114 protein-coding genes, 1 tRNA gene and 1 pseudogene (2 of these 116 cut by a window edge) are annotated in these 115,343 nt (G+C 40.5%); 79 read left to right on the top strand and 37 right to left on the bottom strand.

The window, feature by feature from the left end:
- The 3 genes from B9T33_RS08355 to B9T33_RS08345 all read right to left on the bottom strand — a co-directional run.
- Nucleotides 1-481, bottom strand: the 5' portion of a protein-coding gene (locus B9T33_RS08355; protein ID WP_086178470.1) for an ester cyclase. The gene continues 20 nt to the left of window position 1, outside the view; the window shows 481 of its 501 coding nt (coding positions 1-481); the start codon lies at nt 479-481; its stop codon lies beyond the left edge, outside the window.
- Between the two features lie 132 nt (nt 482-613).
- Nucleotides 614-1,117 (bottom strand): DUF4442 domain-containing protein, encoded by a 504-nt coding sequence (locus tag B9T33_RS08350; protein ID WP_086178469.1) that lies wholly within the window; start codon nt 1,115-1,117, stop codon nt 614-616.
- A gap of 27 nt (nt 1,118-1,144) precedes the next feature.
- Nucleotides 1,145-1,633: a YajQ family cyclic di-GMP-binding protein gene (locus B9T33_RS08345; protein WP_086178468.1), complete on the bottom strand. Its 489-nt coding sequence runs from the start codon at nt 1,631-1,633 to the stop codon at nt 1,145-1,147.
- A gap of 92 nt (nt 1,634-1,725) precedes the next feature.
- On the opposite strand from B9T33_RS08345, the gene B9T33_RS08340 reads away from it, so the two are divergent.
- Entirely contained in the window at nt 1,726-2,040 is a 315-nt protein-coding gene (locus B9T33_RS08340; RefSeq protein WP_086178467.1) for a rhodanese-like domain-containing protein, read from the top strand.
- 66 nt (nt 2,041-2,106) lie between these two features.
- On the opposite strand, the gene mnmC is transcribed toward B9T33_RS08340, so the two are convergent.
- Genes mnmC through B9T33_RS08320 form a run of 4 tightly spaced genes read right to left on the bottom strand, consistent with a single transcriptional unit; the run spans nt 2,107 to nt 5,513 of the window.
- A complete protein-coding gene (gene mnmC / locus B9T33_RS08335; RefSeq protein ID WP_086178466.1) occupies nt 2,107-4,011 on the bottom strand; it encodes an FAD-dependent 5-carboxymethylaminomethyl-2-thiouridine(34) oxidoreductase MnmC in 1,905 nt (634 codons plus the stop codon).
- Between the two features lie 43 nt (nt 4,012-4,054).
- Nucleotides 4,055-4,564, bottom strand: a complete 510-nt coding sequence (locus tag B9T33_RS08330; RefSeq protein ID WP_086178465.1) for a hypothetical protein — start codon at nt 4,562-4,564, stop codon at nt 4,055-4,057.
- 5 nt (nt 4,565-4,569) lie between these two features.
- Entirely contained in the window at nt 4,570-4,872 is a 303-nt protein-coding gene (locus B9T33_RS08325) for a YciI family protein (protein WP_086178464.1), read from the bottom strand.
- Between the two features lie 29 nt (nt 4,873-4,901).
- Nucleotides 4,902-5,513 carry an inner membrane-spanning protein YciB gene (locus B9T33_RS08320; protein WP_086178463.1) on the bottom strand — a complete coding sequence of 204 codons (612 nt, stop codon included), beginning with the start codon at nt 5,511-5,513 and terminating at the stop codon, nt 4,902-4,904.
- 44 nt (nt 5,514-5,557) lie between these two features.
- Here B9T33_RS08320 and B9T33_RS08315 point away from each other — a divergent pair, with 44 nt between their 5' ends.
- Complete coding sequence (locus tag B9T33_RS08315) at nt 5,558-6,424, top strand: PHP domain-containing protein (RefSeq protein WP_086178462.1); 867 nt, start codon at nt 5,558-5,560, stop codon at nt 6,422-6,424.
- On the opposite strand, the gene B9T33_RS08310 is transcribed toward B9T33_RS08315, so the two are convergent.
- The 3 genes from B9T33_RS08310 to radC form a co-directional block, all read right to left on the bottom strand.
- On the bottom strand, nt 6,402-7,442 hold the full coding sequence (locus B9T33_RS08310) for a hypothetical protein (protein ID WP_086178461.1): 1,041 nt from the start codon (nt 7,440-7,442) through the stop codon (nt 6,402-6,404). The genes B9T33_RS08315 and B9T33_RS08310 overlap by 23 nt on opposite strands.
- Before the next feature lie 92 nt (nt 7,443-7,534).
- Complete coding sequence (locus B9T33_RS08305; protein ID WP_086178460.1) at nt 7,535-8,446, bottom strand: bestrophin family protein; 912 nt, start codon at nt 8,444-8,446, stop codon at nt 7,535-7,537.
- 64 nt (nt 8,447-8,510) lie between these two features.
- Entirely contained in the window at nt 8,511-9,224 is a 714-nt protein-coding gene (gene radC / locus B9T33_RS08300) for a RadC family protein (RefSeq protein WP_086178459.1), read from the bottom strand.
- A 112-nt stretch (nt 9,225-9,336) separates the two neighbouring features.
- Here radC and coaBC point away from each other — a divergent pair, with 112 nt between their 5' ends.
- Both coaBC and B9T33_RS08290 read left to right on the top strand, forming a co-directional pair.
- Nucleotides 9,337-10,611: a bifunctional phosphopantothenoylcysteine decarboxylase/phosphopantothenate--cysteine ligase CoaBC gene (gene coaBC, locus B9T33_RS08295; protein WP_086178458.1), complete on the top strand. Its 1,275-nt coding sequence runs from the start codon at nt 9,337-9,339 to the stop codon at nt 10,609-10,611.
- Nucleotides 10,612-10,993: 382 nt separating this feature from the next.
- Nucleotides 10,994-11,512, top strand: a complete 519-nt coding sequence (locus tag B9T33_RS08290; RefSeq protein ID WP_086178457.1) for a hypothetical protein — start codon at nt 10,994-10,996, stop codon at nt 11,510-11,512.
- 67 nt (nt 11,513-11,579) lie between these two features.
- Here B9T33_RS08290 and dusA read toward each other — a convergent pair whose 3' ends face one another.
- Nucleotides 11,580-12,611 (bottom strand): tRNA dihydrouridine(20/20a) synthase DusA, encoded by a 1,032-nt coding sequence (gene dusA / locus B9T33_RS08285; protein WP_086178456.1) that lies wholly within the window; start codon nt 12,609-12,611, stop codon nt 11,580-11,582.
- A 133-nt stretch (nt 12,612-12,744) separates the two neighbouring features.
- On the opposite strand from dusA, the gene B9T33_RS08280 reads away from it, so the two are divergent.
- Nucleotides 12,745-13,893: a tyrosine-type recombinase/integrase gene (locus B9T33_RS08280; protein WP_086178455.1), complete on the top strand. Its 1,149-nt coding sequence runs from the start codon at nt 12,745-12,747 to the stop codon at nt 13,891-13,893.
- Here B9T33_RS08280 and B9T33_RS08275 read toward each other — a convergent pair.
- A complete protein-coding gene (locus B9T33_RS08275; RefSeq protein WP_086178454.1) occupies nt 13,877-14,149 on the bottom strand; it encodes a pyocin activator PrtN family protein in 273 nt (90 codons plus the stop codon). The two genes, B9T33_RS08280 and B9T33_RS08275, sit on opposite strands and share 17 nt — an antisense overlap.
- Nucleotides 14,150-14,319: 170 nt before the next feature.
- Here B9T33_RS08275 and B9T33_RS08270 point away from each other — a divergent pair, with 170 nt between their 5' ends.
- Complete coding sequence (locus B9T33_RS08270) at nt 14,320-15,195, top strand: hypothetical protein (RefSeq protein WP_228145802.1); 876 nt, start codon at nt 14,320-14,322, stop codon at nt 15,193-15,195.
- Nucleotides 15,196-15,215: 20 nt separating this feature from the next.
- On the opposite strand, the gene B9T33_RS08265 is transcribed toward B9T33_RS08270, so the two are convergent.
- The gene (locus B9T33_RS08265; RefSeq protein WP_228145801.1) at nt 15,216-16,076 is read right to left on the bottom strand and encodes a hypothetical protein; all 861 of its coding nucleotides are present in this window, start codon (nt 16,074-16,076) and stop codon (nt 15,216-15,218) included.
- Between the two features lie 475 nt (nt 16,077-16,551).
- On the opposite strand from B9T33_RS08265, the gene B9T33_RS08260 reads away from it, so the two are divergent.
- Nucleotides 16,552-17,514 carry a YagK/YfjJ domain-containing protein gene (locus B9T33_RS08260; protein WP_086178451.1) on the top strand — a complete coding sequence of 321 codons (963 nt, stop codon included), beginning with the start codon at nt 16,552-16,554 and terminating at the stop codon, nt 17,512-17,514.
- 259 nt (nt 17,515-17,773) lie between these two features.
- On the opposite strand, the gene B9T33_RS08255 is transcribed toward B9T33_RS08260, so the two are convergent.
- Nucleotides 17,774-18,994, bottom strand: a complete 1,221-nt coding sequence (locus B9T33_RS08255) for a hypothetical protein (protein ID WP_131276868.1) — start codon at nt 18,992-18,994, stop codon at nt 17,774-17,776.
- A 435-nt stretch (nt 18,995-19,429) separates the two neighbouring features.
- On the opposite strand from B9T33_RS08255, the gene B9T33_RS16460 reads away from it, so the two are divergent.
- The gene (locus B9T33_RS16460) at nt 19,430-20,080 is read left to right on the top strand and encodes a hypothetical protein (RefSeq protein WP_165499137.1); all 651 of its coding nucleotides are present in this window, start codon (nt 19,430-19,432) and stop codon (nt 20,078-20,080) included.
- Nucleotides 20,081-20,091: 11 nt separating this feature from the next.
- On the opposite strand, the pseudogene B9T33_RS08245 reads toward B9T33_RS16460, so the two are convergent.
- From B9T33_RS08245 to B9T33_RS08235, 3 genes and pseudogenes are all read right to left on the bottom strand, one after another.
- Nucleotides 20,092-20,295: pseudogene (locus B9T33_RS08245) on the bottom strand (transposase); the annotation flags it as partial.
- A gap of 600 nt (nt 20,296-20,895) precedes the next feature.
- Nucleotides 20,896-21,486 (bottom strand): hypothetical protein, encoded by a 591-nt coding sequence (locus tag B9T33_RS08240; RefSeq protein WP_086178448.1) that lies wholly within the window; start codon nt 21,484-21,486, stop codon nt 20,896-20,898.
- Nucleotides 21,487-21,534: 48 nt separating this feature from the next.
- Entirely contained in the window at nt 21,535-21,951 is a 417-nt protein-coding gene (locus B9T33_RS08235; RefSeq protein WP_086178447.1) for a hypothetical protein, read from the bottom strand.
- A gap of 700 nt (nt 21,952-22,651) precedes the next feature.
- Between B9T33_RS08235 and B9T33_RS08225 the strand changes: the two genes are divergently transcribed.
- The 4 genes from B9T33_RS08225 (at nt 22,652) to B9T33_RS08210 (ending at nt 26,289) form a co-directional block, all read left to right on the top strand.
- On the top strand, nt 22,652-22,876 hold the full coding sequence (locus tag B9T33_RS08225; protein ID WP_086178485.1) for a hypothetical protein: 225 nt from the start codon (nt 22,652-22,654) through the stop codon (nt 22,874-22,876).
- Nucleotides 22,877-22,942: 66 nt separating this feature from the next.
- Nucleotides 22,943-23,989, top strand: a complete 1,047-nt coding sequence (locus tag B9T33_RS08220; protein WP_086178446.1) for a DUF932 domain-containing protein — start codon at nt 22,943-22,945, stop codon at nt 23,987-23,989.
- A 143-nt stretch (nt 23,990-24,132) separates the two neighbouring features.
- A complete protein-coding gene (locus tag B9T33_RS08215; RefSeq protein WP_086178445.1) occupies nt 24,133-25,176 on the top strand; it encodes a YqaJ viral recombinase family protein in 1,044 nt (347 codons plus the stop codon).
- Nucleotides 25,177-25,359: 183 nt separating this feature from the next.
- Nucleotides 25,360-26,289 (top strand): hydrolase or metal-binding protein, encoded by a 930-nt coding sequence (locus tag B9T33_RS08210; protein ID WP_086178444.1) that lies wholly within the window; start codon nt 25,360-25,362, stop codon nt 26,287-26,289.
- Nucleotides 26,290-26,406: 117 nt separating this feature from the next.
- Here the strand turns inward: B9T33_RS08210 and cadR are convergent, their stop codons facing one another.
- A complete protein-coding gene (gene cadR / locus B9T33_RS08205) occupies nt 26,407-26,799 on the bottom strand; it encodes a Cd(II)/Pb(II)-responsive transcriptional regulator (RefSeq protein WP_005312186.1) in 393 nt (130 codons plus the stop codon).
- A gap of 86 nt (nt 26,800-26,885) precedes the next feature.
- On the opposite strand from cadR, the gene B9T33_RS08200 reads away from it, so the two are divergent.
- From B9T33_RS08200 to B9T33_RS08135, 14 genes are all read left to right on the top strand, one after another.
- Nucleotides 26,886-28,181 (top strand): cation transporter, encoded by a 1,296-nt coding sequence (locus tag B9T33_RS08200; protein ID WP_086178443.1) that lies wholly within the window; start codon nt 26,886-26,888, stop codon nt 28,179-28,181.
- Between the two features lie 10 nt (nt 28,182-28,191).
- The gene (locus B9T33_RS08195; protein ID WP_086178442.1) at nt 28,192-28,446 is read left to right on the top strand and encodes a FeoA family protein; all 255 of its coding nucleotides are present in this window, start codon (nt 28,192-28,194) and stop codon (nt 28,444-28,446) included.
- Nucleotides 28,436-30,265, top strand: a complete 1,830-nt coding sequence (feoB, locus tag B9T33_RS08190) for a ferrous iron transporter B (protein ID WP_086178441.1) — start codon at nt 28,436-28,438, stop codon at nt 30,263-30,265. The genes B9T33_RS08195 and feoB overlap by 11 nt, the downstream gene beginning before the upstream one ends.
- Nucleotides 30,266-30,432: 167 nt before the next feature.
- Nucleotides 30,433-30,867 carry an arsenate reductase (glutaredoxin) gene (gene arsC, locus B9T33_RS08185; RefSeq protein ID WP_086178440.1) on the top strand — a complete coding sequence of 145 codons (435 nt, stop codon included), beginning with the start codon at nt 30,433-30,435 and terminating at the stop codon, nt 30,865-30,867.
- A 57-nt stretch (nt 30,868-30,924) separates the two neighbouring features.
- A complete protein-coding gene (locus tag B9T33_RS08180; protein ID WP_004981615.1) occupies nt 30,925-31,245 on the top strand; it encodes a metalloregulator ArsR/SmtB family transcription factor in 321 nt (106 codons plus the stop codon).
- A 7-nt stretch (nt 31,246-31,252) separates the two neighbouring features.
- Complete coding sequence (locus B9T33_RS08175; protein WP_004981612.1) at nt 31,253-31,726, top strand: arsenate reductase ArsC; 474 nt, start codon at nt 31,253-31,255, stop codon at nt 31,724-31,726.
- Nucleotides 31,727-31,733: 7 nt separating this feature from the next.
- On the top strand, nt 31,734-32,777 hold the full coding sequence (gene arsB, locus B9T33_RS08170; protein WP_086178439.1) for an ACR3 family arsenite efflux transporter: 1,044 nt from the start codon (nt 31,734-31,736) through the stop codon (nt 32,775-32,777).
- A gap of 5 nt (nt 32,778-32,782) precedes the next feature.
- A complete protein-coding gene (gene arsH / locus B9T33_RS08165; protein ID WP_000174605.1) occupies nt 32,783-33,487 on the top strand; it encodes an arsenical resistance protein ArsH in 705 nt (234 codons plus the stop codon).
- A 17-nt stretch (nt 33,488-33,504) separates the two neighbouring features.
- On the top strand, nt 33,505-34,458 hold the full coding sequence (gene trxB / locus B9T33_RS08160) for a thioredoxin-disulfide reductase (protein ID WP_086178438.1): 954 nt from the start codon (nt 33,505-33,507) through the stop codon (nt 34,456-34,458).
- Nucleotides 34,459-34,559: 101 nt separating this feature from the next.
- On the top strand, nt 34,560-35,633 hold the full coding sequence (locus B9T33_RS08155; protein ID WP_086178437.1) for an ArsO family NAD(P)H-dependent flavin-containing monooxygenase: 1,074 nt from the start codon (nt 34,560-34,562) through the stop codon (nt 35,631-35,633).
- A 29-nt stretch (nt 35,634-35,662) separates the two neighbouring features.
- Entirely contained in the window at nt 35,663-36,007 is a 345-nt protein-coding gene (locus B9T33_RS16580) for a hypothetical protein (protein WP_004723194.1), read from the top strand.
- 584 nt (nt 36,008-36,591) lie between these two features.
- Nucleotides 36,592-37,989 carry a methylenetetrahydrofolate reductase C-terminal domain-containing protein gene (locus tag B9T33_RS08145; RefSeq protein ID WP_086178436.1) on the top strand — a complete coding sequence of 466 codons (1,398 nt, stop codon included), beginning with the start codon at nt 36,592-36,594 and terminating at the stop codon, nt 37,987-37,989.
- A gap of 157 nt (nt 37,990-38,146) precedes the next feature.
- The gene (locus B9T33_RS08140) at nt 38,147-38,560 is read left to right on the top strand and encodes a hypothetical protein (RefSeq protein ID WP_171263608.1); all 414 of its coding nucleotides are present in this window, start codon (nt 38,147-38,149) and stop codon (nt 38,558-38,560) included.
- A gap of 252 nt (nt 38,561-38,812) precedes the next feature.
- On the top strand, nt 38,813-39,457 hold the full coding sequence (locus tag B9T33_RS08135) for a HEPN domain-containing protein (RefSeq protein WP_086178434.1): 645 nt from the start codon (nt 38,813-38,815) through the stop codon (nt 39,455-39,457).
- A 58-nt stretch (nt 39,458-39,515) separates the two neighbouring features.
- On the opposite strand, the gene B9T33_RS08130 is transcribed toward B9T33_RS08135, so the two are convergent.
- Both B9T33_RS08130 and B9T33_RS08125 read right to left on the bottom strand, forming a co-directional pair.
- Nucleotides 39,516-40,709 (bottom strand): MFS transporter, encoded by a 1,194-nt coding sequence (locus tag B9T33_RS08130; RefSeq protein ID WP_086178433.1) that lies wholly within the window; start codon nt 40,707-40,709, stop codon nt 39,516-39,518.
- 1 nt (nt 40,710) lies between these two features.
- Complete coding sequence (locus tag B9T33_RS08125; protein WP_086178432.1) at nt 40,711-41,160, bottom strand: RidA family protein; 450 nt, start codon at nt 41,158-41,160, stop codon at nt 40,711-40,713.
- A 68-nt stretch (nt 41,161-41,228) separates the two neighbouring features.
- Between B9T33_RS08125 and soxR the strand changes: the two genes are divergently transcribed.
- A complete protein-coding gene (soxR, locus tag B9T33_RS08120) occupies nt 41,229-41,753 on the top strand; it encodes a redox-sensitive transcriptional activator SoxR (RefSeq protein WP_086178431.1) in 525 nt (174 codons plus the stop codon).
- A 24-nt stretch (nt 41,754-41,777) separates the two neighbouring features.
- On the opposite strand, the gene B9T33_RS08115 is transcribed toward soxR, so the two are convergent.
- Nucleotides 41,778-42,704, bottom strand: a complete 927-nt coding sequence (locus B9T33_RS08115) for a DMT family transporter (RefSeq protein WP_086178430.1) — start codon at nt 42,702-42,704, stop codon at nt 41,778-41,780.
- A 912-nt stretch (nt 42,705-43,616) separates the two neighbouring features.
- On the opposite strand from B9T33_RS08115, the gene B9T33_RS08110 reads away from it, so the two are divergent.
- The 5 genes from B9T33_RS08110 to B9T33_RS08090 all read left to right on the top strand — a co-directional run bounded on the left by B9T33_RS08110 (nt 43,617) and on the right by B9T33_RS08090 (nt 48,869).
- Nucleotides 43,617-44,744: a Re/Si-specific NAD(P)(+) transhydrogenase subunit alpha gene (locus B9T33_RS08110; RefSeq protein ID WP_086178429.1), complete on the top strand. Its 1,128-nt coding sequence runs from the start codon at nt 43,617-43,619 to the stop codon at nt 44,742-44,744.
- Between the two features lie 11 nt (nt 44,745-44,755).
- Nucleotides 44,756-45,076, top strand: coding sequence for a proton-translocating transhydrogenase family protein (locus B9T33_RS08105; protein ID WP_086178428.1), 321 nt, complete (start codon nt 44,756-44,758; stop codon nt 45,074-45,076).
- A 3-nt stretch (nt 45,077-45,079) separates the two neighbouring features.
- The gene (locus B9T33_RS08100; RefSeq protein ID WP_086178427.1) at nt 45,080-46,534 is read left to right on the top strand and encodes an NAD(P)(+) transhydrogenase (Re/Si-specific) subunit beta; all 1,455 of its coding nucleotides are present in this window, start codon (nt 45,080-45,082) and stop codon (nt 46,532-46,534) included.
- A 371-nt stretch (nt 46,535-46,905) separates the two neighbouring features.
- A complete protein-coding gene (locus B9T33_RS08095) occupies nt 46,906-48,237 on the top strand; it encodes an ammonium transporter (protein ID WP_086178426.1) in 1,332 nt (443 codons plus the stop codon).
- Between the two features lie 14 nt (nt 48,238-48,251).
- Nucleotides 48,252-48,869 carry a hypothetical protein gene (locus B9T33_RS08090; RefSeq protein WP_086178425.1) on the top strand — a complete coding sequence of 206 codons (618 nt, stop codon included), beginning with the start codon at nt 48,252-48,254 and terminating at the stop codon, nt 48,867-48,869.
- 90 nt (nt 48,870-48,959) lie between these two features.
- Here B9T33_RS08090 and rsfS read toward each other — a convergent pair whose 3' ends face one another.
- From rsfS to B9T33_RS08065, 5 genes are all read right to left on the bottom strand, one after another.
- Entirely contained in the window at nt 48,960-49,352 is a 393-nt protein-coding gene (rsfS, locus tag B9T33_RS08085) for a ribosome silencing factor (RefSeq protein ID WP_086178424.1), read from the bottom strand.
- An 88-nt stretch (nt 49,353-49,440) separates the two neighbouring features.
- The gene (locus B9T33_RS08080) at nt 49,441-50,223 is read right to left on the bottom strand and encodes a hydroxypyruvate isomerase family protein (RefSeq protein ID WP_086178423.1); all 783 of its coding nucleotides are present in this window, start codon (nt 50,221-50,223) and stop codon (nt 49,441-49,443) included.
- A 42-nt stretch (nt 50,224-50,265) separates the two neighbouring features.
- Nucleotides 50,266-51,135 carry an NAD(P)-dependent oxidoreductase gene (locus B9T33_RS08075; protein WP_086178422.1) on the bottom strand — a complete coding sequence of 290 codons (870 nt, stop codon included), beginning with the start codon at nt 51,133-51,135 and terminating at the stop codon, nt 50,266-50,268.
- A gap of 33 nt (nt 51,136-51,168) precedes the next feature.
- Nucleotides 51,169-51,957 (bottom strand): crotonase/enoyl-CoA hydratase family protein, encoded by a 789-nt coding sequence (locus B9T33_RS08070; protein WP_086178421.1) that lies wholly within the window; start codon nt 51,955-51,957, stop codon nt 51,169-51,171.
- Nucleotides 51,958-52,067: 110 nt separating this feature from the next.
- Complete coding sequence (locus B9T33_RS08065) at nt 52,068-54,875, bottom strand: ATP-binding protein (protein ID WP_086178420.1); 2,808 nt, start codon at nt 54,873-54,875, stop codon at nt 52,068-52,070.
- 153 nt (nt 54,876-55,028) lie between these two features.
- Between B9T33_RS08065 and cysM the strand changes: the two genes are divergently transcribed.
- The 23 genes from cysM (at nt 55,029) to B9T33_RS07950 (ending at nt 77,460) form a co-directional block, all read left to right on the top strand.
- The gene (gene cysM / locus B9T33_RS08060; RefSeq protein ID WP_086178419.1) at nt 55,029-55,949 is read left to right on the top strand and encodes a cysteine synthase CysM; all 921 of its coding nucleotides are present in this window, start codon (nt 55,029-55,031) and stop codon (nt 55,947-55,949) included.
- A 33-nt stretch (nt 55,950-55,982) separates the two neighbouring features.
- Nucleotides 55,983-56,801, top strand: coding sequence for a 3'-5' exonuclease (locus B9T33_RS08055; protein WP_086178418.1), 819 nt, complete (start codon nt 55,983-55,985; stop codon nt 56,799-56,801).
- 6 nt (nt 56,802-56,807) lie between these two features.
- The gene (gene rlmD / locus B9T33_RS08050) at nt 56,808-58,196 is read left to right on the top strand and encodes a 23S rRNA (uracil(1939)-C(5))-methyltransferase RlmD (protein WP_086178417.1); all 1,389 of its coding nucleotides are present in this window, start codon (nt 56,808-56,810) and stop codon (nt 58,194-58,196) included.
- A 32-nt stretch (nt 58,197-58,228) separates the two neighbouring features.
- Entirely contained in the window at nt 58,229-60,535 is a 2,307-nt protein-coding gene (locus tag B9T33_RS08045; protein ID WP_086178416.1) for a RelA/SpoT family protein, read from the top strand.
- 204 nt (nt 60,536-60,739) lie between these two features.
- Nucleotides 60,740-61,363 (top strand): beta-ketoacyl synthase chain length factor, encoded by a 624-nt coding sequence (locus B9T33_RS08040; RefSeq protein WP_086178415.1) that lies wholly within the window; start codon nt 60,740-60,742, stop codon nt 61,361-61,363.
- Nucleotides 61,348-62,169: a lysophospholipid acyltransferase family protein gene (locus B9T33_RS08035; RefSeq protein WP_171263606.1), complete on the top strand. Its 822-nt coding sequence runs from the start codon at nt 61,348-61,350 to the stop codon at nt 62,167-62,169. The genes B9T33_RS08040 and B9T33_RS08035 overlap by 16 nt, the downstream gene beginning before the upstream one ends.
- The gene (locus tag B9T33_RS08030) at nt 62,153-62,413 is read left to right on the top strand and encodes a phosphopantetheine-binding protein (protein ID WP_086178413.1); all 261 of its coding nucleotides are present in this window, start codon (nt 62,153-62,155) and stop codon (nt 62,411-62,413) included. The genes B9T33_RS08035 and B9T33_RS08030 overlap by 17 nt, the downstream gene beginning before the upstream one ends.
- Nucleotides 62,414-62,422: 9 nt before the next feature.
- Complete coding sequence (locus B9T33_RS08025; RefSeq protein ID WP_086178412.1) at nt 62,423-62,671, top strand: acyl carrier protein; 249 nt, start codon at nt 62,423-62,425, stop codon at nt 62,669-62,671.
- On the top strand, nt 62,668-63,222 hold the full coding sequence (locus B9T33_RS08020; protein ID WP_086178411.1) for a septation protein IspZ: 555 nt from the start codon (nt 62,668-62,670) through the stop codon (nt 63,220-63,222). Before B9T33_RS08025 ends, B9T33_RS08020 begins: the two co-directional genes overlap by 4 nt.
- A gap of 54 nt (nt 63,223-63,276) precedes the next feature.
- Nucleotides 63,277-64,947 (top strand): AMP-binding protein, encoded by a 1,671-nt coding sequence (locus tag B9T33_RS08015; RefSeq protein WP_086178410.1) that lies wholly within the window; start codon nt 63,277-63,279, stop codon nt 64,945-64,947.
- A gap of 22 nt (nt 64,948-64,969) precedes the next feature.
- Nucleotides 64,970-65,704 (top strand): glycosyltransferase family 2 protein, encoded by a 735-nt coding sequence (locus B9T33_RS08010; RefSeq protein WP_086178409.1) that lies wholly within the window; start codon nt 64,970-64,972, stop codon nt 65,702-65,704.
- A 68-nt stretch (nt 65,705-65,772) separates the two neighbouring features.
- The gene (locus B9T33_RS08005; RefSeq protein WP_086178484.1) at nt 65,773-66,651 is read left to right on the top strand and encodes an acyltransferase; all 879 of its coding nucleotides are present in this window, start codon (nt 65,773-65,775) and stop codon (nt 66,649-66,651) included.
- A 5-nt stretch (nt 66,652-66,656) separates the two neighbouring features.
- Nucleotides 66,657-68,180 carry an HAL/PAL/TAL family ammonia-lyase gene (locus tag B9T33_RS08000; RefSeq protein WP_086178408.1) on the top strand — a complete coding sequence of 508 codons (1,524 nt, stop codon included), beginning with the start codon at nt 66,657-66,659 and terminating at the stop codon, nt 68,178-68,180.
- Between the two features lie 15 nt (nt 68,181-68,195).
- Nucleotides 68,196-68,615, top strand: a complete 420-nt coding sequence (locus B9T33_RS07995; RefSeq protein WP_086178407.1) for an acyl-CoA thioesterase — start codon at nt 68,196-68,198, stop codon at nt 68,613-68,615.
- Between the two features lie 70 nt (nt 68,616-68,685).
- Nucleotides 68,686-69,264, top strand: a complete 579-nt coding sequence (locus tag B9T33_RS07990; protein ID WP_228157209.1) for an outer membrane lipoprotein carrier protein LolA — start codon at nt 68,686-68,688, stop codon at nt 69,262-69,264.
- Nucleotides 69,239-71,563: an MMPL family transporter gene (locus B9T33_RS07985; RefSeq protein ID WP_086178405.1), complete on the top strand. Its 2,325-nt coding sequence runs from the start codon at nt 69,239-69,241 to the stop codon at nt 71,561-71,563. Before B9T33_RS07990 ends, B9T33_RS07985 begins: the two co-directional genes overlap by 26 nt.
- A gap of 19 nt (nt 71,564-71,582) precedes the next feature.
- Nucleotides 71,583-72,881, top strand: coding sequence for an NAD(P)/FAD-dependent oxidoreductase (locus tag B9T33_RS07980; RefSeq protein ID WP_086178404.1), 1,299 nt, complete (start codon nt 71,583-71,585; stop codon nt 72,879-72,881).
- Nucleotides 72,871-73,440, top strand: coding sequence for a DUF3261 domain-containing protein (locus B9T33_RS07975; protein ID WP_086178403.1), 570 nt, complete (start codon nt 72,871-72,873; stop codon nt 73,438-73,440). Before B9T33_RS07980 ends, B9T33_RS07975 begins: the two co-directional genes overlap by 11 nt.
- 7 nt (nt 73,441-73,447) lie before the next feature.
- Nucleotides 73,448-74,629, top strand: coding sequence for a beta-ketoacyl-[acyl-carrier-protein] synthase family protein (locus B9T33_RS07970; RefSeq protein WP_086178402.1), 1,182 nt, complete (start codon nt 73,448-73,450; stop codon nt 74,627-74,629).
- Entirely contained in the window at nt 74,626-75,057 is a 432-nt protein-coding gene (locus B9T33_RS07965; RefSeq protein ID WP_086178401.1) for a 3-hydroxylacyl-ACP dehydratase, read from the top strand. Before B9T33_RS07970 ends, B9T33_RS07965 begins: the two co-directional genes overlap by 4 nt.
- Before the next feature lie 2 nt (nt 75,058-75,059).
- Entirely contained in the window at nt 75,060-75,785 is a 726-nt protein-coding gene (locus B9T33_RS07960) for a 3-ketoacyl-ACP reductase FabG2 (protein WP_086178483.1), read from the top strand.
- Nucleotides 75,785-77,005 carry a beta-ketoacyl-ACP synthase gene (locus tag B9T33_RS07955; protein ID WP_086178400.1) on the top strand — a complete coding sequence of 407 codons (1,221 nt, stop codon included), beginning with the start codon at nt 75,785-75,787 and terminating at the stop codon, nt 77,003-77,005. The genes B9T33_RS07960 and B9T33_RS07955 overlap by 1 nt, the downstream gene beginning before the upstream one ends.
- Nucleotides 77,006-77,025: 20 nt before the next feature.
- Nucleotides 77,026-77,460: an excinuclease gene (locus B9T33_RS07950; RefSeq protein WP_086178399.1), complete on the top strand. Its 435-nt coding sequence runs from the start codon at nt 77,026-77,028 to the stop codon at nt 77,458-77,460.
- Nucleotides 77,461-77,637: 177 nt separating this feature from the next.
- Here the strand turns inward: B9T33_RS07950 and secF are convergent, their stop codons facing one another.
- The 8 genes from secF to queA form a co-directional block, all read right to left on the bottom strand.
- Entirely contained in the window at nt 77,638-78,600 is a 963-nt protein-coding gene (gene secF, locus B9T33_RS07945; RefSeq protein ID WP_086178398.1) for a protein translocase subunit SecF, read from the bottom strand.
- A gap of 11 nt (nt 78,601-78,611) precedes the next feature.
- Nucleotides 78,612-80,510, bottom strand: coding sequence for a protein translocase subunit SecD (gene secD, locus B9T33_RS07940; protein WP_086178397.1), 1,899 nt, complete (start codon nt 80,508-80,510; stop codon nt 78,612-78,614).
- 54 nt (nt 80,511-80,564) lie between these two features.
- Complete coding sequence (yajC, locus tag B9T33_RS07935) at nt 80,565-80,891, bottom strand: preprotein translocase subunit YajC (protein WP_086178396.1); 327 nt, start codon at nt 80,889-80,891, stop codon at nt 80,565-80,567.
- Between the two features lie 106 nt (nt 80,892-80,997).
- The gene (gene tgt, locus B9T33_RS07930) at nt 80,998-82,128 is read right to left on the bottom strand and encodes a tRNA guanosine(34) transglycosylase Tgt (RefSeq protein WP_086178395.1); all 1,131 of its coding nucleotides are present in this window, start codon (nt 82,126-82,128) and stop codon (nt 80,998-81,000) included.
- A 128-nt stretch (nt 82,129-82,256) separates the two neighbouring features.
- Nucleotides 82,257-83,105: a DUF4303 domain-containing protein gene (locus tag B9T33_RS07925; RefSeq protein WP_086178394.1), complete on the bottom strand. Its 849-nt coding sequence runs from the start codon at nt 83,103-83,105 to the stop codon at nt 82,257-82,259.
- 79 nt (nt 83,106-83,184) lie between these two features.
- Nucleotides 83,185-83,751 carry a LemA family protein gene (locus B9T33_RS07920; protein ID WP_086178393.1) on the bottom strand — a complete coding sequence of 189 codons (567 nt, stop codon included), beginning with the start codon at nt 83,749-83,751 and terminating at the stop codon, nt 83,185-83,187.
- 40 nt (nt 83,752-83,791) lie between these two features.
- Nucleotides 83,792-84,820 (bottom strand): hypothetical protein, encoded by a 1,029-nt coding sequence (locus tag B9T33_RS07915; RefSeq protein ID WP_086178392.1) that lies wholly within the window; start codon nt 84,818-84,820, stop codon nt 83,792-83,794.
- Between the two features lie 21 nt (nt 84,821-84,841).
- Nucleotides 84,842-85,882: a tRNA preQ1(34) S-adenosylmethionine ribosyltransferase-isomerase QueA gene (queA, locus tag B9T33_RS07910; RefSeq protein WP_086178391.1), complete on the bottom strand. Its 1,041-nt coding sequence runs from the start codon at nt 85,880-85,882 to the stop codon at nt 84,842-84,844.
- 178 nt (nt 85,883-86,060) lie between these two features.
- On the opposite strand from queA, the gene B9T33_RS07905 reads away from it, so the two are divergent.
- From B9T33_RS07905 to B9T33_RS07830, 15 genes are all read left to right on the top strand, one after another.
- Nucleotides 86,061-86,147 (top strand) — tRNA-Leu (locus B9T33_RS07905).
- A 188-nt stretch (nt 86,148-86,335) separates the two neighbouring features.
- Nucleotides 86,336-87,706 carry a tyrosine-type recombinase/integrase gene (locus B9T33_RS07900; RefSeq protein ID WP_086178390.1) on the top strand — a complete coding sequence of 457 codons (1,371 nt, stop codon included), beginning with the start codon at nt 86,336-86,338 and terminating at the stop codon, nt 87,704-87,706.
- A gap of 593 nt (nt 87,707-88,299) precedes the next feature.
- Nucleotides 88,300-89,133 carry a hypothetical protein gene (locus B9T33_RS07895; protein WP_086178389.1) on the top strand — a complete coding sequence of 278 codons (834 nt, stop codon included), beginning with the start codon at nt 88,300-88,302 and terminating at the stop codon, nt 89,131-89,133.
- Between the two features lie 182 nt (nt 89,134-89,315).
- A complete protein-coding gene (locus B9T33_RS07890) occupies nt 89,316-89,552 on the top strand; it encodes a transcriptional regulator (RefSeq protein ID WP_086178388.1) in 237 nt (78 codons plus the stop codon).
- Nucleotides 89,553-89,566: 14 nt separating this feature from the next.
- Nucleotides 89,567-89,884, top strand: coding sequence for a helix-turn-helix transcriptional regulator (locus B9T33_RS07885; RefSeq protein WP_086178387.1), 318 nt, complete (start codon nt 89,567-89,569; stop codon nt 89,882-89,884).
- Nucleotides 89,881-90,525, top strand: coding sequence for a hypothetical protein (locus B9T33_RS07880; protein ID WP_086178386.1), 645 nt, complete (start codon nt 89,881-89,883; stop codon nt 90,523-90,525). The genes B9T33_RS07885 and B9T33_RS07880 overlap by 4 nt, the downstream gene beginning before the upstream one ends.
- A complete protein-coding gene (locus B9T33_RS07875; protein WP_143224004.1) occupies nt 90,525-90,839 on the top strand; it encodes a hypothetical protein in 315 nt (104 codons plus the stop codon). The genes B9T33_RS07880 and B9T33_RS07875 overlap by 1 nt, the downstream gene beginning before the upstream one ends.
- Entirely contained in the window at nt 90,832-91,098 is a 267-nt protein-coding gene (locus tag B9T33_RS07870; RefSeq protein ID WP_086178385.1) for a hypothetical protein, read from the top strand. The genes B9T33_RS07875 and B9T33_RS07870 overlap by 8 nt, the downstream gene beginning before the upstream one ends.
- Nucleotides 91,099-91,434, top strand: coding sequence for a CHC2 zinc finger domain-containing protein (locus B9T33_RS07865; RefSeq protein WP_067669845.1), 336 nt, complete (start codon nt 91,099-91,101; stop codon nt 91,432-91,434).
- On the top strand, nt 91,431-93,968 hold the full coding sequence (locus B9T33_RS07860; protein WP_086178384.1) for a DUF927 domain-containing protein: 2,538 nt from the start codon (nt 91,431-91,433) through the stop codon (nt 93,966-93,968). Before B9T33_RS07865 ends, B9T33_RS07860 begins: the two co-directional genes overlap by 4 nt.
- Before the next feature lie 62 nt (nt 93,969-94,030).
- Nucleotides 94,031-94,687, top strand: coding sequence for a hypothetical protein (locus tag B9T33_RS07855; protein ID WP_086178383.1), 657 nt, complete (start codon nt 94,031-94,033; stop codon nt 94,685-94,687).
- 785 nt (nt 94,688-95,472) lie between these two features.
- Nucleotides 95,473-96,135, top strand: a complete 663-nt coding sequence (locus tag B9T33_RS07850; RefSeq protein ID WP_228145800.1) for a hypothetical protein — start codon at nt 95,473-95,475, stop codon at nt 96,133-96,135.
- A 142-nt stretch (nt 96,136-96,277) separates the two neighbouring features.
- Nucleotides 96,278-96,865 (top strand): recombinase family protein, encoded by a 588-nt coding sequence (locus B9T33_RS07845; protein ID WP_086178480.1) that lies wholly within the window; start codon nt 96,278-96,280, stop codon nt 96,863-96,865.
- 635 nt (nt 96,866-97,500) lie between these two features.
- Nucleotides 97,501-98,466, top strand: a complete 966-nt coding sequence (locus tag B9T33_RS07835; RefSeq protein WP_086178381.1) for a hypothetical protein — start codon at nt 97,501-97,503, stop codon at nt 98,464-98,466.
- On the top strand, nt 98,463-99,284 hold the full coding sequence (locus B9T33_RS07830) for a hypothetical protein (RefSeq protein ID WP_086178380.1): 822 nt from the start codon (nt 98,463-98,465) through the stop codon (nt 99,282-99,284). Before B9T33_RS07835 ends, B9T33_RS07830 begins: the two co-directional genes overlap by 4 nt.
- Nucleotides 99,285-99,473: 189 nt before the next feature.
- Here B9T33_RS07830 and B9T33_RS07825 read toward each other — a convergent pair whose 3' ends face one another.
- Complete coding sequence (locus B9T33_RS07825) at nt 99,474-101,708, bottom strand: NADP-dependent isocitrate dehydrogenase (RefSeq protein WP_086178379.1); 2,235 nt, start codon at nt 101,706-101,708, stop codon at nt 99,474-99,476.
- A 1,062-nt stretch (nt 101,709-102,770) separates the two neighbouring features.
- Between B9T33_RS07825 and B9T33_RS07820 the strand changes: the two genes are divergently transcribed.
- From B9T33_RS07820 to B9T33_RS07790, 7 genes are all read left to right on the top strand, one after another.
- A complete protein-coding gene (locus B9T33_RS07820) occupies nt 102,771-104,042 on the top strand; it encodes a sensor histidine kinase (protein ID WP_086178378.1) in 1,272 nt (423 codons plus the stop codon).
- A gap of 96 nt (nt 104,043-104,138) precedes the next feature.
- Nucleotides 104,139-106,898 (top strand): bifunctional [glutamate--ammonia ligase]-adenylyl-L-tyrosine phosphorylase/[glutamate--ammonia-ligase] adenylyltransferase, encoded by a 2,760-nt coding sequence (gene glnE, locus B9T33_RS07815; protein ID WP_086178377.1) that lies wholly within the window; start codon nt 104,139-104,141, stop codon nt 106,896-106,898.
- Between the two features lie 18 nt (nt 106,899-106,916).
- A complete protein-coding gene (locus B9T33_RS07810) occupies nt 106,917-107,843 on the top strand; it encodes a branched-chain amino acid transaminase (RefSeq protein ID WP_086178376.1) in 927 nt (308 codons plus the stop codon).
- A gap of 82 nt (nt 107,844-107,925) precedes the next feature.
- Nucleotides 107,926-108,819, top strand: coding sequence for an ELM1/GtrOC1 family putative glycosyltransferase (locus B9T33_RS07805; protein ID WP_086178375.1), 894 nt, complete (start codon nt 107,926-107,928; stop codon nt 108,817-108,819).
- 91 nt (nt 108,820-108,910) lie between these two features.
- Entirely contained in the window at nt 108,911-110,380 is a 1,470-nt protein-coding gene (locus B9T33_RS07800; RefSeq protein WP_086178374.1) for a phosphoethanolamine transferase, read from the top strand.
- A gap of 164 nt (nt 110,381-110,544) precedes the next feature.
- A complete protein-coding gene (locus B9T33_RS07795; protein WP_416202590.1) occupies nt 110,545-111,324 on the top strand; it encodes a polysaccharide deacetylase family protein in 780 nt (259 codons plus the stop codon).
- Between the two features lie 3 nt (nt 111,325-111,327).
- Complete coding sequence (locus B9T33_RS07790) at nt 111,328-112,320, top strand: glycosyltransferase (protein ID WP_086178372.1); 993 nt, start codon at nt 111,328-111,330, stop codon at nt 112,318-112,320.
- Here the strand turns inward: B9T33_RS07790 and B9T33_RS07785 are convergent.
- Nucleotides 112,317-112,988: a hypothetical protein gene (locus B9T33_RS07785; RefSeq protein ID WP_086178371.1), complete on the bottom strand. Its 672-nt coding sequence runs from the start codon at nt 112,986-112,988 to the stop codon at nt 112,317-112,319. The two genes, B9T33_RS07790 and B9T33_RS07785, sit on opposite strands and share 4 nt — an antisense overlap.
- 102 nt (nt 112,989-113,090) lie before the next feature.
- Between B9T33_RS07785 and B9T33_RS07780 the strand changes: the two genes are divergently transcribed.
- Entirely contained in the window at nt 113,091-113,756 is a 666-nt protein-coding gene (locus tag B9T33_RS07780; protein ID WP_086178370.1) for an SGNH/GDSL hydrolase family protein, read from the top strand.
- A 27-nt stretch (nt 113,757-113,783) separates the two neighbouring features.
- On the opposite strand, the gene B9T33_RS07775 is transcribed toward B9T33_RS07780, so the two are convergent.
- The gene (locus B9T33_RS07775; protein WP_086178369.1) at nt 113,784-114,827 is read right to left on the bottom strand and encodes a polysaccharide pyruvyl transferase family protein; all 1,044 of its coding nucleotides are present in this window, start codon (nt 114,825-114,827) and stop codon (nt 113,784-113,786) included.
- Between the two features lie 107 nt (nt 114,828-114,934).
- Between B9T33_RS07775 and B9T33_RS07770 the strand changes: the two genes are divergently transcribed.
- Nucleotides 114,935-115,343 carry the start of a hypothetical protein gene (locus tag B9T33_RS07770; RefSeq protein ID WP_143224003.1) on the top strand. 560 nt of this gene lie beyond the right edge of the window, so 409 of the gene's 969 nt are visible here — the first part of the coding sequence; it begins with the start codon at nt 114,935-114,937; its stop codon lies beyond the right edge, outside the window.

Here is a 115,343-nt window from a genome sequence, read left to right as displayed (position 1 = left end):
TGGCACTGCTTTCAGGAATGCTTTGTTGGACATCCCAATGTTCAACAATCTTGCCATTTTCAACCCTAAAAATATCAACAATCGCTTCTCCACGGTCTTGCTTATTTTGCGTAGAGTGAACATGTAAATAGACCAAATCACCTTCGGCAGCGGCACGTTTGATCTCATTTTTTGCCTCAGGGTTATCTTTAAAATATTGGGTAAAATAATTGACAAAAGGTGCTTTGCCATCAGGAACATGAGGATTGTGCTGAATATATTGTGAACCAATATATCGGTCAGCATAACTTTGGACTTGGTGCTTTAAAAAGACCCCCTCATAGAAATCTACAACGATCTGTTTGTTTAGTGCAGCTTGATGCTGCTTCGATATTTGGAGATTTTCAACCGGCGATTGGTCTTGTCTGATGGGAGCATTGCTTTGGCATGCACTTAGAATAGTGGTTAAGACTAAACAAGAGAGTAGGACTGTTTTTTTCATCATGTACTCAAAATATAATTTTAGTATGGGTATTTTGAGCTGAAGATGAGCAGACCAATAGTGACAATTAGTCCGCATTTTACAGGTTTATGGTAAAACTTATACTTACCTAACAGTAAGTTATATTTACATTTATTTATTTTTTAGTGTGGCTTTTGCGACCCAAGCCCAAAGCATTTCACATTGAATCGGTTCTTCACCTGATTCATCTGTCACACTGACCTGAACTAAGGTTTCACCTTTATCGCTAGTACGCATTAGTTGTTGTTGCTCGGCACTGAGTGTGGCAATGGCGGTCATTGCACCTTTGGTTGGTCGTTTGAAGTCAATCTTTAGATTTTTGATCAGCACGATTGCACTATCAGGCACATTCATTGCGGTGACAAAGCCTGTTGCGGTTTCGGCAAGCAGTGCCATAGCACAGGCATGAAGTTGTCCAATATGATTTTGCATCGCTTTATGGTTCGCAATGCTGACTTTGACACGTTCAGGGCTGACGTGTTGATAACGAATTTTAGCGGTACCGACCATAGGCACGACGCGACCAAATGCTTGACTTAGCAAACGACTCTGCAGACCTTTTGGTAATTTAGATGATGCGTTTACGATTTTATGTAGGCGGTTTGGTCGTGTCATGTCGTCCTCTATGGCAAATGTAATGCCTTAGTCTTTAAAGTTATTAAATTGAAGCGGCACACCAAATTGTTGTTCTTTTAAGAATGCCATGACTTGTTGCAAAGTATCGCGTTTCTTATCAGTGACACGAATTTTGTCGCCTTGAATAGAAGATTGCGCTTTAATGCCACTTTCTTTAATGGCTTTGTTAATTTTTTTCGCGGTATCTGAGTCAAGACCATCTTTCAATTTAATCACTTGAATGACATTTTTACCTGAAGCAGTCATTTTTTGTGGGTCAAGAGCTTGAATATCGACTTTGCGTTTAAAGAAGTGATTTTCAAGCATGCTGTAAACTTGCTCACATTGGAAATCGCTTTCTGTTGAAATTTTGATTTCCTTATTTTTTTCATTTAGTTCAATAGAAACGTCTTGACCGCGGAAGTCAAAACGTGTCGCAATTTCTTTTTGCGTGTTTTGAACTGCATGATTTACTTCAAAAACTTCTAATTCAGAAACAATATCAAAAGAAGGCATGGATTAGACCTTTACAAATGGAAAGAATATCTGAGATGCTAGGGATGTTTTCTTCATTTGCCAAGTGTTGTTTACATCAAAAGGAGTGCGCAATGATCCGTAAACAGGAAATTACAACATTTGAGTTCCCAGAAGACTCGATTATCTGGGATGTTCGTGATGCAAGTGCTTATGCTGAGGCACATGTGAAAGGTGCGGTTAACCAACCGATCTCAGCTTTGTCATCAGATGCATTGACTCAAGTGTCAACGGATCAACCCATTTACATTTTATGTGGTGGCGGCAGTAAAGCTCCACGTGCAGCAGAGTTACTCGAGGGTTTTGATAGCTCACGTGAATATGTAATCTTAATGGGCGGCACGCGTGCAGCTCGTGATGCAGGTCTTCCTTTAGAACAAGGGAAATAAAGACTGAATCAAAAGAAGCGCCGAAAGGCGCTTTTTTATGGCTTAAGGTTTGATCAAAGCAAAGCGTTAAGATTTAGAATCAGTCTTCGCTTGATAATACGGTTTCTTCGGTTTCTGCTTGGCTTTGACACGACGGATAAAACGAGCAGCATGGATTTTATCCAATAACGAAGATGGAATTGGGCAAGCTTCTTTGAGTACCATCGCCGCAATGATTTCACTACACAGTGGGGCATAGAGAAAACCTTTAGAACCGAGTCCAGTACAACTATAGATCTGTTGATCTTCATGTACCGCGCCAATCACTGGAAAAAAGTCTTTGGTTTGTGCACGAACGGCAGCGCGACCTTGCCATTCGCTGATCGGTGGCAGTGTTTCAGCAAAGCTCGGGAACACACTGTGGATAAGTTCATAGTTATGCACATGGTCTTCTGAATGCACTTCAGTATCATCCCGACCGGGATAAAACGACGCGCCCATAATCATCTGCTCAGCATCAAGCTGCATGCAGTAACCGCCATAACTATAAGCGGTATCAAGTGGCATTTTTTGAACAGTATTTTTAAGCCAGCTGACTTGACCGCGGATTGCACGTAAATCTGGATAATCTTGTTGTAGCTGCATACTTTCACGCGCTGCACAGATCACCACATGATCTGCTGTTACACATGTATTTTGATCTGTATACAACTGAACGCAATCACTCGATGCTTCAATGTTGTGAATATCCGCTTGAATCAATTCAATACGAGGGTGCGCTAAGATTTGATCACGTAATTGATGTGGGCTAACTGCACCTGCTTGTTTGAGTAATAGGCTGGGATATTCAGAATCAAGCTGCTGATTGGTGGAATCCACAGCTGATAAAACTTGAGCAGGATAGCCCTGTGCAAGTTCAATTGATTCATCCAGATTTTTTAGAATACTTTGATAAATCTGTAGGGGACGATAAGCAGCAAAATTTTGATAATGATTGAGTGCATATAACCAGCTGAGCGTCATGAGATGCTCGGCGCTTTGTCCGATTGGACTGAGTTTTGGGTTTAAGAGAGCAAGTGGATTGCCTGAGCCACCACTGAGTGGCGCTGATTTCTCGTATATGCGTACTTGATGCCCACGTTGAGCAAATGCCCAAGCATTACTTAATCCAGCGATTCCAGCGCCTATGATGGCGATTTGGCGTTGTTTAGGGCGTGTCCGAGTTACAGGATTTTTTTTTTCGTCCAGTTCAGTAGACTCAGGCGCTAACCAAAAGGCTTTGAGCATTTCACGCTTATGGGCAAAGCCACGCGGACGCGTGATGGTGATGCCATGTTCACGTAAACCTCGTTTCAATACGCCCGCGACACTAAAGGAAGAAAAGGTCGTGCCGATATCGGACAAACGCACAATATTTTTGAGGACATTTTCCTCCCACATATCCGGATTGCATGAGGGAGCAAAACCATCGAGGAACCATGCATTGACCGTAGTGGTTTTGGCCATGCCTGGAAATACATCATGGGCATCACCTAGCCAAAGGTCGATTGAAAAGCGTTCTTCAGGAAAATTCAGACGATGACAGCCTGCAATAGGCTCAGGATATTGTGTAATCAGTTGTTGTGCTAAAGGCTGTAGTTCGGGCCAGACATTTAAAGCCCGAATTAAATCAGGCTTAGACAGTGGAAACTTTTCCACAGAAATGGCATGAAGATGGCTGTGATTATCTGGACGAACCTGTTGCCAGAGTTGCCACAGTGCCAGTATGTTGAGTCCTGTACCAAAACCCGTTTCTCCGACACTGAAATACTCAAAGTCTTGTAAAGCTGCAAGGCGAGTATCCAGATCATTGCCTTGTAAAAACACATGACGTGTTTCAAGCAAACCATTATCTTTGGAAAAATAAACATCACCAAACTGTTTAGACACTGGAATATCAATGCCATCAATCATTTGCCAATCAAGATCGGCAGTCTGAATTGCACTCGACAACGTTACAACAACCTTTAACTGAATTTAAATAAAGAACGTGGAATTACCACTGACGACGACGTTTGGTATAAACGTAACTTGCCAATAAAAAACCGAGAATTACACCGACACCAAGTGTCGTGCCACCATATAAAAACATCTGCGCACTACGTTCACTTTGTAGAACTTGGACTTGTACACCTAAACTATCATTTTTTAATTGTAGTTCTTGGTTTTGTGCAAGGGCTTCTAAATTGGCTTTTTCAAGTTGCTGTAGACGAACAGACTGGTCTTTGACCATGGCTTTGACTTTGGCATCTTGTAATGCTTTGTTTTTTGCCAACTGTTCAATCGTTAACGGTTTTGCCTCTTGCGGCTGACCATTTGGATTAATGGTTGCAGAGACTGCTAAGGTGCCCGGTTTGTTTGCGGGAATAGTATGAGGAGGCGGTGGGGGTGTTGCAGTCGTTGCTTGAGCAGCAGGGGCTACAGCTGGTGCAGGGACTGTTTCAACAGCCCATGCGGTGGAACAAAGTAGAGATAAGCCCAGTAAACTGGAAACAACGACGCGCATGAACCTTATCCTTTAGGAAATGCTTTGTTAAATGGTTTTACGTCAATATTGCCGTAAACACCTTCTTTTAAAAATGGTTCGTCAGCCAACCAAGTATCCAATGCTTCACGACTATCAAAATCAACAATAATCGTGCTGCCATAGAAACCTGCTTGAGGATTTGCTGGATCTTTTGGCATCGCTCCTGCAACAATCAGACGACCTTCATCATCTAATTTTTGTAGACGTTCAAGATGTTGAGGACGAACCGCAAGGCGCTTTTCAACTGTACCTTCATTATCTGTACAGCTAACGACGAATAATGGCATGACTTTTCCTGATTTTTTGACCGAATGGATTATTCAGAGGTCTTAAAGTATTTACGCAATACAATAAACTGAATAATGATAAAGGAAAACATCACGATCATGTCACCAAATGCTGTGAATTCGCCCCAATATTTTCCATTGGCAAATAAATATGCAAAGAAGGTGTGTAAACATGACATCACCACGAACATAGCAGCCCAAGCATAATTCAATTTTTTCCAACCGACGGGTGTTAAATCCAGCACAGGGCCAAATAAACGTTCAATCAGCGGTTTTTTATCTTTACTAAAGAGTGGAGAAAACAAGAACGCACCCGCAAAGACTAAATTCAATAACACAGCTTTAAGGCGGATATAGAAATCATCACTGAGCATCAGTGTGATACCACCAAAAATAACCGTCATAAACAACACGATCCATTGTTGTTTTTCTAAACGGAATTTTTGGATCACGAATAATGCGCCATAGACCACTAACATTGAAATCATCAGACCGCTGGTTGCAACCAGAATGTTATTGTTGTCCACACCTCCTGTAGAACCCACCAATTGTAGTAATGGATGTTGGGTATCTTTCGGATCTACTGTCTTATATAAATAAAAGAAAATAATGAGTGGCACAAAGTCTAAAAGTGCTTTCATGTTAGAGTATCTAAATCTGATCAAATAAATGACATAGTATAGAGATGCAAGGCGTAGATTTACATACACACAGTAATATTTCTGATGGGACTTTGTCACCAGCGGAATTGGTACGTGCGGCCAATCAATTGGGGATTCATACCCTTGCGCTTACAGATCACGATACTATGGACGGCTTAAATCTAGCTGAACAAGCGGCAACAGATTTCAACATGGAAATTATTTCAGGTGTAGAAATTTCTAGCCAATGGTCACGCCCTGCGACCAAAAAAAGTTATGGGGTGCATATTGTGGCCTTAAATATGCAAAATCCTGCACCGCTACAAGCTTTATTGCGTCTACAAAAACAAATCCGCGCAGGACGTGCACGTCAAATTTGTGATCTATTGATCCCTTTGATCGGTCAGGATATTTATGCCGATGTCATTGCCAAAGTGGACAATGTGCCAGATCGCGTGACACGCACCCATATTGCCAAAACTCTTGTTGAAAAAGGATTCGTTTCACGTCCACAACAAGCCTTTGATAAATATATTAAAGAAGGTAAAAAGGCATATGTGAAATTTGAAGGACCAAGTCTTGCCGATACGATTGATGTGATTCATCAAAGCGGTGGTTTTGCCGTACTGGCACATCCAACTCGCTACGACCTCTCTGCGACCAATATTCGCTATCTCATCGAAATCTTTGCCGAAGCAGGTGGAGATGCAGTCGAGCTTCCACCTGCGATTGAACCTTTATCAACACGTCAAATGGTGGATCGGATGATTGTGGCTTTTCATTTGAAAGTTTCTGTCGGCAGTGATTTTCATGGCGACAATATGCCTTGGATTAAACTCGGCAATATTCCACGGGTCAAAGAAGGTCAAGTTGGGATTTGGGAGAGCTTTATTTCACGCTCTCAACAATAAAGGGCGGATCATTTTGTTGATGTACAGTACGGTATAAATAGCAAATGACACACAGCGCAACAATGCCAGCTAACCAATGCAATTGAAATGCTACTAACAGCACTATGCCATACAGTAAATAGGGCCATAAACGCCGATAACGCAGTAGTTGTGTGGCACTAATCAACTGCTGGCGTAATTTTAGATTCTGTTTAAATTGTCGATAGGCCACAAAATCAATCAGTGGCGATAACACCTGTTCCAATAGATCAAAGCGTTTGGCACTTGATAAAACATCATAACGATTACCGTGGAGTGTCGTGATATCGAGATGAAAGCCAGATTCATCATCTTTACGGAAAGCTTGAATGCTTTCAATTTGATTGAGGTCTTGCATCAAACGCGTCGGAATACGATGTAAGCGTATGTACTGTGCATAAGGTGCATCAACATAACGTTGAATATATTCAAAATTATCATCATTCGCTGCGCTCGCGATTTGTACGATATGTCGAGATTTTGCCAAATAATGAATCATTACCGCTTGCCCAATGAGTTCGTCTGTCGCACGCACATGTAAGCGTGAAAAATGCCGCGTATTGAAGACTTGATGTAAGGCGCAGCTAAACCACTGTGCTTGCTGGGCATCATGCAGTTTGAGTTGCAATTGTTGTTGTGGGCGTTGCCACCAATGTTCACGAATTCTTCGATGTCCTACAATTACGGCATCACTGCTGCGTAAAGATAAATACCTTAAATCATGCGCAAGTTTAGGATCTATCAATTGGCGTTGGATAAAAAACGGAAATTTCAGCCTTTGTTCGGGATCAATAAACAAAACGATGGCACAGATCAAGCTAATGCCAAGTAATAAAGGAATATGTGGCAGATTTTGATGCGGTATAAAAACTTGAAAATTACTGAGTGCGTAGAGCAGCCCAAAAATCAGTGAGGCTGCTGCCAAGAGAACCAATACTGCCTGCACAGGGCGAATAATCGGCTGCGGAGTATAATCAAAAATTCTTTTTTTTATGTTCATAGCATCACTCATTTTTATTATTGGATGAGTTGGTGTGAACCATTTATAGGCACAGCTGAGCCGCACCTATAATGTCGATTTGTTGGTATTTTTTATAATAAATTGTGATCTTTGGCTTGAATAGGGGGCGGGGTTGGTTTACCTAGAGTTCCGAGTAGCTCAATTTCAATGGTTCGTACCATCGAATCTAACGGTAAGTCATTGCTTTGTGTACCAAAAGGCTCTTCAATTTCAGAACTTAAGGCATCCAAACCTAAGAAAGTATAGGCTAAAATTCCGACCAATAGCGGTGTGGCTAAACCTAAAGTAGAGCCTAAGCTAAAAGGTAAGACGAAACAGAAAAAATACACCGTACGATTTAGTAGCACTGAGTAGGCAAAAGGTAAAGGCGTGGTGGCAATACGGTCACAACCCGTTTGGACTGTACTGAGTTCCATGACGTGTTGATTCATTTGTGTGTAAATGATGTCAGAAATTTCACCTTCTTTAAGCGCCTGCATCAGTTCCCATTGAATCAGGCTCAAAGTGTACTGTGGCGCATTGGCTTGTTGGTACAACTGCGTAATGGCATTGGTACTCATGCCACTGGTTTCGACCAATTCCATGGGGTTGGCGGTTTGATGGCGTAAGCGGTCACGTAGCACATTGGCAAAGACAATCACATGCTGAATGACGCGTTCACGTCGACCTTGACTGAGTAAGCGACAATCACGGTCAAAATGGCGAGAATTGGCGATTAAAATGCCCCATAAGCGACGCGCTTCCCACCAACGGTCATAGCAAGCTGAATTTTTAAAACCAAGGAAAATAGAGAGCACGACACCAATCAAGGTAAAGCCAACTAAGGGAAATTCAGTGAAATGAAAAATATCGACATAAGATAGCCCACCAACAATGGCGGACAGTAGCATCACGATGCCTAAAGGCGGTAAAACCTTAGGTAAAATCGTACCACGCCAAGAAAATAGCAGCTTAAAAATACTGGGTTGGTCACGAACAATCATGTACGAATTGAGGAATTCTATAATTTAAAAATTATGATGATCTTCATGGTTGCTCAAGCACTTGTCAATCATTGTTTATGACTGATTTAGCTTTTTGTATTAATCCATGTTCGGCAAATGAAAAGCTCCCTTCAGCGGCAATAATGCAATGGTCAATTAATTGAATTTCAAGCAAATGGCAGGCCTGAAAAATCTGCTGTGTCATTTCAATATCAGCACGAGACGGTTCAGCACGTCCAAATGGATGATTGTGTGCAATCACAATACTGCTGGCATGTTGTGAAATGGCAAAACGAAGGAGCTGATTAATGGAAATTTCACAAGTATTTAAGCTGCCATAGAACAATTTTTTAAAGTTTATTTTTCTTAAATGTGCATCCAAACACAGCACACCAAAGACTTCACGTTGCTCGGATAAAAACTCAAAGCGCAGATAATTTTTTAATTGTTCTGAATGGGCTAAAGGCAAATTTTCATTTTGAAAATGTTGACTGACGTAGCGCTTGCCTAATTCTTTTACTGCCATGAGTTGAGCAAATTTAGTGTTCCCAATGCCGTGGAACTGGCATAAATCCTCAAGTGAGGCATCCATAACCCGATGTAAAGGGCCAAAATGCTGAATGAGTAAGCGTGCGAGTTCGACGGCAGAATGTTGCTTTGAACCAGAACGAAGGAATATCGCCAACAGTTCGGCATCGGATAAACTTTGCGCGCCTTGTTGAATCAGGCGCTCACGTGGACGTTCCTGTTCAGGCCAATTTTTAATTGAATTATTCATTGTTTTTAGACTTTTTTATTATGAGTCGATCGGCTTTTTCAAAGCTGAATCTTGGGTCAGTGAATATTTAATGCTATTGTGAGCGCCACTGCAACAGATAGGTAGGCTGTTCGTGAGCTTTGATCTAAGTGTAATGCCCACTAAAAATATTCTTTTAGGTGTCACTGGTGGTATCGCCGCCTATAAAAGTGCCATTCTTGTTCGTCGTTTAAAAGACGCAGGCTTCGATGTGCGTGTCGTGATGACTGAAGGTGCACAAGCCTTTATTACGCCACTGACTTTCCAAGCGCTTTCAGGAAATCCTGTACATACTGAATTGCTCAATCCTGAAGCAGAAGCAGGAATGGGGCATATTGAATTGGCTCGTTGGGCCGATTTAGTTTTGGTTGCACCGGCTAGTTGCAACACTTTGGCAAAATTTGCTGCAGGTTTGGCAGATGATTTGCTCTCAACTTTATATTTAGCGACTAAAGCACCTGTTTGGGTTGCACCAGCCATGAATCAACAAATGTGGGCAGCAAAAGCTACACAGCGCAATCTCAACACTTTGGTGGAAGATGGTGTGCATGTGATCATGCCAAATGCAGGTTCGCAAGCCTGTGGTGATGTCGGTCTGGGGCGGATGCCTGAACCTGAAGACCTTGCTGAGCAAGTGACGGCCTATTTCCATCAAGCCCAACGTGCTATTGCAGAAAAATTTGGCATGCTAGCGGGTAAGCATGTGACCATTACAGCAGGTCCGACACGAGAGTCGATTGATCCTGTGCGTTATATTTCGAACCACAGTACAGGAAAAATGGGCTTTGCTTTGGCCGCAGCATGTTATGCCGCAGGTGCTAAAGTGACATTGATTGCTGGTCCTGTCAGCCTAGATACGCCAAATGGTGTGCATCGCATTAATGTGCAATCAGCAGTTAAAATGTTAGATACCAGTCTCAACATGCTCGATCAAGGTTGTGATATTTTCATCGCCACCGCAGCTGTTGCAGATTATCGCGTGGCAGAAGTTGCAGAACATAAAATTAAGAAATCAGGTGATGAGCTTAATATTGCCTTGATTAAGAACCCAGATATTGTTGCGACCATCGCTCAACAGAAAAAGCGTCCATTTATGGTCGGTTTTGCTGCGGAAACTCGTAATGTCGAAGAATATGCAGCAGGAAAATTGGTCGCGAAAAAGCTCGATATGATTGCGTGTAATGATGTGTCACGTCAGGATATTGGTTTTGCTTCTGACGAAAATGCCATGACGGTGTTCTTTGCAGAGCAATACCAAATGGGCAAGCGCGATCTAGAAAAAGCCTCGAAGCAAGAAATTGCACAGCAATTGGTTGAGGCGATACATGATGCGTTACATCATGAACCTGAAACAGATGAAGAATATTAATCATTGAATGCAAAAATGAAAAAGCCCCTCAATCGAGGGGCTTTTTTTATGCTTCAGCTATCAAATAGAATTTAAATGAAAAAGTAGCATTGAAGGACTTTTGAAAAAGGATTTTTCATGCAAAAAATGTTCGGCAAAATTGGTCATTATCCACAAATAACTGTCAGCTTTAGACCTGCTGTGTCAGTGCAATAGGTAACATGAAATTGAATTTAAGTGATTGATATCAAAATTAAAAATAAAATAGATAAATACAGCGTTTTCTACTTGTACTCTGTGTTTTATTGGTTAATATGATCGAAAGAGTGAGGAATATTTAGACTGTAAAAATTGTTCAGTTTATTTTTTTCATACGAAAAAAATGCATCATGGGGGATGCAGTATGCTTCGAATTTTAACGCTTATATTTCTACTGAATTTGACTGGGTGTAGCTACTTTGTTTCAAGTGATGAATTGTCACGTCAGATTGAACAGCAAATGCAACGTGAATTTGATACCAATTCTGCATATCAGTCCTATCATTTAAAAGTAAAAGATTTAAAAATTATTGAACGCAAAGGACTCAATATTAAAGGGCAAGCATCGTTGCAATTTGAAAATAAGCCTTATACGGTGATGGTGCAGATTTTCAAGGATGTGCAAGGTTATTCTTGGAAAATTGATGAGACAGAATTTACATTTATTGATGAAGTCGAAATGGCGAAGTATCAGGCTCAACTCGATCAAGAATTACAAAACTTCAGTGCTGAATTAGATCATGGATCTGAAGAGATCATTCCTGAGAAGGTACCTGAAAGCTATGTAGGCTTACGCGAAGAAACGGATAATTCGGATTACACTTGGACGGATTCTGACGAAGAACCATTTCCGAAGGGGAATATTACGGTAAACAGTCATTAATCACATCAATTAGAAAATGCGTGATTCAATAAAAAAGCCCTCATGATGAGGGCTTTTTTGATCTAGATTATTCTTCAACCACCAGTTTTGGATGCTCGCGTAAATAATCTTCAGTGCGTTGCATTGCTTCTTTAATATTCGCAATTGCATTTTCAACATCAGCAAATGTTTTGGCATTGCCACCACTCAAAGCCTGACGCCATTTTCGTGCACCCGGTAAGTTTTGGAATAAACCAAGAATGTGTCGGGTAATGATGGAAAGTGGCGCACCTTCTTCCATGCGTTTAGCAATATATGGCAGCATTTGTTCGATTAAGTCAAAACGGTTAGGCAACTCTAGATTCCACAATTGCCCCATTTCAGCCAACAAATACGGATTGTGATAAGCCTCGCGACCAATCATCACGCCATCGACATGTTTTAAATGTTCTTGGGTCTCAGCAAAGGTTTTTACGCCACCATTAATTTCGATCAATAAATTTGGACGTTCTTGTTTAAGGCGATAGACGTCTTCATAACGTAAAGGCGGCACGTCACGGTTTTCTTTCGGTGAGAGTCCTTGTAGCAATGCGATACGCGCATGCACGATGAAATTGTCACAACCCGTTTTTGCGACAGTATCAACAAAATGCAGCATTTCTTCATAAGACTGCATGTCATCAATGCCAATACGGTGTTTCACGGTCACAGGAATATCGACCGCGTTACGCATTTCTGTAATGCATTCTGCCACTAGATCTGGCTCTGCCATCAAACAGGCACCAATTTTATTATTTTGTACGCGGTCACTTGGACAGCCCACGTTTAGATTGACTTCGTCATATCCCCAGTCTTGTGCCATTTTTGTACAGGTCGCAAGGTCTTTCGGATTTGAACCACCGAGTTGTAGCACAATCGGGTGCTCTTCATGGTTATAGTCCAAATGACGGTTTGCACCACCAAATAAAATCGCACCTGTAGTCACCATTTCTGTATAAAGAATGACATTCGGGTTAAACAGACGGGCAAAAAATCGGTAATCTTTAGTGGTCCAATCCATCATCGGCGCAACACTGATTCGCGGAGATTGAGTGTTTTCAATGTTTTTAACAATAGTCATTAAAAATCATGCCTTTAATCTATGTTTCGCAACCTGCGCGAATCTGTGTGAACCTATATTTAGGTGAGTTAATCGATTTGCATTTACACCAAATTTTACACCATAATCAAAAAAACAGTTTGTGGTGTAAATTATGGGGTCAATTACAGCAAGAAAAGGCGCAGATGGGAAGGTTAACTATCGTGCTGCGATTCGAATAAATCGAAAGGGTTTTCCTACTTTTTCTGACAGTAAAACTTTTCATTCAAGGAAGATGGCTGAAAACTGGATTAAGAAACGAGAAGTCGAAATTCAAGAGAATCCTGATATTTTACTGGGCAAAGAGCAACTCATTGATCTGACCTTATCAGATGCCATAGATAAATATTTGGATGAAGTCGGGAGCGAGTACGGAAGGACGAAACGCTATTCTCTGCTCCTAATCAAGAAGCTGCCAATCGCGCGCAATATTATCACAAAAATAAAATCAGTACATTTGGCTGAGCATGTTGCTTTGAGAAAGGAGGGAGTTCCTCATCTCAAGCTGAAACCTAACGCGACTAGTACGCAGCAACATGAGCTATTACATATCCGTGGTGTACTTTCTCATGCTGCTGTTATGTGGGAAATGGATATTGATTTAAATGGTTTTGATAAGGCTACGGCTCAGTTAAGAAAAACACGTCAAATATCCTCTAGTCAAAAAATAGACCGACTTCCTTCTACGGATGAACTGATTGCATTGACTAAGTATTTTACAGAACGATGGAAGATAAATCGTTATGGCTCTAAGTATCCAATGCATTTGATTATGTGGATTGCTATTTTTTCATGCAGACGTGAAGCTGAATTAACACGACTGTATCTGCGGGACTATGATTCACATCATTCTACATGGAAAGTACATGATCTAAAGAATCCCAATGGCTCTAAAGGCAATCATAAGTCATTTGACGTACTTGAACCATGTAAGGAAATTATTAAAAGATTAAGGCATTCAGAAGTTCGTGAACGGATGTTGAAGCTTGGGCATGATGAAAACTTACTACTGCCTTTGAATCCTAAAAGTATAGGTAAGGAGTTTAGAGAAGCATGCCGAATATTAGGAATTGATAATTTACGCTTTCATGATTTGAGACATGAAGGTTGTACTCGACTAGCAGAACAGAGTTTTACTATCCCAGAAATTCAGAAAGTAAGCTTGCATGATTCTTGGAGTAGTTTACAGCGTTATGTGTCGGTAAAGGCTAGAAGGAATATTATACAGTTAGAGGAGGTGCTACGCCTCATCGATGAAACGTAGCAAAATCTTTAGAAGCTTCTGAATACTTACTGTCTAAAATATCTGCTAGATCTTTTATGTGCACTAAAAAAGGTGCACGTTTACTTTGATCTATTTTAAATACAGAGAAAGGGAATTCCTGATTATTTGCCTTTCTCAATGCTTCAGCTTTACTAAGATGAGGATAATAGTCTGCAACAATTGTCATCAGCTCAATGGTCATAGAGCGATACCTCATAAATAGATAGTCGGCAGTTTTTAACTGGATAGCTCCCATATGTATATTTTCCTGAATAGCATTTTTTAGATGGTTCCATCGTATTCATTGCAATAAATAAGTTATATGATTGAGCTAAAGTAATAAATAACCTAACTATAATGATATGATAATTTATTGATAATAATTGATAATTTTTTATGGTATACGTAGAAGTAGATGAGCTTGGCATGTTTGCATTTGAGGTCTGTCAGGGATTTTTGAGTTACTGCACAAAGCATTCAACAGAATATGATGTTGATGCACCCGACCGGGATGCTCTGAACTTTACTTATATACTGGAATTGAATAGAAATTTTACGGAAGATGAATTCCATAAAATTTTTCAGATTATGAAGTTTCCTTTTACGGTTGAGCGGTTTGGTTTAACTTATTCCAGCCATGATTTTATGCAAACTTTAGTGCAAACCTTGGAATTGATTGATCATTATGATGAGCTTACAGAGAAAGAGCTAAAGACTGAATATCAAAGAATACTGCATAAATACGCTATGATGAATGCTGATATTCAATATAGTAAAAAGATATATACCAGAATTAGAGGGATACGTGGAGCGCATAAACGTTATTCAAATGTTCTATATAAAAAGCATCAAGTCATTTTTGAATTTATGCGGAATAAGGCTAAAGAACAGGGGAAATGGGCGAATTTGAATGTTGCTGTTGAAAGTGTTTTGCCACAACTCGATATTGAATTAAAAAAATTTGATAAAGATTGGATTATATTAAAAATGGCAGAAAAAACTAAAGAACTGGAGCAAATAGAACAAGAATTTGAAAAATATAAAGCCCATCCGCCGCACTATAAGCTAGGTTCACCCAAGACGATCACTGCAACCCGACATGAAACCTATATAGGTAAAATAAGAGCACTCAAGGTTGAGTGCCGTGATTTAGATAGAGCTTTAGAAATGGATGACCCTTCTTTATTGTTAAAAAAGCAGCTTCCGTTTAATACAGCATATCAACCAGAGGTTATAAAAAATTTGTTAAGAAAAGAGCCCAGTCTATTAAATGAAATTTTAATAAAACAAACAGAAAACTGATCTGTATTCACAAATTGAATTTAGAAATTTTTAGACTTTCCATCTGTATCAGTTGTGCACTCATTATAAATTTTTTCAATAATGAAATCTAAAACATCAGGAATAGGTTTATTAAATAATTCTGATAATTTTTTTAATTGCTCGTGCCTTTCTTTTGTTAATGGGAGATGGTGAGGTTTTTTAATTTTTCCAGAATCTCTAAATTTCTTTTGAGACCAGGTTTTTTTCATTTTAATTAAAAAAAGCTCTTTAGCATCAGGGGAACTTATAAAACCCATTAAGTCTATGGATGAAACAATATGATTATAACGTTGCTTTTCGTTAATTGGTAGGTTAGGTATCGATGCTAATTTGTAGGATTTTTTTAAATAATCCCATGCCCAATTAATTTGATCTATTTCTTTTATATCTATCCAATTAGTATGGCTTTTAGAAGTTTTTAAATTTGACCATGTATTTTTTATTTCAATTATTTGGCTATTTTTCATTTCTTTAGTAAGTATTAATCTATCAACAAGATCTACGAAATATTCGTAGTTGTTTGTGTAAAATAAATTACTAAGTGTTAAATTATTGAACTTTAGTAACATATTTATCGTGAATATTAATAATTGCTCATTTTGTGGATCTTTTGCCCATTTTAAATCATTCTCATTAATTAAAAAACTGTTTTTATTAGTTATTGCTGTTTGGTAATGGTTATAACCAGTTGTAGGGTTGTCAAAAATTTCAAATATGATTTTTCTTTTTGTAGAGAAATCACTGTTATAGACTTGCATATATTGCATATATAACTGATTGAAATTCCATAGCCAGTTAATTTCCCTATCCGTAAAACCTCGGTCATCCTTATAAGGTTTGGCATCTTTTCCTTGAATCATTCTTATCTCCTTGTAGAAACTTTAGTGAAATTATAAGTGAAAAACTTAAAATATACGAGTCGTTAATTAGTGTTTTATTAATGAAATATAAGAGTTTTATAGATGTTGATATTAATAATAAAAATAAATAAAACAATAGCTTAATTATTTTATGAGATATAAGTATCAATAGTGCTGTATGAAGAAATGAGGAAAATTCCTAAAGATAAGAAAAGCTCTGACTTAACTTTAGCTTGATTTATGTGGTCGAGAATTGACCTTTTAGTGGGGTGTAATTACAAATTGATATTCTGTAATACGATACTTTATTTATGAAGGATTAATGGGTTTTTAATATAATGAATATATATCTTATTTTTAATATATTAGTATGTTTATTATATTAATCACTTAGGTTTATTACATACTATTTATTTGTATGTAAAAGATAACTTAATGCCTAGTGATATGTGTTAAACATTCACTAGGATATTATATGTGCTTAATGCTACCAAATGATAACGAATCAAAAGTATTGATTGATGTAGATCAGTTTATACAGTCAGTATATAAAACTGAACTTAATAAAACTCTGTTTAAGAGTATATTAAATGATCTAGTTCCTAAATTCAAAGCAGTTTATAAAGCCCATTTAAAGTACAGTGAGAGTGTTTGTATCTTTAAGAGAATGGTGTACTCATTAGATGAAATATTGCTTGGACATAAGAGCATTGATGAACTAAGTAACTTTGAATTAAGGTTTTTATGGAATAATGCTTTAATTTATTTTAATGATGTTAATTTAGAGTTATTAGGGTTTAAGAGTCAAGAAAAAAGAAATCGTAATGGTTTAGAAGAGTACCTAATTCAACTGACTAAACACTACTCGAAATTGCTGTTTATACGCATTGATTTAAGTATAGCACTAGATCATCAGCATGAAGTTGGTATAGAACAGTTTAATCATTACCTACGCATCTTCATTAACCGTGTACAGAATCAAGATACCTGCTTTAAAGACTTACAGGGTTACGCATGGGCAATAGAGCAGGGTGAGAAAAAGGGGTATCACTGCCATGTATTACTCATCTACGACGGACATAAGCACCAAAAAGATTTCGGTATGGCCATACAGGTTGGGCAATGCTGGACTAAGATAACAGAGAGTAAAGGGTATGTTTTTACTTCAAACTCTCCTGAATACAAAGAACGCTTTAACCAAAAAGGTATTTTAGGCATTGGTATGATCCACCGTAACAAGCCTGAACAGGTACAAAATGCAATTAATGCTGCGATGTATCTGGTCAATCCTGAAAAAGACCATCAGCATTTACGAGTTAAAACACAGAGAATGCGTAGCTTTGGTAAAGGGCAGTATGAGATTGATAAACGTCGAGGCTGTACCGTAAACGTTTTAAAGGAATGTGCTGGTTTCAAACTGTGTGAAGCATACCCTTGATAGAGAATGCATGTGTAATGTATTACAGCATTACACATGCTATGTAGAATGAATTAGTTTGATAAGCTTGTGCTTAAATTGCTGATTGAAATAAAAAGCTGGTCTTTGATGTAGCAAATTTCTCGTGAAATAGCATCATAAGCATCAGTTCAGATTTCGAATAAGAGATTTTATGTTAAAACAGTGATCAAAAGGCCCTATTTATAGGCCTTTCGTATAAGGTGTTTTAGCTTAATTAAAAAAATTAAATGAGTACACTTTACTTCAATGGTTGTGTAAAAAGCATGTCGTCTAACATTCGCCCTAAATTAGTTTGAACAAATGCATTATGTGCTCCAGAGCTCTTATTCACTCTAGACTCCTCTTTACTAAAATCTATAACACTGCTATCAACCCTAAAATTCCACATATAACCCAATGGTTTTTCAGGATTTTCATCTAGTTTTCTTAAAACAGTCGTATAATAATGACCATCACTTACATTAAAATTCTTATATTGATATAAGTAACGCGTTGCACAACTACTATTTTCTCTTTTGGGTAACTCAAACCACGAAGTATTATTTCTATTTAATATCTCTTCAGGGTTTATAAAACCGCATTCAGCTTTTTTATCGAAACCGTGTATCACTGTGACCTCATGTGAAAGATAAGGCATATAATGACCCACCGTCGTATATTTCCCTGATGTAGGGCTATCAACCAAATTTCTACCAATCAAACGAGCATATGGAAAGTAGAGTGAAGTCGCCTTATCGTCTTTAGATGTTAGGTTAATCCATAATGGACGCTGTATTGGTTGATCAGCACTTGACATATTATCAAATATCTTGTCAAAAGCATCAGCACCAATAGCTGCATTTAAAGTAACCAATAAAGAGTTTTTACCTAGTGACCAATCATTAATATTTTCAATTTTTGAAAGATCTTCCAAAAATGCTCTAGATAAAAGCCTGCCACCTAATGAGTGCCCGATTAAAAGTGAATGTCCTGAAGTGGGCTTATTATTTACCGACTGTGTTAAGGAAATAAGGTCATCTCTTAATTCCCCTTCCTTGCCAATCGCATCAGCTATAAGAGCCCTATTTTTAATTGATAGTAATTTGGCAGGATTATTTTTATACTTTTCTCCACGCCATCCAATATAGACCCCTATAACATCCATATCGCCTTTTGCATAAGCTCTTCTTGCTAACATATAGGGGAACCCTGTTGTATCTAAGCTTGGATTATTGATATCAATACTTGCATTATTATGCCAGCCATGTATGAATATTATTAGATATATAGGTTTTTCTGCTATATCGATGGCTCGCTTTATAAGGTCTAATTGTCTGTTGTTTTCAATTTTATGCCCCATCTCGTCATATTCTAGGTAGAACTGTTGGAATTTAGGACTAACATAAACATTACCTTTGTGTCTTTTTAAGTTTTTCTCGTTAACGCCCGACCATCCGTTTACTATTACAATGTTATTCAAAGATTGTGCTTTGATATATGTATCTAACTCACTTTCACTGCATCTGTATCGATCTAAACACTTAATCTTATGATACGATTGATCTGGAATAGTCGAGCAGGACGCGACTACACAACCTATGATTAGATAAATTACATTTCTCATCTTCTCGTACCTTTTTTATTATGCTTTATTCAATGATTATACTGATTTGATTTTTTTTTGTACAAAAAATATAGGCTCTCTGCATTAATTGTTTGAGTCACCCGTTACTTTTTGTGTGGTACTGTAAAAAATTTTGTTTTCAATAAAGTAGATTAGCAAAGGAGGCTCATGTATTTTTTATTGCTGAATAAGAACATAATAAAACTAATGATCTTGCACTGTGTATTTTAAGTTCTCAGCTACTCGATTTATTAGGATTACTCTCTAAGTTCAATATATTGAGGTGATGTCATGTTAAGAAGGATATTTAAAAACTCTACTTTAATTATAATTATTTGCTCACTAAATAGTTTGGTTTATGCCGCTAATTGCGATTGTACCCAAAAAGTAGGTAGGTGTTCTGGAGCTATCAACTTTTTAAAAAAATTCGGTTCTCCTCCAAGTTTTGGTGCTGAATTTGAGGTCTATAGCTCTGAAAAGTCATGTTCAAGTGTAGAATACTTTATTGATAATTTACCTAGACAAACCATCCTCTCTAATAAGAATAAAGAAATCGAATCCACATTTGGTACTAAGCCTATAAACAAAGATTCCATTGTTTACTCAGCCTGTTATGTTTGTAAAAATTTAGATGATAAGAATAATCAATCTAACTCTAGAAGTAGTGAGAACGATTCACCATTCAACGGAAGATGGACTTCTACTGACCGCAACGTTATGGGGTTTAAAAATACTTCTACTTACGATGTTTCTGTCAAAAACAATCATATTACTGGTTCTTATTCAGGGACAGCTGGAAATGGAACTATTTCAGGAACTGTTAATGGGAATCAAGCGATAATTTCTTGTTCTGGATGTTTTACTGTTAAATGGAATTTAGTTGACGATAAGACGATTAAATTTTCGTATCCATTTGGTTCAGGCACGCTTAGAAAAGAATAATGTATGAATGGTAAACGGAATAGAGATTTAATCATGAGACAGCATTGGATGGCTGTGTCGAAATAAGTTTGATTTCGTCCTTGTTTACCTTTTGATTTGGCATACCATTGAGTTTCCGGATCAAACCAAATTGTTAAATTACCACGATTGATCAAAGCGCGATTGTAGGATGACCAATTGGTTGTACGATAAATTTTAGGTGTAGGCTTATTCATCTCAGAATTATATTGCTCAATAAGACATTATCGGTAGGTTTGTGCAACAAAGCCAAGCAGAGTTACCAGAAGGTTTTTGAATCATAAGAAAATCTAAAATTAACATAATACAGGTTATACGAAATTCTTTAAATTTTCCTATAAGCATCAATATGTTAGTAAAAGCTGTCCTAGGGTTCAGCGTACTAGAACGGCTTTTTCATGATTCTTCACGTTCCACGCTTTCCATTTGGTCAATGTTTCACCAATTTGTTTGTCTCAGTTAAACAATTTTGATTGATTATAGGTGGGGAGTATTTCCTAGTTTAATCAATCTGATCAGCATAAGGCCTGTTGGTTGTACTCATGTTGACTTCATGGATGTGCTGGATCTTATACGTAGATAAGCCAAAGCCATTGAGCTCTTCAGCATACATATTGATTCAGCCTGTGTTTAGGTTCTATAGCACGCCCAGAGACCCTTTTAAAGCTGAAGGTATCACCTTAAGCCCCAATCTTCTATACAGTGGCTGTTACACCACTGATTCAGGTTTGGTCAAAGTAATAGATGTAAACACAGTTAATGGTTAGGCAAATAAATAGACAGATTTTTCTTTAAAGTTACTCTTCAACAATGGCTCGGTGGGTGAGTTTGCCACGTGTGGTATACAGATAGACTTCACTGATTTCATCAGCTGTACAGCCATCCAAAATCAGGTTGAAGGTATTGCCATAGTAGACTCGTTTAGGAAATTCGACTGTATACGGTTCTACGCCAATCACCTTGCAGTTTGGATTGTTCATTTCGACTTTATCTAGTACATCGTCAACTTCAGAGACCACTTTTAAGCGGGTGCTGTCTAAGACAGTAGACGTAATGACTGTAAATCCAACATAAGTATCGGCAGGTCTGAACTTCACTTCAAGCGCTTCGCCCGGCAGCAGTTTTCTTTTGAGTTGGGGCGGTGGAATATCAATATTTTCAGCACCTTCATAAATACTGTCTGGGTCATAGCGGTCATGGGCAATCGCAGCCGCTTCAGCTTTGCGTTCTTTGGCTTGATCCTGAGCTGCCTTGTCATTGGGCTGAGCATTGGATTCATGCTCTGCTGATTCAGTTGCGCTATCTGTTGCTGAGGTCGTGTTTTCAGGGGTTTTATTACATGCGGTGAGCAGGGTAAAAATCGCAGCCGTGATGAGCAGTTTTTTCATGGCGGAATGTCCTTTTAAATCGAGAATGGGGGAATCCAAAGGACTGGCTTACTGAGCTGCAAACTGGGTACGTTGCACATATTTCAGAACGCTTAACCCTTTGACATACAGCCATCGGTCATTAAAATTCTCAGCACGATAATCAAAAACTTGATACGCAAAGTCATCAAGGTCCAAGAGTTGCTGCTCATGTAAATCTTTGCCTTCTCGAATGAGGGCATTCAAATCACCGCTGTAGATGAAATAACGCAGTGGGTCATCTTTAGGGATGATCTGCCATTGTTTGCTAATCGCCACAAACGCATTGCAATTTACATTGCCCTCGCAGCGTTTTACTACAGGTGCCGTAGATGGATTGTTGATGAGTGCCATCACTTGATTCATATCGGCATGGCTGAGACTGGAGACAGCTAAACAGGTTGCAATCGCCCCATATTGAAGAATGGTTTTGATTTGTTTATTCATGAAGTTAGATCCTGATTATTGTTGTTAGATACTTTATAGAGCGCGCAGCAATGGCTTGACCGCAATGTTTTAGACGAGTCTGTCCATCACAATGACAATGTATTGTGCAATTCCAATGAGCATGGCTGATGATCTACAAAGGTGTAGCTATGCCGAATTATTCCGTCAGCGGATCGACGAGATCAGGCAAAGTGCCATAGAAATGGAGCACGGGCGGGGAATACGTAGCAAGAATAAAAACAGTCATGATTGACTCCTTGGAATTATAAGAAGTTCTACCGCATCACTGCTAAATAATGGTGGCAGAACGAAAGAGGGTTAGCAGACTGGGATCCAAGGAACCAGCACACCCGAAGGTGTCCCCCTTCCGTCCTACCATTAAGAAAAAAGGGGGACGAGTGAGTTCCCAAAAAATAGTTAGACTATTTTCTGCTCGGATCAACGGTCTGCTAAAACCGACTGGCAATGTAGGCCAGCAAGCTCATCATAATGCCAAGCTGAAAGCGGGTCAATTTCATTTCTTAATGCTTAAACCATTGTGGCTTAAATAATACTCAAATACAGATTGTAAATAATTTCAGATACATAACACCTGAATGAAGCAGAAGCTGAACATTGATTTCATCTCAGGATGAATGTGCAGCTGAGCGATAGCACCCATATTCAGGAGTTTTTTATGCCGTATCGAGATTTTGATCAGATGGAAGATGCCATGTTCCCGCAGCGTGAACCGATCAAGCCAATGATGCAGAGCTTAGGTCTCAGCAATGCACCGACCACTTTAGCTGTGCTGGGCATGTCGTTGGCAAAGTCATTGGGCTATTCACCTTTCATTGGCGGGATTGCTGGGGCCATGCTGGGTGGTGTGATTCTCGTGATTGCGGATCAGACACAGGCGGCTTGCCGTCCACCATTCCACAAATAACATGCATCTAATTTCTACTTCTTCACACGTTTCAAATTATTCATTATTTACAAGCAGGATTATTTTATGGCACATCAACTAGAACAAATGGCCTATGTCGGTGAAACCCCTTGGCATGGTCTAGGCAACCCACTGACTCAAAACCAACCGATTGAAGTCTGGGCAAAGCAGGCAGGGATGGATTGGAGGATTGAGTCCTCCGATGTTAGTTACATGGCCCAAAACCAACGGGGTCAAAACATCATCATGCCGTATGAAGAACAGCGCGTATTGTATCGTTCTGATACTCATGCACCCTTGTCTGTGGTCAGTCAGCGTTATCAGGAAGTCCAACCGAAACAGATCTTGGAGTTTTACCGAGATTTGACGGAGCAATCAGGCTTTGAACTGGAAACCGCAGGGGTACTGAAAGGCGGTAAGAAATTCTGGGCTTTAGCTCGAACAGGACAAACATCTGCTTTAAGGGGTAAAGATGTCAGTAATGGTTACATTCTCTTAGCTACAGCTTGCGATGGCACACTGGCGACCACGGCGCAATTCACCAGTATTCGTGTGGTGTGTAATAACACCTTAGCGATTGCTTTAAAAGGTCAAAACTCAAGTGCAGGTGTGGTGAAAGTACCACACAGCACCAAGTTTGATGCGCAGAAGATCAAACAGCAACTCGGCATTTCAGTCCGTACATGGGATGAACACATGTATGAAATGAAGCAACTCAGTCAACGTAAAGTCACTCAGACAGAAGCAGCAGCTTACTTTGATGCCGTGTTTAACAACACTAGCCTAAGCAATGTAGAACAAGATGAGGGCATTATTCAGTTCTATCGTAATGTGGCATCACAAGCCAACCACACAACCAAAGCTGAAAACAAGACTGAACCGAATGGACGTGCCATGTCTAAAGTCATGACCATGTTTAATGGACACGGTCGTGGCGCAGAACTCAGTTCAGCCAAAGACACCGCTTATGGCCTGTTGTGCTCAATCACGGAATTTGCAGACCACGAGCGACGTGCCATGAGTCAGGATCATCGCTTAGATTCAGCATGGTTCGGTGCAGGGGCAGGCCTCAAACAACGTGGACTTGAACAAGCACTACGCTTAGTTGTTTAAGTTTCGATTCAGATTCAGGATTTAAGATCAGGACATGAGATCAATATGATCCTGTAACTCTCCTTAAACCTAGACACCTCTTTGCCACATCTCCAGATGTGGCTTTTTTTATGCCCAAAATTTAACAATTACAGGAAAATATTATGAACTCAGCCGTAATTCACTCAAGTCACACCAAAGCCAATCTCCATGCCGACCGTCCAAAGCTGTTTACCGCAAAACGTTTCGTAGAGACTAAAAATATGACTCAAGCCGAATGGCTCGAAGTCCGTCGACAAGGTATCGGCAGCAGTGACTGTGCCGCAGCCTGTGGACTCAATCCGTATATGTCGATGCTTGAACTGTGGATGATCAAGACCGGACGGATTCAACAAAACATTGAAGATGACAGCGAAGGCCATGCACCTTTGTATTGGGGCAAGCAGTTAGAGCCGCTCGTTGCTGAATACTACAGCATCCATACCAACTATAAAGTGCGTCGGGTCAATGCAGTCCTGCAACACCCGGATCCAGACAAACATTTTATGTTGGCTAACTTGGATTACTCAGTTGTTGGGGATGCAGATGTACAAATTCTGGAGTGTAAAACCGCAGGGGAATATGGGGCCAAGCTGTGGCGCGATGGTGTGCCTTTATATGTACTCTGTCAGGTACAACATCAGTTAGCAGTCACAGGCAAGCAAGCGGCACATATCTGTGTGCTGATCTGTGGGCATGAAACGCGCATTTTTAAAGTGACACGTTCTGAGTCGGTGATTCAGCATATTGTGAATGCCGAACGTTACTTCTGGGACTGTGTAGAAAAGGATACGCCACCTGAAGCGGATGCCAGTGATTCGGCAGCCAAAGCTCTACAACTGCTTTATCCAGAGCATGTACCGCTGAGTACTACGGACTTATCTGAAGACGAGCAAGCCAATCAACAGTTTGAACAGCTAATTCGAGTACGCAATCAAGTTGAGAAGTACCAACAGCAATTTGACTTACTCAAACACCAATTACAAGGCCAGATGCAAGAGGCTGAGCGTGCCACCTTTAAAGCGGGCTCAGTCACGTGGAAGAAGTCGAAAGATTCAATCAGTTTAGATACGAAGGCTTTACTGAAATCACACCCTGAATATCTAAGTCAGTTTCCACAAAGTAAGCAGGGTACACGACGTTTCAACATCTATTGTCATGATGACTAAAGGCTTTATTCAACTCAGCGCATATCTGCAAAAAAGCGCAAAACAGCCCCCGCTCCCTGTAAGCACTGAGGTACTTACAGAGAACAAAATGGACTGATTTGCGAAGATTTTTATACATCTGAAAAATAAATGATTTCTACATATTAACCAGACAAAAGTTAGAAATAACTTGAGGGCATTCACATGATTAAAGGTTTAGCGATTACACCACCGATCTTAGGTCGGATCAGCATCGGTAAGATGGCGGAGAAGAATGGTAAACGTGTCCCTGAAAAAGATGATCAGTTCACCATTACCAGCCAAATCCAAAATAAAGAGGGTTGGGTCAAACACCCCTTAGATGAGCAACTACGAGCTAAAGCTCAAAATCAAAAACTCAGAAGCATTCCAGTACGTATGCTCTTTAATGATCCTGAGCTGAACTTACGTGCAGAGTACAGCTTATTTGACCGACAGACAGGCCGACCTGTGTGTATTGGCAATGGAGAAACCTGTCAACGACTGACTAATCAAGGGGTAGAACAACATCCATGCCCATCACCTGATTTATGTCCTTTGGCACAAGGAGGCAACTGTAAACCTTATGGACGTTTGCATGTCAATTTGGATGAGTCGGATGAGTTCGGGACTTTTGTTTTTAGAACCACGGGTTTTAACAGCATTCGTACCTTAGCTGCACGACTCAGCTATTACCATGCAGCATCCAATGGCTTGCTGTCCTGTCTTCCATTGCAACTTACACTGAGAGGCAAGAGCACCACTCAAAGTTATCGCACCCCTGTCTATTACGTGGATTTGACTTTACGTGAAGGCATTCATTTGCAAGACGCGATACATACAGCTAAGGAGATTGATCAGAAGAGTAAGTTGTGTGGTTTTAATCAACAAGCCTTAGATCAGGCCGCTTTACAGGGCTATGTAAATTCGCAGTTTGAGGTGAATGTGGAGGAAGGCTTGGATTTGGTAGATGAGTTTTATACAGATGGACTTGTTGAATCTGAGCAAATGAAACCTGAGTCGAAACCTAAGGTTAAAGCAAAGTTCAATCATGGGGATGGTTTTGTGCAGGATATTCAGCAAGGGTTGCAGGGGAGTGTGAGGACAGTGAATTGAAGCTAATCGTAAAGAATCATTAGATTCTTTACGAGTTATACACTCGATTTATTTTTTATCATATTTAGTATCAATAGCTTATAGAGCTATCGTATTAAGTCTAAACTTTGTATTTATTCAAGCTAAATTTTTCAATACACCACATCTATCAACTGTGCATGAACCATCGCATGTCTTTCTTATATCTAATAATTGTTCAATTAGTTTTTGCTGATTTTTGATACTTTCTTGTACATCTACAATATGTGCGTCAATTAATTCATTTACTTCTGAACAGTTTTGGGTAGGTAAATCTTTATAAGAAAGCAATCTTTTGATTTCATTTAGATTCATATTTAGAGAGCGGCAATTAACTATAAATTTTAATCGGTCGATATAAGCTTCGGAGTACATTCTATAGTTCCCCTCAGTTCTTTCAGGTTGAGGAATAAGACCCTCCTTCTCATAGAATCTAATAGTTAGTACTGAACAAGAAGTTTTCTCAGATAACTCACCTATTTTTAAAAACATTGAAATCAACCAAATCTAGCTTGACTCTATAGTAGCTATAGGGATTCTAATATGCAATAAGTGAAAATATGACTATAGGTACATCCATGAGTGGTTGCGGTTGTAATGAAAGTTCTTGTGACGATACTAAACCCAAACAAAATATATCTGAAACTGATTCTTGTAGTGGTACAGATTTAAAAACTGAAACAAATAAAAAGTCTTGTTGTGATAAAGGTATTGCTAGCGAGTCTAAAGAGCAGATCATTGTAGATGCTTGTGGTGGTAGTCAGCCTTGTTCAACAAAGGCTAAATCATGCTGTGGAACAGATACAAGTAATCAGCAACAAGACATACATAAAGAAATAGGCAAAGCAATTCTCATTAGCGATTACACCATTCCTAAAATGGATTGTTCCGCAGAGGAACAGATGGTCAGAATGTCTTTGTCCTCTTTAGAAAGCGTTAATAGTTTAATTTTTGACTTACCAAATCGAAATCTAAAAGTTTTGCATGAAGGCAATACAAATTTAATTACTTCAAAACTTGAAGCACTCGGTTTTGGAGCAAAGTTAAATTCAACTGAAACCTATATTGATAACAAAAGCTCGAAGCAGACCAGCACCTATATCATACCTAAAATGGATTGTTCCGCAGAAGAACAAATGGTGCGAATGGCTTTAGCACCACTAAGTGAGGTCAAAGCTTTAGCTTTTGATCTTCCAAATAGAAAGTTACAGGTTTTCCATACCGATGGAATCTCAGAAATCACAACGAAACTTGAGGGTCTAGGTTTTGGAGCGAAGCTCGAAAGTACTGTTGAATCAACAGGAGTTTTACCTGACAGTCCTGATCCAACTAGTCAAGCTAAAGTTCTCAAAATACTACTCGCAATTAACGCAGTGCTTTTTGTCATTGAGTTTATTAGTGGCATTATTGCCGCTTCCACAGGATTAATCGCCGACTCTCTGGATATGTTTGCTGATGCTGCCGTTTATGGCATTGCACTTTATGCAGTAGGTAAAGCAGCAAAATATCAAGTTAGAGCAGCTCACTTCGCTGGTTGGATTCAGCTCTTACTAGCTGTAATTGTTATTGTTGATGTCGTTAGACGTTTTATGTTTGGTAGTGAACCTGAATCTAATCTCATGATTATCATCGGCTTCTTTGCACTTGCCGCGAATGTCACTTGTTTATATCTCATATCTGGGCACAAAGATGGTGGTGCTCACATGAAGGCAAGTTGGATTTTCTCAGCGAATGATGTGATCGTTAATATGGGTGTAATTCTCGCAGGAGTACTCGTTGCTTGGACAGGCTCAGCTTACCCTGACCTGATTATTGGAATTATTGTTTCTTTATTCGTGCTGAATGGTGCTCGAAAGATTTTGGCCTTGAAGTAGGACTTTTATAATGAACTTATTTCAAGTGAAACCAAATCAGTTTGCAAAGATTGTTGATCTCAAAAAAGGGGATCAATACACCAACAAAGACCCTGTACTTGAAAGACTTGAGTTACTGGGTTTTAGAGTTGGGGAATCTCTACAAGTTCTTGAAAAGGGGTTATTTGGTGGCGATCCAATCTTAGTTCAAATCGAAACATCACGCTTTGCCCTAAGAAAAAATGAAGCTGAACGAGTTTTTGTAGAGATCATCAATGAACACTAAAAATATTGCACTCATTGGTAATCCCAATTGTGGTAAAACCTCACTTTTTAACACTCTTACTGGTACTCGACAAAAAGTTGCAAACTATGCGGGTGTGACTGTTGAACGTAAGGAGGGTTTCTTTAAGTTACCTTCAGGAGATTCCGTTCGAGTATTGGATTTGCCGGGGACTTATAGTTTAAAACCAAGTAGCTTAGATGAAGAAGTAACAAGAGCTGTTTGCTTCGGTGAGCTAAAAGGTGAAGTATTACCTGACATTTTTGTTTGTGTTGTTGATGCTACAAATCTTCACCTTCATTTAAGCCTAGTACTAGAGGTCAGAGCGTTAAATAGACCGATGTTACTTGTCTTGAATATGATGGATGAAGTAAAAAAACGTGGAATTTCAATTGACACCTCAAAACTATCACAACTTTTAGGAGTGCCTGTTGTTGAATCCGTCGCTGTGAAAACAAAAGGGATTCAGGAGCTATTAACGCAGTTAGATCAAAAAAATCTATTTGTTGCACCTTATCATTCTGAGCTAAATCATTTTGATCAGATTAAATACATTACTAAGCAAGTTATTTTAAAAAATGACAGTGGTGATAAACGAACTGCATTTTTAGACAAAATATTTTTACATCCTGTCTTTGGCCTACTAATTTTGACGCTGACCATGTTTGTCATGTTTCAGGCCGTTTTTATTTGGGCACAGCCTTTCATTGCTTTTATTGAAGACTCAATTACTTGGCTAAGTGGTGCAATTGGCCCCTTGATTTCGCATCCATTATTAAGAAGTTTGATTGTTGATGGTGTGATTGCGGGTGCAGGCAGCGTTCTAGCTTATATGCCACAAATTCTTATCCTTTTCTTCTTTATTTTGATCTTAGAGGAATCGGGTTATTTGCCAAGAGCAGCCTTCTTATTAGACAAGCTTATGTCTAAAGCAGGGTTAAGCGGTCGTTCATTCATTCCATTACTTTCCAGTTTCGCTTGTGCTATTCCCGGAGTCATGGCAACAAGAAGTATTAGCTCTGAACGAGATCGTTTAGCAACGATTATGATTGCGCCATTAATGACATGTTCTGCTCGACTGCCTGTATATGCTTTATTAATAGCCGCGTTCATTCCTAATAAGTTGGTTTATGGGTGGCTCAGCTTACAAGGTTTAGTTCTGTTCGGACTTTACATGTCAGGAATCATATCTGCGCTATTGGTTTCTTTATTTTTAAAGTTAGTTCGAAAAGATAAAACTGAAAGTATTTTTATTTTTGAATTGCCGACTTACCGTTTACCAGATATTAGAAATGTGGCATTAGGCCTATATGACAGAGCAACAATTTTCTTAAAGCGAGTTGGTGGAATTATTGTCGCTTTATCAATTTTGTTATGGGTACTCGTGACATTCCCTCAGCCACCAGATAACGCCACAATGCCTGCAATTAATTACAGCCTAGCAGGGCAATTGGGGCACATCATTCACCCTATTTTTGCCCCAATCGGCTTTACATGGGAAATTTGTATTGCGCTCATTCCGGCAATGGCAGCCCGTGAAGTAATTATTGCTGCATTAGGTGTGATTTACGCTATGTCTGGGGATGAAGATACAGTCACACAAACTCTGCTCAGTCAAATTTCTGGGCCTGATGGATGGGGACTTGCAACAGGCTTATCACTTTTGGTTTGGTTTGTTTTTGCACCTCATTGTCTTGCAACATTAGCAACAATCAAGCGTGAAACAGGTAGTTGGAAACAACCAATTATTATGGCTACCTATCTGTTTTCACTAGCATATTTCTTCTCTTTTGTTACGTATCAGATTGCTAGCCGCATATAGTTAAGTTGAATATCGAACAGCGGTGAAATTATCGCTGTTTGTATCTTCATAATTAAAGTTAGAATTTTGAAGTAGAAGTTTTATTATGAAAATGGGTATATTGGGAATTGCATATATATGTTTATTCGTATATAAATATATTCAAAGATCCTGTTGAGTTTGAGCAAATGTCTGCTACTCCAAACGTTAAGATTTATCACAACCCTGAATGTGGTACGTCACGTAATACATTGGCATTAATTCGTAATGCCAATATTGAACCTGAAGTGATTGAATATCTTGTTAATCCTCCATCTAAAAGTGAGCTTATTCAGCTGATTGCGGATGCGGGTTTAACGGTGAGAGAAGCGATTCGTAAAAATGTTGCTCCATATACAGATTTAGGAATTGATCAAGAGGATTGGACTGAAGATCAATTGCTTAACTTTATGCTTCAGTATCCAATTTTGATTAACCGTCCATTCGTGGTGACTGAACTAGGAACTCGTTTAAGTCGTCCGTCAGAACTGGTTTTAGAAATTCTGCCACTCCCGCAAAAGGGTGCTTTCACTAAAGAAGATGGTGAGCAAGTGATTGATGCGAATGGGCAGAGATTGAAATAAAAATTTCATGGATATATGTGAATATTGATATATCCATATGTTTGAGTGAGTAAAAATATGGATCAAATCAATTTCTTTAAATGTTTGGCTGATGAAACGCGATTCAACATTGTTATGTTGGTTCTTGGGAATAATGAACAGTGTGTTTGTGATTTGACTGAAAAATTACAGCTGAGCCAACCCAAGATTTCACGGCATTTAGCCTTACTGCGTTCTTCGGGTCTCTTACAAGATCGACGTCAAGGGCAATGGGTTTATTACAGTCTCAATCCCAATTTACCCACTTGGTGCGTAGACGTACTTAACACCCTTAACAATACCGATATACAGCCAAAAGTTGCACCATCCTTTCAGCAAATCAATAGTTATTGCGAGTAGTAAAAATATGAAATTTCTTTTTTTATGTACTGGAAATAGTTGCCGTAGCATCCTGTCAGAAGTGCTGTTTAATAGTCGTGCGCCTGAAGGGTGGAAAGCTTACAGTGCAGGTAGCAAACCATCTGGACAGGTGCATCCATTGACCATTGAAACTCTGGAAAACTTAGGTCTTTCAACTGAAGGTTTGTGGAGTAAAACGATTGATGACTGCGAACAATACCAACCTGACGTTGTGATTACCGTCTGTGATTCGGCAGCTCAAGAAGCATGCCCGCTGTATTTAGGTGGTGCAATTAAAGCACATTGGGGTTTGGTCGATCCTTCACATTTGGATTTACCGAAAGAAGAAAAGCTCAAAGCATTCCAAGTCACTGTTGATCATATCAACCGTCGCTTAGACGCTTTATTGGCACTCGATACAGCGCATATGTCTCGCCCAGATTTGATTGCCGCAATCAATCAAATTTCGCATATTGAATGAGAACATCATGGCTCAACAAAGATTATCTTTTTTAGATCGTAACCTGACGCTATGGATTTTTATTGCTATGGCGTTGGGAATTGCGATAGGCGTGTTCTTTCCGCAAGCTTCTGTCGCTTTGGACAAAATGAGTGTGGATTCAGTCAATATCCCGATTGCGATTGGTTTGATTTTGATGATGTACCCACCATTAGCCAAAGTGGATTATGCAGCGCTACCACAAGTGTTTAAAGACAAAAAAACCTTAACTTTGTCTTTGGTGCAGAACTGGCTGATAGCACCTGTTCTGATGTTTGCCTTAGCCATCATTTTTCTACACAGCTATCCAGAGTATATGACAGGCTTAATCCTGATAGGACTGGCTCGTTGTATTGCGATGGTCTTGGTGTGGAACGGTTTGGCCTGTGGGGATAACCAATATGTTGCTGCATTGGTGGCATTTAACAGTATCTTCCAAATTTTATTTTTCAGTACCTATGCTTGGTTGTTCTTGACCTTCTTACCACCTTATTTTGGTGTTGCAGGGCAAGTGATCAATGTCGATTTCTGGACCATTACCCATGCGGTACTGGTGTATTTGGGAATTCCATTTTTCCTTGGCTTTATGACGCGATTCACTCTAGTAAAAGCTAAAGGTCTGGATTGGTATCAAAATGTCTTCTTACCGAAGATTAGTCCACTGAGTTTGTTGGCTTTATTATTCACGATTGTGGCGATGTTTAGCCTCAAAGGGAATGATGTGGTGAGCTTGCCACTCGATGTCTTGCGTATTGCGATCCCATTGACCATTTACTTTATCGTGATGTTCTTCATCAGCTTCTTCATGAGCAAATGGATGGGGAACGATTATCCTAAAACCACAGCTATTTCTTTTACTGCTGCGGGAAATAACTTTGAATTGGCGCTGGCCGTCGCGATTGCGACCTTTGGTTTAGCTTCACCAGTCGCATTTACCACGGTAATCGGCCCATTGGTTGAAGTACCAGTGTTAATTGCTTTAGTCAGTGTGTCTTTGTGGCTCAGAAAAAAGTTTTTTAAAGCAGAGGTGTAATTTCTATGACTCTCCCAAATGTAGATATGAATCTTTTGGATCAACCGACTTTAGAAAAGGTACAAGCTAAAGAATTGGATCATCCACCCCGTATTTTGCTGCTGTATGGTTCTAACCGTGAGCGTTCATACAGCCGATTGGCGGTGATGGAAGCTGGTCGTATCTTGGAGCAGTTTGGTGCCGAAGTAAAAATCTTTCATCCTAAAGGGCTGCCTTTACCTGAAGATGCGGACACTGAACATCCAAAGGTTAAAGAGTTGCATGATTTACTCGCTTGGGCAGAAGGAATGGTGTGGTGCTCGCCTGAGCGTCATGGCTCCATGAGTTCAATCTTTAAATCGCAAATAGATTGGATTCCACTGGCAGGCGGTGCAATTCGTGCAACCCAAGGTAAGACTTTGGCTTTGATGCAGGTCAGTGGTGGTTCACAGTCTTTTAACAGCTTAAACCAGATGCGTATTTTAGGCCGTTGGATGCGGATGATCACCATTCCAAACCAATCGTCTATTCCCAAAGCTTTTTTAGAGTTTGAAGAAGATGGACGGATGAAACCTTCATCCTTCTATGATCGAATTGTCGATGTAATGGAAGAACTATATAAGTTCACCTTGCTCACTCGTGGGCAGAGTCAGTACCTCACGGACCGTTATTCAGAGCGAAAAGAGTCGGCAGAAGAATTATCTAAGCGTGTCAATCAACGTAGCTTATAAACTTTAGGTGATCAGAAATGCAAAAGAGACATTCTAAATTAGTGATCTTAGGTTCAGGGCCTGCGGGTTATAGCGCTGCTGTGTATGCAGCACGTGCAAACTTAAAACCTACATTGATAGCGGGTATACAACTTGGTGGTCAATTAACAACGACCACTGAGGTAGATAACTGGCCGGGCGACCCAGAAGGTTTAACTGGTCCTGTACTTATGGAACGAATGCAAGCCCATGCTGAACGCTTTGGTACAGAGATTGTGTATGATCACATCAATGAAGTTGATTTAAGCGTCCGTCCATTTGTACTAAAAGGCGACATGGAAGAATTTACTTGTGATGCACTGATTATTGCAACAGGTGCGACAGCACAATACTTGGGTCTTGAATCTGAAGCTAAATTCATGGGTCAAGGTGTCAGTGCATGTGCAACTTGTGATGGTTTCTTCTATAAGAACCAAAAAGTCATGGTCGTGGGTGGTGGTAACACAGCAGTTGAAGAAGCACTTTATCTTTCTAATATTGCTGAGCATGTCACCTTAGTTCACCGTAGAGACAGTTTACGTTCAGAGAAAATTCTACAGGATCATCTTTTTGCCAAAGAAAAAGATGGCAAAATTAGCATTCTTTGGAACAATCAAGTTGATGAGGTCATAGGTGATAATACTGGTGTCACATCAGTTCGCTTGAAATCAACTTTGGACCAAACTATACAAGATGTTGAAGTACAGGGCTTATTTGTTGCTATTGGTCACAAACCGAATACAGGTATGTTTGACGGTCAACTCAACCTACGTGAAGGCTACATTCAAGTACAAAGTGGTACTTCAGGCAATGCAACAGCAACTTCTGTGGCAGGAGTATTTGCTGCGGGTGACGTTGCTGACAGCATTTATCGCCAAGCAATCACTTCGGCAGGCTCAGGCTGTATGGCAGCTTTGGATGCAGAAAAGTATCTTGATCAATTGAGCAATTGAAAGGCTCATTTAAACGCTTGAAAATTTTATAAAATACGCCCAGTCTGTTGAGTAGACTGGGCGTTATTTTGATTATGACTATAAATAATAGGAGAGAAGCTTTGACTCAATTACAAACTGAAGTCGATGTAATCATTATTGGTGGTGGTCAGGCAGCCCTTGCCACAGCTTATTTCCTCAAACGTAAGAAAATTCCATTTATTATTTTAGATGACCAATCTCAGGCAGGTGGTGCATGGTCACATGCTTGGGAATCTCTTCGTCTTTTTTCTCCAAATACTTGGAGTTCATTGTCAGGTTGGATGATGCCCACAACTGAGCAGACTTACCCAACGCGAAATGAAGTGATTGGCTACTTGTCAGCATACGAGCAACGATATCAATTTCCAATTATTCGACCAATTCATGTCGACCATATAGAACAAAAAGATGGCTATTTAGATGTGTATGCTGGCGATCAATATTGGCGAGCTAAAGCGGTGGTCAGTGCTACTGGGACATGGAGTCAGCCTTATATTCCCCATTATGAAGGATATGAACGATTTGAAGGATTACAAACGCATTCAGCACATTATGTAAATCCAGAGCCTTTTATCAACAAGAAAGTGATTGTAGTTGGTGGTGGTAACTCAGGGGCACAAATTCTTGCCGAAGTCTCAAAAGTTGCAGATACCACTTGGGTCACAGTAACACCACCTCAATTTTTATCGGATGATGTTGATGGGCGTGTTTTATTTCTTCGGGCAACTGAACGTTTAAAAGCCCAACAGGAAGGTCGTGTGATTGATCAACCCGTTGGTGGTCTGGGTGATATTGTCATGATAGACAGTGTCAAAGAGGCCCGCGAACGTGGCGTACTACATAGTAGAGAGCCTTTTACCTCATTTGAGGAGCATTCCATTGTTTGGGCTGATGGTACAAGACAAGCAGTAGATGCTGTGATTTGGTGTACAGGGTTCAAAGCTTCATTGACTCACTTAAGAAGTCTTGATGTGGTAGAGCCTGATCAGACAGTTACTGTGAATGATGGGCGCTCAGTAAAAATAAATAACCTTTGGTTGGTTGGCTATGGGGAATGGACAGGCATGGCATCCGCAACACTCATTGGGGTTTCTAGAACAGCAAGAGCAACTGTAGATCAAATAGCTGCTTATTTGGCTAGGATCAATTACTAAAGTTAAGGACTGAAGGAACTATTGGTCAAGTGATAGATCATTTAAAGACTACAAAACGGCCATTACCACCAGATCGAATAATTAGAAGGGAGGAGGAGCTTCTTTCATTTATAGATACACCTAAAGAGGAATGGTCTTCAACACTACAACGTTATAATAAATTAAGAGAAATCGAATATAAGGAAGTTATCGAGGTTACAAGGTTTATTGAAAAACAGACTCCTTTTGCAACGCAGCATAGTGTAAAGGGGGCTGAGTTTGAGAATGTATTAGTGGTCTTAGGTGGTGGCTGGAATCACTATAAGTGGCCACAGCTTTTAGAGTTACTTGAGACTAAAAAATTGACTAAAGCAAATACGAAAGGTTTTTTATAGAGCACGTAATCTTTTTTATGTTTCCATTTCTTGCCCAATGACGAGGCTAGCTGTGTTAGCTACTCAAACACTATCTGATACAGCTCTTGTAACTGTGAATAATCTATTGGGGAGTGAAAATATTGAAGATTTATGTTTTGATACATAAAAATAAAGTTTACTCCAAATTTACACCTTAACTTAATTTTTTTATTTTAAGTTGCTGTAAATTAATGGATTATTTTATCTTGTTGTCCAATCCATCATCGGCGCCACACTGATTCGTGGTTGAAGATTATTTTCAATGGTATTGAGATCAGTCATTAAAAATCACGCCTTAAATGAACAAGAGGGAAGAACGATAAAATTGAATTTGAATGTCACTTGACTGGACAAGGGATGCTGAAAAAAGCTGCGCTTCAGAACGGGCGCCATAGTAGCATAATTTACAGCTTGGTACATTTGGATCAGGCTAGATGGTCAAAGGACTCATAAGTTACAATCCAATTGATCACTATAAAGTGTAATTTATCTTTTCATGTGAATAATCTATAATTTTATAAACTTTCATGTCTTTCGACTCAGTTCTATTTTTTAATTTTCTTATGTCTTCATTATCACAGTTTTTAAAGCAGCATCAGTTTTGTATTTCTTTTGAGTACCTGACTACGGCAAAGCCTCAGCCAGTGCTGAAAACTTTTGCTGATTTTCCTGCATGTATGACATTGGCAGATCGAGTGCAAACCGATCATGATCCTGCACCACTTGATATGATGTCGGCTTATCCTGAAGATGTTGATAAAATTTTGCATTATTCAGGAAAAGGGCAAGATATCGCTGACTTTGAAAAATTTCTAGAAATGGCACGGCGCAAGGATGTACATAATCTATTGCTGCTATCAGGGGATAAGCTTAAGCAACATCATGATGGATCAGAAAATCCCGCTTTAAGAAGTCGTTATTTAGAGTCGGTTAATCAGGTCGTCGCTGCCAAAAAGCATGGTGGTTTTTATCTTGGTGTAGCATTTAATCCATTTAAATATGCTGAAGCCGAACATGCTGCGCAGTACTATAAATTAAATAAGAAAATTCAAGCTGGTGCAGATTTTGTCATCACTCAATTGGGTTTTGATTTGGATGTACTTCGTGACTATCAACAGCACATGAAACAGCAATATCCGCAGATTCCCATCATGGCTTGTGTTATGCCACTGACTTTTGCTCGCGCACGCTTTATGCATAAGCAAAAAGTTGCAGGCATTGTGCTCACGCCATATATGCTGAATTTTTTAGAGCATGAAAAGCGACTTAACCCTGATATGGCAGAGCAAAACGTCTATGCACGATGTGCCCTACAAATTTTAATTTGCCGTCATTTGGGTTATGCAGGAGTTCATCTTTCAGCCTGTCATCAGCCAACAGAACAAGCCAAGTTACAACAAGCGATTGCGCAATATGCAAAGCTCAGTTTGTCTGAATGTCGTGCGCTTTGGGATCAACTATGGCAAACAACATCGATCAAAGGTTTTCAACCTGAAGGTGTAGATAATTATCGGGCTTCGGGTGAGCAGATCTTGAAATATAAAAGCATGCATATGATGCATGAGTTGTTTTTTAGTTCAAAAATGGCGAAAGGTCTCGGCGGCTTGGTCTTTTCATCCAATTTTTGGAACAAACCTAAAGCGGATCAAGCCTTACTTTCAACTGAATTGATGACCAAGCAAGGTATGGTAGGTTGTGAAAGTTGTGGTCAATGTCGCTTAGGTGAAACGCTATATATTTGTCCTGAAACTTGTCCAAAAGGTCTGGCGAATGGACCGTGTGGTGGCACACATTTAGATCGCTGCGAATTTGAAGATCGTGAATGCATTCATTCGGTAAAAGCTCGATTGGCAAAAAGCGTAGGGCAGGTCAATGTGCTCAAACATGAAATCATTCCCACTGTTGCGATTGAAACACGTCAAACCAGTTCATGGAAAAATTGGTTTAACACCAAGTCTTAAATTTAGGATTTGAGCTTTTGAGAAATTAGCCATAAAAAATCTAAAAATCAGATGATGTGCATTTTAAAAAAATGCAAAAAAATCAATTAGCCCTTAATATCTACAACACATGGATATGTATGTAAAAGTAAAAACGAAGAACGTGGGGAATACGTTAATGATAAAAAAATTAGGATGTGGAATTGTTGTAGCAATGTGTTTGTCAATGACGACAGGCTGTTCCGTGATTATGGCCAGCAAGCAACCGGCCAAGAAAAATACCGAAATGATTCAGCAGGGGCTTTCTCGAAGCTTAGTGATTGCTGAATTTGGTGCACCCGTTACATCTGAATTTAGAAATGGAAAACGTCATGAAATTTATACCTTTACTCAAGGTTATTCGACTGCGAGTAAAGTTGGGCGTGCATTTTTACATGGTGCAGCAGATGTCGCGACCGTGGGCTTGTGGGAATTAGTGGGTACCCCAACGGAAAGTGTATTTAATGGTAAAAAGATGTCTTATGAGTTAATTTTTGATGAAAATGATCAACTTGAACGCTACATATTTTTAAGCCAAGATACCGCAAAATAAATCCAAATTACACTCAGTCCATCTGCTGTGTCTTGCACAGCAGAAATCATCGTAGTTCTAAGATAAAAGAATTTTTAACTTTAAATTTTGAGATATTTTTTATACTAAAAAATATTCAAATTTCCCATGTTCTTTTTCATTTAAGCGTACAAATAACGATAAATTTGAGTTTGTTATTGCAGCTGGATTCGAAATTAGGTTAAGTTTAATTCATAGAAAAATAAACCAATAATCTAATGGAAGTCTTAGAGCATGCTGCTTATTGAGGAAATTTTTAAAAGTAAAAAAACGCAATTTAGTGACCAATTCAATTTAAGGATTCATCGTGGCTTAAGCTGGCTAAAAAAATCTATGGATTTGCACGATGATTTGGATCTGCAATTTATTAGTCTTTGGATATCCTTTAATGCGATTTATGCACAAGATTTGGTAAGTGCACAGGATAAACAAAGTCTAAGGCAATTTCTTTATTTGATATGCCAAAAAGATTCGGAGCATAAAATTTACAAGATTTTGTGGGAGCGTTTTAGCCAGCCCATACGTTTGTTTTTAGATAATCCATATGTTTATCAGGGGTTTTGGGATTATCAAAATCAGAAAATTAGCCACGACACTTGCAAAGAAGGTCTGGCTCAAGAAAAGCAAAAAGTTTTGCGCGCCTTAAGCGAAAAAGATTCAGTGGATATTTTAATGGTGTTGTTTAATCGCATGTATACCTTACGCAATCAGGTCGTACATGGTGGTGCAACCTATAACAGTTCAGTAAATCGCAAACAGCTTCAAGACGCCTGTACGATTTTATTGGCGTTGTTGCCCGTATTTATGATCATTTTATTGGAAAATGCAGCAACATTAGATTTAGCCAAGCCTTTTTATCCAGTGGTGCAAGTCAGCTAAATTATTATTCAGTGTCATGAAAAAAGCCTCGTGATTGAGGCTTTTTTCGTCTTGCCATTTAATGTTGGACTTTGCTTCGAGCTGTATAAATTTGGTCTAATCCAATGAAAACGGCAGCGGCAATTGCTAAGCCAACGCCCGTTAAACAAGTGCTAGTCCAACCGCCATGATGCCAAGCAAAGACCCCTAGAGCAGATCCACCAGCACCACCGATAAAGTAGGCGGTCATATAAATGGAGTTAACTCGAGAGCGAGCAGTTTTATTGAGCTGAAAAATAATATTTTGGTTACAGCTATGGACCATGGCTAAACCTAAGTTGATGAATCCATATCCAAGAATATAAAACGTTAAAGAATGCCCACCGAGATATAGCAATCCCCAACTCAAACCCAGAATGCTACAACCGAGCCACGTTAAAATTTGGTTATAACCTTGATCGGCCCAACGACCGATCAGTTGAGTGGAAAGCGCGCCGAATACCCCCACCAAAGTGACAATACCGACCCAAACATCGGCCAAACCAAAAGGTGGCTGTGTGAGGAGCATCGCAATGGTGGAAAACAGCATACTCATAGCAGCAAAAGCACAACTACCAATCAGTGAACGATAAATCAATCTAGGTTCAGTTTTGAGAAGTTGACCCATCGACTGAAAAATTTCGAGATAACGCATGCGCGTAATACTGACTTTGGGGAGCCGACTTTTAAGTAAACCTGCCAGTATCAGCATTAAAATAGCACTGAGAACATAAATCGATTTCCAATGAATGAGGTTGGACAACAAACCTGAAAGGCTGGTCGATAACAGAATCCCGACCAAAAGCCCACTCATCAAAAAACCTACAGTCTGACCGATTTTTTCAGGTCGAATGGCGACTGTAACCAGTGGAATCAAGACCTGAGCAGCAACCGAAAACAAGCCCGTAATTACTGTACCTACCCACAACATATAAATATTGTTGGACAACGCGCATAGTCCTAGACCGAAAGACGCACCGAGCATCAGCACTGGAATAAATTTGGCTTTATTCACGATATCGCCCAGCGGCACAATAAAAAGTAAGCCGAGGGCATAGGACACCTGAGCAAAGGTCACGGTCAATGCCACTTGGGACTGAGGAATGTCAAAACTCTGTTGAATCGAGGCGATTAAGGGTTGGCAATAATAATTGGCACCCGCGCATAATCCGCAAGCAGCGGCCATAAGCCACAAAAGTGCTTTGTTGTGGCTAATGTCGAGAGGTGTGTTCATTTTAATCCTTACTGATGCTCGCTTGGCAATATGCAGTAGCTTCAATTTCAATTTGCATGCCCGCTAAGGCAAGACAGGGTACGGGAATCAGTGTGCAGGCTGGAAAGCCTTGATTTGGCCAATATTGATTCATGGTTTGAATCAGATGTTGATGTTTTCCAGCGTCATAATGGGTGATTAAAACACGCAGCATGGCAATGTCTGAAAGCTGGGCATTTACAGCGTATAAAGCAGAACTGAGGTTTAGAAACGCTTGCTGTAGCTGCTGTTCAAATCGTTCAGACAATTCTCCTTGTGGATTTTCACCGCCTTGACCCGATATGTGCACTATTTTATGGCAATTTTGCACCACTGCCACGTGACTATACCCATTTTGCTGAGGATTATATAACGTTTCAGGGTTGAATAATTGTATAAGCGGCAAGGGGGTATCGGAGATTTGTAGCGACATATTTTTGCTTCATGAGGAGTTAATTTTGCTAGTATCAAAGCTCAAGTTAACTTGAGGTCAAGTGCAAAATGCAGGATACAAAAACACAAGAAAATGAACAGATTTGGCTCAATATTGGTGAGCTAGCATCCAGAAGTGGGGTGAATGTCAGTGCACTTCGGTTTTATGAAGAAAAAGATTTGATTTGGAGCACGCGGACGGCAGGTAATCAGCGGCGCTATCCACGCTCCATGTTGCGTCGGGTCGCGATTATTAAAATTGCACAGCAAGTGGGGATCAGCTTACAACATGTACATGATGCGTTTGAAGTTTTGCCTAAGCATAAAGCGGCATCCAAAGCCGATTGGAAAAAGATGTCACAGCGTTGGCAAGCACAATTGGATCAGCAGATAATCCATTTATTACAGCTTCGTTTGCAGTTGGACCAATGTATCGGCTGTGGTTGTTTATCCTTGAAACAATGTCCCCTGCGCAATCCCAATGATCAATTGGGGCAAGATTCGGCAGGTGCACATTTTCAAGAGGTTTTGATGAGTATGAAAAACATCACTACGCCTGATTTAGACGTTGAAAATGAAAAGCTGCCGAAATAAAAAAGCTATTAGGGTTTTTCGAAATTAGCCCGCGAGTTTTTTCTTGGATAAGGTGATCATCAATACGCCTAAGATATTTAACAGACAACCCATCCACTGAATCACATTTAAATGTTCATCCAAAAAAGCAACGGCCAGTAAAATCGTTAAAATTGGACCAATCGAAGCAATCATGGCAGATTGTGCTGCACCCAATCGAGCAATACTTTGCATCATTAAAACCGTTGGCAGGACTGTCACAAAAAAGCCCAATATCAAGCCATAACCCCAAATGCTCAGTGGAAGTGAAGCCACTAATGCTAAGGGCTGAGGAATGGCTAAAGCAAAATGCACTAAAGTCCCAAGACAGGCGATGCTCAGAGCCAGCCCGTTATAATGCCAAGAACCAAACTTCATCATCAGTTTTGGTGTCATGAGTAAGTACGTAGCAAAGGCAACCGCACTGGCAAAGACCAAACTTGCCCCTAACCAAAAATTGCTTTCATGTGGTGTATTACTTTGCTCTTGTAACATCACAATGACAGTACCACCATAACTTAAGGCAATTGCAAACAAAGTTTTGAAACTGAGTCGTTGCCGAAAAATAAGACTAGAAGCAATCACGGTCAGGGTGGGATATAAAAATAAAATAATCCGTTCTAAAGACGCACTGATATACATCAGTCCCTTAAAATCCAGCAAGCTTGCAAAATAATATCCAAGCAAGCCTGCAATAATCAGCTGCAACCAATCTTTAGCAGAAATGTCTCGATACGGCGTTCGACTCAGCCATCCCATAATTAGGAAAAAAGGCAAAGCGCTTCCCATACGTAGTGCCATAAGTACAGTGGCATCAACATCGGGTGAAAGGGCATAAGCCTGTTTAATAAATATGGCTTTGGTGCTAAATAGAAAAGCTGCACAGATTGCACAGAGCGAACCGATTTGGTTACGGGTCAAAAATGGCTGCATGACATTATCATTCTTATCTCGGCGGACATGCAGACAGTATAAAAGCCCAGAATTAAAAGTTGAAATGTAAAATAATCATGGCTTTCATTCCAAAAAAGCATACTAAATTGTGTGATTCGCAGCCATTTGAGCTGAAATATTTTGAACTGATGCGCTCAAATTACTGAAAAAACAAAAAATGAAGCCACGATTTAGACTTAAAACTTTAAAGATTGATAAGAATAAACTATTTATGCACCAATTTGATGCAAAATAACCGCGATTAAGCCAACGGAAGTCGGGTTCATCATGGTGCAAAATATTAAAAAATTTATTTTCTTATAATTTTTATAACTCTTTAGACTTAAGCAGCATAAGTAAAATGAATATAAAACAGTCAAATTTCAAAAATCCCCATTGATCAGCTTGCCTTGAATGGTAGTGGCTTAATTGACAGAAAATACCAATTTTTCAGTCAAAGCTGCCTCGGCATGTGTACGTTGAAAATGTCATTAAAGCCAATCTAAGCAATAGTTTTTTGCAAGTGGGCTGAATCGTATGGGCTTGGACTGTAGATTGGAAATTTTGCTGCCCGTGGTTATGAACGCTAAAAATGTCACAATCATCAATGAGTCGAATATTGAACAAGATGAAATGTTAAAAAAAGTCAAAAAACACCAAATGGAAGACTTTAAAAGGGTTGGTACGTATAAAAATTATTCATACCATTAAAAATAAAAATCAATAAGTGCTGTATAGCATCATATTTTTTATGAATCGTCAGTTCAAAATATGGGCATTTATTAAATAAATATTGGGTAGTATTTTAAAAAAGTTCAATTAGAATCCAAAAATTGTACAAAAAACACATCCTGAGGGGAGACATCGCGGATTGCGATGTTTGCTTAAGAAAAATTAGCTTGAGGAACGCTCATGCAGATCGGAATTCCAGCCGAAACTGTTGTCGGTGAAAATCGCGTCGCTGCGACGCCTGAAACAGTAAAGAAGATGATCAGCGCTGGTCATAGTGTTGTTATTGAACGTGGAGCAGGGGTTAAAGCTGCCTACATCGATAGTGCCTATGAACAAGTTGGTGCCAAAATTACGGATGATGCCTATACCGGTAGTCAAATGATTTTGAAAGTTCGTGCGCCTAAAGGTGACGAAATTCAAAAGCTTACAGCGGGAACTACCGTTGTCGGCATGTTTGACCCTTACCGCAACACCGAACTTGACCAATTTGCGTCACAAAACGTGTCTGCATTTGCATTGGAGTTATTGCCACGTACTTTATCTCGTGCGCAAAACATGGACGTACTTTCTTCTCAAGCCAACCTATCAGGTTATAAATCTGTGCTTTTGGCTGCAGCAGAATATCAACGTATGTTCCCAATGTTGATGACAGCAGCGGGTACTGTTAAACCTGCGCGTGTCGTGATTATGGGCGTGGGTGTTGCAGGCTTACAAGCAATTGCAACCGCGAAACGTTTAGGTGCGGTGGTTGAAGCAACTGATTTACGTCCTACAGCACGTGACCAAGTTGAATCTTTGGGTGGTAAATGGTTAGACGTACCAATGTCCCCTGAAGAACAACAAAAAGCAGCCGATGCTGCGAAAAATGGTTATGGCTGGATGCCGGGTGAAGACTATATTCGCGATCAAGCGATTATTGTCGACAAAGCTGTATCCAATGCGGACATCGTGATTACGACTGCGTTATTGCCGGGTCGTGATGCACCTCGCTTAATTAAAGCTGAAACCGTAGCGAAGATGAAACCGGGTTCTGTCATTTTAGACATGGCGGTTGAATCTGGCGGTAACGTTGAAGGCTCTGTATGCGGCGAAAATGTCGTGACTGCCAATGGCGTGAAAATCCTCGGTATTCCAAATATTCCTTCTACAGTTTCGACTGAAGCGTCGGCACTGTATGCGCGTAACGTACTGAATTTCATTGATACCATGTTTGATAGCGAAAAGAATTTCGCAGTTAATCCTGAAGAAGAAATTCAAAAAGCACTACTTGTCACTCATGGCGGCCAAGTGCTGCTGAAACGTGGTTAAGGAGAATCATCATGGTTGAAACGATTACTATTTTTGTTCTAGCAATATTTGTTGGTTACTACGTAGTTTGGGGCGTAACGCCAGCACTACATACGCCTTTAATGGCTGTAACCAATGCATTGTCTTCAATTATTGTCGTAGGTGCGATGATTCAAACCGTGGGTATCCCAGGTATTGTCGATGCTAGCGTTCAGTTCCAAAGCATTAACGCCGTGAGCATTTTAGGTGCGGTTGCAGTATTTCTTGCAAGTATCAACATTTTTGGTGGTTTCGCAGTAACTGCACGTATGCTTGAAATGTTCAAACCTAAGCAAAAGAAAAAAGAGGGCTAATTCATGGAATTTATTCGAGACTATGCGGATTGGTTCTACCTGATTGGTGCCGTTCTCTTTATCTTAACCTTACGTGGTTTGTCAGGTCCTAAGACTGCGATTCAAGGTAACCGTTACGGTATGATCGCGATGGCGATTGCGGTTATTACCACATTCTTTGTTGCAGATCATCCAGTGATTTGGATGATCGGTGGTGCAATGGTATTGGGTGCAGTGGTTGGTATTGCACGTGCACGTACAGTACCAATGACGCAAATGCCAGAAACTGTAGCTTTAATGCACTCATTGGTGGGTTTGGCTGCGGTACTCATTGCCATTGCTGCGATTCTACATAATAACCAACTCACCGCTTTGTTTGCTGAAAATGAGCAAGCATTAACAGCAGCGGGTGTTGAACACGCACATATGAGCAAAGTTCATTTATTTGAATTGTTTGTGGGCTGTTTCGTTGGTGCGATTACCTTTACTGCGTCTGTATTTGCTTACGGTAAATTGGCTGCGAAGAAATGGGCAAAAACTATTTCTGGTGGTTGGGTTAAACCTGTTCAAGCACTTATTTTCCTTGCAATGTTGGCATGTGGTGTTTACTTCTTTACCACAGGCAACATGAATGCATTCTGGGCAATGACTGTTCTTGCGCTGGCATTTGGCTGGGTATGGATTGCGCCAGTGGGCGGTGGTGATATGCCAGTTGTGGTATCGCTATTGAACTCATTCTCAGGTTGGGCAGCAGCAGGTATTGGTTTCACCCTAGAAAACAACATGCTGATCGTTGCTGGTTCGCTTGTCGGTTCATCTGGTGCGATTCTGTCTTACATCATGTGTAAAGCCATGAACCGTTCAATCATCAACGTATTGTTTGGTGGTGCGATGGGTGGTGCAGCAGTTGCTTCAGCGGATAAAGGCGAACAAGCACAGCGTAACCACCGTTCAGGTTCTGCAGATGATGCTGGCTTCTTGATGTCAAATGCGGACAGCGTTGTGATTGTACCGGGTTATGGTATGGCGCAAGGTCGTGCACAAAATGCAGTAAAAGAGTTGTGTGAAATTTTGAAAGAACAGGGCGTAAAAGTACGTTTTGCGATTCACCCAGTGGCAGGTCGTATGCCTGGCCACATGAACGTATTGCTTGCAGAAGCAGACGTTGCCTATGAAGACATCTTGGAAATGGACGAGATCAACTCGGACTTCCCAGCAACAGACGTGGTACTGGTGATTGGTGCAAATGACGTTGTGAACCCTGCAGCTAAAGATGACCCAACGTCTCCAATTTACGGTATGCCGATTTTAGAAGCACATAAAGCGCGTACCATTATGGTGATCAAACGCTCTATGGCGACAGGTTATGCCGGTCTAGACAATGACTTGTTCTATAACGACAAGACCATGATGATTTTCGGTGATGCCAAGAAAGTTGTGGAAGATATGACGAAAGCCATTAATGGTGGCGGACACTAATACAATCCCCCTAAATCCCCCTTTGACAAAGGGGGACTTAATTTCTCCTCTTTTATAAAGCGGGATTTAGGAAATTAAAACCACCTTCGGGTGGTTTTTTTATGCCAGAAAACTGACACAAAATGATCATTCACAATAAAAGTGCATAAATTAAATGTGGATCTTCAGATCTGATTCAAATTCATGCGCCATCTTAAAAAACAATACTCCTCAATGCGCTATTTTGTTACATATGAAATTTCATCATATCTATTCAAAATTATAGAACGCAGCTTCTATCTGCTTTTGTGATGCAATGCATTGAAAAATAATTAATTGTCTGAAATTTGGTATTCTTTTTGCACAACATGGTTATTTTTGGGGGAATAATCATGAAAAATATCTATCTGCTCGGGTTGTTGCTCAGCCTGATCGCATCACCATGTTGGGCCACAGAGCAACAAATGGCCAGTAATATTCAAGAAATCCGCATTTCACTCGACAGTATTTGGGTCGTAATGGGCGGTATTTTGGTGTTCTTTATGCAAGCGGGTTTTGCCATGATTGAAAGTGGCTCAGTTCGTAGTAAAAACACCGTTAATGTCTTAATGAAAAACTATATGGACGCTTGCCTTGGTGGCTTAGTGTTCTGGTTGGTAGGTTTCGGCATCATGTTTGGTGTAAATACGACGGGCTGGTTTGGCTTAAGTCATTTTGCACCGGATCAACTTGATGATTGGCACTGGAATCTATTGTTCTTCCAAATGATGTTTGCTGCAACGGCAACTACGATTGCCAGTGGTGCAATGGCAGAGCGTATTCACTTTGTGGCCTATGTGGTCAGTGCGGCTGTAGTTTCGGGTTTGATTTATCCAGTCTTTGGGAGTTGGGCGTGGGGTGGCATGTTTGGCGGTGATGGTTGGTTAAAGGCTTTAGGCTTCATTGATTTTGCAGGTTCAACCGTTGTGCATTCGATGGGGGGCTGGGTCGCTTTAGCTGGAATTATTGTATTAGGTCCACGTTTGGGTCGCTTTGGACGAAATGGACAGAGCCATTATTTGCCAGGGCATAATCTGCCTTTAGTGGCATTGGGTGGTTTCATTTTATGGCTGGCATGGTTTGGTTTTAACGCAGGGTCAACTATTAACGCCAATGTTAGTGTTGGTCGTATCGCCTTAAATACGCATCTTGCCGCATGTGCCGCTGCGGTTGCATACATGCTGCTATGCTTGCTTCGTTCTAAAGCAATATTAATTCGTAGCACTATTAATGCTTCACTTGGTGGTTTGGTTGCGATTACCGCTGGCTGTGCCACGATGTCGCCTGTTTATGCAGTGGTCACAGGACTATGTGCGGGGCTGATGGTAACTTTCTTACCTATGCTGATGGAAAAGCTCAAACTTGATGACGTGGTAGATGCTGTCACAGTGCATGGTTTTTGTGGAGCATGGGGAACCTTAGCCGCAGGTATATTCCTTGAAAATAATATGTTTAACGGTGAAGTGATTGCTGTACAAGGTTTAGGTGTTTTAGTTGCCTTCGCATGGGGCTTCGGCGTGGCACTCATCGTCTTCAAAATTTTGGACAAATTGTTGGGCGGTTTACGGGTAAGTAAACAACATGAGCAGCGTGGTTTGGACTATACCGAGCATGCAGAGTTGTCTTATCCCGAGTTTCAAAAAGATGTGACTTTTGAAACTGATGATATGACTAAACGTCACTGATAGGAGCGGAGTCCATGACCACAGAATTGTTAAACATCGCACAACGCCGTTCAGCTTTAGAAAAAGGCTTAGAGCAATTCCTAGATGGTTCGATGTTACAAGGCGCATTACAACATTGGGAGCAGCAATACAGCACGCAACCTGCGTTTGTATTAAATCGCTTTTTAAATGATATTTGTACTACAGATGAGCTGCGGCTTTATCGTAAAGAGATGTTGAAACAAGTATTGTTTGAACTTTCAAGCCTAGAAAAGCAGGTGTTGATGCGCAGCGAACAACCCCAGCAACAGGCAAAAGTAGTAGAGTTGATTTCAGCGGATATCAGTGATGCATTTTTAGCATTTACAGATGATGTCTTGCAGTTGGTTAAAACGCCAGATCAAGCAGATTTTAGGGCTGAGGTCATTACTCAGCTGGAAGAGATGGGGCTAGCGATAGCTGCCAATGCACAAATTAATAGTGCCAGTTTTGTGGAATTTTTACCTTTGACTCGTTATGCGCAAGTGTTGACCAGTATTTATGAGGTCTTTTGTGATTTTTATGGGCCAATGCGCGCAGACCAAGTCTATGCGCAAACTAAGCTAAAAATTAAAGCCAATTTTCCAGATGTCGACTTACATCAATTGCTCTAATGAAAAAGATTGAAGTGAGAAAAGACATTTTAAGGATAGATTAAAGCTCATAAAAAAAGCGACCTATTTAGGTCGCTTTTTTCTGGAAGCTTAAGCTACAGTTTCTGGAGCTGTACGCCATAAGCTTTCTAGATCATAGAATTTACGTGCTGTAGGTAACATCACATGTACCACTACAAAACCGAGATCAATCAGGATCCATTCTGCATCACGTTCACCTTCAACGCCAATCGGGCGGAATCCAGCTTTACGTGCTTCTTCTGCCACGTTGTCTGCAAGAGACTTAATGTGACGAGTTGAAGTACCGCTCGCAATTACAATCGCATCTGCGACATTGCTGATTGCTTTGATATCAAGTTCAACAATATCTTTGGCTTTTACATCTTCAAGTGCTTCACGTACAACAGCTAAACAAGCTTGTACATCTTTGATATTTGCGAGATCGTGAGAATTAGAAGCGCTGGGCGATGGTTCTAAATTCATAGAGGGTATGATTTCCTGACAATTTTACATGTTCTAATATAGCCGTTTTGTTGATGAATTTCAAATCAACTCGCTTGAGTTCAAGGGCTTAATTAGGGAAGTATTTGTCTTTCCACGCAAAAGAATGCGATGAATTGGTTCGTGGTCGATACTCCGCAGCGACATAACCTGCATAATCGCTGTGATTGAGCCATTTGAAAATATCTGCAAATGCAATTTGTGCTGAATCAGGTTCATGACGTCCCGGACAATCTGCAAATTGTATATGCCCAATGTCTTGGATATTTTCAGCTAAGCTACTCAAAATATCTTCACCCATCATGGCCATGTGGTAGCAGTCATATTGCATTTTCAATAGTGGATGCTGTACTGCTTCTAACATTTCCTGCGCTTGTGCAATGTTCTGCACTAAAAAGCGCGGCATATCCGTACCGTTGATCATTTCAAATACAGGCTGAATATGATGTTCAGACAGCATGTGACATGCCAATTTTAAGTTGGTCGATAAGGTATTTAAGCAAGGCAGTAGATCGGCATCGTGCGGTTGTTTACCTGCCAAAATATTCACACTTGGTACATTTAAGGCTGTGGCATAACGGATGCACAATTCCAATGCTTGATGAAATTCATTTTCACGACCTGGCACGCCTGCAAGCCCATCTCCACCTTGCATTAAATCACCCGCAGGCACATTAATTAAGCACAGGGTCAAATCGTTAACGGTGAGTTGGGTTTGAATCTGCTCGATACTAAGTTCATATGGAAACTGAATTTCTATATGACTAAATCCATGTTGGCGTGCTAAAGCAAAGCGTTCTAGTAACGGTACTTCAGTAAAAATCATGGATAAATTAACCGCGAGCTGAATCATGCAGATCTTCCTTGTAGCAATTTAAATTGAATATAACGGATGTTAGCTTTTTTCAACATGTTGAATTACCGTCGCTAAATCCTTGTCAGCAAAACCATTGTCTTGGTGTGCTTTCAATTGTGCAAGGGCCAAACTCGCCACAGGTATATTTAAATTAAATTGCGCTGCCAATTGCACAGCATTATTTAAATCTTTAGATAAGGTTTGAACTTTCCACTGTACGGGTTCAAATTGATGTGTTGCCATGCGCGGCGTTAAAATTTGGAAGGGTTTTGAGTCTGCAAAACCGCCTGCAAGGGCAGGTGCAAGTAAACGTGTATCCACACCTGCTTCGGATGCCAAGGCCACAGCTTCAGCAATTAAGGTGCTGTTGGCAGCAACGATCAATTGATTACAAATTTTGGTTGCTTGACCAGTACCACTGTCACCCATACGTGTTACACGCTGCGAAAGCACATTATAAATCAGGTTTAAATCTTCAATAGTTTGTGCATCACCACCAGCAAAAATTACCAATGTACCTTGTTCAGCACCAGCAGTTCCGCCTGAAACAGGGGAATCAATCCAAGTGACATTTTGGGCTTGCGCTTGCGTTGCCAATTGCAAGCTTTGCTTGACAGATAAGCTGGAAAAATCCACCCAAATTTGTCCAGCTTGAAGAAAAGTTGCAATCTGTTGATATACCGCATTGACCGCATGATCATCGGCTAAGCAAGACAGAATCACAGGATAATCTGCAATCTGTTCAAGCTTAAGCGCTGTCGCGCCAATGGTTACCAATTCATCGCAGGCAGCAGCCGTGCGATTCCATACAGCCACTTCAAAACCCGCTTGAATCAGACGAGTTGCCATACGGCTGCCCATTAATCCCATGCCAAGAAATGCAATTTTTGTATTACGATCAAAAGCCATATGCGCTACTCAATCTATTTGCTTAATGCTAGTTTACTTATATTGGCGCGGTAAAAATTGAACCTCAGGGTTCTTGTCTTTTTTACGTGCCAATTGGCTATTTTTGCCCAGTAACAATTTAAGTTGCCAAATTTTTTCCAAACGAAGCGAATGCTTTGGACGATGTTCCATTGCATCAAGCACCTGTTTGGCAGCAGCTAAAGCATCTGGAGAACGTTGACTTAGTTCTTCGGCAAGTTGTTGTGCTTGGACTAAGGGTTGCTCACTTAAATGTGTCACTAAGCCTATGTCTTTGGCATATTCAGCATCGAAAATACGCGCAGTCAGAGTCAATTCTTTGGCTAGATCCAGTCCAATAACACCCTTGAGCGAGCGAGTTAAGCCCATATCTGGGACTAAACCCCAACGGCTTTCCATAATCGACATTTGCGTTTTCGGATGGGCAATTCGAATATCAGCTGCAAGTGCCAATTGCATCCCCGCGCCAAAACAAAAACCTTCAAGTGCTGCAATCACTGGTACAGGAAGTTGTTGCCAAATGAGAAAAGCTTTTTGAAATAGACTTTGACCAGGTTTTATAAGTTCCCAAGCGGCATAGGCTCTATTTTTCGGATTGTTGAGGTCGGCTAAGTCAATACCTGCACTGAATACCTGTGCTTCACCCGTTAAAATGACACATCTTAAACTTCGATCTTTTTTCAGTTTTTCAGCGGTGCTGACCAGCTCTTTTAACAATGCAAAGCTCATTGCATTACGCTTATCTGGACGGTTGAGGTAAACCGTTGCAATACCATTATTTTTTTCTACACGTAATAACGCCATGGAATTTACTCTTGTTGTTTCTGTGCCGAGCATAGCATGTAGGCTTGCTGGATAGATGACAGCGCAGTCACTTCAGAAGGTGGACGACGCTGACTTTTGTCATCTCAATCTTAGTTATTTTGTTTGAATAAAATTTGCTGTGCCGCATGTTCAACCTGAACCATCACATCTTTTAATTCATCAAAACGTTTTAAGGTTTCTTGTACAAAGCCTTCATCGGCTTTGCGGCGCTCTTTACGTAAAGTTGAGACAAATTGCTCAAAATTACCCGAAACTTCTTGTAGTGTTGGTGCACCAACATAGCGAGTTGCACCATACAAACGATGCAGCACATGTTCTAATTGTGGAAAATCTTCGTCCTCAATCAATTGTGCCATTTCATTCAATTCTTGTTCGAAGCTATCGACCAACATTTTTAATAAATCGACAGCCAGATCTTCTTTATTGGCAGCCAATTGTAAACTTTGCTGCCAATCTAAAATGCTCGGTTCAAGTGCTTCAATCACAGTGCTGCGTTCAAGTACTTGGGCTTTTTTGAAGTTTTCAGTGGTCCACTGGGTCAGAATTTGGATAATCTGTTCCATTTGAATTGGCTTGGTGACATAGTCATCCATACCACTTTGTAGCAGTTTTTGTTTTTCATCCGACAGTGCATGCGCGGTCAAGGCAATAATCGGCAGACGCTTATGGTCTTCAAAGGTTGATTCCAATGAACGAATTGCACGAGTGGTATCAATACCCGACATGACGGGCATTTGAATGTCCATGAACACAAGATCAAAGGCTGCAAGGTTTTGTTCATGCTGGCTTTGAATGATTTCAATGGCTTCTTGACCACTTAGCGCTTTGGTGGTTTTAACATTGAGTTCAGACAATAATGCTTCAAGTACAATTAAATTTGGTAAATGGTCATCCACAGCTAAAACATGGAGACCTTGACCATTAAATTCTTCATGTTGTTCTTGCGCAAACCATGGCTCATTGCTGAGTAGTTGAATCAAAGCGGTACGGCTCAGTGGTTGATGCAGTGGGCGTGCTCGGAACTCGTTCAACATGTTCGGATCAAGCATCATTTGATAGCCATATACTGCCAAATTGCCGCTATAACGAGTACGAATTTCTTTCAATAAGGCTTCTGAATCACCGCTATGGTCGACAATCAGCCACGTATTTTCATCTGTGTTTAACTGCTTCAGTCGGCTGAACAAATCCAAGATCGACTGCGTTTCGATATGGTCGACATCATAGTCTTCAAGATAATGGCGCAATACATTGGCTGTGGCTGGATGTGCAAGATAAGACACGACTTGCAGATTACTAAATTGAGGATGCACAATTTCAATTTCATCATCGACAACAAAGCGTGCAGTAAACCAGAAAGTTGAGCCTTTTTCTGTAGGTGCACGTTCTTGGTTATCTTCAAAGCCAATTTGACCATGCATCAGACTGACCAATTGCTTTGAAATCGCAAGCCCCAGTCCAGTACCACCAAATTGGCGGGTCACAGAAGCATCACCTTGCGAGAAAGACTCAAACAGTTTTTTACGGTCTGTACCACTTAAGCCAATACCACTGTCTTGTACACTGAAATGCAGTAGGCATTGCCCAATATCGTCATGTTCCATGCGCACGCGCACAATAATTTCACCATCAGGTGTAAATTTAATGGCATTGGAAATTAAGTTGGTCAAAATTTGCTTAAAGCGCAGTGCATCACCAACCACAAATTTCGGGACATTATCCGCATAGTAGAAGGTCATGTCGATGTGCTTCTGAGCTGCCAATGGAGACAGCATATCCATGACATCAAACACCGCTTCTTCTAAATCAAAGGGCGCAGTTTCAAGTTCCAATTTTCCAGCATCAATTTTAGAGAAGTCTAAAACGTCATTGATTAATGCCAGTAGATGCGCAGAAGATTTACGAATCGTTTGCAGATATAAATTCTGCTCATTGCTTAGATTGCCCTGACGCAGTAAAAGATGAATAAATCCATCAATACTGTTGAGTGGTGTACGTAATTCATGCGAGATATTGGCCAAGAAAACAGATTTGGACTGATTGGCATGAATCGCTTGGTCACGCGCTTGACGATAAGTGATGTTCTGCACTTCAAGGGTGTCTAAAGTTCTGCGCAAATCATCTTCAGTTTGTTCGGTATGTTCGCGTAATTCTAAAAAACTAAAATGCAGACGCTTCACCACATTGGCGATATCTCGCTGTAACAAGCGCAGCTCACCCGTACTGTTAATGATCATGTGTTGATCAAGCGTATCTGCATTTAATCGTTGTAACTGCATGCGAATTTCGTACATTGGCGCAATCCAACGACGCGAGTAAAAATTCAGACACAGTAACAATAACAATAAGGTCAATAGCCCAGTGGCAATCAATACGATTAATACACGGTAACGGGCGATTTGTAGGGGTTGATTGTCGAGTTCAATGGTCAACCAAGCAGGTGATTGATTTGCATCTGTTATTTTAATGGCATAAACGTGATTATTATTATGGGCAATAGGACCGACAAAGGAATTTTTGCCATCAATGTTGGGCCAAATATCTTGATCCTGATAACCGATACTGAGTCGATCTTTTCCTGTTGGATCTAAAATGGCTGCACGGATTAAATGCTTTTCGTTCAGCATGTTTTGCATGGCATTACGTGCTTGGTCAAATTGCCAAGGATAATGATTGAGCAAATCTACCGCAGCTTCGGCCGTTGGTTGATAACGCGTCAAGATTGCAACCGCCATTTGACGTTGCTGTGCTTTCGACGCATTTGAGGTTTCAGTCATTACCAACGCTGCACCCACACAGGCCAAAATAGTGATTGGCACAAAAATAAGTGCAATCAACTGACCATAGGCATGATTTAAGTGTAGGCGTTTAAAAAGCTTTTTGTTGATATTTGACATGGTTTAAGCAGTTTATTCCTTATGCCCCGAATATTAGCATGGTTTATTTAAAACTGATTGCGCTTTAATCACTTTCACGAAAAAGCCTGTCAAATGGGTGCAGGCAAAGGCATTTTTTCATACAATAGGCGCACCTCGATATAGGTGCACATAATGAGTAACACAACCCCTGATTTTCAAGCAGACGATTTTTTATTAGACCATTACGTCGGCAATACGCCGTTAGTGCGTTTACAGCGTCTAGCAAGTCACACTCAAGCGACAGTATTAGCCAAGTTAGAAGGCAATAACCCAGCGGGTTCGGTTAAAGACCGTCCTGCATACAACATGATTATGCAAGCTGAAAAGCGTGGTCAAATTAAGCCGGGTGATACGTTAATTGAAGCGACGAGCGGAAATACAGGGATCGCGTTAGCGATGGTTGCAGCGATGCGTGGCTATAAAATGAAGCTCATTATGCCAGCCAGCTCAAGTCAAGAACGTAAAGATGCGATGCGTGCCTATGGTGCTGAACTCATTGAATCTGCAAGCATGGAAGAAGCGCGCGATATGGCTGCGCAAATGCAAAAAGATGGTGTTGGCCTAGTACTTAACCAATTTGGTAATCCAGATAATTCAGAAGCACATTATTTGACAACGGGTCCTGAAATTTGGAAACAGACTGGTGGCAAAATTACCCACTTTGTCAGTTCAATGGGGACGACGGGTACCATCATGGGTATTTCAAAATACTTAAAAGAACAAAATCCTGACATTCAAATTGTCGGTTTACAACCTTCTGAAGGCTCAAATATTGCGGGTATTCGTCGTTGGCCCAAAGAATATTTGCCAACCATTTTTGATCCATCTCGCGTTGATCGCATTATGGATATTCCACAAATTGAAGCGGAAAAAACAGCACGTCGTTTGGCGCGTACTGAAGGTATCAGCGCCGGCACATCTTCTGGTGGTGCAGTTTGGGCATCTGTGAAATTGGCTGAAGAAAATCCAGATGCGGTGATTGTCTGCATCGTGTGTGACCGTGGTGACCGTTATTTATCGACAGGTCTTTTCTCGGTTGTTGATCCTGAATAATACTTTGTTGTAAGCCAACACTGGTGAGTATAGATGCGTTTACCTGTTTTAATTTTTGATATCGAAACACTGACAGACTTAAAGTCGGGGGCGCATCTGTATGGACTGGATTTGCCTGAAGCAGATTTAGATGCGGCGCTTACCAAATTGCGTCGACAAGAATCAGGCACTGATTTTCAACGTTTAGCTTTGCATGAAATAGTCTGTATTTCAGGGCTTTGGATTGATGAAAAGGGCATGAAGCTGTTTTCATTTAGCCGTGAAGACAATACCGAAGCTGAAATTTTAAAAAAATTCGTCTCGATTTTTGAAAAGCGTCATCCGACCTTGGTCAGTTGGAATGGATCACAGTTTGATTTGCCTGTGATCTTATTTCGCTGTATGTATCACGGACTATCTGCACCAAGTTTGTTCGATCAGGGCGAGATTGATACGCAAAAGCGCTATAATAACTACCAGAATCGTTACCATCATCGCCATGTGGATTTGATGGATGTGATGGCCATGTTTCATGGTCGTCATTTTCAAAAACTGGATGATGCCGCGCATTTACTCGGTTTTCCCGGTAAACGCGGCGATGGTGGTTATCATGTGCCCGTCTATGTCCGTGAACAACAATGGACAGAACTCACCAGTTACTGTGAGGGTGATGTGCTGAATACATGGTTGATTTATTTACGTTGGCTGTTGCTCAAAGGACAGTTACTGTTGAATGATCATCAGCTCATGATTCAAAGTACGATTCAATATTTACAAACTCAGCCGCAACACGCTGACTTTTTATCGGTATGGCAAGAGACCTCACAACGTACCGAATTTACGCAATCCGATTTCCCATCTTCCACACATTAGGTAAGCATGAAACACAGAGCCAAGCCCCAAAAAGCCCAACAGCCCATTTATACATTTCAGGTTGAGTCGCTTTCACATGAGGGGCGTGGTATTGCTCACTTCGGTACAGACCCGGCGCATCCTGTCGAAAAGCACGGTAAAAAAGTGTTTATTCGTTATGCTTTGCCGGGTGAAACAGTACGTGCACGCATTACCAATGTGGTGAAACGTTTGGAAGAAGCCGACAGCTTAGAGCTACTCGGTGAACCATCGAATATGCGGGTTGAACCTGCTTGTCCGCATTATGGTGTATGTGGTGGCTGTAGCATGCAGCATATTCATCCAGATGAACAAATTCGATTAAAACAAGATGTGTTGAAATCACATTTAGAACATTTTGCTAGGATTCAGCCTGATGAATGGCTTGAACCGCTGCGCTCACAGCGCGAAGACTATCGCCGTAAAGCCCGAATCGGCGTGCGCTATATTCCTGCAAAAGATAAATTGGTCGTCGGTTTTCGCGAAAGCCAATCTAATAAACTCACCTCGATTGACCGCTGCATGGTGCTTGACCATAAATTTGGTTCAATCACCAGCTTGAAGCAATTATTACAGCGTTTAGAAGGCAAAGCCGATATCGGTCATATGGAATTGGCCATGGGTGATCAAGAGATTGCTCTCGTCATTCGTCATACGGCTGAACTTTGCGCAGAAGATGTCAACCAATTAATAAAATTTACGTTACTAAAGGGATGGCAACTGTACCTGCAACCAGAAGGTCCAGACAGCCTGCATCGTGTGGATGAGCCAAATGCAGCGATGCGTCTGCACTATGGTCTAAGTGACTTTAATGTGGAATTTGGCTTTAATCCTCAAGACTTCACACAGGTGAATTCAACGATTAATCCGCAAATGGTGAAACTGGCATGTGAATTGCTTCAGTTACAACAGGGTGAACGTGTTTTAGATTTGTTTTGTGGTTTAGGAAATTTTTCTTTGCCATTGGCAAAATGCGTGGGCGCTACAGGTCAAGTGGTGGCAGTGGAAGGAAGTGAGGAAATGGTTCAACGTGGTGCAGAAAATGCACAAAACAATGAACTTGGTCAACTTAGCTTCTATTCACAAGATTTAACAAAAGATTTTTCGCATCATTCTTGGGCAAACCTTGGATTTGATGCATTATTGATAGACCCTCCGCGCTCTGGTGCGGAAGAGGTAATGCGTTATGTGCCCAAATTTGATGCAAAAAGAATCGTTTATGTGTCATGTAACCCAGCAACACTGGCACGTGATGCAGGAATGCTGGTACAACAAGGCTACCGCTTGATAAAAGCGGGTGTCATGGACATGTTTACTCATACAGGGCATGTCGAATCAATTGCTTTGTTCGAAAAACAAAATCAGATAAACGATTAAAGATATGAAGCGTAGAAAAGTAGGAGTAGGGTATGGTCACAGTACGTGAACAATTACCTGGACGTCTCAATGAGTTGTCTCAGGAAACGACTGTAGAGCATGCCGAACAAGCGCAGCATGATTTAGCCGAATGGCTTGAGCGTGTGAGCGGCATGTTTGACGGGGCTCCTTTAAAGCAACTCCAAGAAGTTGCACATCTGACATTACAGAAAGAACTAGAAACGACAGTCAATCATCGCTCTAATACCTTTTATACGGGTATTGAGATGGCGGACATTCTGGCACATCTCTATGCCGATGAAGACACCTTATCCGCAGCGATGCTGTATCGAAGTGTCCGTGAAGGCGTGACCAATTTAGATGAAGTCAAAAACCTGTTTGGTGATCAAGTCCATGCGTTGGTCAAGGGCACACTTGCCATGGGTAAGTTGTCTGATCTGATTGAACAAAATAAACGACTTGAAGATCACTTTAATAATAACCAACGAGAGCATTTGACTGGCATTTATAAAATGCTGATTTCGGTGACGGAAGATGTTCGGGTTGTACTGATTAAATTGTCTGAACGTACCTATGCGTTACGTGAGCTGGCACAGTCTTCAAAAGAGCGACAAGAACGGGTCGCGCGTGAAATTTTAACGATTTACTCACCATTGGCACACCGCCTGGGTATTGCTCAGTTAAAATGGGAGCTGGAAGATTTAGCTTTCCGTTATTTAGCACCTGAACGTTATAAAGAAATTGCTTCTTTACTCAATGAAAAACGTTTAGAGCGTGAACAGTACATTCAGTTTGTCACGGATAAACTACGTAAAGAATTATTGGAACACGGCATTGAAGCTGAGATTAATGGTCGTGTAAAACACATTTATTCGATTTATCGAAAAATGAAAAGCAAGAACCTGAGCTTTGATCAGCTTTACGACATCCGTGCCGTACGTGTTTTGGTCAACAATGTGCCTGAGTGTTATCACACCTTGGGGATTGTGCATCAAATTTGGCGTCATATTCCGCATCAATTTGATGACTATATTACCAATCCCAAAGCCAATGGTTATCGCTCATTACATACGGCTGTGATTGCAGAGAATAAATCGCTTGAAGTGCAGATTCGTACCAAGAATATGCATGAAGAAGCTGAGCTAGGCGTATGTTCGCACTTTAACTATAAAGAAGGCTCAAAGACGACGGATTATTCATTTAACCATCGTCTGCATTCCTTACGTGCGGTTCTTGAGCATTATCAAGAACGTAATGATGCTAGTGCACATAAGGATGATGAAGATTCTGAAAACTTTGAACAAATCCAAGAGTTTGAAGATTTCGAAAAAATTTATGTGTTTAGCCGTGATGGTGATATCAAAGAGTTACCACGTGGTTCAACGGTATTAGATTTTGCTTACCATGTGCATACCGAGGTCGGGAATAAGTGTTATGCATCGCGTGTAAACCAACGCTATGTACCATTGACCTATACCTTAAAAACTGGCGAACAAGTTGAGATTTTAACCAAGAAAGATCGTGAACCAAACCGAGATTGGTTGGTGAACTCACTGGGTTATATCAAAACTGCCCGTGCCCGTGACAAGTTACGTCATTGGTTCCGTCAGCAAGATCGCAGTAAGAATTTGGAAGTGGGACGTGAAATTCTAAATAAAGAATTGTCACGTTTGGCGATTCATCCAAAAAGTATCGATTTGAATGATTATTGCAATCATTTCAATGTGAAACTGGGTGAGGATATCTTAATTGGTTTGGTGAATGGTGATATTAGCCTGCATGCCTTAATCAATCAGGTCAATCGCCATATGCATCTAGATCAGGATGAACCTGAGCTGGTGCTTAAACCGACATTGAATCCGCGTGCGAGTCATACCTTATCTGCACATGGTATTTTGATTGATGGTCTGGACAATGTGGAATTACACGTTGCGCAGTGCTGCCAGCCCGTACATGGGGAGTCGATTGCTGGATATATCACCCTGAACCGTGGTGTAAGTATTCATAAAGTGGCATGCCCAGACTATGTACGTATGATTGGTCAAGAACCTGAACGTGCAGTAGAAGCAGATTGGGAAATGCAACCTACCCGTGGTCAAAGTGTCCAGATTGTGGTGGAAGCGTATGATCGTCGTGGTTTGTTGAAAGACTTAACCCAAGTGATTTTCTCTGACCAAATCAATATTCGTCAGGTTAATACGATTTCTGAAAGTGATGGTATTGCCAATATGAAACTTTTGATTGAGGTTAAAGGTCTTGCGCAATTGTCTAAACTTTTAGCACGACTTGAGCAACAACCGGGCATTATCAGCGCACGCCGTTTGGTGCAAGGAAGTTAATGACTTCCAGTTGGATATAGTGAAAAAAACCCGCTGAGTGCGGGTTTTTTTTATGTCTGCAAATTGCTGTCATAAAACTGAAATTTATGTACAAGTGTATGATAATAGGGGTGTTTATTATATTTTATGCAAAAAAAATAATGTCAATGCTATAATCCGCAACATTCTGAAATATACGTTTTAAAGGGTAAGGAAATACAGCGCATGGTGCTTATGAATGTGTCTCGGCTCGTGATGAGCCGGGCAGATGAGGTATTTCCTGCCTTAGAAAAAATTCCCGCGATGCAGCGGCGCCGGCTGTCGCCAATTGCAAAGTTGGCGCTGAATACTGCAATACAGGCGCTGTCAGAACAGCAAGCTGATTATATCGTTTGGGTATCGCAGTATGGTGATGAACATAAAACACTGAAAATATTAGAAGATGTGTTAAACGACCAAACACCCTCACCAACTCAGTTTTCGACTTCGGTGCATAATGCCGTGTCTGGGCTGTATTCAATTTTATGTCAAGACTCAACGCCAGCTACCAGTTTGGCGGGTTCATGGAATGATGGATTAACAGAAGCATATGCATGGCTAAAAACTGCACAGTTCAGTGGTCGCGTATTGGTGGTGTATTATGATGAACCGCTACCAGATATTTATGCTGAGCATCAGCCTTTTGTTGCTTTCGCGATGGCGGCAATGGTGACATTAAAGCCTGAAAACTTATGCTTAAAGCTTGAGCACATGACACAAGATGCTTTTTCTTTTCAGCAAGCATTACAATTTTATCATTTCTGGCAAGATGAGCGCCAAACTGAAAGCGCTGCGTGGACCAAATGCTAAATTTAAAAAGTATTAAGCAAAAAGCCAATTATGTTTGGCGTGTAGGCGCAACGGGCTTCAGTTTTGCCAGTTTTGGCGCAGGCGGCGCTGCCATAGGCGGTCTGGTTGCACCTTTGGTGAAGCTCAGTACACAAGATGAGGCGCTGCGTATACAGCGTACGCAAAAAGTCATTAAGCACAGCTTTAAAGGCTTTACCGAAATGATGGTTAAGCTGGGCATTATGACCTATGAGGTGGAAGGGCTGGAAAAGTTGCAGCATAGCCAGCAGGAGCTGGTGATTGCCAACCATCCGACACTGATTGACGTTGTGGTTTTAATTGGTTTAATGGAACAGGCAAATTGCGTGGTCAAACAGGCGCTGTGGTCTAACCCATTTACCAAAGGCCCTGTGCAGAGTGCGGGTTATATTCTAAATGCAGGTTCAGAACAATTTATTCAGGATTGCGTGAACAAACTGCAGCAGGATAAAGCGGCATCGTTACTGATTTTCCCAGAAGGGACACGGACTGAAAAAGACACGCTACTGAATGACTTTCAGCGCGGCGCTGCCAATATTGCCTTGCGCGCAGGTGTACCAATTCGGCCAGTACTGATTACATGTACACCTTCAACCCTGACTAAAAATGAAAAGTGGTATCACATCCCAGAACAGCCTTTTCATATTCATGTGAAAGTTTTGGATGCGATCCAAGTGGAAGACGTATTGGATGATGTTAGTGTCAATCCAAAAAATGTACGTCAATTAAATCAACAATTACAGCGGTTTTTTAACCAAGAGTTATCCTTAAATGAACAATCTTGCTGATGAATTGAAGCAAATGATTATTGATGTGCTTGCCCTAGAGGACATCACCATTGCAGACATTGAAACAGAAGCGCCGTTATTTGGCGACGGTCTGGGTTTGGATTCAATTGATGCATTGGAGCTGGGCTTGGCATTGAAAAAGCGTTACGGCATTCATTTAAATGCAGAGTCTGCAGAAACCAAAGAACACTTTAAATCAATTCAAAGCTTGGTGGCTTTGGTTGAAGCTCAGAAAACAGCATAAGAGGTTGCTATGCTTGCACAAGAAACCGTTTTAGAAAAATTGCGCGAATGGATGGATGAATTGTTCGAAATCGCGCCTGAAGATGTACAGCTTGAGTCCAATCTGGCAACAGATTTGGATGTAGACAGTATCGATGCGATTGATTTGGTCGTAAAGATTAAAGAATTAACCGGTAAGCAAGTAAATCCGGAAGATTTTAAAAACGTCCGTACCGTACAGGACGTTGTTGTCGTCATTCAGAATATGTCAGCTGAATGAATGCAGTTTTTAAAGGGATAGCAGTAATCGGATTGATTCTCTATCCTTTTTTTGTCGGCTATGGTTTGGCAAAAGGCCACTATGCGTGGGTGAGTGTGCTGCTGATTGCACTGGGCATGATGCGCATGTTCAGCAAGGGCAATGCTTTGCTGTGGCCTTTGACGGGCTTTGCTATACTCTGCGGTGGGCTGAGCCTGATACTCAAAGATCATGCTTGGCTAAAACTGTATCCAGTCTGCATGAATGTGGGCGCTTTGATTATTTTCAGTATGACCTTAATCAAACCGCCATCCATGATTGAGCGCTTTGCGCGGTTGGCAGAGCCAGACTTACCGCCAGAAGGCGTGCATTGGACACGTCAAGTCACCAAAGTGTGGTGCGGTTTTTTTGCGGTCAATGCGCTGATTGCACTATGGACTGTGTATTTTGCGCCTATGAAGATTTGGGTGCTGTATAACGGTTTTATTTCCTATGTGTTGATGGGTATTTTATTGCTCGGAGAGTACCTGCTGCGTAAACGTCAGCAGCGATTGCATCAGGCGCAAAAATAGCGTCATTTTCATTTTTTTAATTTAGAAAATAATCACGGTTTAGAAACAATATTTATGTCTTGTCATTTTCAGCACCATCTGCATTCATCCCGAACTTTATGTATTCAGTCCGATCTGCGTGAAATTTTATTTCGGGATTTTTGGCAGGATGTTGCACTGCAGGCAACTCAGATCCGCATGTCATCTGAAGCTGTTTGGGCGCTGTGGGAGCAAGACAGCTATGAGTTTTTGGTGCTGCTATTTGCTGCATTGCAGGCAAAAAAACAGGTATTGCTGCCGCCAAACCGTGTCAGTGATTTAGAAAAAGAATTGGCTGCCGAGCAGATCTATTTTCTAAAACGCAGTGAAAGTTCAGATAAAAAACATCAAGAAATTTTTGTATTTGATGACGCCTTTTTAAATCAGGCGCAGGTGTATTTTTATACCTCAGGCTCTACAGGCCAACCGAAAAAAATTCCTCGTACCTTACAGCAACTGTTTAATGAAGTTTGCGGCCTAGATGCCAGCTTTGCTTTGCCTGAACAGGCCGTCGCAATTGCAACAGTCAGCCACCAGCATATATATGGCTTATTGTTTAAACTGCTGTGGCCTTTAGCGAGCGGGCGCAGTTTTTATCAAAAGCAATTGGCCTTTCCTGAAGATGTGGCCGATATTCAAAAGAAAATCGCGCATTTACAGCTGCCAAACTATGTGATTTCCAGCCCAGCCTTGCTTAAACGCTGGACCAAGGATGTGCTGCTGCAAGACTGTATTACGGTGTATTCTTCTGGCGGCAAGCTGGATGCGGGTGTCCGCCCATATTTGAACAGTCCCATCACAGAAGTGTTTGGCAGTTCTGAAACAGGCGGAATTGCGCACCGTCAGCAGGATGATGCCTTATGGACTCCTTTTGCCAATGTTGATATTCAGGCTCAGGAACAGCAAGAATTGGCAGTCAAAACCAATCATGCATTTAGCACAGACTGGATTTTGACGGGTGATAAAGTCGAACTGACAGAAACGGCGAACCCTAAAAGTCCATTTCGATTGCTGGGCCGTTTAGACCGAATTGTGAAACTGGAAGAAAAGCGTTTAAGCCTTGATGCCATTGAACTGAAAATTGCAGATTTAAATGCTGTACAGCAATGTCACGTTTTGGTCTATGAAAAAGAGCACCGTCAAATTTTAGCCGCGGTGGCTGTGTTGACGGATGAAGCGCGTCAGCATATGCAAGAGATGGGCAAAGCGGCATTCGTAGCGCAGCTGAAAAAACAATTAAGCGAAAAGCTGGAAAGTATTGCCATTCCGCGGCAATGGCGCTTCTTGTCTCTGATGCCGCAAAATGCGCAATCTAAACTCAATAAGCAGTATTTAAAGTCTTTGTTTCAGCCAATGCAGCTGCCTGTGGTTTTGACACAGCAGATACAGGACGAGCAGCTTAATTTAGCGCTGGAATTCAGTCCTGAGTTAGAATGCTTTAAGGGACATTTCCCGAATTTTCCAATTTACCCAGGCGTTGGTCAAATTGGATTCATTCAGCATTTTGCAAAGCAGCATTGGGCAGATTTGCAATGGTGCAATGGTTTTGAGCAGTTAAAATTTCAGGACTTGATACGTCCTTATCAATGTGTGGATTTATCCTTAGTGCGAAAGGCGCACAAAGTCAGTTTTGAACTGAAACAACAGGATAATAAAACATTGGCTTCTGGGCGGCTGCTATTTGCTGTTTCAGCGGCAGAAGAATAAGCCAAGAGCTGAGGGTAGAAGAATGCAGCATTGCTTTGTAATTCCAGTTTATAACCATCCGCATTATTTGGCGGCCTTAACTGCGCATCTAAACGTTTTTCAGTTGCCTATTATTATGGTGAATGATGGCAGTAATGCTGAATGTACAGCGGTGCTGCGCTCATTGGCTGCAGACAACCCTTTACTGGATTTGGTTGAGCATGAAGTCAATCAAGGCAAGGGCGGTGCGGTGATGACGGGGCTGCAGCATGCGTATAAGAAGGGCTATAGTCATGCGCTGCAATTAGACTCGGATGGTCAGCACGACTGGAATGATATTCAGTGCTTTTTAGATGCCTCGAAGCAGCATCCAGAAGCGATGGTCATTGGTCAGCCTGTATTTGATGCGACTGTCCCGAAAAAACGTTTATATGGCCGTTATGCAACACATATTTGGGTCTGGATTAACAGCCTATCTTTTGAAATAAAAGACAGTATGTGCGGTTTTCGGGTTTATCCGCTGGCGCAGACAGTAAAAGTACTGAATAGCGCTAAATTTCAGCCGCGCATGGGTTTTGACTCAGAAATTTTGGTGCGCTTGAAATGGGAAAATGTACATTTTGTGAATGTGCCTACTAGGGTCATCTACCCTGAAGACGGTATTTCGCATTTTAATGTCTGGCGAGATAATTTAGGGATGGCTCGTGCGCATAGCCGTTTATTGGGCGGCATGCTGCTACGCTTACCCAAATTACTGTATTACAAAGTGAAAGGCTAAGCGTGTCAGAGCAAAAAAATACAGAAAAAAGCACTCCCAAATGGAGCAGCATCAAAGAGCGCGGCGGAATGTTGCCACTGATGCTAATGCTGGGCTTTTACCGCTTGGGCGGACGCTGGCTGTGCAGATTGGTGCTGTATTTTGTGATCTTGTGGTATTGGCTGTTTTCAAACACAGTACGCCAAGCCTCCTTATTGTATTTAAAAAGGCTGCATCATTTTGCAGGCAGTCAATCACCTTTTGCATCTGAGCCGCATATGGGGCAAACCTATACGCATTTAATGCAGTTTGGCGAATGCATTTTGGACAAAATTGAAGGCTGGCTGGGTAATGTGGCTGAACAGGAGCTGCAATTGCATGGGCATGAATACTTCCGTGCGCATTACCAAAAAGGCGCAGTGATTGTTGTTTCACATTTTGGCAATATTGAGCTGCTGCGTGCGGTGAAGTCAGAACATACGCAAAAAATTAATGTGCTGGTTTATCAAAAGCACGCGACAAAATTTAATGAATTTTTAAAGAAGCTGAATGAGCATGCCGATGTGAATTTGGTTTCGGTGGATGAATTGGGTATAGAAACCGCATTGATTTTGCAAGATAAGCTGGATCAAGGCGAGTGGGTTATTGTGGCTGCCGACCGTGTGCCTGTGCAGTCTGGCCGTGTTCAGCCTGTTGAGTTTTTAGGTGAGCAGGCGCTGTGGCCGCAAGGCGCGTGGATTTTGGCAAGTTTATTGAAAGCACCTGTATTGGCGGTGTTTTGCTATCGGGTGCAAGCGCATTTTGAAGTGCATATTCATAAAGTAGCAGATCAGCTGAACTGGCCGCGTAAAGAGCGCATGCAAGCTATGCAGCAGACCACGCGGCAATATGTGCAGCTGCTGGAACAGCATTGCATGCGTGCGCCGTATCAATGGTTTAATTTTTATAATTTTTGGAATAAAGGATAAGTCTTGTGTTAACGATTGGGGAATTCGCTCTCAGCATTGAAGATATTGTGGCTGTTGCGCGTAAAGAACATCAAGTAGCACTGCCTGCTTCAGATGAGTGGAATACATTGATTCAGCGCGGCGCAGATTTTCTCGATCAGTTATTGCAGGATGAAGGCGTTATTTATGGCGTAACCACAGGCTATGGCGATTCTTGCCTTGTGGAAATTCCACCGCATCAAGTGAATGAACTGCCGTTACATTTGTCTCGCTTTCACGGTTGCGGTATGGGCCAAAATTTGGATTTAATCACGGCACGCGCAGTGGTTGCAGTCCGTTTATGCTCGCTGGCACGCGGCTATTCAGGCGTATCACATGCCTTGCTGCAGCGTCTGGCATGGATGCTGAATGAAGATGTGATTCCCGTAATTCCATCTGAAGGTTCTGTCGGCGCTAGCGGTGATTTAACGCCATTGTCTTATATTGCGGGTGCGCTGGTAGGCGAGCGTGATGTGTATTATCAAGGCAAGATTGTGCCCATTGCAGAGGTGTATGCCGAAAAAGGCATGCAGCCTTTGGTCATGCGCCCCAAAGAAGGTTTGGCCTTGATGAACGGCACGGCAGTGATGACGGCCATTGCTTGCCTGAACTATAAAAAAGCAGAACAGATTGCTTTGGCCAGCACCATGGTGACAGCATTGAATGTCTTGGCGCTGGAAGGTAATCCGAGCCATTTTGATGAAGTATTGTTTGCGCAAAAACCGCATCCTGGTCAGCAACAGATTGCCGCGCAACTGCGTGTATGGCTGAACAGCCAAGTGCAGACAGAACACCAAAGTTCACGTCTGCAAGACCGCTACTCACTGCGCTGTGCGCCGCATATTATTGGCGTGTTTGAAGACTCAAAAGTGTGGCTGCGCCAGTTTATTGAAAATGAATTAAATTCTAGCAATGACAATCCATTGATTGATCCAGTGAATTTACGTGTACTGCATGGCGGACATTTCTATGGCGGTCATATTGCACAGGCTATGGACAGTTTAAAAATCATGATTGCCAATATTGCAGATTTGATGGACCGTCAGCTCGCTCAATTGGTCGATTACAAAATGAATAACGGCCTGCCGCGCAACTTGACGGGTTCAAGTCCAGAACGCCTGCCGCTGAACCATGGCTTTAAAGCTGTGCAAATTGGGGTGTCGGCATGGACAGCAGAAGCGCTGAAACAGACTTTGTCGGCATCCATTTTTTCTCGTTCAACTGAATGTCATAATCAGGACAAAGTCAGCATGGGAACTATTGCAGCGCGTGATGCAAGCCGTGTGATTACGCTGACTGAACAAGTGATGGCGGCATTGAGCTGTGCGGCGGTGCAGGCGGTTAAATTGAAAGGCTTAGATACAGAACTCAGTCCAGTATTAACAGCATTTCAACAGTGGGTGCTTCACAGCTTCAACTATGTAGAGGAAGATCGCCCTTTACAGAACGAGCTGCAGGCGCTGGTCAACCGTTTTGAAGATTTAGAACTTTTGAACAGCATTGCTGTATAAGCCAAGGATAAAGCGATGCATGCAGATGTGATTATTGATGTGCCTTTTCATGATGTAGACACCATGAATGTGGTTTGGCATGGGCATTATTTAAAATATTTTGAAATTGCCCGCTGCAAGCTGCTGGATCAGTTTCATTATAACTATACGCAAATGCGTGATTCAGGCTACGCATGGCCAGTGATTGAAAGCCATGTGCGCTATGTGCAGGGCATCGAATTTGAACAAAAAATCCGTGTACGCGCAATTTTAAAAGAATGGGAAAACCGCCTGAAAATTGAGTATCAGATTTTTGATGCAGTTTCGGGCAGACGCCTGACCAAAGGTTATACCACGCAAGTGGCTGTGCAGATTGCAACACGTGAAATGTGTTACCAATCGCCTCAAATTTTATTGGACTGTTTAAATGCATGGTCTGAATTTAAAGCGGAGTAGTAGGATGAATATTCGATCTCCTATTTTAAAAGCGGCAATGCCGCTGTGTTTGATTACAGCTTCTGCTGTGATGACATCTGCAGGTCATGCACAGAATACTGAATTGAAGCAGGTCTTTTCACAGTTGGCGGCTACACCAGTGGTACGCGCCAATTTTGAACAGCAGAAAAAATTGGCTTCGCTGAATAAAACCTATGTCTCGAAAGGCGAAGTGCTGTTTAGTAAAAATCAGGGTGTGCTTTGGCAAATTCAAAGCCCGGTGAAAGCAGATTTAATCGTGACGCCGCGTAAGCTGGTGCAAAAAACGCAGCGCACTTCAAGCCAAATTGCAGTTGATAAAACGCCTTATGGTTCTGTTGCGACCATGTTTTTACAGCTGATGTCTGGTAATGAAACTGCACTGGCGAAAAACTTTAATGTGGTTTCAGCCAATTACAGTCCTGCACAATGGAATGTGGTGCTGACGCCAAAGAGCAGTTTATTTAAAAAACTGTTTGTCCGTGTTGATGCCCAAGGCCAGCGCTATGTGAACCGCATTGTGATTCAGGAACAGGCCAATAACAGCACGGTCATTCGTTTTAGTCAGCAAAGCGCTCAACCTCAAACTTTAACGGCTGCGGAAAATGCGCTTTTCCAATTGGCAAAATAAATTTACCGCCATTTGGCTGGTCATACTCTGTGTCATTGCGGTCGTTTTAGCTACGGCATGGCTGAACAATGGCATTAAAATTCAGACCAATATTTTTGCCTTGCTGCCAGAAACACATCAAGATGCGAATCTGGAGCGTGCGCAGAACTATGTCAGCAATCAGCTGAATGACAAAGTCTTTGTGGTGCTGGATGCTCAAAATGATCAGCAGCTGGATCAAGCCACAAAATTACTGAAAACACAGGCCAATCAAAGCCAGCTATTTCAGCCTGTACGCCCTCAGCTGGACTATGACAAATTTGCCAAACTGCTGTATCAGCACAAGGCAGGGCTGTTAACCCAGAGCGATCGTGAACTGCTTCAGCACAAAGATTATGCGGCATTAGCAGAGCAAGGCTTATTGCAATTGATGAGTCCGGGTATGCTGGTCACGGCGCAAATGCTACAAAGTGATCCGCTCTTGCTGTTTCCACGTTATGCGATGGGGCTCAGCGCGTTACAGAACAATTCAGATATTAGTCTAGAACAAGGCTTTGCCACCAAGCGCGATGAACAGGGCATTTCCAGATTGGTGGTACTGCAGCTTAAGAACAGTCCTTACAGCATTGCCTATCAAGAACAGACCGATGCTTTTATTCAGCAGATGAATCAGCAGCTGCGCCAATTGCAGGTTAAACCGCATTGGACAGGAACACTGCTGTTTGCGCAATTTGGTACAAACTCCGCGAAAGAAGAGATTTCGACGATTGGTGTCGGTTCAACCATTGGTATTCTGCTATTGGTATGGTTTGGCTTTCGTTCTATCCGCCCCATGCTGACAGAAATGGTCGCTGTGGGTACGGGCAGCTTGGTTGCCTTTGCTGTGACCTACAGTATTTTTGGCGAAATTCATTTAATGACGTTGGTCTTTGGCGCCAGTTTGATTGGTGTCTGTGTGGATTTTTCATTTTACTTTATGGCCATGCAGTCTCAGCACCGTAAAATTGATGGTTTTGCCGTCTTAAAGCCATTATTGCCAAGCCTATTTGTGGGTCTGATGACCACTTTGCTGGCTTATGTGGTGCTGAGCTTTACGCCATTTCCGGGCTTTAAGCAGATCGCAGTGTTCTCTATGGTTGGTCTGAGCGCGGCATGGATTACCAGTATTTTACTGCTGCCGCGTTTGCCAGCTTTAAATGCCGAACCTGCAATTCGCATGCTGAGTTTTATTGGCCATGCGCGCAACTACATTCAAGCGCGCAATCGCTTACGCTATGTCCTGATGGCGCTGATTGTTGCTGTGACTGGCAGCAGCTTACTGTTCTTAAAAAGCAATGATGACATCCGTAACTTGCAAAGTATGGATCAACGCTTAAAACAGGAAGATCAGTATGTGCGTGAACGCTTTATGCAGCAGCAGGGCAGTGATTATTTTGTGGTGCAAGGCAAAACACCAGCAGAATTAGAGCGCAATGAACAGCATTTACTGAATCAGCTGTCTGTGTTGCAGCAGGCTGGGAAATTAGATGCGGTACAGGCGCTGGGGCAGTGGGTGCCACCTCTGGCGCAGCAAAAGCAGAATGTGGTTATGCTTCAGGCTATTCCTGAGCAGGCCTTGCGTGATTTTGCGCAGGCGCTGCAGCTGAATGAATCTGAGGTTTTGAATTGGCAGGTCAACTTAAAGCATCAGCCGCTGCTGAGTGATGCTGTGCTTCAAGATCATCCGTTGCATTTTTTACAGATGAGCTCTAGCCAGCGTTTAGTCATGCTGCAAAATGTGCATGATGTAGCCGCTTTGCAAAAATTAAGTAATCACAATGTGCAGCTGCTGCGGCCAGTCAATCAGCTGTCTGAACTCTTTCAGCAGCATCGTATACAAGCGCAGTGGCTGCTGCTGAGTGCTTTGGCAATTTTAGCCATTGGCTTAGGGCTGTTATATGGGAAAAAATCCATCTTGCCGTTGGTACTGCCTGTGACCATGGCGCTGATGACGACCTTTGCCATACAAGCTTGGTTAGGTGTAGAAATTAATCTGTTCAGCATTATGGGCACCTTCCTGATTATCGGTATTGGCGTGGACTATGCGATTTTCTATCGTCATGGGCACGACCATCCGCAAGTGGTCGGTATGGCGCTGTTTCTATGCATGATGTCGACTTTCTTTGGATTTGGACTTTTGTCCTTTAGCCATACCTATGCCATTCACAGCTTTGGTTTGACGGTGCTGCTGGGGGTCATCTTTTCATTTATTTATGCAACATTGTTTACATCTTCCGATGCAGAACATGTTGTGGTTCAGCAATATCAGCCAAAGAGCTGAGTAAAAAGGTAATAGTGCAATGAGCACACTACAGCACACAGATGTCTTAATTATTGGCGCGGGGCCTTCGGGCAGTTCGGCAGCAGCCTTGCTGCGTCAAAAAGGCTATCAAGTGACGGTGATCGAAAAACAATATTTTCCGCGCTTTTCAATTGGGGAATCTCTACTGCCGCAGTCTATGGTGTTTCTAGAGGAAGCTGGTCTGCTGGAGACGGTGCGTGAGCATGTCGAAGAAGATGCATTTCAATTTAAAAACGGCGCAGCTTTCTTAAAAGGGCCACAGCGCAGTTTCTACGATTTTACTCAAAAATTCAGTGAAGGCCCAGGCACCACATGGCAAGTGCGCCGTGCCAATTTTGACCATCTGCTGGCGAAGCAAGCAGGCAAAATGGGTGCAGATATTCGCTTTGGTCATGAAGTGACCGCTGTCGATGTAGACAGCGCTCATCCTATTTTAACGGTTAAAGATGAACAAGGTCAGTCTTATCAAATTCAAGGTAAGTTCTTGCTGGATGCCAGCGGCTTTGGCCGAATTTTGCCTAAATTTTTAGATTTAGAAAGCCCGTCAGATTTCCCTGTGCGCCGCGCCGTATTTACGCATATTGAAGACGGTATTTTGGATGATCCAGAATTTGACCGTGAAAAAATCTTGATTGCGGTACACGAAAAAGATCATCGTGCATGGTATTGGCTGATTCCTTTTGCCGATGGACGTTCATCTTTTGGTGTGGTTGCAGAACAAGACTTTTTTGAAAAATATGGTTATGACGGCAGCCCAGATTACGATTTAGAGGCATTGCAAAAACGCATTTTGGCAGATGATGTGAGTTTGTCTAAGGTGCTGCGCAATGCGAAGCATGATACGCCTGTACGTACATTGGTTGGTTATTCTGCCAATGTTAAACAGCTGGCTTCACATAATTATGCCTTGCTCGGAAATGCAGGCGAGTTTTTAGATCCTGTGTTCTCTTCAGGGGTAACCATTGCGCTGAAATCTTCCAGCTTGGCCATTCCTTTGGTCGATCAAGTATTGCAAGGTCAGTCTGTGGACTGGATGGCGCAGTATGAAAAACCACTGCGCAAAGGTATTCAAGTGTTCCGCGCCTATGTGGAATCTTGGTATACAGGCGAATTTCAGGATGTGGTATTTTCAAAGAATCAAGATGAAAAAATCCGCCGCATGGTTGCCTCGCTTTTGGCCGGCTATGCGTGGGATGAAACAAACCCGATTTATCACAATGCCAAGCAGCGTTTGAGTACATTGGCGGAATATTGCCGCGAAGCGAAAATGCGGGAAACCATGACAGATGGCACTTAACGTAAATGCTAAAATCACTGCTTTAGTTTTGGCTGGCGCTGTCTTGTGCAGCGGCTGTCAAAGCTTGGCGCCTAAAATTCTGCCAAAGGCGCAAGGCTTATCTGCGCCGCAATGGACAGCGCAAAGCTATCAGCGCCAAGATCAAATTGAAGTGCAATGGAAAGATCATGGCTTCAGTTTTTTACTGTATCAGCAGCAAAGCGGTCAGCAATTGGACATGCTGGCGCTAAGCCTGACGGGGCAACAGCTGTTTAAACTGAGTTTTGATGGACAGCAGGTTCGGGTGGAACAGCGTATTGATGCCATGAAATACTTGCCATTTGACTATGTGGTGCGCGATATTCTGTACGCAACCTATCCACAGTTTATGGCATTACATGCAGGGCAAACGGCTGTGACGCAAAAAGACGGTGTGGTATATATCAATCAGCAGCCCGTGTTAAACATTCAGCCGCTAGAGGGAGCGGTTGAACTGAATAACCTGCAAGTACCGTATCAAATGGTAATCAGCGCGGTGAGCAATACTTTGGAAGATGATCGAGGCGAGAGTGACCAATAACAATATCATGCGCCATTCTGCTGTGGGAATACAGTTCAGCTCGGCTTTGTCTGCTTTGGGGGAAAATGCCAGTGAATTGAAAAATGCACTGTGCGCAGCAGACAATACATTAACGCAGCGTCAAGATTTAATCGCAGAGCGCACGGTTTGGGTGGGGGCTTCTGCTGCATCCTTAGTGCAAAACATACCTGAATATTTACAGTCTGCAGATTCGCGTAATTTACGATTTGCTTTAACCGCTTTGGGGCAAATAGAGGCGGATATTCGCGCCTATACCGCGCAATTTGCAAAGCAGCGACTTGCCGTGATTGTTGGTACGTCTACTTCAGGCATCGCAGATAATGAAAGTGTGTTGAAAGCGCATTTTCAGCAATTGTCTAATGAGCCCGTGCAGCATCAGAAACAGGAAATGGGCTGCATAGCCAAATCATTGCAGCAGTACTTGGACTGGGAAGGCCCTGCCTATACTATTTCAACGGCATGCTCTTCGGCAGCCAAAGCCATGGCTGCAGGTCAGCGCTTGCTAAATGCAGATCTGGCCGATGCTGTATTGGTTGGCGGTGTAGATACGCTGTGCAAGTTAACCTTAAATGGCTTTGATAGCCTAGAAAGCCTGTCCAGCAGTATTTGTCAGCCTTGCGGCGCACAGCGTGACGGAATCAATATTGGTGAAGCAGCGGCATTATTTTTATTGTCTAAAGACTCGGCTCCAGTGATGCTGCTGTCTAGCGGTGAATCTATGGATGCATGGCATATTTCTGCGCCGCATCCAGAAGGGCAAGGTGCGGCAGAAGCGATGCAAAAAGCCTTGGATAGTGCAGGCCTGAAAGCCAGTGACATTGGTTATTTAAACTTGCACGGTACATCCACTCCGCAAAATGATGCTATGGAAATTAAAGCGGTGCAGACCATTTTTACAGATTATCCAGTTGCACTGAGCAGCACCAAACATAAAACAGGACATTGCCTAGGTGCGGCAGGTGCAATTGAAGCCTTTATCTGTCAGCAGGTGTTGCTGGATCAGTCATGGCTGCCTTTGCATCATACGGCTGAACTAGACCCTGCTTTGGCCCAGCAGAATTATGTTTTGGATAACCATGCAGTGCAGCCGATGCATTATGTAATGAGCAACTCCTTTGCCTTTGGCGGCAGCAATATCAGTTTAATTTTAGGAACCGTTTTGCCATGATGGATGCCGTACAGTTTATTCCGCATGAACAACCAATGGTTTTTGTTGATCATTTGATTGAAGCCAATGACAGCTATGCCATTGCAGAATTGCAGATTCGACCTGAGTTGATGTTTTGCGAAGCAGAAGGTTTGCCGACATGGAGCAGCATTGAATTAATGGCGCAAACCATCAGTGCCTATGCGGGGCATAAAGGGCAAACGAAAGGCTTGCCGCCCAAAGTCGGCTTTTTATTGGGGACGCGTAAAATGCAGTTGCCATGTCCATATTTTACTTTGGGCAGTACCGTGCGTATTCGAGTTGAGCAGAGTTATCTGCACGAAGGTCTAGGCCAGTTTAATTGTGAAATTGAATATCAAGAACATCGCTTTAGCGCCATGCTGAGTGTATTTGAACCAGAAAATATGAATGACGCGATTGGGAAATGAACGTGAGCAGAAGAATTTTAGTAACAGGATCCAGCCGCGGTATAGGTAAGGCAATTGCTTTGGAATTGGCAAAAGCAGGTTTTGATATCACCGTGCATGCACGTTCCCGCCAGCAGGAAGCGGAGCAGGTGGCGCAAGAAATTCAGGCCATGGGACAAAGCAGTCATGTGTTGATGTTTGATGTAAACGACCGTGAAAATATAGCCTCAATTTTAGAACAGGATATGGCCGAGCATGGCGCGTTTTATGGTGCAGTGCTCAATGCGGGCTTAACCCGTGACGGCGCTTTCCCAGCCTTGACTGATGACGATTGGGATGAGGTGGTATCAACCTCACTGAATGGTTTTTACAATGTGCTTAAGCCATTGATGATGCCGATGATCCGCTTAAAACAAGGCGGTCGTATTGTCACTTTATCCTCTGTTTCTGGCGTGATGGGTAACCGCGGGCAAGTCAATTACAGTGCTGCCAAAGCAGGCTTAATTGGTGCAACCAAAGCGTTGGCGCTGGAATTAGCAAAACGGAAAATTACCGTAAACTGCGTGGCGCCCGGTTTAATTGAAACCGAAATGGTTACAGATGAAGTCAAAGAACATGCGTTAAAAATGATTCCAATGCAACGTATGGGGCAAGTGGATGAAGTAGCAAAAACGGTTAAGTTTTTATGCAGTGATGATGCTAGCTATATTACCCGCCAAGTGATTTCGGTAAATGGAGGACTGATCTGATGAAACGTGTAGTCGTTACAGGCATGTCAGGCATCACTTCATTGGGTGAAACTGCAGATCAAATTTTTGAACAATTCGCAGCAGGTAAAAGTGGCATCCGCTACATGCAAGATTGGGAAAAATACTCCGATTTGCGTAGCAAGCTGGGTGGTCCTGTAGAAACGTTTACCGTACCCAAGCACTTTAACCGTAAGGTGACTCGCGGCATGGGCCGTGTGGCATTAATGTCTGTGGTTTGCGCGGAAAAAGCGTTGGAAGATGCAGGCCTACTCAATCATGAAATTCTGCAAAGCGGTGAAGCGGGTGTGGCTTTTGGTTCATCTGCCGGCAGTGTCGATGCGATTCGCGAGTTTGGTGCCATGCTGCTAGATAACAATATGGGTCAATTAAATGCAACGACTTATATTCGTATGATGTCACATACCAGTGCAGTTAATATGACCGTGTATTTTGGTTTGAAAGGGCTGACTTTACCGACATCTAGTGCTTGTACTTCTGGCTCAATGGGAATTGGTCAGGCATACGAAGCGATTAAATACGGGAAGCAAACCGTCATGATTGCGGGTGGTGCAGAAGAACTCAGTGCAGCAGGTTCTGCTGTGTTTGATGTGTTGCTGGCAACCAGTACGCAAAATGACAGCCCTGAAAAAACACCGCGTCCTTTTGATGCTGGACGCGATGGCTTGGTGGTGGGCGAGGGTGCAGGCTGCCTGATTTTAGAAGAATATGAACATGCCAAAGCGCGTGGTGCAACCATATATGCAGAAATTGTCGGTTATGGCAGCAATACCGATGGTCAGCATGTAACACGCCCTGATTCTGAAATGATGGGACGCTGCATGCAGCTCGCACTAAAAGATGCAGGATTAGAAGCATCTGCGATTGATTATGTAAATGCGCATGGCACATCGACCGATCAAGGTGATATCGCTGAAACTCAAGCGACAGCACGCATATTAGGCAAGAAACCGATTAGCTCTTTAAAGAGTTATTTTGGGCATACGTTAGGTGCTTGCGGCGCGATTGAAGCGTGGCTGAGTATTGAAATGATGCACCGTCAGCAGCTAGTGCCGACGTTAAATTTAGAAACACTAGATCGTGATTGTGGTGATTTAGATTATATCGTCAATGAAATGCGTTCAGCAGAAACGCACATCGTGATGAGCAATAATTTTGCTTTTGGAGGTATTAATACCTCTTTGATTTTTAAACAAGTCTAATTTAAATGAGGGTGATAACAATGTTAATGAAAAAATTATGTGCAGCTGCCGTGCTAACCGTAAGTGCAACAACTGCTGTACAAGCAGCAGATGCGATGCATGATTTCAATTTTAAAGAAGCGGTAGACCGTGCGGTTGCAGATGGTACACTCGATGGTTCTGTGAAGTTTTATTTGGCAGGGACTAAATCTGGCGGTAAAGTGATTGAAAAGGGATTGGTTACCAACAAGAAAACCAATGGTTTTGCCAAATCAGCAGAAACCTCATGTGACCATGTATTACGTTCTGCCTTAATTCAATTCCAAAATACAGCAAAAGCCAATGGTGCAAATGCTGTAACCAATTTGGTGAGCTTCTATAAATCGAACGAAACGCGCAGTACGACCACCTACAAGTGTGCTAAAGGCACTGCAATTGCAGGCGTAGCGTTGAAAGGCGATATCGTTAAATTTTAAAAGTTGAAAAATCAGCATGGGAGAAACTCAGTCTATGGAGTTTATTTGCTCCTTTGCTGAATATCCCTACTTTTGATTTAATTTGCTTTGAAGATTTTAATTTAAAATTCTAAATTTAAGTCGTAAAAAACCCATCCGAAGATGGGTTTTTTTATTGAAAAGTCAAAGCAGAATTCCTTAAGGAATTTCTTCTTCTTCAAATTCAGGTTTCACTTGAACAATAAAGTCTTGACGGTTCAGACCACGCCATAGTGCGAAGGCAGTACCAATATAAATTGATGAGTAAGTACCCACAAATACACCAATAAACATCGCCACAGAGAACCAATGTAAACCTTCACCGCCCAAGAACAACATCGCTACAACAACCAGTAATAGTGTCATTGAGGTATGAATGGTACGGCGTAATGTTTCAGTCAAGGCAATGTTGACGATTTCCAAAGGCTCTGCACCACGAATTTTCCGGAAGTTTTCACGGATACGGTCAGATACCACGATGTTATCGTTAAGCGAGAAACCGAGAAGCGCTAGAATTGCAGCCAAAACGGTTAAGTCAAATGGCCATTGCATCATGGCGAAAACGCCGACAGTCACAAGTACGTCATGGAACAATGAAAGTACCGCACCCACAGCCAATTTAAATTCAAAGCGAATGGTTACGTAAACCAACATCAGTAGCAAAGCAAGACCTACAGCACCTGCAGAGCGTATATATAGTTCATTACCAACTTGACCACCCACAACGTCCACTTTATGTACTTCAGCTTTGTTGTTTGGAAGTTGCACCGCAGCAGTGATTTCTTTCGTTAAGTCAGCTGCTTCAGCGTGTTCTTGAACGGGCATACGCACCATCAAATCACGGTTAGATCCTAAAGTTTGCACGACAGAATCTTTAAAACCAGCTTTGTTTAAGGCCTCTGTTACATCAGTGGCTTTCACCGGTTGGCTGTAATTCAATTCTGCCGATACACCACCAGTAAAGTCCAAACCGAGGTTCAGCCCTTTGGTGCAAATGAAGAATATGCTGGCCAAAGTCAACAGGATCGAAATGATCGCTGCTGGCTTGGCAATTTTCATAAATGGAATTACATGCTCGTTGTCAGGACGGCCGTATTGTTTTGGTTGAGTATTTTCAGTCATCTCCGATCTCCTTAAATGCTCAACTTATGCAAGTTGCGTTTTTTGCCGTAAATGAGCTGTACAATCGCACGTGTTACTGTAATTGCAGTAAACATCGAGCAGACAATACCGATCATCAAAGTGACAGCGAAGCCTTTGATTGGGCCTGTGCCAATTGCAAACAAAATAAACGCCACAAGGAAAGTGGTTAAGTTAGAGTCGAGAATGGTGTTATACGCACGGTCATAACCAGCGACAATCGCCTGTTTGGGCGAGGCGCCCCATTTCATTTCTTCTCGTATTCGCTCACAGATCAGTACGTTGGCATCGACCGCCATACCAATGGTAATCACGATACCCGCAATACCCGGTAGGGTGAGGGAAGCGCCAATCCAAGACATGAAGGTTAAAATCATGGCTAAGTTAATGACCAATGCAAAATTGGCAATCAAACCAAAGAGACGGAAGAACACCACCATCCAAATCGCAACCAAGATGAAACCAACTTGAACTGACAGAACACCTTTATCAATGTTCTCTTGACCCAAACTCGGACCAATGACACGCTCTTCAACGAAGTACATTGGCGCAGCAAGAGCACCAGCACGTAACATCAACGCAAGTTCAGACGCTTCTTGCGGAGAATCAAGACCTGTAATACGGAAGCTTGAGCCTAATACTGCTTGAATGGTTGCCGCATTAATCACAACAGATTCAGTATATGGCGTACGAACTTCAGTTTGTGTGCCTGTAACAGGGTCTGCAACATAGCTAATTTTTTGTTTATTCTCAATGAACAACACCGCCATACGTTTACCAACGGCACTACGTGTTGCTTCAGACATCAACTTACCACCAGCTGTATCCAAAGTAATATTTACTTCGGCACCGCCTGTATCTTGGCTAAAGCCAGAAGATGCGTTTTGAACACGTTCACCCGTTAGGATACGGTTACGGTTAAGGAGCAATTGACGACCACTGTCGAGAGACTCATAAGCAAATGCTTCAGTGCCCGGTGGCAATGAACCTTTGGCTTGACCAGTGTACGGGTCAATATATTGATCGTTTAAGTCAGAAACTAAGCGGAACTCAAGGTTTGCAGTACGACCAAGCACACGTTTTGCTTCAGCTGTATCTTGTACACCCGGAAGTTCAACCACAATACGGTTGCTACCTTGGGTTTGTACCAATGCTTCAGCCACACCTAATTCGTTAATACGGTTACGTAAAGTCGTTAAGTTTTGGTTGACGGCATAAGACTGAATTTCTTGTTTACGTGTATCTGTGTAGTTTAAACGTAGAGTTGAACCCTCATTCGTCGCAATGGCTTGCTGAGCATACTCATTACCGTTACGGCGAAGGAAATCCATAGCAGCAGAACGATCATCATTATTTGCAAATTGCATCGTAATGGTGTTGTTGTTGAGCGTTAGGCTGTTGAATTTAAGTTTGTTATCACGGAATTGACGACGTAAGTCAGCTGCAGAGGTTTCCATACGTTGTGAAATGGCTTTATCCATATCCACTTCGAGTAAGAAATGTACCCCGCCACGTAAATCCAGACCTAGCTTCATTGGTTTTGCACCAATTTTTTGCAGCCATTCTGGCGTAGTCGGTGCAAGGTTCAATGCAACGACGTAGTCATCACCAAGACCACGACGTAGTGCTTCCTTCGCTTTTAACTGTTGTTCGCTAGAATCAACACGTAATAAAGCTGCATTATTGGTGAAGCTATTGTCATGACTGGCAATACTTTCAGATTTTAAAATTTGCTCTGCTTTTTGTACGATGCTTTGATCAATCTGGGTACCAGCTTTGGCACCTGAAATTTGAACAGCAGGTTCATCAGGATACAAACTTGGCAGGGCATATAATGTACTGATCACAAGTACAACTAGGATCAGTAGATATTTCCATGCTGGGTAACGCATTCGTTTTCTTCTTAAAATGAAAAAAGCCGTGCGGGTGCACGACTTATTTTTTGATTAAAGGTTATTTAGAGTGCCTTCAGGAAGAACTGAAATCACACTTGCGCGTTGTACTTTTACTTCTACGCCACGGTTCAGTTCAACAACAGCAAAATCACCTTCAATTTTAGTGATTTTACCCATTAAACCGCCCGCAAAAACGACTTCACTGCCTACGCCAAGGCTTTCGATGAGCGCACGATGCTCTTTTGCACGTTTTGACTGAGGACGCCAAATCAAAAAGTAGAAGATTGCAACGAATACCGCAATCATCAACAAGTTTGCCATCATGTTGGGTTGTGCAGCTTCACCTGCCGCGTGAGCAGTAGAAATAAAAAGGCTCATTTCATTTTCCTAAACTAAAAAAACTGGTTATCAAATAGTTGATAAATAAATTGGACTTGTTCAGCAATTTACCTTGTCTTTTTCTTCAGCGCAAATGCTGTAAGAATTAATCTTGCGGACAAGTTGGCACTTCCATGCCACGACGACGGTAAAAGTCTTCAACAAAGTCATCAAATGTTCCGTTGTCGAGTGCATCACGCATCGCTTCGGTTAAACGTAGGTAGTAACGCAAGTTATGAATCGTACCGAGCATTGAACCCAGCATCTCGCCACATTTTTCAAGATGGAACAGATACGATTTTGTAAAATTAGTACAGGTATAACAGTCGCAATGTGGGTCTAACGGACTTTGATCGTGACGATATTTTGCATTACGAATACGTACCAAACCGTCGGTCACAAAATAATGACCATTACGTGCATTTCGAGTTGGCATCACACAGTCAAACATATCGACACCGCGGCGCACCGCTTCAACGATATCTTCAGGTTTACCGACACCCATCAAGTAACGTGGTTTATCCGCAGGCATTTTTTCAGGAAGATAATCAAGAACTTTGATCATTTCTTCTTTTGGTTCACCAACGGATAGGCCACCAATCGCATAACCATCAAAATCAATTTCTTTTAAACCATTTAAAGATTCATCACGTAAATCTTCATACATGCCGCCTTGGATAATCCCAAACAGTGCATTGCGATTTTTCAGTACTTCATGATGTTGAGTCTTACAACGTTTTGCCCAACGTAAAGAAAGTTGCAATGATTTTTGCGCTTCTTCATGGGTTGCTGGATAAGGCGTGCATTCATCAAAGATCATCACGATGTCAGAGTTCAACGTATGCTGAATGTCCATCGAGATTTCAGGTGATAAAAAGACTTTAGAACCGTCAATTGGAGAGCGGAAGGTTACACCGTCTTCTTTAATTTTGCGCATAGCGCCAAGGCTGAAAACTTGGAAGCCACCGGAGTCAGTTAAAATTGGGTTATTCCACTTCATGAATTGGTGCAAGCCACCATGTTCACGAATGACATCTAGGCCTGGGCGTAGATATAAATGGAAGGTATTACCCAAAATCACTTGGGATTTAATTTCTTTAATATCGCGTGGGAGCATGCCTTTTACAGTACCGTAAGTACCGACAGGCATGAACATTGGTGTTTCAACCACACCATGTTCAAGGGTTAAACGGCCGCGTCGAGCACGGCCCGATTGCGCCAATTTTTCAAACTTCATACAAGGTCCAAATCAAGGCGAAAAAACAGTTCGCTGATGGTAAGAGTGTTAAAAGTGCTCTATTTTCCTTGATTCTGCTACTAAACGCTAGCATTGTCGGGTGTTAAGTCTGTAAATATATCAAATGGCTAATTATATAAGGCATCAGCGCTGATTGTGGCATTGTGATAGAACTGATTAATTCTGGACAATATTTCGTCCTTATCCATGGCAAATGTGCCTTTGGGATCTGTGGTCATGGCAATAATGCTTTGTACCAACTTTTGAATATAGGGGTTGGTATTGGTATAGCTATTTTCCAAACTCAGCACATAGGCTTCATTGGCGACATGCAGGTAGTTGTAAGGTTCAATTTCCACCAGTTGCGCCAAGTCGATCAGCATATCTTTATCATTTTGCGTAAGCTTCATCCGTTTGGGGATGCTACTGAGATCTAATGGTTGCTTATGTTGTAGAAAATCCTGTAGTTGAGGATGATCTTCATTCAAAAACTGTGCTGAATATATTTCAATTTCAGGCTGAGTCGGAATACTGATAAAAAATAAAATATCTTTAATGTTTAATTCATGAGACTCAACTAAAGCCAATTGGGCTTGCTGAAAGGCCGTTAACAAAAGATCTAAATGATGATTTTGTGCTGCATTTGTATGCTGCGTATCAGATACTGTATTGGGCTGCTGATGGTTTAAATAATCCGAAAGGATAAATTTAAATTGTGCTAAACCATTTTCTAGAGTTGGCATGGTTCGATAACGCCACTTTTGCACATTCCAGCGATCATTTTCAGCGAGATATTGAGAAGCGTCTTCTTCTTCGGCAAAAATACTGCGGGTTGTAGAAATTGTGAAATAGTCTACCAATAAAAATTTATTAAAGACCAGTGCGCATGCATAAATGTGGTCATGGCTGTGTTGTTCGTAGAGTTTTAAAAATTCTTCGATTAACACATCTTTTAAGACAGAGATGTGATTGAGCATAGTTATTTTCATTCTAAGTTTGAGGCGCTCCATGCACCTCATGGTTATTTTTTTATATTTTTAGCGTTAAAGCCCGAACTTAAAAGTTCGGACGATAATCAAAACTTTGGCTTGCAGCTTGGTCGCGAAAAGGGCGTACTGCTTTTTTACTCAGTAAAAGCGTATTAATGATGTTATTCGGAAAAATCTGAATATGGTTATTAAACAGCTCAACATTGCGGTTAAATATGGTAATCGCCGCGCCGACATTTTCATTTTGCTCTTCAATTTCATTCATCATTTTGAGATAAATTTCATTGGCTTTGAGTTCAGGGTAATTTTCAACCACCACATTTAAGCTGCGCATAAGCTCTTTGTTTAACGCTTCAATGCGTTGCAACTGGCTTACATCGGTGCTGTTGATGTTGAGGTTCATAATGTTTTGACGTAATTCAGTCACCTTGGTTAAGGTATCTTGTTCAAAACTTGAATATTGTTCGACCAAGGGTTGCAAGCCATCTAATATTTTAATTTTTTGGCGTTCGTAGCTAGCCACATCTGACCATGCACGAATCGTTGCATTATGATGACGCACAATATTATTTCGAATAATGATTGCACCAATAATCAGCGCGACAATGACCAGAACAAAAATCAAAAGCCCCATAAAATTTTATCCTCAAGATAAAAGTTGAATAATTAGTAGATTATTTTAAAAACTGAAGTAAGTCATTTTTTAAGTTTTCTAGCGCGACCAATTTAAAGGTTCTTAAATGTCCACGCAAAGCCGAAACATCTTGAATTTTCTTGGCTTTACTGCTGACTTTAAATAAATCTTCTGAACCAAGATAGCACATAATTCGATTGTTTGGATGAAACAACAGGTCACCACGACGGGCTTCAAAAAAATTAGAAAGTCGTAGCACAAAAGCAGGCGTTAATAACTTAGCCCCTTCAAGTTGATTGCTACAATAAAATTTAAGTTTGCGATTGGTTTGAATGTCGCTACTGTGCCAAGGAAAGCTATAGGGGTAAGCGTAGTCTGTACCAGATGCTGATACAGCTAAACCATGTAAGCCAATATCAAAGACAAAAACACCCCAAAGGTCTTTGTGTGTTTCTTTGATAGTCACTTCATCGCCATCTTTATCACGCACACGAATTTCATCGACATAATGATATCTAAACACCACAACTTGATGTTGCTGCTGGTTTTCATCTTCCCAAACTGTGCTGGCGAAACTTTGAATATCATTGGATAAACTTCCCTGATTAAACACAGGAAACATGCGCTTTAGATTGCCAATAAATTGTAAATTGTTGAGTGGCATGGAGATGTATTGCGGTTGCTTATTAAAAGCCAGTTGATATTTTTTTGCGATGCATTCTTCTTCTAAAAAATTAACCACTTCATTTAAAGCATCATCTTTTTCATAACTGATATAAGCCCAAAAGAGCATGGCTAAACCTGCTACGAAGCACAATTGTGCCCAGCCATGCTCGGGCTGAATAATGATAAAGAACATAAACCCAATACCTATGGCACCGAAGGCAATAGGCAGCAGATTTTCAAACTTTAAAGTAATGGGCCCATTCCAAGGATGAAGCCCATCGAGGAGTTCTTGATGGGTTTTTGCTTGACGACCAACGTCCCAGAGCCGAGCGATATTTTGAAAAACCACAGCATTCTTTTTACGGCGAATATGGATGGAGTGCTTTACAGAATCGATCGGCATGGGGGCTAAGTCACCACATAGTTATTGATGGTTAATGTTGTCAATCAGCATGGCATCACCATAACTGAAAAAGCGATATTGGCTATCCACTGCATGGTTGTAGGCATTTAAAATATTGTCGCGGTTCGATAAAGCTGAAACCAACATGAGCAGGGTAGACTCAGGTAAATGGAAGTTTGTGATTAAACGATCTACGACTTTGAACTCATAACCTGGGTAGATAAAGATTTGTGTGTCGCCAGTCCAACCTTTGAGTTCGCCGCCATTGGCTTGGGCTGCGCTTTCAGTTGCACGGGTTGCTGTTGTACCAACGGCAATCACTTTATTACCACGTGCTTTGGTTTCACGAATCAAAGCCATGGATTGTTCTGAAACGTCACACCATTCACTGTGCATAATGTGATTTTCAATGTCATTGGTACGAACAGGCAAGAACGTACCCGCGCCCACATGTAAAGTGACAAAAGTTGTTTTAATGCCTTTGTCTGCGAGTTTTTTCAGTAAGGCTTCATCGAAATGCAAGCTCGCTGTTGGTGCGGCAACGGATGCAAGTTTGGTTGGGTCGTTAAATACTGTTTGATAGCGCTCAGTATCAATCGCTTCTGCTTCACGGTTGAAGTAAGGCGGAATCGGTAAAGCACCGTATTTATCTAACACGTCTAAAATAGACTGTGAAAATTCAACCACAAATAAGTTTTCATGGCGACCTTGAACAGTCGCTTTCACTTCATCTGGACCAATAAACAGCTCTGCACCTTCTTTCGGTGTATTGCTGGCTTTAATATGGCAATGTGCTGTTTTCGGGTCAAGAATACGTTCAACCAAAACTTCTACTGCACCACCTGTTGCGCGTTTACCTTTGAGGCGTGCTTTCATGACTTTGGTATCGTTCAATACCAATAAATCACCTTCATTGAGTAAGTCTAAAATGTCAGTGAAATGATGGTCATGGTATTGACCATTTACATCGAGATGAAGCAGGCGAGAGGCACTACGAGTTTCGAGTGGGTAACGAGCAATGAGTTCGTCAGGGAGATTGAAGTTAAAGTCAGAAAGTTGCATGTCAAGAAATCTGAAAAGAAGCAAAAGAAATTTGGCCTAGTATAAACTTTTTTGGGTTTTAACGCTGAAATTGATGGATTATCCATCTAAAAAATCTTATACGCTTTATTTTTAATCAATTGGAATTTTCTTGCGTTGACAAGTTTCTGAAAAAGTTTATTATACGTTTCAACACCTACCCGAGGTGGTGAAATTGGTAGACGCGGTGGATTCAAAATCCACTATCAGAGATGATGTGTCGGTTCGAGTCCGACCCTCGGGACCACAGATATAAAATTATATGCCAACATACAGCATATAAGCTTCGAAAGCCCTGATAATTCAGGGCTTTGTTGTTTTTAAATGCAGAAACATACAAACATATACCACTATACAGCGTAAAATAATAAGGATACATTTGAGGATATATCCACTGCGGTCAACTTCCGTATCCTCATTCGGAGTGAAATCCTTATGGCTAAACAGATTAAGCCACTTTCTTCTACTCAATGTGATAGCGCAAAACCTAAAGAAAAAGATTACAGCTTGTATGATGGGCAAGGTCTAATTTTATTTGTCCGTAAGAATGGCTCGAAAGTTTGGCGATTCAAATATAAAAGACCTAATGGTAAAGATGGATTAATGACATTAGGGAACTATCCAGCACTTACACTCAAAGAAGCTCGGGAACGCCGTGCAATCTATTTAAATCAATTAGCCAATAATATTGATCCTATTAATCAAATAAAGATTGAAGAAGCCAAAAATAGCGATGAGTTTAGTTTTGAACGTATTGCACGAGATTGGCACGAGGCATATGTAGCTACTGGCAAGTGGAATCAAGACACAGCGAGAAAAGCCTTAAGCAACTTTGAAATGTACGTTTTCCCTGTCATTGGTAGCAAACCAATAGATACGATTAAAACCCGAGATTTGTATAGCGTCCTAAGTAAGATTGAAGAAAAGGGCTATTTAGAAATTGTAAGTAAAACACGGCAAAGGTTTTCAGGCATTTTCGCTTATGCCATTACTAAGGGCTATATTGACCTTAGCCCAGCCGTGGCATTGAGTGATGCAATCACTATTACAAGAAAGACAAAGCATTACCCTAAATTGCCATTGGTACGATTGCCTGAATTTTTCAGCCGTTTAAGGAATGACGGAGGCAACCCAATTACCAAACTGTGCTTAGAGTTTGCCTTGCATACCTTTGCCCGATCTAGTGAGCTACGCTTTGCACGCTGGAATGAGTTTGATTTTGATAAAAAGATATGGACCATACCGCCTACAAGGGAATTGATTGCTGGATATAAAGATTCTCACAGAGGCGCAAAGATGAAAGAAAAGCATCTTATCCCTTTATCTCCACAAGCATTGAAACTCATTAAAGAAACTCAGGTTTATAGCGGTATTTCCTTGAATGTATTCCCTAATAGTGTAGATATGGGCGGTTTTCTGAGTGAAAACACAGTCAATGACATGATTAGACGTATGGGGTACAGCACCCAAGATGATGTATGTATTCATGGCTTTAGGGGCATGGCTTGTGGTGCATTGATTGAAAGCACTTTATTTACTGAAGATGCAGTAGAGAAGCAAATGAGCCACCAAGAACGCAATGGCGTGAGACTGGCTTATATACACCATGCTGAATTTATGGAAGAACGTAGAATGATGCTTTGTTGGTGGAGTGATTACCTAGAAGCTAACCAAGAGAAATTTATTAGCCCGATGGAGTTTAGCCTTTCATTGATGGAGCAGGCAAAGCAGGGCGTAATTAACATTAAATATGCGAAGTTGGTTAAGCTTAAATTGGCTGAAATGACAAATTCATTCATAGCTTAATTGGGCATACATAGCATACGCAAAAACAGCCTTTAAATTGTGAATTTTGCCCAAGCTCTAATTTTTATGTTTTACGGATATAGTGTTTTTTTGAGTGTTACAGGTGTTACAAGGTTACATTATTGTTTTATAAGGAATTAATCTTAAAAAGCTGTAACACTTTTTATTTAATAGGTTACACATTTGTTTTTATTGAACTATTTTAAATTTTAAGGACATGGTTTTGTGACTGTAACCTACTTTTGAATAGGTTTTTACGGCATATAATGAATATTTTTATTTTCATAAGTTATTGTTTTATATCTGTTAAATTTAAATTTTGACTGTAGCCAATTTTGTAACCTATTTTATTCTGAATTTTGCATATGGTGAATGAGTTACAGAATAGGGAATTGCCAACCGTGTGAACGCTGGAAAGCCTGAATATTTGGATTAACACCTATTTTATTGACCAAAATGACAACTTTTAGAACAGTCCTCTGTACTTTGCATAGGCAAGATGAATGATTTAATTTTTGTGGAATAAGTTGAGCATATGCAAATATAAGGCACTATATAGTTTTTGAATTTCATTAATTTGGGAATGAGTAAATATGATGGAAATTAATCCATATGAATTAGACCCAGAAGAAGCACGTCACCATTTTTTTGATTTTCAAGAAAGAATTTTTAATAAAATTCGCAGTGAAATGTATGATGTGCAAGATGATATTTCATATATTGTGCAATGTTATGATCATTCTTATGACTTTAGTGATGTTGATTATGAGGTCATGACATATCTAAGAAAAAATGGACTTAACACACAGCACATTGAGGTAAAAAAAGATAAAAAAGCAAATCTAGATTATTACTTGGCTATGTATTTTGGATTGGAAACAACAGAACATTTTTTTAGAAACTTTAAAACGATGGACTTTGATACTCAATTAAGTAACTTGTCTTATGCTAAAAATCAGTTAGCAATTTTAGGTGCCTTATCACCCACTGGAGAACCTAAACAAAAAGTACGAAATACTAAGGGGCAGTCTAAAGGCGGTAAAATATCAGGTGAAACTAGGTATAAAATTACACGACAAAGAGCAAAAACAGAATGGGAGAAATATAAAAGAAATATCCCTGAATGGAAAAAGTACATTCGAGAATTTAGTCAATATGAAAATGAAATAGAAGAAATTATAAAAAGTTTTGAAAAGTCTTTCGATAATGCTTTAACAGGCTTAAGGCTAAAAGGAGCGAGTGAAGAAAATAAAAAATTAATAGATGAAAAATATACAGATAGTACACAAATACCACGTTTAGCTATAGGTTGGATCAAAGAGTGGGAGAATTTACCCAATAGGCAAAAAGAAATAGCGCATCAAAAACGATTTAATCGAAAATTTAAAGATAGCCCCTTTCTGAATTTTGAAGTTAGAAAAAAATAATATTTTTCAATTATTTGAAAAATGATCGCTGGAGTTGATAAAACCATATGAACTATTTTTTTTAATTAAATCTAATAAAATTCATATATTTAATAAATGACAACTTAAATTTTTAGTTGCAATCTGTTTTGTACTTTTCTTGAAACACAGAATAGCCCTCATATATCAACGAGGGCTAACAGATGCAAATCCATACTTTACCTAATCACTCCACACCTATACGAGTATCTCAAAAAACGGCTTGTCAAATGCTAGACCTTACAGCAGAGGGGCTACGCAAACTCATGGCAAAAGATGCGACCTTTCCAGTGCCATATAAGACAGGAAAAACAAGGCAATCGGCTGTCTATTTTGATTATGCCGAATTGGTGCAATGGCATAACAACCAAAAGCAAGCCAATACAGTGCAATCGGCTTAGGTGGGGGAGTGGTCATGCTTGAACAATACAAGTCGAGTGGAAACCCACAAGGATCAGAGCGTTATTACCGCATGAAAGACCTTGCCAATATTCCTGAACGTCCAGCACGTATCCATCAATATAAATCAGGCATTAACAAGGGCAAAACCCGAGTAATTGGCGAACGTAGAGCCAGCAAAGGGCTAATTGGTGTATCTGAAAAAACACTATGGGAATGGGTCCGTAAGGGTGAATTCCCCCAGCCAATAAAACTTAGCCCAACCATCACCGTATGGCGTGCGACAGATATAGCTGAATGGATGAAATCCAAAGAAACGGAGGCTAAATCATGAAAAATGAAACGCCAAAAGAAATTAAATACAGTCATATCAATATCGGAGATAAATTTCAGGCACAAGCCTATATTTATTTAACAAAGGCTATTTCACACATTGCCAGTATTGGGAGGAAATCTGAATTTTGTTGGTTGGTCAGTTATAAAGCCTTGCCTGCTGAATCCCACTCTGCCTTTGCGCACCAAGAGTATGCTGTGTTTAATCCTGAGTTAAATTATATTCAAGATGGTTTTATTTTTTCTAATGGAAAGCGGATAGCCATAGAAATAACGGCTTATGTGCCTATCTATAATGCAGAAACTCTAATTGATTGGCGTAACAATCAAGGGTTTCACCAACTTGAAAAAGCTCTTATTTTGCCATTAGGGGTGATTAAAACTGTCATCAACTATGCTGAGCTTGCACAAGACCGCCATGATTATATTCACTTAGGGCATACGCTAAATAAAAATCCGCAGCATAACAGCCCTTGTATTGGTGTGGATGGTTGTTTGTTCAACTTAATCACCCATAGCATGCGAGCAGATGCACGGAAATATCATATTCAAGGGCAAGACAGCATTGCCTTACATTTAAGAGCCATCAAACGATTAAATCAAGCGGTAAAAGCCCATGCAGAAAATGGAGGGCTTTTTTAATGCTTACCATACCATTACTGCAAAATCACATTGCAAACAACAGTAAAGCTTTATATCCTAAACATGCCCAACAAAAAGCAGTTGGGTTAGCTTTGGTCGGCTATTTTCTACAAGGCGCACAGTCCTTTATATGGACTTTTTTTGTGCGTACTATCTCTATGCGTTTGCATTTTATGGCGAAGCTGGAGAGGGACACTCTCGAGTGTGTAGGGAACCTTGTAGACCTATCGACCAACCCTTTTCAGCTTTGCCACCCTCATTTGGTCGTGAATGGTAAAGCTCCTAAACTACAAGGAGTGCATAATCATGCCTAATACTTCAATTTTAAAAGATCACTCAATAGATTTATCTGATTTGGCAACTCAAGCCAAAGGCAATGTTGCCCACCTTGCTTTTTTATTTGATGAAGTACAAGAGCAAATTTATCAACTTAAAAGCCATATTAAAAATGGTTACTCCCTACAGCTTGAACATTTTGATGAGCTGGACAAACTCATGAATATTTCTATTGAGCTAGCCCATGTTTATGAAATTCGCTTTCGTGATTTAGAAAAAGAATACGAGGGCGAATAAATGAAAAAAGCGCACCCTACGCTAGGGAAATACCGAAACACCAATACCGATAAGTCAAAGAAATTTGGCTTAAATCGGGCATTACTTCCTGATCCTATCGAATATTTAACCGCTAGAGGCTACGCCGTCAAAGGTCGTGGCGAATGGCGAGAAATGATTTGTCCTTTTCATGATGATAGTACCCCAAGCCTACGTATAAACAGCCGTAAAGGTTGCTTTAAGTGCATGGCTTGCGAAGCCAAAGGCGGTGATTTGATTGCATTTCACCAATTGCTTACAGGTAAGTCTTTTATTGAAGCGTGTAAAGACTTGGGCGCATGGGAGAATGACAAATGACTGAATTTTTAGATTATCAGGAAGTCCAGGAACAAGCTTTTATCCATGCTCAAAAGCTGGCAGAACGCGAGGTTAAAAACGGCTATCAGTTTGAGTACCTATTCAGCTATACCAATGGTCACGGCATGCCAGTGTATTGGAAAGTGAGAGCCAAAAACTACCATACTGGTGATAAATGGATACGTGTATTCTCCAGTGGTGAACGAGGTTTTAAATTTGGTGATCCTGATTTCAATGAGCTGTATCCAGTTGGCCAAGGTAAAAAGCCGTTGTATGCCCTTGAACTTGTATTAAATCTTGCTGAAAAACAGCCGATTTATATCGTTGAAGGTGAGCAGAAAGCCGATTTTCTTAATTCATTGGGTTTAATAGCGACAACATGCGGAGGCAGTGGCAATACGGATAAAACCGACATAAAACCACTGGCTAAGCATGACATTGTGATATGGGCAGATAACGACAAGGCCGGGACCAAGTTTTTTAATGAAATTGCCCAGCAACTCGATGTATTGGGTTGTGATATTCGATATATCGTCTTGGATGGGCTGAATTTGCCCGAAAAAGGCGATGTAATGGATTGGGCAGATCTACGCAAGCAACGGGGGCTAACCACGACAGCAAGCGATATTACAGCCTTAATCACAGCACAGTATCAGCCACCATCACCAAGCGATAATTTACCTGATGGTATGCTTGCAGAGCCAATGGAGTGGGAAAATGGCAGTTTTGAGGTACACGATAAAGGCGTGTTCTATATTGAGAAACTGAAAAATGGTGAATATCGGGAACGCTTTATATCTAGTCCAATTCTTGTAACGGCTAAAACAAGGGATAACACCAGTAATAATTGGGGGCGTTTATTGCAGTGGCAAGATGATGCTTTTATTCACCATAACTGGGCTGTACCGAATGAGCTATTTCAAGGTGATGGTACAGAGTCACGAAAAGCCCTATCCAATCAGGGGGTGATTATTACCCCTGACCGCAGAGGCAGAGAGCTTTTTCAAATCTACCTTATGAGTTATCCAGTCGATAAATTTGCTTTATGTGTGGATAGTGTTGGCTGGCATGGTCATCGTTATGTATTGCCGACAGAAACCTATAGCAATCCAGCCACTAAGCATGATGAAGTGATCGTGTATCAGCGTACAGATGGGCTAGATAACCGCTTTCAATTCAAAGGTGAATTAGAAACGTGGAAAAATGGCGTAAGTCTTTTACTCGAAAGCCATTCAAAGCTTGTATTTAGTGTAGCGTGTGCCTTTGCTGGGCAGTTACTTGAACCATTAAATCAGCAAGGCGGTGGCTTTCATATTAATGGCACATCATCCAAAGGGAAGAGTACTGCTATTTATCTTGCATGCAGTGTATGGGGACACCCGAAAGAGTATTACCGTACTTGGCGATCTACAGGTAATGCCCTAGAGCAAACAGCCTTTATGCACAATGATGGTTTTTTGGTATTGGATGAAATTGGCGAAGCCAGTGCCAAAGATATTGGGCAAACCGTGTATATGCTTGCCAATGGTCAAGGTAAGGCGCGTATGGCAAGAACAGCGATAACCAAAGCCCCACAGCAATGGCGTGTATTGTTCTTATCCAGTGGCGAAAAGACATTTAAAGAGATTTTGAACGAAATTGGGCAAACGGCAAAACTTGGGCAAGAAATACGTTTACCTGAAATCAGTTTAGATGCTTGTGAGCATGGTGTATTTGATCTTGTGGATTTTGCCCCTGATGCTTCACAGCAAGCCAATATGTTGTATGAAAATTCAATCAATGCTTATGGTGTGGCTGGTAAAGCATGGCTTGAATATTTGACCAATGATAAAGGTCAAATGACTGAAACCGCTTTAAAACTGTACCAACAATATAAAGCAAAACTTACTCCCGATAATGCACAAGGGCACATTGCCCGAGTGGCTTCACGTTTTGCTGTTGTCGCCGTGGCTGGCGAGCTGGCAACACAAGCAAATATTACAGGCTGGAAAAAGGGCAGGGCTTTAGAGGCTGTAATCAGCGTATTTAAGACATGGCTAAACAGCTTTGAAATGGTCGGGGACTTTGAAGATCGGCTGATACTCCAGCAAGTCAGAGCATTTTTTGAGGCGAACGGAAATAGCCGTTTTGATACCTTAATTGAGGGCAATAAACGGGCAAGCTATGGCAATTCAGATCATGCTGATGATGCAAGCACAGATACCAAGAGCTTTAGAGAAAAAACCATGTATCGAGTGGGCTATAAAGTGGTAAATGCCCAACAGCGCGAAACCTTGCGTTATTTGTTCTTTAAAGAGCAATTTAAACAGGAGCTTTGTACTGGTTTTGATCCTAAAAAAGTAGCAAAAGTGCTTAAAAAACACGGCTGGTTAGACTGTGCTAATGGTAAAACAACCAAACAGGAACGTACTCCAGAAAGTAAGAATCCAGTTTGGCTATATGTGTTCAATACTTCAATGTTTAGCTATGACATTGAGAAAGCCACCAATCCATATACGGATGACGTAAACACAGGCACAACCATAGATATTTAACTCAATTACAGGCTGTACGAGCATTTAACGCCGTGCAGTCTTTTTATTGGTGATCTTAAATAATGAATATTGCACAGTTAATTAGCCAAGTTTTACAGCACTATGGCGCAAGCCTTGAGCTAATCAACAATCAAGTTTTACGCTTACATCATTCTGATGATATACCCCAGCAAAGCACAGACCTTGTACGTAAATACAAACCACAGCTAATACGTCATTTACGGCTTCAATCATGTTATGAGCTATTGGAGCATATCCAGCAAGAGGGTGCAGAAATAGAGCTAATAGACAGCCAAACTGTGCGTTTACATCATGCAGAGCGCATCACAGATATTGAAATACAGAAAGTAAAACAGTCTAAAGCAGAAATTATCGAAATACTGAGCAATTCGACTGCATCAAATGCCGAAATATTGGACCACGATATACAGCAAGAAGTGATACAGACCTATTTTGATCGGCTAGAGCGATACCGTAGCAACTTGCGTAAAATTAATAATCCTGTAGAAAATGCCCTTGTTAAGCCTGAGCATGTACGACAAGACCTAATACAGAAATTCCTAGTGAATCAAGAACAAGCCCAGCATTTTATTAATGCCCTAATTGAACAGAACATCTTTTATTACGATAGCAATTTTAGATTCTATTTATTCCCTAATTTCACCCATCCTGCGATGGAAGCTTTTCAGCACCACAATAGGTTTGCCCAAGCTAATTAAATCAATCAGATTTTAAATTTTCGCCGTAGGGTGGCAAGGGCGAGGATATTCATTCCGAAATTTTGGCACTGTTTTGTAATGTAGGTGAGAATCCTAGATAAGCCACAAATAAAAACTCATAAAGTTTATTCAAAACTGCCAAAAGATAAATAATCTTGCCCTAGTTGCTCCAATCTTTATTTACTTTTATCGAAATTGGAAATTTTTTTATACGTGAGAAAGAGGGGCGGTGTCCGCTTAAGGCGAATTAAGATATTTTTCATGCCCCCCTGACCCTAAATCGTACCCCATGTAACATGATTCAAAGGTTCAGAGTGTTACAGATAAATTTATATAAAACAGTCTTGTAACCTGTGTAACACTTGTAACATCTCAAAAATAATAGATATGTGTAGCAGAAAAGATACAACTATAATTAATTGAATAAAAACTATATAAGATATTGATATATAAGTAATTTTACAAATAAGAGTAAGTTTATATATGTATATATATTCATCATTATTTATATGGGGGAATTGAAAAAACTATATAAATCAGTCTTGTAACCTATGTAACATCTGTAACACATAGAAAATATAGATATTTAATTATTGGCAAAACATACCATATTCTTAGTGTTTCTCTATTTTTGCACCAATATGAACCGCAAAAATGATACCCCCTCCCTACGACTTTTGACCAAGAGAAAATTTCATGGGGGGACGGTCTTTATTTAGGTGTTTCCCTTTGACTTTTGACCCCATATCCCCTTGATCGGTCAAGCCAATAGGTGCGGAGAGTAATTGCATCACAGTCAAAAATTTTGGAAAGGTATTTCCCCTTGCCAAAGGGAACACTACGGCAAAACCATCAATGTGGTTTTAAGAGTGAACATAGGCAGTTACGGCATTAATCTTCATCGACTATACTTAATGATTATCCCTTATTTTCAAAGAAGAGCATTTGATATGGATGGACTTCAATTACTTATTGAACAACAAAACGAATTTGAAGCCTATAAAAGTGAGAAAGCTAGACAATTGGAAGAGCATGTAAACCATCTAAAGTATTTGATTACAACAGAGTTCCTTTCTACCTGTCCCGATTTCGATCATGAGATTAAAGAAGATAATATTTTATCCTTTAAGTACAAGGAATTAATTCTTCTAATTCAAATTGTTAATCCTATAACGGAGAAGCGTAATGAGAAAGAATATAATTTTGCTGAGCGTGCTACTAAAAGATTAAAAGTTAAAGTAACTATGAAAAGAAAAAAGGCAGCGCATTCAGAAACCTTTGAAATATTAGATGTAACTCAGTATAAAAAGAATGGACCTTACACATATAAATATGATGATAAGTCCACTGAAGATTTTCTCGAATTACTTAATTTATTCTTTAAGTACTTTGTTAATAAAAAAGTTGAATTCAATCAAAGTGAATTTACAGGGGGCTTTGGTTTGTAGACCTTTACCTATCATTAGACTATACGTCAAATGTAATTGATAAACTTATTTGTCAGCCTATCATTTAACTTGTTTACTTTATTAAATGATAGGATTATCATAATTCTTATCAAGTGATAGCTATATGATAAAGGCTGATGATATGACAATTAGAATATATGTTAGAGCAAGCACCAAAGATCAAGATGCAGAACGAGCATTGAGTGATCTTGTCTCATTCAGCCAAAGCTATGGCGATCAATACAACACATACATAGAAAACTATTCAGGTACGAAGCTAGAACGCCCAGCATTAAACCAATTACTTACAGAGGCAAATAAGGGCGACATTCTTTTAGTTGAAAGTGTGGATAGACTTAGCCGACTATCACAAGATGACTTTGCAATTCTAAAAGATAAGATCAAGGCCAAGGGTTTGCGTTTAATCGTTGCTGATCTACCAACCACACATACCATTAATGATGGAATGACAGGCGAGATATTGAATGTAATTAATGCCATGCTGATTGATCTATTAGCAACAATGGCTAAGCTGGATAACGACAAACGCAAAGAGCGAATTAAGCAGGGATTGGCACGTTCAGGTTATAAACCTAAAGGTAAGACTGCTAACACAGCTAAACATGAGCGTATTAAACAGTTATTGAGCAAAGGTGATATGACAAAAGAAGAAATTGCAAAAGCTGTAAGTGTGGGAATTGCAACGGTTTATAGAGTTGCTAAGGAATAAATAATAAGGATACGTTTAAGGATATAACTTTTATAATGTAAATATAGTTTATTTATATCAGTATTTTATTGATACAACCGAGTCTGACCCTCGGACCAAAATTCTAAAAGACCCCAAGCTTATTAAGACTTGGGGTTTTTTATTGTCTGTAATCAAATGGTTGTATAGTTTTTTCAACACTTTGCTTGAAGTTTAATTGATTGTAATTTACTAAAATTAAGGCTATTGCCAACTATAGTAAACATCCAGCTTAGGAAGTTGGATGTTTAAGATAATGGTCAAGCCAATTAAGCCACTAACATTTAATCCTATTTATTCTGCACAAACTAAAGATAAAGATTACACCTTATGTGATGGTGAAGAGCTATATTTAAGAATTAGAAAATTAGGTTCCAAAACTTTGATCTTCGAATACAAAAATGTTCAATGTAGTCGAGTTGTTCTCATAATTGGGTATTACCTTCAATAATCGACTTTGGTTTGTGCCTTGTAATGTTACAATGGGTTTCCATGCTTGCTCATTGTTTTACTATGATAACTAGAATAAAAATTATGATTTTTTTGTAAAAAGGTATGTGGATTTGTTCTTAGTGATTGGGTAAGATATTTAAGATAATTAATGACTTAGTATTTATATGAATAATGATCAACAAGAATTAAATTTAGGTTTAGATGACGCTGAAAATGGCTTTGTAGAAGACTTGAATTATATAAAGGAAAAGTTAACCAGTATCAATTTAAATGATTTTGATATGAGAGCTTCTGCTAATATAAGGCCAAGTATAAGATTAAATGAAATAAAAAGATTTTTTTCTGAAATTGATAAAATAATCTCATTTTATCAAAAATATACAAATTTATTTAATAATGATATTGCAGGAGAACGAGTGATAGGAGGGGTTAAACAATTAACTTCTTTATTAAAGATAAATGATAATTTTCAAGAAATTTTTCAAGAAGTATCGAGTTTATCTAGAAGGATCTATGAGGGGTTTTTGAGATTTAAAAGTCAAACCTTATTTGAGACTTTAGAAGATGAGTTAACTAATGCAAAAAATGAAGTTAATAATATTAAAGCTGCAAAACTAGCGATTGAATCAAATGCAACTGATGAAATTTATCAGCAATTATCTGAAAAATATGAAGAAGAATATGAGCTTAATAATGAGTATTTTAGAAACTCATTGATTATCACAGTTTGTTGTACGATTTTATCTATTTCTTATACTTTCAATACACCTATAGCTGACATTAATTGGGCTGTATTTATATCAGTCAAACTTTTGATTTTGGCAGTTGGGATTACACTTTGTACATTGTTTCTACGTCGATCTGCTCATGCAAAAAAATTGCATGAAAAAGCGTATAAAACCCATGTCGAAATTAATGCTTATCCTCTATTTATAAGGTCATTGGAAAAATCTGACCAGCAAGAAATCACTAAAGAACTTGCACTTCGATACTTTGGTAATGATATGGATCAAACTCAAAATGATAAAATTGGTGATTTGGTTCAGGATCAATTATCTGCAGGTACTGAATTGATACGTGCAAGCGCTGAAATGGTAAAAGCAAAAAACGGAAAAGGTGATGAAGAATGAATACAATAAGTTTTAACTTAGGTTTTGTACTTTTCTTTTCACTCATTGTTTGGGTATTTTTAGCAAATGACTTCTATTTAAAAATATTTTTTTTAAAGAAGACTCAGAAAAAACGAAAAAATGACAGTACCGAAATTGATATTTTTGAACAAGTATATGGTGGGGGAAAAATTCCATCTTATATAAAAAATGATATTCAAAAAAGTCAGGATACATATGAATTATTGTCATTATATTTGGCTTCACAAAAATTTATTAATTTAAAAGCATACAAAAAACTTAGTAAAAGTACAGTGAGTAGCCTATATAAATATTGCGTAGAATGTATAATTGGGGCTAATTATACATATTTTAATTATTTTTTAATAGCATTAAGGTTTCTAGCTATAGCGGGCTGCTTATATTTATTTTTTATATTTTTTGATAAAATACTTTTAAGTTTAGATGGTATATTACCTCAAAATAATCAGTATATTTTATTATCTATATTGTTTATTATAGTTTTAATGCCTTATAAAGTTTTTATTAACAGCCCATTTTTTAATAAATTATTTGGTTTGTTTGTATTTGTGGCTTCTATTCTTTTGTCATTATTTACTGTGGTATACGTTAATAATTATTCAGGTGATATTGTTTTTGATAAATTACTTCTTTCAGTTGTTTTGACATTATTAATTGTCTTAATTGGAGCATATTCATATGTTGGATACGCTAGAGTAGAATATTTAGAAAGATTTTTTAACCTTCTAAAATTTAATTTAAATCCATCGAGCCAAGCAGATCCATCGACTCAAGAAAATCAAAATTCTAATACGTAGAAATTTAAATAATAAGAACAGGAAGGTTCCTCCTCTTTTTTAATTGAAATCTAGAACCTATATTTAAGTTACTTGTCTACAAAATATTTTTTCATCAAGTACACAAATTGAAAGATATATATTATAAAAAAACCAGCACTTTCGCGCTGGTTTTTTTACGTCACTAACTTGCGTTAGTTCAGTTTCAACTTATTGAGCAGCATCAAGAGCAGCATTTAAAGTTGCGCTTGGACGCATAACGTCGTTTACTTTTGCAGGGTCAATTGCATAGTAACCGCCGATATCAACTGATTTGCCTTGAACTGCAGCAAGCTCAGCAACGATTTTTTCTTCGTTGTCAGCAAGTGCTTTAGCAAGAGGAGCAAACTTCGCTTTAAGCTCAGCATTTTCGTCTTGTGCAGCAAGTGCTTCAGCCCAGTATTTAGCTAGGTAGAAGTGGCTGCCACGGTTGTCTAGCTCACCAGTACGACGTGATGGAGATTGATCGTTATCGAGCAATTTACCAGTCGCTTGGTCAAGCGTTTGAGCAAGAAGTTTCGCTTGAGCGTTGTTTTCTTTAATGCCCATTTCTTCTAGAGAAACAGCAAGTGCCAAGAACTCACCTAAAGAATCCCAACGTAAGTGGTTTTCTTCAACAAGCTGTTGTACGTGTTTAGGCGCAGAACCACCAGCACCAGTTTCGTACATGCCGCCACCTGCCATTAACGGCACGATAGAAAGCATTTTCGCTGAAGTACCCAATTCCATAATCGGGAACAAGTCTGTTAGGTAGTCACGTAGAATGTTACCTGTTACAGAGATTGTATCTAGGCCACGAGCAACACGTTCAAGTGTATAACGCATCGCACGTACTTGAGACATGATTTGAATGTCTAGACCGTCTGTGTCGTGATCTTTCAAGTATTTTTCAACTTTTTTGATCACTTCGTTTTCGTGTGGACGGTACGGGTCAAGCCAGAAGATAGCCGGCATACCAGAGTTACGAGCACGTGTTACAGCAAGTTTAACCCAATCTTGAATCGGAGCGTCTTTCACCTGACACATACGCCAGATATCGCCTTCTTCAACATTTTGAGACATCAACACTTCACCAGTTTCGATATCAACAATATTTGCAACACCAGCTTCAGCAATTTCAAATGTTTTGTCGTGTGAGCCGTATTCTTCAGCTTTTTGCGCCATCAAACCAACGTTAGGTACAGTACCCATCGTACGTGGATCGAAGTTGCCATTCCATTTACAGAAATTGATCATTTCTTGGTAAATACGTGCGAAAGTTGATTCTGGCATTACAGCTTTACAGTCGTAAGGTTTGCCGTCAGCGCCCCACATTTTACCGCCACCACGGATCATTGCAGGCATAGAAGCATCTACAATTACGTCGTTAGGTGAATGGAAGTTTGTGATGCCTTTAGCAGAATCAACCATTGCCAGTGCAGGACGGTGTTCTTGGCAAGCGTGTAAATCACGGATGATTTCTTCACGTAAAGAAGTCGGAAGAGTTTCGATTTTCTCGTAAAGACCAGACATACCATTGTTGATGTTAATACCTAACTCATCAAACAATTTGCCGTGTTTCTCAAACGCTTCTTTGTAGTAAATCTTAACGCAGTGACCGAATACGATAGGGTGAGACACCTTCATCATGGTCGCTTTAACGTGTAGAGAGAACAAAATACCAGCTTCGCGGCAATCTTCTAACTCTTTTTCATAGAAGTCGCAAAGTGCTTTTTTGCTCATGAACATTGAATCGATGATTTCGCCGTCTTTAAGCGCAACTTTTGGCTTAAGAACAATCGTTTCACCAGATGTAGTGATCAATTCCATTTTTACGTCACGCGCACGGTCTAAAGTCATCGACTTTTCACCATGGTAGAAGTCACCTTCGTCCATGTGAGAAACGTGAGTTTGTGACCACTGCTTCCATTCGCTCATAGAGTGCGGATGCTTTTTAGCGTAATTTTTTACTGCAGCAGGTGCACGACGGTCAGAGTTACCTTCACGAAGTACAGGGTTTACAGCAGAACCTAAACATTTGCTATAACGAGCCTTGATTGCTTTTTCTTCCTCAGTCGCCGGATTTTCCGGGTAGTTAGGAACAGCAAAACCTTTAGACTGTAATTCTTTGATGCATGCAGTTAATTGACCAACTGAAGCACTGATGTTAGGAAGTTTAATGATGTTCGTGCTTGGATCTTGAGTAAGTTGTCCAAGCTCTGCCAAATTGTTTGGCACCTTTTGTTCTTCGCTTAGATAGTCTGAAAATTCAGCGAGTACACGAGCGGCTACAGAGATATCGCGTTTAACGATTTCAACGCCAGCTGGTTTAGTAAAGGTTTCAATGATCGGCAGCAGAGAGTAAGTCGCCAATAATGGCGCCTCGTCGGTCAGTGTGTAAATGATAGTTGACTTTCCACCAGCCATATATAGCCCCTTGCTTTAGATTGTGTCTTTGAGGTCCGAGCTTGTGGCTCGCCTCTATGAACCGATTTGCTTAAATAAAACTATGAAAGTATCGGGGTTCCTTGCTTTTCAGTCAACGCAAGATCCTGTGATGTGGTCATTTCGTAGAAAAATGATACAAAAGAAGTGAGGTTAAACAGCCATTTTCGGCTTCAACCTAGAAAATTTACAGCTTAGCGGGTATTGATTCATAGCTCAAAGCTATTGAACAATTTAAATTATGCGTTTTTGTTCTTTGTACTCATATCTTTCATATAAGGTCGGACTCAAGTTGTAAAGCAATCAATAGAGGAGGTCAAATACAAAGACTAAGATTTTAGCTGTAGAGCTGCTTTGTTTGATTGAAAATCATCCGTTGTCGTCAAATACCCATAAAACGCTGCTTTTGAAATGATTGATCTATAAATGACAGTCTTATAACAAAAGGCCATAAGCCATATGACGAGCATATTGCCAATGATAAAACCTTAGACCTAAATCAAAAAATGCGTGATTAGTAAACTATTTGTTAGGTCCGGTTAATAAATTGCTTTTTAAACGAAGCGTGCTTTTTTAAGATATTCAGGAAATTAGTCTAATAGTCATGAAGGAATACCCAGAAATAGTCATATAAAATGAAGATATGGCGAATGAGTTCATTGTTTTAAACCAAGGATGTGAAAAAGGTCTGAGTTTTAGCCTTTAGATCTTTATTTGTTATGTAAAGGAATATTTCTTATTGAAAGTGGTGGTTTTTCTTCATTTGATTGTTTGGTATTAAATATTTTACGAAATTAAATGTAAAATTTAAGTTAAGTATATGTTTATTTTTAAAATTATAATTTTTTTTGTTTTTTTTAATAATATTTTTCTACTAATAAAATATACCAATTGGTAAACTAAAATAATTGTTTTTTCTACGTAAATGATATTGGTCTTTTTGTTAGCATTTGTTATTGAGCTGTTAAACTGAATTTGCTATTAATCTATCAATAGATCGGTTGGTTTAAAAAATTGAGTACAGACCCCAACGGGAGCAAAGGAATGGTTTTACAATTACTAGAAATTGGAACACAGACTGAACTTTTGGCTTCCTGTCGCCTGTCTTTATTGATGGGGGTCTATACTGATGATAACCGCATTGAGGACTTTTTAAAGTTTGCACGAGGCATATTACAGACCGATAGTGCATTGTTGACATTTAAAGGTGAACCTTATATTTGGTATGCCTCTGATCATGAAGTCAAAGCTTTTCTTGCCAAAGCCGATGAGCAAAAACTAGATCAATTTTTTCAAAATCAAACGCGTGTAGATAAATACTCGAATAATTATCAAGAATTTAGTGATTACATACATCAGCTGGGTGTTGGGCATGAACGTTTGGTTGCTTTTGATTTAAAATATGATCAAGAAAGCATTGGTAAAGTTCTATTGTTTGATGATCAAGTGCTGGACTTCGTCGAGAAGCAACTCAAGATCGTTGAAGAGTTTGTCCAAAGCTTGGTCAATATTATTCAGCTTCGGGTGGAAAATGCAGAATTAAAAGAAGCATATGAACAGCAATCTGCACTTAATTTTAGTAAAACCAAGTTCTTCCAAATTATTGCTCACGATTTACGAGCACCGTTTCACGGACTATTGGGTTTTTCCGAAGTGCTTGCACAAGAGCGCGAAACTTTGGATGAATCCAATGTGCAAAATATTGCGGACTATTTATACGACACCACGCAATCGACTTATAACTTATTGGAAAGTCTATTAAATTGGGCGATGGCAGAAGGTGGGCGATTCGTCTATCACCCGATCAATTTTGACTTACATCAATCTGCAAAAATTGTCTGCGATGTCTTAAATAGCTTAGCAGTGAAGAAAAATATTCAATTAATCAATACCATTCCTGTCGGCACCAAAGTAAATGCTGACATTAATATGATCACCTCAGTAATGCAGAACTTGGTTTCAAATGCGTTGAAATTCACTCATACCGATGGACGCGGGGTAGTCTCGATAGTTGCAGAAGCGCAGGGAGATCAGGTGCAATTTGCCATTCAAGACACTGGTTTGGGGATGTCACAAGCTCAAATTAATGAGCTATTTCAGCAAAAAATGACGGTGAGTATTAAAGGGACAGCGGGTGAACATGGAACTGGACTTGGTCTGGTCTTATGTAAACGCTTTGTTGACTTAAATTTTGGTGAAATTGAGGTCAATTCTAAAGAAGGTGAAGGGACAATTTTTAAAGTACGCTTACCGATTGCGACCAGTGGACACCAAGCCTTAAGTACAGAGATTAAAAAGGACATTACTTTAGGTTAGCCTTTAGTTGAAAATTCGCCTTCCGAAGGCTAAAAAACCTTTTCCCTCAGCCTGTGCAGCTGTTATAACTAGAAAAAATTATGCAGGGTTTGGGAAATGAATGCGCAGCAATTGCAGAAAACGTTACGTGCCAGTCAATATGCAGAACAAGTACTGGGCATTCACCAGACCAGTTTAGATCAAGATTATTCAATTGATCAGTTTCAAAGCTCGCTCTCTACCGCTCAAATCCAAAACTTTATTTCTCAAACGCTCGATCAAATAACAGATGAAAATGCCTGGATGCGTGCGTTACGCATACTTCGTGCACGTCTGATGTTTCGTTGGATTTGGCAAGATGCTAATCAACTCACCGATGTGGTCACCTTAACACGAGAACTCTCGGACTTTGCGGATGCGTCGATTTGCGCGGCAAAAGCATTTGCTCTAACCCCGTTGGTGGCAAAGCATGGCGAACCTGTTGGTTATAAAGGTCAAGTTCAAGACCTGATTGTGGTTGCCATGGGTAAATTAGGTGCACAAGAGCTGAATTTATCGAGTGATATTGATCTGATTTTTGCTTTTGATGAGCAAGGCGAAACCAACGGTCGTAAGTGCATTGATGTACAGCAGTTCTGTATTTTATGGGGACAAAAACTGATTTATTTGCTCGATCACATTACCGCTGATGGTTTTGTTTTCCGTGTGGATATGCGTTTGCGCCCTTGGGGGGATGGCTCAGCGCTAGCGATTAGTCATGCGGCATTAGAAAAATATTTAAGCCAGCATGGTCGAGAATGGGAGCGCTATGCATGGATTAAAGCGCGTATTGTGACGGGTGGTAAAGAGGGTGATGATCTACTCGATATGACGCGTCCTTTCGTATTCCGTAAGTACGTGGATTACACCGCTTTTGAAGCCATGCGCGAAATGAAAGCGATGATTGAACGTGAAGTCCTGCGTCGCAACATTGAAGATGATATTAAATTAGGTGCGGGGGGGATACGCGAAGTTGAGTTTATTGTCCAAGTCTTTCAGCTGATTTATGGCGGCTCCAAACTTGAGCTACAAGACCGCCAATGTTTGGTCAGTCTGCATCATTTGGGTGAAGTCGGCTTACTGGAAAAAACCGCAGTGGCAGAGTTGGAAGATGCATACTTATTCTTGCGTCGGATTGAACATGCAATTCAAGCGTTGAATGATCAACAAACCCAGTCTTTACCGCATGAAGATGAGCCGCGTCAACGCATCATTGATACTTTAGGTTTTGCTACATGGAACGAGTTCCTTGATGTGCTGAATCAAAAACGTGCCAAAGTGATTTATCAATTTGAGCACCTGATTAAAGAAAAAGAACCTGATCCTTTGACTGAAAGTTTTAGCCAACTTGAAACGCAGTTGGCTGATGTACTGGATGATGACGCAAAAAATCTGATTCACGAATTTTGGTACGGTCATGCCTTAAAGAAATTGCCTGCAAAAGCGGTACAGCGCTTAAAAACCTTTTGGCCACATTTGATCGAAGCCATTTTACAGTCGGATAAACCTCAAGTCGCACTACTGCGCCTGATGCCTTTGGTGGAATCAGTGATGCGTCGTACCGTGTATTTGGTGATGTTGATTGAAAGCAAAGGGGCCTTACAGCGTTTAGTCAAAATGGCCACCGTGAGCCCATGGATTTGTGAAGAATTAACCCATTATCCGGTATTGCTGGATGAATTCCTTTCTATGGATTTCGAGTTGCCAAAACGTAAGGATTTGGAAGATTCACTCCGTCAGCAATTGCTTCGCATTGAAATTGATCAAGTTGAGGATCAAATGCGAGTTCTTCGTTTATTTAAGAAATCCAATGTTTTAGCTGTTGCGGCCAGTGATGTCTTAGCAGAAAGTCCATTGATGAAAGTTTCAGATGCTTTGACCGATATTGCAGAGGTGTCGGTAAATGCTGCATTGCATTTGGCTTACCAGATTGTTGCCAAAAAGCATGGCTTCCCTGTCGATGCTGACGGTGAGAGATGTTCGATTGATCATACAGCTTTTGCAGTGATTGGTTATGGCAAAGTCGGTGGAATTGAGCTGGGCTATGGTTCGGACTTAGACCTTGTGTTCATTCACTATATAGATGAGCAAGCCGATACCGATGGGCAAAAGCAAATCAGTGGCTTTGAATTTGCAATGCGTGTAGCACAAAAATTCATGTCTTTGATGACCACTCAAAGTTTGGATGGTCGTGTGTATGAAGTCGATACGCGATTACGTCCTTCAGGCGAGGCGGGATTATTAGTGACAAGTTTAAAGGCCTTTGAACAATATCAACAAAAAAATGCTTGGGTCTGGGAACATCAAGCATTGGTTCGTGCAAGAACGATTGCAGGTGAACATAGTTTGCGCGTTGAAATTGAAAATTTACGCTGTAATATTTTGACGCAACCGCGTGATGAGAACAATGTACGTGCAGAAGTACTGAAAATGCGCCAAAAAATGAAAGACCATCTGGGTTCTTCTAAAGAGCAGCAAAAAGATGGAATTTTTCATTTAAAACAAGATGCAGGTGGTATCGTTGACATCGAATTTATGGCACAGTATGCAGTATTAGCATGGAGTGGGTCGAATCCCGATCTCGCCCATTACTCTGACAACGTACGAATCCTTGAGGATGCCGCAAGAACGGATTGCTTATCCAGCGCCGATGCGACAGCATTGATTCAAGCTTATCTCCGTGAACGAGCCGAGAGCCACCGTTTAGCACTTGCGAATCAATCCATGCAAGTTTCAGCTGACGATTGGCGCGATACCCGAGTGGTCGTTTGCAAGCTATGGCAAAGATTAATTGATCCAGCTGCAATTTCTGCGCTGGATAAGAATGACTGTGTATAAAAATTTGGAGTGTGTGCCATGAACTTGGCTGATCGTGATGGTTTTATTTGGCAAGATGGACAATTGGTTGACTGGCGTGAAGCGAAAACTCACGTATTAACACATACATTGCATTACAGCATGGGTGTGTTTGAAGGCGTCCGTGCTTATGAAACTCCGAATGGAACTGCTATTTTCCGTTTAAAAGAACACACTAAGCGTTTATTAAATTCTGCAAAAATTTATCAAATGAAAGTTCCATTTGATCATGCAGCATTAGAACAAGCTCAAATTGATGTGGTTCGTGAAAATAAATTGGCTTCTTGCTATTTGCGCCCAATTATTTTTATTGGTTCAGAAAAATTAGGTATCGCTGCAACTGATAACACCATTCATGCTGTTGTTGCTGCTTGGAGTTGGGGGGCTTACCTCGGTGAAGAAGCGATGGCGAAGGGTATTCGTGTTAAAACTTCATCATTTACGCACCATCATCCAAACGTGACGATGTGTAAAGCAAAAGCATCTGGTAACTACACATTGTCTATTCTTGCACATCAAGAAGTAGCACATGCGGGTTATGACGAAGCAATGTTACTTGATCCACAAGGTTACGTATGCCAAGGTTCGGGCGAAAACGTATTCTTAGTACGTGATGGTGTGATTCATACACCTGACATCGCAGGTGGTGCACTTGACGGTATTACGCGTCAAACCATCATTACGATTGCTAAAGACCTTGGTTTTGAAGTGGTTGAACGCCGTATTACACGTGACGAATTCTACATCGCAGATGAAGCATTCTTCACAGGAACTGCTGCTGAAGTAACACCAATTCGTGAATATGACGATCGTCAAATTGGCGAAGGTGTACGTGGCCCAATTACGACTCAAATTCAAAAAGCATATTTCGATGCTGTTCAAGGCAAAGACCCTAAATATGCTCACTGGTTAACTTACGTAAAATAAGCTGATCGGTTAAGATGAAAAGGCGAAACTTGGTTTCGCCTTTTTTATTGCATTTTAGAAATGAATTTTTTGGAAAATAATCATGCACATTGTTTATGTCAGTGATGGTAAAGCAGGGCATCGCTCACAGGCTTTAGGTTTATATAAAGCCATGCAGCGCCAATCTCAGCAAGCTGTGACATTTCAAGAAATTTCAATTGATGATTTGCCTATCTTGCATTTGATTTCGGGACTATTTCGCCATCAAACCTCTAGTATAGCGCAGACACCGACTTATATTTTTGGTGTTGGTAGTCATACTCATTTTCGTGTCTGGTTATTGGGGCAGGTTTATCCTCAGGCAAAAACAGTCATACTAATGAAACCTAGTCTGCCTTTTGCGTTATTTGATTTTGCTGTAATCCCTGAACATGATGGCATCGTTGCTTCAAAAAAAATACTGATTACACAAGGTGCGTTGAACCCAATTGTGAATGAACAACGTCATCAACAAGGACGAATCCTAATTGCTTTGGGCGGTTCATCCAAACGCCATCAATGGAATGATGCAAAAGTGTTGCAGGCGATTGAGCAAATTACGCTGCACAATGTGGCCTCAGAGATTATTTTAACAACATCACGCAGAACGCCAGCTGAATTTTTAGCGAATTTGCAGCAACAATCCTTTGCCTCACACATTCAAATTTTTCCAGTTGAACAAACACCGCAAGGCTGGATATTTGAAGAAATGCAAAAAGCCGAGGCGGTTTGGGTGACTGAAGATAGCGTATCAATGATTTATGAAGCATTAACAGCGGGGTGTAAAGTTGGTGTCATTGCAATTGATCGACTCAAGCAAGATCGAATTACAGGCTCAATCGATTTAATTTTAAAGCAAGCTTTAGTGTCATCTAAATACATCATCAGTGAGTTAACTCTACCAGATACTTTTAAAGAAGCTGACCGTGTAGCCAAGAGCATTGTGTTAGAGGGCTAAAGTATAGATAATACCCGACGAAAAATTTCTACTCAGTGTTTGAATTCCGAATATAAAAGCGCCGAGATAATATTAAAGGGTCGTTGGGATAATGCTAAAAACCTATTTGTTTCCTATTTTACTTTCAATTGGATTTTGTGTTGGCTTAGGTTTTTGGGATTATTTATCTGCTTTAAAAGATGCCCCTTTATTTTTCGTATTGGTCATCTCAAGCACCTTTTTTCTCATTGCCATTAAACAGTTTAAAGGCAGATGGATTAAAAGTGTTTTTCTTATTCTATTTTTATTTTTATGTGCTTATATTTCGAGTGGTACTGGGTTTTTACAAGGCCATATGTCCTTGGGTATTATTGCATCGATGTTCCAAAGCAACTCAAATGAAGCTTTTGAATTTTTATCGGTTGTCGATTCGCAATACATTATTTTTGCCGTATTACTTTTTTTAGCGACTTTTTTCTACATCTTCTTTTTCGATACCACAACGCAAGGAAATTATAGAAAACTCATTCTTGCGTTAATTCTACTCGTCAACGGCATAAGTATTTTCTGGATCCAAACGGCATTGGCAACCGTGAAATATAAGCAAGAAGAAGCCAAACTACTAGAAGATAATACCCAAAGAGTCGATTGGAAAATTCAAAGTGTACAACCACAATACGATAATCAAATTATTATTATTGGGGAAAGTGTACAGCGTGACCACATGTCCTTATATGGCGCAAAAGAAGAAACCACGCCATTTTTGAGCAAGATGCCATTGCAAGTGGTCGATCACTATATTGCAACTGCACCAAATACTGTTACTAGTTTGACACGGACTTTAGCCTTGGTGGATAAAAATCGTGATCCACAAATTGCGATGAATGTTGTAACGCTAGCAAAACAAGCCGGTTACAATACCATGTGGATTTCAAACCAAGGTTTTATGGGTAAAAATGATACTGCAATTTCAAAAATTGCCATTCATGCAGATCATCAGTTTTTCTTAAAGAGCGGAAATTATATGTCGAGTAATATCGACGATGATCAAATGGTCGATATTCTAGAAACTCAATTAAAAAAATATCCAAATCAAAAAAATGTGATTTTTATTCATATGATGGGGTCGCATCCAGATGCATGCGAGCGTTTATTTGAGTCACCACGCTTGTATGCAGCGAAGCCTGAGCGAATTAACTGTTATTTATCATCAATCAATAAGTTAGATCGTTTCGTTGAGAAGATTTATACAAACTTAAAAGCAGATCAGCGTAGTTTTAGCATAAATTATTTCTCCGATCATGGTATGACGGTCGATGAAGATTCGTATCATGTCGATAACGAGTTTAAAGACAATTATCAAGTGCCATTCTTTGTACTGACGAGCGATGCAAAGGCTAAAAATGACTATGCAAAAACTGTCAGTGCCTATGACTATATGAACATTTTTGCAGGATTGTTGGGTGTTAAGACCCCACTGTTAGATCAGAATCGAAACTTGGATCAAATTCCAGATAATCAAAATGTCATGGTATTTGATTGGGACGATTACATCCCATATCACTCATTAAAAGGACAGTAATTTTAGTTGTCAGATAATGCCTTTTAAATACGGTATCGTGCTTATTATGCATATTCAGTAATTTTTAGACTGATACTTTTAATGCGGCAGGTCGTGTGGCAACATAGTGGAAGTGCTTTTGAAGGCTTATCCCTGTGATTTATATTGTCGTTTTCCTGTTGATTATGCTGATTGCTTTTAGCTACAAATATGCATGGTGGAAGCCTGCTGTGGACTGGAAAAAGCCACGAATTTTGATGTATCACATGGTTCGTGAACATATAGATGGAGCGAAATTTAACAAATTAAGAGTAACGCCAGCAGAATTTGAAAAACAAATTGCTTGGATGAAAGCAGATGGTTTTCATTTCGTGACTATGCAAGAGTTACAACAAAACTGGGGAAATCACCCACAGAAAACCGTGGCAATTACTTTTGATGATGGTTATCTGGATAATTTAGAAAATGCTTTTCCTATACTAGAAAAATATCAAGCGAAAGCGACGATTTATGTAGTGGTCGATCGCCATGATCGAGATTGGTCGACCTATAAAAAAGCACATCATAATAGTGGTGAATTAGCACGTGAGCCGAAATTATCGGATGAACAAGTACGACAATTGGCAAATAGCGGTTTAGTCGAAATTGGCTCACATACAATGACTCATGCAAATCTAGATAAATTGAGTGATGAAGCGTGTTTTTCTGAGTTAATTCAATCCAAACAGCAATTAGAAGAAATGACAGGAAAATCGGTACATAGTTTTGCTTATCCATTTGGAATATATTCAGAACGTGATGTCGTACTAGCAAAACAAGCAGGCTATACCAATGCTGTGACCACCATTGAAGGTATTGATGATTCTAGTCCCGATTTTATGCAATTACGTCGTATTAAAATTAGTGGTAAAGACTCGATGTTTGCGGTGAAATTAAGACTGAAATTAGGTAAACGCGAGGGGTGAAACATGCGCATTAGCTTAGTTATGGCCAGTGCTGAAGATGGTGGTCTAGAAAAGCATGTGATTGAGCTTGCAAATGGCTTGAGTCAAACCCACAAAGTGAGCTTAATCGCACATTCGAGATTTTCATCTCTAGTGAATCCTGCGGTTAATTTTGTCGAAATGGATCTGAGTGGAAGTCGCCATAATCCATGGACTAAATATCAACTAAAAAAGAAAATATTGGCAACACAGCCAGAAGTTTTACATGTCCACGCAGCGAAAACTGCTCAATTCGTACAATCGATGGTGGCAGGGTTTCAATTTCCATGTATCGTTACAGTGCATGGTCAAAAGAAAAAAAATCAAGTCAATCAAGCTTTTGATCAAATTATTGTGGTGAGCGAACATTTAAAGCTGCAACTGCCTGATCCTAGCAAAGTTTCGGTAGTGTATAACGGTGTTGAAATTAAAGAATCCGTAACACCCTTTCAAAAAAACCGAAAATTTATTGCGATTGGACGTTTAAATGAAGTGAAAGGTTTTGATGTTTTGCTTAAGGCATGGCACAAAATTCCACATCATCTGACTATTGCAGGGGAAGGTGAACAGCGCTCACAGTTAGAACAATTGATGCAAGAATATGATTTGCTAGATCGTGTGAAATTGGTTGGGCATTCAACAGAAATACAAAAACTCATTTGTGAGCATGAGGCATTGATCGTTTCATCTTTACGCGAAGGTGGGCCATATACCTTGGGTGAGGCATTATTATTACAGCGACCGGTGATTGGGACACGAGTTGGGATGATGCAAGAGTTCTTAGCCAATGAATACTTATGCGAACCGAATGATGCAGCAGCATTGCAACATGTAATAGAACACTATTGTGCACAAGAGCAGCCTGCTGACGCTTTCCAACCTGCATTTTATTTGGCTCAGCAACATCTAACGATACAACATATGCTATCAAACACTGTGACGGTTTATCAGGAAGCGATCAACAATCTGCAACGTTAAACCTGTTTATAGTTTGTGACTTCAATAAACTTTTTAAAGAAGGGCTGAAATACGGGCGGCATGTATGCTGAGCTAATAAATTTAGTACTCACTTCATCAATGTTGTAAATTTTACAAAACATGATGCGGTGGTGGCCTTGATTCAGCTTATCTTTCACGCCCATTGAACGACATAGCATAATGTGCATCGGAAAATTAAAGTCATAACCGGAATCTTTAAAAGAATTTTCTAGCTTACTATAGCGTTCCTGACGTTTGTCTTCATCGAGTTTCCAACGACGACTAGTCCAGTTATATGCGGTTTCAGGGGTTTTGATATTTCGTTCTAAAGCATTTGCAGTAATGTCACTGAGTAAAATACGATAATTTTGGCTACTAAAGTTTTGGCGGCGTGATCTAATTTTCTTAATAAATGAGCCAAAAAAATTAAAAAAGAAACCTTCGGTCTGGAAGGCAAAACGTGTACGTAAACGTTCTTGGCTTAAGTTAACACCTTGCTTTAAATAAATAATGCAATCTTCATTTTGATTGGCTTCACATGCGAGTAGCACGACTGCATCACAGTCTAAATGCTCTGCGATAAATGAAAAATCACGTTGTGGAAGATGGGCTAAGCTTTCATGATGAACATGGTAAGTTTCTGAAGATAGACCGAAATCAGGTTGCATGCTGGCTCACATCAAATGAAATAAATTTGCAGAATTCATCATAGTGTAACATGGCTTATTTTCTAGCGTATAATGTGTGCGTCGCTGACTTTGGAAAAAAGAATGAGCAATCCAATTCGTTATGTTGCTTTGGGTGGTTGTAATACAGCAGGTGAAGTGCACAACATCGGTAATGCATATCCTGAACGTATTGCTCAGGCGAATGGCTGGGCAGTTGAAAACTATGGTTATACCATGTCGAGCACACGTGAAGGCCTTCAATTTTTTAATCTAAAAAATGTCGCTGAAGCTGATGTCATCAGTATTCAGTATGGTGGTGTGGACAGTTGGTTGACCTTTAAAGGTTCGCCGTTTGTTTTGTATTATCCAGATTCACCTTGGCGTAAATTTTTAAGAAAACTCGTTAAAAAAATTAAAAAATATGCACGTAAATTTCACTGGCATAGTGTAGTCGGAGAAACTAATGTTGTGCCTTATGAAGAATATGTCGACAATATCCGATATATGATTGAGCACAGTAAAGCGAAATACATTTTACTGGTTGAGACATATCCGAATCAGGACAAATCACGTGAACCGCGTATTTTAAAATATAACCAAGCCTTAAAAGAATTGAGTGATGGTAAGCGTGTTTTATACGTGCCGAACTATCAAGTGCTTAACCAAGACTTAGTAAATAATTATGATGACTCTACACATTTATCGTCACTGGGTCAGCAGGTGGTGACAGATGCTGCTTTAGATGCAATACGTAAAGCTCAAGCATAAAAAAAGCCGCTCATTGAGCGGCTTTTTTTATGCACAGATTTTTTCAAATATTTGTTCATGTTTTCGCTGAGTATTAAGGCTGAAATCTATTAACTTCTGTTTTTCTTCATCACTGTACTGGGCTTTTTCTAACAACTGTTGCAGTGACAATTGGTTTAAATCATCAGTCTTAATATGTCGATCTCGAAGCCCTGCATCACTCAGTAGATTTTGAGTTTTAGAGGTGTTTGATGCCACAATCAAAACAGGAATTTGCATTTGTAAACAAAAGCATAAGCAATGATAACGACCTGTAATGACCAAATCACTATCAAGCATTTTTTGCTTAAAAGCTGCGGTATCATCTATGCAATAGTCGAAATCTTGATAGTAACGACGGGGTTGATAGAGTCCAAAAGTGAGCTGTGATAAAAGTTTATATTGTTTCAACTTTTTCATCTTTTTCGGATTATAGCCAATCGTATCGGATGATAAAGGTAGCTCACGGGTAATGGGATGGTAGTCAAGTTGATGCTTTTTGGCATAGTTAAATAAGGCATCACTAACATGACTATAGACTGAATCATTTACAATGACTTGAGGCCTAATTGCAGATGTAGACTTAGAGGTATTGGACTGATGCGCTTGATGGATTGAATAAAAAGTTAAATCTGCGGCATATTCGCAATGTGGATGTTGAGTTTTTAACGTCGCTAAACTTTTTTGATCACGTACATATAAGCCATCAAACTCATTAATCAGCTCATTCCATGCGCTTGGGTTATTTTCCCAAGTGCTATTCACTAAAAAAACTTTCTTATTCTTTTGTTTTGCAATTTGACCCAGTTTTAACAAAAATTCGCCGAAAGGGGCGGCGTCATGTAATGTGCCTTCACCATTAATAATCACCACATCAACATCTTCTAAAAGTTCATGCCATTTTTCCTCAGAAATGGTTTGACCTGTACAAAGCTTAGAAAAACGGGCATCCGGATTATTTTTTTGTATTAGACTGTAGAGATTATTCATTACCACTTCGCAGCCATGATGAAGATTGGTACGTGTATCATTGAGAATAAAATAGTGCTTCAAGAAAAATTCCTATCGTTCAATATGTTGAAATTGGCAATGGATAAAATTATGTGTAATAAATGTTTAGATCATTATAAAAACCAGATTCTTAATATAGTGTATTCGCCATGAGAAAACGATTGTTTATTGTTCGTACGCCTTTGCAATTTTTTAATGCATTTGAGGCAATGCAACGCTTTGCTGAACTGAATGCTGAAAATGAGTTATTGGTGGTCTACGGCTCTCAAGCTGATTTAAACATTATTCAGAGCATGCTAAAGACGTTAAGTGGCTGGAGCCGAATTATTTATCAGCCATTTATGGGATGGAAAAAGAAATTCTATGCCTTTCAACTAAAAAAGCATTTTCACAACAATAGTTATTATGAGCATTTGTTTACGGGGATGATTCATCATATACCACTGCATTTAATGAATTGTTTAAATGTAGACAATTACTGGTTGATTGATGATGGTAATGAGACACGCATGATCGTAGATCACTTGAATCGTGGAAGTTATTACAATAAAGATCGTT

Origin of the sequence: Acinetobacter sp. ANC 5054 (assembly GCF_002135295.1) — a bacterium.
Taxonomy (GTDB): domain Bacteria; phylum Pseudomonadota; class Gammaproteobacteria; order Pseudomonadales; family Moraxellaceae; genus Acinetobacter.
The sequence above is the reverse complement of the archived record's forward strand: the minus strand, read 5'-3'. Positions and strand labels throughout refer to the sequence as shown.

Bases quoted from the DNA above. Each gene is read 5' to 3' on its own strand.
- B9T33_RS08350 (WP_086178469.1), bottom strand. From the start codon at position 1,117: ATGACACGACCAAACCGCCTACATAAAATCGTAAACGCATCATCTAAA.
- B9T33_RS08345 (WP_086178468.1), bottom strand. From the start codon at position 1,633: ATGCCTTCTTTTGATATTGTTTCTGAATTAGAAGTTTTTGAAGTAAAT.
- B9T33_RS08340 (WP_086178467.1), top strand. From the start codon at position 1,726: ATGATCCGTAAACAGGAAATTACAACATTTGAGTTCCCAGAAGACTCG.
- B9T33_RS08330 (WP_086178465.1), bottom strand. From the start codon at position 4,564: ATGCGCGTCGTTGTTTCCAGTTTACTGGGCTTATCTCTACTTTGTTCC.
- B9T33_RS08325 (WP_086178464.1), bottom strand. From the start codon at position 4,872: ATGCCATTATTCGTCGTTAGCTGTACAGATAATGAAGGTACAGTTGAA.
- B9T33_RS08320 (WP_086178463.1), bottom strand. From the start codon at position 5,513: ATGAAAGCACTTTTAGACTTTGTGCCACTCATTATTTTCTTTTATTTA.
- B9T33_RS08315 (WP_086178462.1), top strand. From the start codon at position 5,558: ATGCAAGGCGTAGATTTACATACACACAGTAATATTTCTGATGGGACT.
- B9T33_RS08310 (WP_086178461.1), bottom strand. From the start codon at position 7,442: ATGAACATAAAAAAAAGAATTTTTGATTATACTCCGCAGCCGATTATT.
- B9T33_RS08305 (WP_086178460.1), bottom strand. From the start codon at position 8,446: ATGATTGTTCGTGACCAACCCAGTATTTTTAAGCTGCTATTTTCTTGG.
- radC (WP_086178459.1), bottom strand. From the start codon at position 9,224: ATGAATAATTCAATTAAAAATTGGCCTGAACAGGAACGTCCACGTGAG.
- B9T33_RS08290 (WP_086178457.1), top strand. From the start codon at position 10,994: ATGCTTCGAATTTTAACGCTTATATTTCTACTGAATTTGACTGGGTGT.
- dusA (WP_086178456.1), bottom strand. From the start codon at position 12,611: ATGACTATTGTTAAAAACATTGAAAACACTCAATCTCCGCGAATCAGT.
- B9T33_RS08280 (WP_086178455.1), top strand. From the start codon at position 12,745: ATGGGGTCAATTACAGCAAGAAAAGGCGCAGATGGGAAGGTTAACTAT.
- B9T33_RS08275 (WP_086178454.1), bottom strand. From the start codon at position 14,149: ATGGGAGCTATCCAGTTAAAAACTGCCGACTATCTATTTATGAGGTAT.
- B9T33_RS08270 (WP_228145802.1), top strand. From the start codon at position 14,320: ATGTTTGCATTTGAGGTCTGTCAGGGATTTTTGAGTTACTGCACAAAG.
- B9T33_RS08265 (WP_228145801.1), bottom strand. From the start codon at position 16,076: ATGATTCAAGGAAAAGATGCCAAACCTTATAAGGATGACCGAGGTTTT.
- B9T33_RS08260 (WP_086178451.1), top strand. From the start codon at position 16,552: ATGTGCTTAATGCTACCAAATGATAACGAATCAAAAGTATTGATTGAT.
- B9T33_RS16460 (WP_165499137.1), top strand. From the start codon at position 19,430: ATGTTAAGAAGGATATTTAAAAACTCTACTTTAATTATAATTATTTGC.
- B9T33_RS08240 (WP_086178448.1), bottom strand. From the start codon at position 21,486: ATGAAAAAACTGCTCATCACGGCTGCGATTTTTACCCTGCTCACCGCA.
- B9T33_RS08235 (WP_086178447.1), bottom strand. From the start codon at position 21,951: ATGAATAAACAAATCAAAACCATTCTTCAATATGGGGCGATTGCAACC.
- B9T33_RS08225 (WP_086178485.1), top strand. From the start codon at position 22,652: ATGGAAGATGCCATGTTCCCGCAGCGTGAACCGATCAAGCCAATGATG.
- B9T33_RS08220 (WP_086178446.1), top strand. From the start codon at position 22,943: ATGGCACATCAACTAGAACAAATGGCCTATGTCGGTGAAACCCCTTGG.
- B9T33_RS08215 (WP_086178445.1), top strand. From the start codon at position 24,133: ATGAACTCAGCCGTAATTCACTCAAGTCACACCAAAGCCAATCTCCAT.
- B9T33_RS08210 (WP_086178444.1), top strand. From the start codon at position 25,360: ATGATTAAAGGTTTAGCGATTACACCACCGATCTTAGGTCGGATCAGC.
- cadR (WP_005312186.1), bottom strand. From the start codon at position 26,799: ATGTTTTTAAAAATAGGTGAGTTATCTGAGAAAACTTCTTGTTCAGTA.
- B9T33_RS08200 (WP_086178443.1), top strand. From the start codon at position 26,886: ATGAGTGGTTGCGGTTGTAATGAAAGTTCTTGTGACGATACTAAACCC.
- B9T33_RS08195 (WP_086178442.1), top strand. From the start codon at position 28,192: ATGAACTTATTTCAAGTGAAACCAAATCAGTTTGCAAAGATTGTTGAT.
- feoB (WP_086178441.1), top strand. From the start codon at position 28,436: ATGAACACTAAAAATATTGCACTCATTGGTAATCCCAATTGTGGTAAA.
- arsC (WP_086178440.1), top strand. From the start codon at position 30,433: ATGTCTGCTACTCCAAACGTTAAGATTTATCACAACCCTGAATGTGGT.
- B9T33_RS08180 (WP_004981615.1), top strand. From the start codon at position 30,925: ATGGATCAAATCAATTTCTTTAAATGTTTGGCTGATGAAACGCGATTC.
- B9T33_RS08175 (WP_004981612.1), top strand. From the start codon at position 31,253: ATGAAATTTCTTTTTTTATGTACTGGAAATAGTTGCCGTAGCATCCTG.
- arsB (WP_086178439.1), top strand. From the start codon at position 31,734: ATGGCTCAACAAAGATTATCTTTTTTAGATCGTAACCTGACGCTATGG.
- arsH (WP_000174605.1), top strand. From the start codon at position 32,783: ATGACTCTCCCAAATGTAGATATGAATCTTTTGGATCAACCGACTTTA.
- trxB (WP_086178438.1), top strand. From the start codon at position 33,505: ATGCAAAAGAGACATTCTAAATTAGTGATCTTAGGTTCAGGGCCTGCG.
- B9T33_RS08145 (WP_086178436.1), top strand. From the start codon at position 36,592: ATGTCTTCATTATCACAGTTTTTAAAGCAGCATCAGTTTTGTATTTCT.
- B9T33_RS08140 (WP_171263608.1), top strand. From the start codon at position 38,147: ATGATAAAAAAATTAGGATGTGGAATTGTTGTAGCAATGTGTTTGTCA.
- B9T33_RS08135 (WP_086178434.1), top strand. From the start codon at position 38,813: ATGCTGCTTATTGAGGAAATTTTTAAAAGTAAAAAAACGCAATTTAGT.
- B9T33_RS08130 (WP_086178433.1), bottom strand. From the start codon at position 40,709: ATGAACACACCTCTCGACATTAGCCACAACAAAGCACTTTTGTGGCTT.
- B9T33_RS08125 (WP_086178432.1), bottom strand. From the start codon at position 41,160: ATGTCGCTACAAATCTCCGATACCCCCTTGCCGCTTATACAATTATTC.
- soxR (WP_086178431.1), top strand. From the start codon at position 41,229: ATGCAGGATACAAAAACACAAGAAAATGAACAGATTTGGCTCAATATT.
- B9T33_RS08115 (WP_086178430.1), bottom strand. From the start codon at position 42,704: ATGCAGCCATTTTTGACCCGTAACCAAATCGGTTCGCTCTGTGCAATC.
- B9T33_RS08110 (WP_086178429.1), top strand. From the start codon at position 43,617: ATGCAGATCGGAATTCCAGCCGAAACTGTTGTCGGTGAAAATCGCGTC.
- B9T33_RS08105 (WP_086178428.1), top strand. From the start codon at position 44,756: ATGGTTGAAACGATTACTATTTTTGTTCTAGCAATATTTGTTGGTTAC.
- B9T33_RS08100 (WP_086178427.1), top strand. From the start codon at position 45,080: ATGGAATTTATTCGAGACTATGCGGATTGGTTCTACCTGATTGGTGCC.
- B9T33_RS08095 (WP_086178426.1), top strand. From the start codon at position 46,906: ATGAAAAATATCTATCTGCTCGGGTTGTTGCTCAGCCTGATCGCATCA.
- B9T33_RS08090 (WP_086178425.1), top strand. From the start codon at position 48,252: ATGACCACAGAATTGTTAAACATCGCACAACGCCGTTCAGCTTTAGAA.
- rsfS (WP_086178424.1), bottom strand. From the start codon at position 49,352: ATGAATTTAGAACCATCGCCCAGCGCTTCTAATTCTCACGATCTCGCA.
- B9T33_RS08080 (WP_086178423.1), bottom strand. From the start codon at position 50,223: ATGATTCAGCTCGCGGTTAATTTATCCATGATTTTTACTGAAGTACCG.
- B9T33_RS08075 (WP_086178422.1), bottom strand. From the start codon at position 51,135: ATGGCTTTTGATCGTAATACAAAAATTGCATTTCTTGGCATGGGATTA.
- B9T33_RS08070 (WP_086178421.1), bottom strand. From the start codon at position 51,957: ATGGCGTTATTACGTGTAGAAAAAAATAATGGTATTGCAACGGTTTAC.
- B9T33_RS08065 (WP_086178420.1), bottom strand. From the start codon at position 54,875: ATGTCAAATATCAACAAAAAGCTTTTTAAACGCCTACACTTAAATCAT.
- cysM (WP_086178419.1), top strand. From the start codon at position 55,029: ATGAGTAACACAACCCCTGATTTTCAAGCAGACGATTTTTTATTAGAC.
- B9T33_RS08055 (WP_086178418.1), top strand. From the start codon at position 55,983: ATGCGTTTACCTGTTTTAATTTTTGATATCGAAACACTGACAGACTTA.
- rlmD (WP_086178417.1), top strand. From the start codon at position 56,808: ATGAAACACAGAGCCAAGCCCCAAAAAGCCCAACAGCCCATTTATACA.
- B9T33_RS08045 (WP_086178416.1), top strand. From the start codon at position 58,229: ATGGTCACAGTACGTGAACAATTACCTGGACGTCTCAATGAGTTGTCT.
- B9T33_RS08040 (WP_086178415.1), top strand. From the start codon at position 60,740: ATGGTGCTTATGAATGTGTCTCGGCTCGTGATGAGCCGGGCAGATGAG.
- B9T33_RS08030 (WP_086178413.1), top strand. From the start codon at position 62,153: ATGAACAATCTTGCTGATGAATTGAAGCAAATGATTATTGATGTGCTT.
- B9T33_RS08025 (WP_086178412.1), top strand. From the start codon at position 62,423: ATGCTTGCACAAGAAACCGTTTTAGAAAAATTGCGCGAATGGATGGAT.
- B9T33_RS08020 (WP_086178411.1), top strand. From the start codon at position 62,668: ATGAATGCAGTTTTTAAAGGGATAGCAGTAATCGGATTGATTCTCTAT.
- B9T33_RS08015 (WP_086178410.1), top strand. From the start codon at position 63,277: ATGTCTTGTCATTTTCAGCACCATCTGCATTCATCCCGAACTTTATGT.
- B9T33_RS08010 (WP_086178409.1), top strand. From the start codon at position 64,970: ATGCAGCATTGCTTTGTAATTCCAGTTTATAACCATCCGCATTATTTG.
- B9T33_RS08005 (WP_086178484.1), top strand. From the start codon at position 65,773: ATGTTGCCACTGATGCTAATGCTGGGCTTTTACCGCTTGGGCGGACGC.
- B9T33_RS07995 (WP_086178407.1), top strand. From the start codon at position 68,196: ATGCATGCAGATGTGATTATTGATGTGCCTTTTCATGATGTAGACACC.
- B9T33_RS07990 (WP_228157209.1), top strand. From the start codon at position 68,686: ATGACATCTGCAGGTCATGCACAGAATACTGAATTGAAGCAGGTCTTT.
- B9T33_RS07985 (WP_086178405.1), top strand. From the start codon at position 69,239: ATGCGCTTTTCCAATTGGCAAAATAAATTTACCGCCATTTGGCTGGTC.
- B9T33_RS07980 (WP_086178404.1), top strand. From the start codon at position 71,583: ATGAGCACACTACAGCACACAGATGTCTTAATTATTGGCGCGGGGCCT.
- B9T33_RS07975 (WP_086178403.1), top strand. From the start codon at position 72,871: ATGGCACTTAACGTAAATGCTAAAATCACTGCTTTAGTTTTGGCTGGC.
- B9T33_RS07970 (WP_086178402.1), top strand. From the start codon at position 73,448: ATGCGCCATTCTGCTGTGGGAATACAGTTCAGCTCGGCTTTGTCTGCT.
- B9T33_RS07965 (WP_086178401.1), top strand. From the start codon at position 74,626: ATGATGGATGCCGTACAGTTTATTCCGCATGAACAACCAATGGTTTTT.
- B9T33_RS07955 (WP_086178400.1), top strand. From the start codon at position 75,785: ATGAAACGTGTAGTCGTTACAGGCATGTCAGGCATCACTTCATTGGGT.
- B9T33_RS07950 (WP_086178399.1), top strand. From the start codon at position 77,026: ATGTTAATGAAAAAATTATGTGCAGCTGCCGTGCTAACCGTAAGTGCA.
- secF (WP_086178398.1), bottom strand. From the start codon at position 78,600: ATGACTGAAAATACTCAACCAAAACAATACGGCCGTCCTGACAACGAG.
- secD (WP_086178397.1), bottom strand. From the start codon at position 80,510: ATGCGTTACCCAGCATGGAAATATCTACTGATCCTAGTTGTACTTGTG.
- yajC (WP_086178396.1), bottom strand. From the start codon at position 80,891: ATGAGCCTTTTTATTTCTACTGCTCACGCGGCAGGTGAAGCTGCACAA.
- tgt (WP_086178395.1), bottom strand. From the start codon at position 82,128: ATGAAGTTTGAAAAATTGGCGCAATCGGGCCGTGCTCGACGCGGCCGT.
- B9T33_RS07925 (WP_086178394.1), bottom strand. From the start codon at position 83,105: ATGCTCAATCACATCTCTGTCTTAAAAGATGTGTTAATCGAAGAATTT.
- B9T33_RS07920 (WP_086178393.1), bottom strand. From the start codon at position 83,751: ATGGGGCTTTTGATTTTTGTTCTGGTCATTGTCGCGCTGATTATTGGT.
- B9T33_RS07915 (WP_086178392.1), bottom strand. From the start codon at position 84,820: ATGCCGATCGATTCTGTAAAGCACTCCATCCATATTCGCCGTAAAAAG.
- queA (WP_086178391.1), bottom strand. From the start codon at position 85,882: ATGCAACTTTCTGACTTTAACTTCAATCTCCCTGACGAACTCATTGCT.
- B9T33_RS07900 (WP_086178390.1), top strand. From the start codon at position 86,336: ATGGCTAAACAGATTAAGCCACTTTCTTCTACTCAATGTGATAGCGCA.
- B9T33_RS07895 (WP_086178389.1), top strand. From the start codon at position 88,300: ATGATGGAAATTAATCCATATGAATTAGACCCAGAAGAAGCACGTCAC.
- B9T33_RS07890 (WP_086178388.1), top strand. From the start codon at position 89,316: ATGCAAATCCATACTTTACCTAATCACTCCACACCTATACGAGTATCT.
- B9T33_RS07885 (WP_086178387.1), top strand. From the start codon at position 89,567: ATGCTTGAACAATACAAGTCGAGTGGAAACCCACAAGGATCAGAGCGT.
- B9T33_RS07880 (WP_086178386.1), top strand. From the start codon at position 89,881: ATGAAAAATGAAACGCCAAAAGAAATTAAATACAGTCATATCAATATC.
- B9T33_RS07875 (WP_143224004.1), top strand. From the start codon at position 90,525: ATGCTTACCATACCATTACTGCAAAATCACATTGCAAACAACAGTAAA.
- B9T33_RS07870 (WP_086178385.1), top strand. From the start codon at position 90,832: ATGCCTAATACTTCAATTTTAAAAGATCACTCAATAGATTTATCTGAT.
- B9T33_RS07865 (WP_067669845.1), top strand. From the start codon at position 91,099: ATGAAAAAAGCGCACCCTACGCTAGGGAAATACCGAAACACCAATACC.
- B9T33_RS07860 (WP_086178384.1), top strand. From the start codon at position 91,431: ATGACTGAATTTTTAGATTATCAGGAAGTCCAGGAACAAGCTTTTATC.
- B9T33_RS07855 (WP_086178383.1), top strand. From the start codon at position 94,031: ATGAATATTGCACAGTTAATTAGCCAAGTTTTACAGCACTATGGCGCA.
- B9T33_RS07845 (WP_086178480.1), top strand. From the start codon at position 96,278: ATGACAATTAGAATATATGTTAGAGCAAGCACCAAAGATCAAGATGCA.
- B9T33_RS07835 (WP_086178381.1), top strand. From the start codon at position 97,501: ATGAATAATGATCAACAAGAATTAAATTTAGGTTTAGATGACGCTGAA.
- B9T33_RS07830 (WP_086178380.1), top strand. From the start codon at position 98,463: ATGAATACAATAAGTTTTAACTTAGGTTTTGTACTTTTCTTTTCACTC.
- B9T33_RS07825 (WP_086178379.1), bottom strand. From the start codon at position 101,708: ATGGCTGGTGGAAAGTCAACTATCATTTACACACTGACCGACGAGGCG.
- B9T33_RS07820 (WP_086178378.1), top strand. From the start codon at position 102,771: ATGGTTTTACAATTACTAGAAATTGGAACACAGACTGAACTTTTGGCT.
- glnE (WP_086178377.1), top strand. From the start codon at position 104,139: ATGAATGCGCAGCAATTGCAGAAAACGTTACGTGCCAGTCAATATGCA.
- B9T33_RS07810 (WP_086178376.1), top strand. From the start codon at position 106,917: ATGAACTTGGCTGATCGTGATGGTTTTATTTGGCAAGATGGACAATTG.
- B9T33_RS07805 (WP_086178375.1), top strand. From the start codon at position 107,926: ATGCACATTGTTTATGTCAGTGATGGTAAAGCAGGGCATCGCTCACAG.
- B9T33_RS07800 (WP_086178374.1), top strand. From the start codon at position 108,911: ATGCTAAAAACCTATTTGTTTCCTATTTTACTTTCAATTGGATTTTGT.
- B9T33_RS07795 (WP_416202590.1), top strand. From the start codon at position 110,545: ATGCTGATTGCTTTTAGCTACAAATATGCATGGTGGAAGCCTGCTGTG.
- B9T33_RS07790 (WP_086178372.1), top strand. From the start codon at position 111,328: ATGCGCATTAGCTTAGTTATGGCCAGTGCTGAAGATGGTGGTCTAGAA.
- B9T33_RS07785 (WP_086178371.1), bottom strand. From the start codon at position 112,988: ATGCAACCTGATTTCGGTCTATCTTCAGAAACTTACCATGTTCATCAT.
- B9T33_RS07780 (WP_086178370.1), top strand. From the start codon at position 113,091: ATGAGCAATCCAATTCGTTATGTTGCTTTGGGTGGTTGTAATACAGCA.